99 protein-coding genes, 1 other RNA gene and 1 riboswitch (1 of these 101 running past the window's edge) are annotated in these 115,343 nt (G+C 45.4%); of the genes, 45 read left to right on the top strand and 55 right to left on the bottom strand.

Going from position 1 to position 115,343, the window contains the following annotated elements; all coding sequences use genetic code 11:
- Both serC and ACQEXP_RS04855 read right to left on the bottom strand, forming a co-directional pair.
- A protein-coding gene (gene serC, locus ACQEXP_RS04860; protein WP_426968505.1) for a 3-phosphoserine/phosphohydroxythreonine transaminase crosses the window boundary here: on the bottom strand, window positions 1-28 show its beginning. The gene continues 1,055 nt to the left of window position 1, outside the view; only the first 28 of its 1,083 coding nucleotides appear in the window; it begins with the start codon at window positions 26-28; the stop codon falls past the left edge of the window.
- A 124-nt stretch (window positions 29-152) separates the two neighbouring features.
- Window positions 153-1,418 carry a DUF945 family protein gene (locus ACQEXP_RS04855; RefSeq protein WP_426968504.1) on the bottom strand — a complete coding sequence of 422 codons (1,266 nt, stop codon included), beginning with the start codon at window positions 1,416-1,418 and terminating at the stop codon, window positions 153-155.
- A 173-nt stretch (window positions 1,419-1,591) separates the two neighbouring features.
- On the opposite strand from ACQEXP_RS04855, the gene ACQEXP_RS04850 reads away from it, so the two are divergent.
- From ACQEXP_RS04850 to ACQEXP_RS04840, 3 genes are all read left to right on the top strand, one after another.
- On the top strand, window positions 1,592-3,544 hold the full coding sequence (locus ACQEXP_RS04850; RefSeq protein ID WP_426968502.1) for an ATP-binding protein: 1,953 nt from the start codon (window positions 1,592-1,594) through the stop codon (window positions 3,542-3,544).
- Complete coding sequence (locus tag ACQEXP_RS04845; RefSeq protein ID WP_426968500.1) at window positions 3,541-4,038, top strand: response regulator; 498 nt, start codon at window positions 3,541-3,543, stop codon at window positions 4,036-4,038. Before ACQEXP_RS04850 ends, ACQEXP_RS04845 begins: the two co-directional genes overlap by 4 nt.
- A gap of 166 nt (window positions 4,039-4,204) precedes the next feature.
- The gene (locus ACQEXP_RS04840) at window positions 4,205-4,771 is read left to right on the top strand and encodes a hypothetical protein (protein ID WP_269375936.1); all 567 of its coding nucleotides are present in this window, start codon (window positions 4,205-4,207) and stop codon (window positions 4,769-4,771) included.
- 91 nt (window positions 4,772-4,862) lie between these two features.
- Here ACQEXP_RS04840 and ACQEXP_RS04835 read toward each other — a convergent pair whose 3' ends face one another.
- Window positions 4,863-5,450: a TfoX/Sxy family DNA transformation protein gene (locus tag ACQEXP_RS04835; RefSeq protein ID WP_269375937.1), complete on the bottom strand. Its 588-nt coding sequence runs from the start codon at window positions 5,448-5,450 to the stop codon at window positions 4,863-4,865.
- A 350-nt stretch (window positions 5,451-5,800) separates the two neighbouring features.
- Between ACQEXP_RS04835 and ACQEXP_RS04830 the strand changes: the two genes are divergently transcribed.
- The 5 genes from ACQEXP_RS04830 (at window position 5,801) to ACQEXP_RS04810 (ending at window position 11,208) form a co-directional block, all read left to right on the top strand.
- Window positions 5,801-6,721 carry an HDOD domain-containing protein gene (locus ACQEXP_RS04830; RefSeq protein ID WP_269375938.1) on the top strand — a complete coding sequence of 307 codons (921 nt, stop codon included), beginning with the start codon at window positions 5,801-5,803 and terminating at the stop codon, window positions 6,719-6,721.
- A gap of 18 nt (window positions 6,722-6,739) precedes the next feature.
- Window positions 6,740-7,645, top strand: a complete 906-nt coding sequence (locus tag ACQEXP_RS04825; protein ID WP_138973294.1) for a lysine exporter LysO family protein — start codon at window positions 6,740-6,742, stop codon at window positions 7,643-7,645.
- Window positions 7,646-7,759: 114 nt separating this feature from the next.
- Window positions 7,760-8,272, top strand: a complete 513-nt coding sequence (locus ACQEXP_RS04820; RefSeq protein ID WP_426968497.1) for a hypothetical protein — start codon at window positions 7,760-7,762, stop codon at window positions 8,270-8,272.
- Between the two features lie 144 nt (window positions 8,273-8,416).
- Window positions 8,417-10,069 (top strand): pyridoxal-dependent aspartate 1-decarboxylase PanP, encoded by a 1,653-nt coding sequence (panP, locus tag ACQEXP_RS04815; protein WP_426968495.1) that lies wholly within the window; start codon window positions 8,417-8,419, stop codon window positions 10,067-10,069.
- A 284-nt stretch (window positions 10,070-10,353) separates the two neighbouring features.
- Window positions 10,354-11,208 (top strand): MurR/RpiR family transcriptional regulator, encoded by an 855-nt coding sequence (locus tag ACQEXP_RS04810; RefSeq protein ID WP_010320194.1) that lies wholly within the window; start codon window positions 10,354-10,356, stop codon window positions 11,206-11,208.
- A 33-nt stretch (window positions 11,209-11,241) separates the two neighbouring features.
- On the opposite strand, the gene ACQEXP_RS04805 is transcribed toward ACQEXP_RS04810, so the two are convergent.
- Window positions 11,242-12,495 carry an iron-containing alcohol dehydrogenase gene (locus ACQEXP_RS04805; protein WP_269375941.1) on the bottom strand — a complete coding sequence of 418 codons (1,254 nt, stop codon included), beginning with the start codon at window positions 12,493-12,495 and terminating at the stop codon, window positions 11,242-11,244.
- A 266-nt stretch (window positions 12,496-12,761) separates the two neighbouring features.
- On the opposite strand from ACQEXP_RS04805, the gene ACQEXP_RS04800 reads away from it, so the two are divergent.
- The gene (locus ACQEXP_RS04800) at window positions 12,762-13,028 is read left to right on the top strand and encodes a GrxA family glutaredoxin (RefSeq protein WP_138973298.1); all 267 of its coding nucleotides are present in this window, start codon (window positions 12,762-12,764) and stop codon (window positions 13,026-13,028) included.
- Window positions 13,029-13,215: 187 nt separating this feature from the next.
- Window positions 13,216-14,898: an aspartate:alanine antiporter gene (locus ACQEXP_RS04795; protein WP_138973299.1), complete on the top strand. Its 1,683-nt coding sequence runs from the start codon at window positions 13,216-13,218 to the stop codon at window positions 14,896-14,898.
- A gap of 76 nt (window positions 14,899-14,974) precedes the next feature.
- Here ACQEXP_RS04795 and ACQEXP_RS04790 read toward each other — a convergent pair whose 3' ends face one another.
- The 4 genes from ACQEXP_RS04790 to ACQEXP_RS04775 form a co-directional block, all read right to left on the bottom strand.
- A complete protein-coding gene (locus ACQEXP_RS04790; RefSeq protein ID WP_138973300.1) occupies window positions 14,975-15,652 on the bottom strand; it encodes an ABC transporter permease in 678 nt (225 codons plus the stop codon).
- 3 nt (window positions 15,653-15,655) lie between these two features.
- Window positions 15,656-16,396, bottom strand: coding sequence for an ABC transporter permease (locus ACQEXP_RS04785; protein ID WP_138973301.1), 741 nt, complete (start codon window positions 16,394-16,396; stop codon window positions 15,656-15,658).
- Window positions 16,397-16,483: 87 nt separating this feature from the next.
- Window positions 16,484-17,254 (bottom strand): ABC transporter substrate-binding protein, encoded by a 771-nt coding sequence (locus ACQEXP_RS04780; protein ID WP_426968492.1) that lies wholly within the window; start codon window positions 17,252-17,254, stop codon window positions 16,484-16,486.
- Window positions 17,255-17,321: 67 nt separating this feature from the next.
- Window positions 17,322-18,092 carry an ABC transporter ATP-binding protein gene (locus ACQEXP_RS04775; RefSeq protein ID WP_138973303.1) on the bottom strand — a complete coding sequence of 257 codons (771 nt, stop codon included), beginning with the start codon at window positions 18,090-18,092 and terminating at the stop codon, window positions 17,322-17,324.
- A gap of 671 nt (window positions 18,093-18,763) precedes the next feature.
- On the opposite strand from ACQEXP_RS04775, the gene ACQEXP_RS04770 reads away from it, so the two are divergent.
- From ACQEXP_RS04770 to ACQEXP_RS04760, 3 genes are all read left to right on the top strand, one after another.
- Window positions 18,764-20,311, top strand: coding sequence for a DUF3360 family protein (locus ACQEXP_RS04770; protein WP_138973304.1), 1,548 nt, complete (start codon window positions 18,764-18,766; stop codon window positions 20,309-20,311).
- Window positions 20,312-20,635: 324 nt separating this feature from the next.
- A complete protein-coding gene (gene pflB / locus ACQEXP_RS04765) occupies window positions 20,636-22,912 on the top strand; it encodes a formate C-acetyltransferase (protein WP_269375944.1) in 2,277 nt (758 codons plus the stop codon).
- Window positions 22,913-23,091: 179 nt separating this feature from the next.
- Window positions 23,092-24,099: a lipid A deacylase LpxR family protein gene (locus ACQEXP_RS04760; protein ID WP_269375946.1), complete on the top strand. Its 1,008-nt coding sequence runs from the start codon at window positions 23,092-23,094 to the stop codon at window positions 24,097-24,099.
- A 6-nt stretch (window positions 24,100-24,105) separates the two neighbouring features.
- On the opposite strand, the gene ACQEXP_RS04755 is transcribed toward ACQEXP_RS04760, so the two are convergent.
- Entirely contained in the window at window positions 24,106-25,986 is a 1,881-nt protein-coding gene (locus tag ACQEXP_RS04755; protein WP_426968490.1) for a methyl-accepting chemotaxis protein, read from the bottom strand.
- A 225-nt stretch (window positions 25,987-26,211) separates the two neighbouring features.
- Here ACQEXP_RS04755 and pflA point away from each other — a divergent pair, with 225 nt between their 5' ends.
- From pflA to ACQEXP_RS04740, 3 genes are all read left to right on the top strand, one after another.
- On the top strand, window positions 26,212-26,952 hold the full coding sequence (gene pflA / locus ACQEXP_RS04750; RefSeq protein WP_138973308.1) for a pyruvate formate lyase 1-activating protein: 741 nt from the start codon (window positions 26,212-26,214) through the stop codon (window positions 26,950-26,952).
- A 69-nt stretch (window positions 26,953-27,021) separates the two neighbouring features.
- Complete coding sequence (locus ACQEXP_RS04745; protein WP_419723640.1) at window positions 27,022-27,690, top strand: energy-coupling factor ABC transporter permease; 669 nt, start codon at window positions 27,022-27,024, stop codon at window positions 27,688-27,690.
- A gap of 122 nt (window positions 27,691-27,812) precedes the next feature.
- A complete protein-coding gene (locus ACQEXP_RS04740; RefSeq protein ID WP_426968487.1) occupies window positions 27,813-28,313 on the top strand; it encodes a YfbU family protein in 501 nt (166 codons plus the stop codon).
- Between the two features lie 55 nt (window positions 28,314-28,368).
- On the opposite strand, the gene ACQEXP_RS04735 is transcribed toward ACQEXP_RS04740, so the two are convergent.
- The gene (locus ACQEXP_RS04735) at window positions 28,369-29,124 is read right to left on the bottom strand and encodes a MipA/OmpV family protein (protein WP_426968486.1); all 756 of its coding nucleotides are present in this window, start codon (window positions 29,122-29,124) and stop codon (window positions 28,369-28,371) included.
- 361 nt (window positions 29,125-29,485) lie between these two features.
- On the opposite strand from ACQEXP_RS04735, the gene ACQEXP_RS04730 reads away from it, so the two are divergent.
- The 3 genes from ACQEXP_RS04730 to ACQEXP_RS04720 all read left to right on the top strand — a co-directional run bounded on the left by ACQEXP_RS04730 (window position 29,486) and on the right by ACQEXP_RS04720 (window position 34,353).
- Entirely contained in the window at window positions 29,486-31,420 is a 1,935-nt protein-coding gene (locus tag ACQEXP_RS04730) for a PrkA family serine protein kinase (RefSeq protein ID WP_269375949.1), read from the top strand.
- 113 nt (window positions 31,421-31,533) lie between these two features.
- Entirely contained in the window at window positions 31,534-32,805 is a 1,272-nt protein-coding gene (locus ACQEXP_RS04725) for a YeaH/YhbH family protein (protein WP_269375950.1), read from the top strand.
- Window positions 32,806-32,814: 9 nt separating this feature from the next.
- Window positions 32,815-34,353 (top strand): SpoVR family protein, encoded by a 1,539-nt coding sequence (locus tag ACQEXP_RS04720; RefSeq protein WP_426968484.1) that lies wholly within the window; start codon window positions 32,815-32,817, stop codon window positions 34,351-34,353.
- A 32-nt stretch (window positions 34,354-34,385) separates the two neighbouring features.
- On the opposite strand, the gene kdsB is transcribed toward ACQEXP_RS04720, so the two are convergent.
- The 5 genes from kdsB to ACQEXP_RS04695 are packed head-to-tail and all read right to left on the bottom strand — an operon-like array spanning window position 34,386 to window position 40,333.
- Window positions 34,386-35,138 (bottom strand): 3-deoxy-manno-octulosonate cytidylyltransferase, encoded by a 753-nt coding sequence (kdsB, locus tag ACQEXP_RS04715; protein WP_426968482.1) that lies wholly within the window; start codon window positions 35,136-35,138, stop codon window positions 34,386-34,388.
- Window positions 35,138-35,317 (bottom strand): Trm112 family protein, encoded by a 180-nt coding sequence (locus ACQEXP_RS04710; RefSeq protein ID WP_138973315.1) that lies wholly within the window; start codon window positions 35,315-35,317, stop codon window positions 35,138-35,140. Before ACQEXP_RS04710 ends, kdsB begins: the two co-directional genes overlap by 1 nt.
- Window positions 35,298-36,308, bottom strand: coding sequence for a tetraacyldisaccharide 4'-kinase (gene lpxK, locus ACQEXP_RS04705; RefSeq protein ID WP_426968480.1), 1,011 nt, complete (start codon window positions 36,306-36,308; stop codon window positions 35,298-35,300). Before lpxK ends, ACQEXP_RS04710 begins: the two co-directional genes overlap by 20 nt.
- Window positions 36,309-36,310: 2 nt before the next feature.
- The gene (gene msbA / locus ACQEXP_RS04700; protein ID WP_426968478.1) at window positions 36,311-38,059 is read right to left on the bottom strand and encodes a lipid A ABC transporter ATP-binding protein/permease MsbA; all 1,749 of its coding nucleotides are present in this window, start codon (window positions 38,057-38,059) and stop codon (window positions 36,311-36,313) included.
- A gap of 33 nt (window positions 38,060-38,092) precedes the next feature.
- The gene (locus ACQEXP_RS04695; RefSeq protein WP_426968477.1) at window positions 38,093-40,333 is read right to left on the bottom strand and encodes a DNA internalization-related competence protein ComEC/Rec2; all 2,241 of its coding nucleotides are present in this window, start codon (window positions 40,331-40,333) and stop codon (window positions 38,093-38,095) included.
- 8 nt (window positions 40,334-40,341) lie between these two features.
- Here ACQEXP_RS04695 and ACQEXP_RS04690 point away from each other — a divergent pair, with 8 nt between their 5' ends.
- Window positions 40,342-40,872: a DUF2062 domain-containing protein gene (locus tag ACQEXP_RS04690; RefSeq protein WP_269375956.1), complete on the top strand. Its 531-nt coding sequence runs from the start codon at window positions 40,342-40,344 to the stop codon at window positions 40,870-40,872.
- Window positions 40,873-40,980: 108 nt separating this feature from the next.
- On the opposite strand, the gene lolE is transcribed toward ACQEXP_RS04690, so the two are convergent.
- Genes lolE through lolC form a run of 3 tightly spaced genes read right to left on the bottom strand, consistent with a single transcriptional unit; the run spans window position 40,981 to window position 44,113 of the window.
- Window positions 40,981-42,225, bottom strand: a complete 1,245-nt coding sequence (gene lolE, locus ACQEXP_RS04685) for a lipoprotein-releasing ABC transporter permease subunit LolE (protein WP_426968476.1) — start codon at window positions 42,223-42,225, stop codon at window positions 40,981-40,983.
- Window positions 42,226-42,912, bottom strand: a complete 687-nt coding sequence (gene lolD / locus ACQEXP_RS04680) for a lipoprotein-releasing ABC transporter ATP-binding protein LolD (protein WP_426968474.1) — start codon at window positions 42,910-42,912, stop codon at window positions 42,226-42,228. It abuts the gene before it with no gap.
- Window positions 42,905-44,113, bottom strand: a complete 1,209-nt coding sequence (gene lolC, locus ACQEXP_RS04675; protein WP_426968473.1) for a lipoprotein-releasing ABC transporter permease subunit LolC — start codon at window positions 44,111-44,113, stop codon at window positions 42,905-42,907. Before lolC ends, lolD begins: the two co-directional genes overlap by 8 nt.
- A 181-nt stretch (window positions 44,114-44,294) precedes the next feature.
- Here lolC and ACQEXP_RS04670 point away from each other — a divergent pair, with 181 nt between their 5' ends.
- From ACQEXP_RS04670 to ACQEXP_RS04655, 4 genes are read left to right on the top strand one after another with little or no spacing between them, the layout of a single operon-like run.
- Window positions 44,295-44,861 carry a PilZ domain-containing protein gene (locus ACQEXP_RS04670; RefSeq protein ID WP_426968471.1) on the top strand — a complete coding sequence of 189 codons (567 nt, stop codon included), beginning with the start codon at window positions 44,295-44,297 and terminating at the stop codon, window positions 44,859-44,861.
- A gap of 11 nt (window positions 44,862-44,872) precedes the next feature.
- The gene (mfd, locus tag ACQEXP_RS04665; protein WP_426968469.1) at window positions 44,873-48,334 is read left to right on the top strand and encodes a transcription-repair coupling factor; all 3,462 of its coding nucleotides are present in this window, start codon (window positions 44,873-44,875) and stop codon (window positions 48,332-48,334) included.
- Between the two features lie 50 nt (window positions 48,335-48,384).
- A complete protein-coding gene (locus ACQEXP_RS04660) occupies window positions 48,385-49,152 on the top strand; it encodes a peptidoglycan binding protein CsiV (RefSeq protein WP_426968468.1) in 768 nt (255 codons plus the stop codon).
- Window positions 49,153-49,188: 36 nt separating this feature from the next.
- Window positions 49,189-49,725 carry a GNAT family N-acetyltransferase gene (locus tag ACQEXP_RS04655; RefSeq protein WP_269375963.1) on the top strand — a complete coding sequence of 179 codons (537 nt, stop codon included), beginning with the start codon at window positions 49,189-49,191 and terminating at the stop codon, window positions 49,723-49,725.
- A 58-nt stretch (window positions 49,726-49,783) separates the two neighbouring features.
- Here the strand turns inward: ACQEXP_RS04655 and ACQEXP_RS04650 are convergent, their stop codons facing one another.
- The 7 genes from ACQEXP_RS04650 to hinT form a co-directional block, all read right to left on the bottom strand.
- Entirely contained in the window at window positions 49,784-51,073 is a 1,290-nt protein-coding gene (locus ACQEXP_RS04650; protein ID WP_269375964.1) for an NAD(P)/FAD-dependent oxidoreductase, read from the bottom strand.
- Between the two features lie 389 nt (window positions 51,074-51,462).
- Window positions 51,463-52,002 (bottom strand): alpha/beta hydrolase YcfP, encoded by a 540-nt coding sequence (gene ycfP, locus ACQEXP_RS04645; protein WP_138973328.1) that lies wholly within the window; start codon window positions 52,000-52,002, stop codon window positions 51,463-51,465.
- A gap of 100 nt (window positions 52,003-52,102) precedes the next feature.
- The gene (locus tag ACQEXP_RS04640; RefSeq protein WP_426968465.1) at window positions 52,103-52,957 is read right to left on the bottom strand and encodes a phosphotransferase; all 855 of its coding nucleotides are present in this window, start codon (window positions 52,955-52,957) and stop codon (window positions 52,103-52,105) included.
- Between the two features lie 27 nt (window positions 52,958-52,984).
- Window positions 52,985-53,575 (bottom strand): penicillin-binding protein activator LpoB, encoded by a 591-nt coding sequence (lpoB, locus tag ACQEXP_RS04635; RefSeq protein ID WP_138973330.1) that lies wholly within the window; start codon window positions 53,573-53,575, stop codon window positions 52,985-52,987.
- A gap of 37 nt (window positions 53,576-53,612) precedes the next feature.
- Entirely contained in the window at window positions 53,613-54,002 is a 390-nt protein-coding gene (locus tag ACQEXP_RS04630; RefSeq protein ID WP_269375966.1) for a YcfL family protein, read from the bottom strand.
- The gene (locus tag ACQEXP_RS04625) at window positions 53,999-55,393 is read right to left on the bottom strand and encodes a COG3014 family protein (RefSeq protein ID WP_269375967.1); all 1,395 of its coding nucleotides are present in this window, start codon (window positions 55,391-55,393) and stop codon (window positions 53,999-54,001) included. Before ACQEXP_RS04625 ends, ACQEXP_RS04630 begins: the two co-directional genes overlap by 4 nt.
- A 110-nt stretch (window positions 55,394-55,503) precedes the next feature.
- Complete coding sequence (gene hinT / locus ACQEXP_RS04620) at window positions 55,504-55,854, bottom strand: purine nucleoside phosphoramidase (protein WP_138973333.1); 351 nt, start codon at window positions 55,852-55,854, stop codon at window positions 55,504-55,506.
- Between the two features lie 223 nt (window positions 55,855-56,077).
- On the opposite strand from hinT, the gene ACQEXP_RS04615 reads away from it, so the two are divergent.
- Both ACQEXP_RS04615 and ACQEXP_RS04610 read left to right on the top strand, forming a co-directional pair.
- Window positions 56,078-58,069 carry a methyl-accepting chemotaxis protein gene (locus ACQEXP_RS04615; protein WP_426968462.1) on the top strand — a complete coding sequence of 664 codons (1,992 nt, stop codon included), beginning with the start codon at window positions 56,078-56,080 and terminating at the stop codon, window positions 58,067-58,069.
- 144 nt (window positions 58,070-58,213) lie between these two features.
- Window positions 58,214-59,386, top strand: coding sequence for a DUF1887 family protein (locus ACQEXP_RS04610; RefSeq protein WP_269375969.1), 1,173 nt, complete (start codon window positions 58,214-58,216; stop codon window positions 59,384-59,386).
- Between the two features lie 62 nt (window positions 59,387-59,448).
- Here ACQEXP_RS04610 and fadR read toward each other — a convergent pair whose 3' ends face one another.
- Window positions 59,449-60,288, bottom strand: coding sequence for a fatty acid metabolism transcriptional regulator FadR (gene fadR / locus ACQEXP_RS04605; protein WP_138973336.1), 840 nt, complete (start codon window positions 60,286-60,288; stop codon window positions 59,449-59,451).
- Window positions 60,289-60,971: 683 nt separating this feature from the next.
- On the opposite strand from fadR, the gene nhaB reads away from it, so the two are divergent.
- Complete coding sequence (gene nhaB, locus ACQEXP_RS04600) at window positions 60,972-62,561, top strand: Na(+)/H(+) antiporter NhaB (protein WP_269375970.1); 1,590 nt, start codon at window positions 60,972-60,974, stop codon at window positions 62,559-62,561.
- A gap of 96 nt (window positions 62,562-62,657) precedes the next feature.
- Window positions 62,658-63,176: a disulfide bond formation protein DsbB gene (dsbB, locus tag ACQEXP_RS04595; RefSeq protein WP_426968460.1), complete on the top strand. Its 519-nt coding sequence runs from the start codon at window positions 62,658-62,660 to the stop codon at window positions 63,174-63,176.
- A 188-nt stretch (window positions 63,177-63,364) separates the two neighbouring features.
- Here the strand turns inward: dsbB and ACQEXP_RS04590 are convergent, their stop codons facing one another.
- Both ACQEXP_RS04590 and lrp read right to left on the bottom strand, forming a co-directional pair.
- The gene (locus tag ACQEXP_RS04590) at window positions 63,365-66,262 is read right to left on the bottom strand and encodes a DNA translocase FtsK 4TM domain-containing protein (RefSeq protein WP_426968458.1); all 2,898 of its coding nucleotides are present in this window, start codon (window positions 66,260-66,262) and stop codon (window positions 63,365-63,367) included.
- A gap of 181 nt (window positions 66,263-66,443) precedes the next feature.
- Window positions 66,444-66,938: a leucine-responsive transcriptional regulator Lrp gene (gene lrp, locus ACQEXP_RS04585; protein WP_004414493.1), complete on the bottom strand. Its 495-nt coding sequence runs from the start codon at window positions 66,936-66,938 to the stop codon at window positions 66,444-66,446.
- A 174-nt stretch (window positions 66,939-67,112) separates the two neighbouring features.
- On the opposite strand from lrp, the gene ald reads away from it, so the two are divergent.
- A complete protein-coding gene (ald, locus tag ACQEXP_RS04580) occupies window positions 67,113-68,237 on the top strand; it encodes an alanine dehydrogenase (RefSeq protein WP_138973340.1) in 1,125 nt (374 codons plus the stop codon).
- A 106-nt stretch (window positions 68,238-68,343) separates the two neighbouring features.
- Here ald and yfbV read toward each other — a convergent pair whose 3' ends face one another.
- On the bottom strand, window positions 68,344-68,796 hold the full coding sequence (yfbV, locus tag ACQEXP_RS04575) for a terminus macrodomain insulation protein YfbV (RefSeq protein WP_138973341.1): 453 nt from the start codon (window positions 68,794-68,796) through the stop codon (window positions 68,344-68,346).
- 350 nt (window positions 68,797-69,146) lie between these two features.
- Here yfbV and ACQEXP_RS04570 point away from each other — a divergent pair, with 350 nt between their 5' ends.
- Window positions 69,147-70,343, top strand: coding sequence for an acetate kinase (locus ACQEXP_RS04570; protein WP_269375973.1), 1,197 nt, complete (start codon window positions 69,147-69,149; stop codon window positions 70,341-70,343).
- Between the two features lie 120 nt (window positions 70,344-70,463).
- Window positions 70,464-72,629 carry a phosphate acetyltransferase gene (gene pta, locus ACQEXP_RS04565; RefSeq protein ID WP_269375974.1) on the top strand — a complete coding sequence of 722 codons (2,166 nt, stop codon included), beginning with the start codon at window positions 70,464-70,466 and terminating at the stop codon, window positions 72,627-72,629.
- A 63-nt stretch (window positions 72,630-72,692) separates the two neighbouring features.
- Here the strand turns inward: pta and ACQEXP_RS04560 are convergent, their stop codons facing one another.
- The 10 genes from ACQEXP_RS04560 to ACQEXP_RS04515 all read right to left on the bottom strand — a co-directional run bounded on the left by ACQEXP_RS04560 (window position 72,693) and on the right by ACQEXP_RS04515 (window position 84,648).
- Window positions 72,693-73,967, bottom strand: coding sequence for an MgtC/SapB family protein (locus ACQEXP_RS04560; protein ID WP_426968456.1), 1,275 nt, complete (start codon window positions 73,965-73,967; stop codon window positions 72,693-72,695).
- A gap of 119 nt (window positions 73,968-74,086) precedes the next feature.
- On the bottom strand, window positions 74,087-75,031 hold the full coding sequence (locus ACQEXP_RS04555; RefSeq protein ID WP_426968454.1) for a glutathione S-transferase family protein: 945 nt from the start codon (window positions 75,029-75,031) through the stop codon (window positions 74,087-74,089).
- A 180-nt stretch (window positions 75,032-75,211) separates the two neighbouring features.
- Entirely contained in the window at window positions 75,212-76,207 is a 996-nt protein-coding gene (gene oppF / locus ACQEXP_RS04550) for a murein tripeptide/oligopeptide ABC transporter ATP binding protein OppF (RefSeq protein ID WP_269375977.1), read from the bottom strand.
- Complete coding sequence (locus tag ACQEXP_RS04545) at window positions 76,204-77,175, bottom strand: ABC transporter ATP-binding protein (RefSeq protein ID WP_426968566.1); 972 nt, start codon at window positions 77,173-77,175, stop codon at window positions 76,204-76,206. The genes oppF and ACQEXP_RS04545 overlap by 4 nt, the downstream gene beginning before the upstream one ends.
- A 29-nt stretch (window positions 77,176-77,204) precedes the next feature.
- Window positions 77,205-78,107, bottom strand: coding sequence for an oligopeptide ABC transporter permease OppC (gene oppC, locus ACQEXP_RS04540; protein WP_269375978.1), 903 nt, complete (start codon window positions 78,105-78,107; stop codon window positions 77,205-77,207).
- 15 nt (window positions 78,108-78,122) lie between these two features.
- On the bottom strand, window positions 78,123-79,043 hold the full coding sequence (oppB, locus tag ACQEXP_RS04535; RefSeq protein WP_269375979.1) for an oligopeptide ABC transporter permease OppB: 921 nt from the start codon (window positions 79,041-79,043) through the stop codon (window positions 78,123-78,125).
- A 71-nt stretch (window positions 79,044-79,114) separates the two neighbouring features.
- Complete coding sequence (locus tag ACQEXP_RS04530; protein ID WP_269375980.1) at window positions 79,115-80,755, bottom strand: ABC transporter substrate-binding protein; 1,641 nt, start codon at window positions 80,753-80,755, stop codon at window positions 79,115-79,117.
- A 685-nt stretch (window positions 80,756-81,440) separates the two neighbouring features.
- An RNA gene (ffs, locus tag ACQEXP_RS04525) (signal recognition particle sRNA small type) lies at window positions 81,441-81,537 on the bottom strand.
- A gap of 127 nt (window positions 81,538-81,664) precedes the next feature.
- Window positions 81,665-83,674 carry a GGDEF domain-containing protein gene (locus ACQEXP_RS04520; protein ID WP_426968451.1) on the bottom strand — a complete coding sequence of 670 codons (2,010 nt, stop codon included), beginning with the start codon at window positions 83,672-83,674 and terminating at the stop codon, window positions 81,665-81,667.
- A 233-nt stretch (window positions 83,675-83,907) separates the two neighbouring features.
- The gene (locus ACQEXP_RS04515; protein ID WP_269375981.1) at window positions 83,908-84,648 is read right to left on the bottom strand and encodes a hypothetical protein; all 741 of its coding nucleotides are present in this window, start codon (window positions 84,646-84,648) and stop codon (window positions 83,908-83,910) included.
- Between the two features lie 49 nt (window positions 84,649-84,697).
- On the opposite strand from ACQEXP_RS04515, the gene ACQEXP_RS04510 reads away from it, so the two are divergent.
- A complete protein-coding gene (locus tag ACQEXP_RS04510; protein WP_426968449.1) occupies window positions 84,698-85,000 on the top strand; it encodes a DNA base-flipping protein in 303 nt (100 codons plus the stop codon).
- A 21-nt stretch (window positions 85,001-85,021) separates the two neighbouring features.
- Here the strand turns inward: ACQEXP_RS04510 and ACQEXP_RS04505 are convergent, their stop codons facing one another.
- Window positions 85,022-85,447 carry a YbaY family lipoprotein gene (locus tag ACQEXP_RS04505; protein ID WP_138970836.1) on the bottom strand — a complete coding sequence of 142 codons (426 nt, stop codon included), beginning with the start codon at window positions 85,445-85,447 and terminating at the stop codon, window positions 85,022-85,024.
- Window positions 85,448-85,641: 194 nt separating this feature from the next.
- On the opposite strand from ACQEXP_RS04505, the gene tesB reads away from it, so the two are divergent.
- Entirely contained in the window at window positions 85,642-86,502 is an 861-nt protein-coding gene (gene tesB, locus ACQEXP_RS04500; RefSeq protein ID WP_269375983.1) for an acyl-CoA thioesterase II, read from the top strand.
- A gap of 27 nt (window positions 86,503-86,529) precedes the next feature.
- Here the strand turns inward: tesB and ACQEXP_RS04495 are convergent, their stop codons facing one another.
- On the bottom strand, window positions 86,530-86,997 hold the full coding sequence (locus ACQEXP_RS04495; protein ID WP_426968564.1) for an Lrp/AsnC family transcriptional regulator: 468 nt from the start codon (window positions 86,995-86,997) through the stop codon (window positions 86,530-86,532).
- Between the two features lie 123 nt (window positions 86,998-87,120).
- On the opposite strand from ACQEXP_RS04495, the gene ACQEXP_RS04490 reads away from it, so the two are divergent.
- Complete coding sequence (locus ACQEXP_RS04490; protein WP_426968446.1) at window positions 87,121-88,188, top strand: PLP-dependent cysteine synthase family protein; 1,068 nt, start codon at window positions 87,121-87,123, stop codon at window positions 88,186-88,188.
- Between the two features lie 72 nt (window positions 88,189-88,260).
- On the opposite strand, the gene ACQEXP_RS04485 is transcribed toward ACQEXP_RS04490, so the two are convergent.
- Both ACQEXP_RS04485 and ACQEXP_RS04480 read right to left on the bottom strand, forming a co-directional pair.
- Window positions 88,261-88,581, bottom strand: a complete 321-nt coding sequence (locus tag ACQEXP_RS04485) for a DUF1244 domain-containing protein (RefSeq protein ID WP_269375986.1) — start codon at window positions 88,579-88,581, stop codon at window positions 88,261-88,263.
- A gap of 125 nt (window positions 88,582-88,706) precedes the next feature.
- The gene (locus tag ACQEXP_RS04480; protein ID WP_269375987.1) at window positions 88,707-89,585 is read right to left on the bottom strand and encodes a Tim44 domain-containing protein; all 879 of its coding nucleotides are present in this window, start codon (window positions 89,583-89,585) and stop codon (window positions 88,707-88,709) included.
- A gap of 193 nt (window positions 89,586-89,778) precedes the next feature.
- Here ACQEXP_RS04480 and ACQEXP_RS04475 point away from each other — a divergent pair, with 193 nt between their 5' ends.
- From ACQEXP_RS04475 to ACQEXP_RS04465, 3 genes are all read left to right on the top strand, one after another.
- Window positions 89,779-90,369, top strand: coding sequence for a TetR/AcrR family transcriptional regulator (locus ACQEXP_RS04475; protein WP_269375988.1), 591 nt, complete (start codon window positions 89,779-89,781; stop codon window positions 90,367-90,369).
- Window positions 90,370-90,393: 24 nt separating this feature from the next.
- Window positions 90,394-92,265 (top strand): MFS transporter, encoded by a 1,872-nt coding sequence (locus ACQEXP_RS04470; RefSeq protein WP_426968444.1) that lies wholly within the window; start codon window positions 90,394-90,396, stop codon window positions 92,263-92,265.
- A gap of 119 nt (window positions 92,266-92,384) precedes the next feature.
- On the top strand, window positions 92,385-93,308 hold the full coding sequence (locus ACQEXP_RS04465) for a YeiH family protein (protein WP_269375990.1): 924 nt from the start codon (window positions 92,385-92,387) through the stop codon (window positions 93,306-93,308).
- Here ACQEXP_RS04465 and ACQEXP_RS04460 read toward each other — a convergent pair.
- Both ACQEXP_RS04460 and ACQEXP_RS04455 read right to left on the bottom strand, forming a co-directional pair.
- Entirely contained in the window at window positions 93,305-93,478 is a 174-nt protein-coding gene (locus tag ACQEXP_RS04460) for a hypothetical protein (protein WP_426968442.1), read from the bottom strand. The two genes, ACQEXP_RS04465 and ACQEXP_RS04460, sit on opposite strands and share 4 nt — an antisense overlap.
- 94 nt (window positions 93,479-93,572) lie before the next feature.
- Entirely contained in the window at window positions 93,573-94,451 is an 879-nt protein-coding gene (locus ACQEXP_RS04455) for a LysR substrate-binding domain-containing protein (protein WP_426968441.1), read from the bottom strand.
- A gap of 189 nt (window positions 94,452-94,640) precedes the next feature.
- Between ACQEXP_RS04455 and nagE the strand changes: the two genes are divergently transcribed.
- Entirely contained in the window at window positions 94,641-96,077 is a 1,437-nt protein-coding gene (nagE, locus tag ACQEXP_RS04450) for an N-acetylglucosamine-specific PTS transporter subunit IIBC (RefSeq protein ID WP_426968563.1), read from the top strand.
- A gap of 79 nt (window positions 96,078-96,156) precedes the next feature.
- On the opposite strand, the gene menE is transcribed toward nagE, so the two are convergent.
- From menE to ACQEXP_RS04420, 6 genes are all read right to left on the bottom strand, one after another.
- Window positions 96,157-97,530: an o-succinylbenzoate--CoA ligase gene (gene menE / locus ACQEXP_RS04445; protein WP_426968439.1), complete on the bottom strand. Its 1,374-nt coding sequence runs from the start codon at window positions 97,528-97,530 to the stop codon at window positions 96,157-96,159.
- Window positions 97,527-98,516: an o-succinylbenzoate synthase gene (gene menC, locus ACQEXP_RS04440; protein WP_269375993.1), complete on the bottom strand. Its 990-nt coding sequence runs from the start codon at window positions 98,514-98,516 to the stop codon at window positions 97,527-97,529. Before menC ends, menE begins: the two co-directional genes overlap by 4 nt.
- A gap of 163 nt (window positions 98,517-98,679) precedes the next feature.
- Complete coding sequence (gene menB / locus ACQEXP_RS04435; RefSeq protein ID WP_269375994.1) at window positions 98,680-99,546, bottom strand: 1,4-dihydroxy-2-naphthoyl-CoA synthase; 867 nt, start codon at window positions 99,544-99,546, stop codon at window positions 98,680-98,682.
- Between the two features lie 38 nt (window positions 99,547-99,584).
- Entirely contained in the window at window positions 99,585-100,373 is a 789-nt protein-coding gene (gene menH, locus ACQEXP_RS04430; RefSeq protein ID WP_426968437.1) for a 2-succinyl-6-hydroxy-2,4-cyclohexadiene-1-carboxylate synthase, read from the bottom strand.
- Window positions 100,363-102,093 carry a 2-succinyl-5-enolpyruvyl-6-hydroxy-3-cyclohexene-1-carboxylic-acid synthase gene (gene menD, locus ACQEXP_RS04425; RefSeq protein ID WP_426968436.1) on the bottom strand — a complete coding sequence of 577 codons (1,731 nt, stop codon included), beginning with the start codon at window positions 102,091-102,093 and terminating at the stop codon, window positions 100,363-100,365. Before menD ends, menH begins: the two co-directional genes overlap by 11 nt.
- A complete protein-coding gene (locus ACQEXP_RS04420; RefSeq protein WP_269375998.1) occupies window positions 102,094-103,401 on the bottom strand; it encodes an isochorismate synthase in 1,308 nt (435 codons plus the stop codon).
- 219 nt (window positions 103,402-103,620) lie between these two features.
- Here ACQEXP_RS04420 and ACQEXP_RS04415 point away from each other — a divergent pair, with 219 nt between their 5' ends.
- Window positions 103,621-104,835: a pyridoxal phosphate-dependent aminotransferase gene (locus tag ACQEXP_RS04415; protein WP_269375999.1), complete on the top strand. Its 1,215-nt coding sequence runs from the start codon at window positions 103,621-103,623 to the stop codon at window positions 104,833-104,835.
- Window positions 104,836-104,908: 73 nt separating this feature from the next.
- The gene (gene yfbR, locus ACQEXP_RS04410; RefSeq protein ID WP_269376000.1) at window positions 104,909-105,517 is read left to right on the top strand and encodes a 5'-deoxynucleotidase; all 609 of its coding nucleotides are present in this window, start codon (window positions 104,909-104,911) and stop codon (window positions 105,515-105,517) included.
- 16 nt (window positions 105,518-105,533) lie between these two features.
- Here yfbR and ACQEXP_RS04405 read toward each other — a convergent pair whose 3' ends face one another.
- The gene (locus ACQEXP_RS04405; RefSeq protein ID WP_269376001.1) at window positions 105,534-106,430 is read right to left on the bottom strand and encodes a LysR family transcriptional regulator; all 897 of its coding nucleotides are present in this window, start codon (window positions 106,428-106,430) and stop codon (window positions 105,534-105,536) included.
- A gap of 128 nt (window positions 106,431-106,558) precedes the next feature.
- Here ACQEXP_RS04405 and ACQEXP_RS04400 point away from each other — a divergent pair, with 128 nt between their 5' ends.
- The 3 genes from ACQEXP_RS04400 (at window position 106,559) to ACQEXP_RS04390 (ending at window position 110,583) form a co-directional block, all read left to right on the top strand.
- Window positions 106,559-107,620, top strand: a complete 1,062-nt coding sequence (locus tag ACQEXP_RS04400) for an HlyD family secretion protein (protein ID WP_426968432.1) — start codon at window positions 106,559-106,561, stop codon at window positions 107,618-107,620.
- A 3-nt stretch (window positions 107,621-107,623) separates the two neighbouring features.
- Window positions 107,624-109,171: a DHA2 family efflux MFS transporter permease subunit gene (locus tag ACQEXP_RS04395; RefSeq protein ID WP_426968430.1), complete on the top strand. Its 1,548-nt coding sequence runs from the start codon at window positions 107,624-107,626 to the stop codon at window positions 109,169-109,171.
- A 95-nt stretch (window positions 109,172-109,266) separates the two neighbouring features.
- Window positions 109,267-110,583 carry an anti-phage deoxyguanosine triphosphatase gene (locus ACQEXP_RS04390; RefSeq protein ID WP_269376004.1) on the top strand — a complete coding sequence of 439 codons (1,317 nt, stop codon included), beginning with the start codon at window positions 109,267-109,269 and terminating at the stop codon, window positions 110,581-110,583.
- A 49-nt stretch (window positions 110,584-110,632) separates the two neighbouring features.
- Here the strand turns inward: ACQEXP_RS04390 and ACQEXP_RS04385 are convergent, their stop codons facing one another.
- Window positions 110,633-111,640 carry an adenosine deaminase gene (locus ACQEXP_RS04385; RefSeq protein WP_426968428.1) on the bottom strand — a complete coding sequence of 336 codons (1,008 nt, stop codon included), beginning with the start codon at window positions 111,638-111,640 and terminating at the stop codon, window positions 110,633-110,635.
- A 78-nt stretch (window positions 111,641-111,718) separates the two neighbouring features.
- Window positions 111,719-111,818: riboswitch (purine riboswitch) on the bottom strand.
- Between the two features lie 85 nt (window positions 111,819-111,903).
- Entirely contained in the window at window positions 111,904-112,512 is a 609-nt protein-coding gene (locus ACQEXP_RS04380; RefSeq protein ID WP_426968426.1) for a tRNA-uridine aminocarboxypropyltransferase, read from the bottom strand.
- 3 nt (window positions 112,513-112,515) lie between these two features.
- On the opposite strand from ACQEXP_RS04380, the gene rrtA reads away from it, so the two are divergent.
- Window positions 112,516-113,079: a rhombosortase gene (gene rrtA, locus ACQEXP_RS04375; RefSeq protein ID WP_426968424.1), complete on the top strand. Its 564-nt coding sequence runs from the start codon at window positions 112,516-112,518 to the stop codon at window positions 113,077-113,079.
- A gap of 103 nt (window positions 113,080-113,182) precedes the next feature.
- Window positions 113,183-114,631, top strand: a complete 1,449-nt coding sequence (locus tag ACQEXP_RS04370) for a DEAD/DEAH box helicase (RefSeq protein ID WP_426968422.1) — start codon at window positions 113,183-113,185, stop codon at window positions 114,629-114,631.
- 166 nt (window positions 114,632-114,797) lie between these two features.
- Here the strand turns inward: ACQEXP_RS04370 and ACQEXP_RS04365 are convergent, their stop codons facing one another.
- Window positions 114,798-115,343 carry an outer membrane beta-barrel protein gene (locus ACQEXP_RS04365; protein ID WP_426968421.1) on the bottom strand — a complete coding sequence of 182 codons (546 nt, stop codon included), beginning with the start codon at window positions 115,341-115,343 and terminating at the stop codon, window positions 114,798-114,800.

Raw genomic sequence — 115,343 nt, 5'->3', positions numbered from 1 at the left:
CTGCGCTAAAGTTGAAAACCTTGCTCATCTATACTTTCCTTGCATATGCTTTTATAAGAGATTGATCGATTAATACCATGTTTTTTGCTTGATAAAAAGCAAGAAAAGAGGTCTTAAGACCTCTTTTCTCTCTAAGCAATTAAATTTTGCAATTACGGCGCCATCAATGCGGGTAGAAGCAACGCCATTAGAGGAATTTGCTGTCCGTTAGCGAACACTAAATTACCTTCTTTCAGCTCCGCTTTAATCTGGTAGCCCTTCTCCGTTTCTTTAATCAGTTCCATCACCATCGCTTCATCAATGCCTTGCTGGATAAAGGGGTACTGAGTAACTAAACCATTAGAAAAGAAGGTGTCTAGGTCGCCAGTTAGCGCAGGCAAAATCATGGCTGGATTCTGTGTAACGTTGTCAGTCCCTTGAGGAACAGTTATCTGCCATTTAGACTCAAATTCACTCTCATCGCCTAACTTAACTGCCATTTTGTTCATTGCAAGGTAAAAACCTTTTGAGAATAAACTTTCTACATATGGTACCGCGGCATCAATGTCCGCATTGGTTGGCATTGGGTTGTTCTGATAGAGGTTGACCAAATGCTCAAAAGCAACACTATCTAAGCCGCCAAACGCTAGGTCAACTGACACACTCTCCACACCACCATCGACAGTCACTAGATCTCTTAAATCGACAACATGTTGACTGCTGACCGTTTTTTCCACGTCGTCAAATGAGCTTGTGAAAGTATACTGGCTGTCGCTAAGGCTAAATAGCGGCGACTGATCCACATCTAGGATGGACGCAGCTGCCACTTTTAGCGTCTGTTCGCCAATCCAAAAGCTGTTAATTTTCTTTCCTTCACCTTGACCCGACAATCCAGAAAGCAGCACTTTTTCACCAGAATTGAAGTCAACCTCTACCGAAGGAACACTTAACTGATAGGTTAAATCACCCAATACGCTGATATGCCCTTTCAGCGTTGATGCAGTCACAGAAACGATAGCCCCATCCGGTCCTTCAGAAACCTGATTCCAGTTGGCCATTGATAAGACGTAATCGGTATTGCCGTTGAGTTGAGTGACTGTGTTTAGAGTCAATGGCAGTTCTGGCTGGTTATCAATGACCGATTCCGCTTTAAGATTAAATAAACCATGGCTTACATGACTGTTAAGCACAACCTCGGTTGGCAAACCGTCGACAGCAAGCTGCTCAGCTAAGGTTGGATCAAGAACCGTATAGCGAGTTTTTACCGTAGATGATAAGTAGCCTCTGTCATACTCTACGATTTCTGCTTTTATGGAATCACTATTAAGGTGAGCGATACCATCACTAATAACGGCTTGTCCAATCTGACCGACAGCAAGTGGCCAACATAATCCAAGTACAACAGCACCGCCTATGGCAGCAATTTTTTTAAGTTCCATGGTATAAATTTCTTAAACTTCGATTTCATCCAGTCTACACGAAAAAACATTGAGATAAATCAGAGTATTGGCTTTCTATTAAAAACATCAGAAATTCTCATACCTAGCTCTCAATACCATTTTTTCAACCTTGATACAGTTATCCCTGTGGATTTTCAAATTGTAGCTTACTCGTGAATCATTTTGCCGTACTCTGTTTAGATAACAACCCAATCAGCATCGAGCAGCTGAGACGTGAACTCAGCCCGCTTTCTGCCAAATTCGACCTGCATACCGCCGACTCGCTCGACGAGGCTCACGCAGCTCTTGAGTATTGCCTAGAGCAGAACCAAACCGTCGCACTTGTCATTGCTAGTCACCATGAAAACTTCAACGGCGCTGACTTTCTTATCCAGCTCGACAAAAACAGTCACACCCAACGAGCACGTAAAATCTTAATTAGCTGCGGACAGGATATTCAGGCTATCTTGTCAGCGGTGAATGATGGTCGACTAGACCACTGCTTAACCAAACCGTTGCAAGACAATCTCGTTCACCAGATCGCGCAGAAAGAACTGACGACGTTTATTCTACAAAACGATAAAGATAACTTGCTCGCGTATAGTCTGGTGCTCGACCAGCATCGACTGCTACGAGCCCACATCGAACAGAAGATGCGCAGCTATCGAGAAGGTTTTATTACCGATCATCATAGCCTTTCCGATCAACAATTAGCCCAACAGGTCACCACCGCACTGCTTGAATTCTTTGCCGATCAAGATGAAAGTCGGGCGATAAGAACCTACTCACCAGATCACTTACTGACCAAAGAAGGTGAAGAGAACCAGTTCCTATGGTTCATAACCAAAGGTCAGGTTGCCCTGTATAAAAAAGATGATATTGGGCGTCAGAGAGAAGTGGTTAGACACTCACAGGGGAATATTGTCGGTGGTATGTCTTTTGTGACCGGAGAGCCTTCATTCTCAACCGCAGTCACACTCTCACAGACTGAAGTGATTAAGTTAGATCGAGAAGTGTTTGGTAAGGTCATGCACTCCAATATGACGCTGTTACCCCTCTTTACTAACTTGCTGCTTCGCCACTTTAACCGCCGACTACAGCGCAGCATTAACACCAAATTAGAGTTACAAAAAACGCTTGAATCGTTAGAGCTTGCCCACCAGCAACTCATTGAACGTGAGAAAATGGCAATGTTGGGGCAACTTGTCGCAGGTGTCGCCCACGAACTCAACAATCCAGTTGCCGCAATACTGCGCGGCACCGACCTCTTGACCGAAAAGATGCAACATCTGGTCGACGTTCATTCAATTGATGACATTGGGCTCGAAGGTATCTCAGTCCTCAAACAAGGGCTAACTCAACGCCCGCGTTCAACCGCAACCGAACGAGCCATAGTTCGCGATGTTGAAGCTTTAGTCAGCCACCGAAGAATCGCTAAAAAACTGGTGAAGCTCGGTTTAGAAACACAAACCAATTGGCACGATCTGGCTCAAAAAGATCCTGAACGAGCCTTAGAGCAACTTGAAAAGTTAGAAGATTATTATCTGGCGGGGTCGACACTGCGCTCCATCAATGTCTGTGCAGGAAGAATCGCAGATATGGTTAAAAGCCTCAAAGGGTACGCGCGCCCCGACGACGAGCGCTTTCATCTCGCTGATATTCACGAAGGCATAGAAGACACACTGACCATTTTCGAGAACAAACTCAAATTTCATTCAGTTGAGCGTCATTATGCTGACATTCCGACAATTCAATGCCTACCGATTGCATTGCAGCAAGTCTGGACCAATCTCATTTCCAATGCCATTGATGCTTTTCCCCAACAAGGCGTATTGAGGATTGAGACACAAAATACCCACCACTCAGATCAAGACTGGGTTGTGGTGACATTTACCGATAACGGCTGTGGCATCCCCCACTCTGTTAAGAATCAAATGTTCGATCTCAACTTTACCACCAAGAAAGAAGGCAATTTTGGCTTGGGTATTGGATTATCCGTCTGCCAGCAAATTGTCCATCAGCACGGCGGTAGAATAGAGGTCGAGTCTGTTGAAAACCAATTTACGTCAATGTCAGTTTGGCTACCCTGCCGTCAACTGGCGATTTCGCCAAGGAGTCCCGAATGAACAAATACCTAATCTTATGTGTCGATGATGAACGAGAAGTATTGGACAGCGTCATTCAAGACTTAGACTGCTTCGAAGAGCACTTTATACTCGAACCGGCTGAGTCGGTAAAAGAGGCTAAGGATATCATCCATGAAGCACTGCAAGAAGACGTAAAACTGGCGCTGATCTTGTGTGACCACATCATGCCTGAACAAACGGGCATACAATTTCTTATCGAGTTGAATGATGACCCTCAAACCAAGGCCACACGCAAGTTGCTACTAACCGGACAAGCGGGTTTGGAAGACACCGTTGAAGCGATCAATCACTCCAGCCTAGATTTTTACATTGCTAAACCTTGGCGTGGTGATGAGCTACGCAAAGTGATTAAAGACCAGTTGACTACCTATATCATCGACAACGAATCTAACTTGATGCCTTGGGCGTCGGCTTTAGATACTGAAAGAGTGTTTGAAGCTATGGCTAAAAATCGCCTCGAATTTGGTGAATAAATAATCATTTATGGCACACAGATTGCTTATAGGTATAAATAACGACAAAACAATGACATTTTTATAGTGACCATTGCTATGATGCATTATCATGTCGTAATTAATGTCATAGCGCTTGTGTCGCTAAAGACCAAGGAAATTAACAAGATATAGGTTTATCGTCCATATGCGTAAAACAATCTTAGCTGCAGCTTTAGTGCTTGCATCCGGTCAATCATTTGCTCAAACCGATCCAAATAGCCCTGCGGTCATGAGTAACTTCAGTTATGACTACTTAGAAGCTCGTATCGGTGCTAGTCCTGTAACTTTCGGTGCAGCAATGAGTAAGTCAATCCACCCTAACGCTCACGTTCTAGGTCGAGTGGACTCTGAGTTCGAAGGTGACTACGACGCAGCAGCAGGCTTCGGTTTCCATGCTCCAATCAATAACTGGGCTGACTTTACTGGTGAAATGCTTCTTCGCCTTGTTGACACAGGTGATCAAGGCCGTAACGGTTACAGTCGCGGAACCAACACAGGTATGGAACTGAATTTAGGTATCCGCCAGTGGTTAGGTCCACAACTAGAAGTAGGTGGTAAAGGTGGCTATGTCTCAATTGATGATGACGACAAGTGGGTTGGTTCAGCCTACGCACGATTCCACTCTACAGAGCTATTCTCTCTAGGTGCTGAAGCGCGTATCAATGACTTCTACGGTGATCAGCTAATGTTCACTACACGTTTTAAATTCTAATAAAACGTCATTGTTAAAAAACCGAGGCACTGCCTCGGTTTTTTTATGCAAATCCATTTGCTTTGAGCGAACACTTAAAGTGACGATGAATCTAGTGGCAGTTAGCCAATAATTGACGCTTGCGTGGTTCCTGGATCAGTTTCCAATGAATCCCTTCAACTGCACCGGCAAACTTCCACAGTAGCTTGACATCTACATCACTGCCATAAGCTTCTTTAACACGGCTAAATACTGCCGCTGCACCTAGTTCTAGGAAGGTATCAACATCTTCTACGCCGGCTTTCTTAACCATACGCTCTAGCGTCAACTGCATATTAGGTAAATCTCTAAGGCGACGATTAGCAGAAGAACGTTTGTACTTACGTTGTGATACAGAAAACTTGATGGATTGCTCGACTAACTCTTCGACACGTTCAAAGTTATCAACAAAAAGTGAGGTAATGTCGTAGTAGTTAACAGTCGCAGTCGTCTGTTTTTTAACGTGGCGATACTTCTCGCAATTAAGAGCTCTTAACTCTTCGTCGAGTGCTTCAGCACCACGGATGAAAATTTTATTCGCGCTAAGAAGAGCGAACATTGCTTCGTCTTTGAATAACCCAGTACCACCAAACATTGATCGTTTCTGGAAGTCACCAAATTTCTTAACGTATTGAATAAATTGTTGCTCTGTCATATCCATTGATCCTCAATCAAAAACCCCGATTAGTAGTGATCACCAGATAGCAGCAGTTATAAGCGAAAGATAAAAACACACTCGAGCAGTTAATTTTTTTGTTTGAGCCAGAGTGATAACAACAACAAGAATGATAGTTAACGAAACGAAATAAGTCTGGGCATGCGTCACATCAATTGCATGAGAAAGGGGCAATTCTGGATTAAGCGTCACAATTTGGTACTTTACGTTCTTTGAGTGCCATAGATTTCACAACATCCAGTGTCACAAAACCTATCAATATAAGTAATCTATTGTTTGCTAAAATATGTAGGAAAACGTTACACTGTATAGGACAAATTAACCTTCTAGCACTTATGAACCACCTATCATTTTATTGGCTACCGCAGAATAATGAGCTTTTAATTAAAGGCATCGAATCTGAGTTTTCAGTCCTTATTGAACACTCAATCAAGTCGCGGAAAATATCACTGCCTCCTATCCCTGATGTCGTATTAAAGATCCAGCAATTATGTTCACAAGACTCAACCGGTATTGCTGACGTCGCTGATAGTTTGTTGGAAGATCCGGGCCTCGCAGCCATCGTTATTCGCGTCGCTAACTCAGTCATTTTTAATCGCCGCAATATTACTTGCACCGACTTAGTTACCGCGGTATCGCGTTTGGGTATTTTACGCGTGCGTGACATAGTCACTGCTCAGGCAATTGAGCAGCTAAAGCATTCGATCAACCTAAGCCCTTCATGCAACAGAATGCTCGTGCAGAGCGCCGCAAACTCACGAGAGCTTGCCGCCACTATGGTTCTCGTTGCTCGTGGATTTAAAGAATCAGAATCGCCAAGATATCAACATATCGAAACTGACAAGGCACTTCTGGCAGGTTTGCTCGCCGATATCGGCTTATTCTGCATTATTAGCGAATATCATAGCTATCTAGAGCAAGGAAATTACCTTGACGAAGAGATTGCTTTTCAGGTTTTCGATCGTCAGTGTTCTAACGCAAGTTCGCTAGTTCTTGAAAGCTGGGGTTTTGACAATGACTTTCTAGAAGTCGCCTCAAACCAAACCAGAACAAAATCTGACCTAGCAGTGACGTACCTTGATATCGCCAGAATTGCAAATCATATACTAATGTTCCGTCGTCAAGACGAGCACATAGATGAACACACTGTAGAATTTGATGTAACAGGCGCGGATATACTGTACAAACTCAGTAATTTAAGTGATATTGAGTTCAATACTCAAATAGATGAACTTATTAGCGCAAGTGGTTTGTAACCACGAACAGGAAGTATCATGTTTTCAGGGATGTTATTTATCTTTGCCCCACTTGTGGTGGGGTACTTCATTTCTATATCTAAAAAGTCACTCCTAGATAAAATCAACGCCACAACATCAAACCTTATTTACGTCATTTTGGCGTTAATGGGCCTGAGTTTAGCGGCACTGGATAATCTCGGTCAGAATCTCCAGTTGATTCTAAAGACGACGGCGGTGTTTTTTACCTGCCTAAGTTTAGCGAACTTGGCGGTACTGCCATTGATTGACAAATGGCTACCCATTCACACCGATGCCAGTAATACCAAGTTGCCACTTTCTGCTATGGCGATGGAATCTGCCAAACTGATTTTGGTTGTCGGTGGTGGACTGGTCATCGGCCTTATGCTGCCAATTGATCTTAGCTGGGTTGACACTGCAAGCGAATGGATTCTCTTTTTGCTGCTATTTTTTATTGGCATTCAACTTCGCAATAGCGGCCTCACTCTGCGCCAAATTCTTCTTAACAAGCAGGGCATGGTCATCGCACTGACCATAGTTGCAAGCTCAATGATCGGCGGTGTTATTTCGGCTCTGATCCTCGATATCGACCTCTATCGTGGCCTCGCTATGGCTTCTGGTTTTGGCTGGTATTCTTTAGCTGGTATTTTGATGGGTGATGCTTTTGGTCCGGTTTATGGTGGGGCGTCATTCATGATTGAGCTCTTACGTGAACTGATTGCGTTAGTTCTGATCCCTTTGTTTATTAGAACCCGCCCGTGTACTTCGATTGGTTATGCAGGGGCAACCGCGATGGACTTTACGCTGCCGGTGATTCAGACAACCGGTGGGGTTCGCTGTGTACCCATTGCTATCGTTAGTGGTTTTATTCTTAGCCTTCTCGTGCCCGTTTTAATGCTTTTCTTTGTCTCACTTGCAGGCTAGATCGCAGGAATCGACAAGAAAATTATTTATATTGGCCGCTTACAAGCCTATTAATTTTAGAAAAAGCTAAATTAGAAAATATTAGTATAATAATTATCTTCAAAAGGAATCATTATGAAACGTACGATTGCTGCACTGCTACTCGCCGCCACCTCAACAATGGCTGCAGCCGCAGACAACACCTGCATGTCACAAAAATATGATGCGTACATTGACGCTTCTCTGCACTGGTATGAAGATTTATCTCAGCTTACCGCTGAGCAGTATCCAGAGTTGAAAGAAGTCAGCGAATGGTTCCTTGAAGGGCGTAAAAACCACTTCGAACTCAATCGAGCAGCAGTTCATTACTACCTGAAAGAAGATCCAACAAAAGTAGCAACCGCTCAACCTGTCGAAGCATGGCTACAGCTTGAACAGAAAGATATTAAGGTACTCGCCTCTCGCAGCGACGAACTTGGACAACTTGCTCAGGTCACTTTCGCAGATCGCCAAGCGACGCCACATGAGAAAAACTACCAGCTTCGTTCTGCATTCGCTGATCTACTCAGCCATCCAACCAAAATTGATTCCGCCCTTAAACGCTACAATGAATCAATCAAGAATCTAGAAGCCATTAATTGCCAATAGTCACAGCTATTGCAGGGGCTTTGGCATCATCTCAGTGCTTAGCCCCACCAAACACCAACAATCTTTAATTAAGACGGGACATTGTTCCCGTTTTCGTTTAGATTGTCCCGCTTGCAACAAGAACGATTAGAGCAATGAAGCTGTATGATACCGGAACAAAAAACGGCTGATGTGAGTTTCGAGAGCTTACTCCGAATTTTCACAGTACCTGAAGGGCCTGACTCAACGCTAACCAAAATCGACGAAGAGCTTTCACGCAACTTGAATAAGTTTTTGCGCGAACACATCGTAGCAGAAGAAAAACCGCTGCGAGACATCGAAAAAGACTTCTCTCGAGCTTCTATACCTGAGCAACCTGAATTTGTCTCCGACCACACTCAGCACCTGCTGGATACGTTAGTTTCTCACTCTGTCCATACTTCAGCACCTAGCTTCATTGGTCATATGACGTCGGCACTGCCCTACTTTCTCATGCCACTGTCGAAAATCATGATTGCTCTCAACCAAAACTTGGTAAAGATTGAGACTTCAAAAGCCTTCACGCCATTGGAGCGTCAAGTCCTTGGCATGTTGCATCGTCTGATTTACGGGCAAGATGACCACTTCTACGCACAATGGATGCATAGCGCAAACCACTCTTTAGGCGCGTTTTGTTCAGGCGGCACAATAGCGAATATCACAGCTCTTTGGGTTGCACGTAACAACGCCCTAAAAGCGCAAGGCTCTTTCAAAGGCGTAGAGAAAGAAGGTCTGTTCAAAGCCATGAAGCATTATGGCTACGAAGGGCTTGCTGTTTTGGTGTCTGAACGCGGTCACTACTCACTGAAAAAAGCGGCCGATGTATTGGGCATCGGTCAAGAGGGATTGGTTGCGGTTAAAACTGACAGCAACAACCGAATTTGCCCAGCGGCCCTGCAACAAAAGATCATTGAACTTAAAGCACAAAACATCAAACCATTTGCGGTAATTGGTGTCGCGGGAACCACTGAAACTGGCAACATCGACCCATTACGCGCCATCGCTGAGATCTGTCAAAAAGAAGAGTGTCACTTCCACGTTGATGCAGCATGGGGTGGTGCGACATTGATGTCTAACAATCATAGACACTTATTGGATGGCGTTGAATTAGCAGACTCTGTCACCATCGACGCACACAAACAGCTATACATCCCAATGGGCGCGGGCATGGTTCTGTTCAAACAACCTGATGCGATGAAGTCTATTGAACACCACGCACAGTACATTTTGCGTAAAGGTTCCAAAGATCTTGGCAGCCATACATTGGAAGGCTCTCGCTCCGGAATGGCGATGCTGGTGTATGCCGCAATGCATATTATCAGCCGCCCTGGTTATGAACTGCTCATTGACCAAAGTATCGAAAAAGCTCGCTACTTCGCCGATCTTATCCATCAGCAACAGGACTTTGAACTTGTTTCTGAACCTGAACTATGTCTGCTTACTTATCGATATATACCCGCGCATGTCAAAGCAGCACTGAAGCTCTCAACGGGTAAACATACTGAGCAGCTCAATGAATTGCTTAACGAATTGACCATGTTCATTCAGAAGCGTCAACGTGAAACAGGCAAATCGTTTGTCTCACGCACACGCCTTAACCCTGAACAGTGGAATCACCTTAACACGATCGTTTTTCGTGTAGTGCTCGCTAACCCACTCACCGGAAGGGATATCCTTAGTTCCGTTCTTGAAGAGCAACGAGTGATTGCGACTCAAGCCCCTAACTTGATGGCTAGGATTGATGAGCTATGTACAGAAATCGTTAATCATCAGCCTTAAACTGAAATTTTCTTTCTGGAAAAGTGTAATTTCCCTATCAACACAGGCCTCAGATTTTGTTTTTTCTCGCTCAGGATGTGATTTCTGTAGTTTAGACAAAATTTAGTTTGAGGCTTGTCATATAATAGCCAATTGACAGATAGAAATATTGCCGTAAACCTTTGGCTTAGGTTTATACTGGTCGCATGGCGCCGGATTGCACTTACCCTTTGGGAAACTGGTTGTTTCCTATCATTAATTACGGGTATATCTGGTGAGTTGTTCTCTATACCCTCGTGAACACTATGAATACATTAGAAAAAATTCAAAAAAATCTAGAAAACTTTAGTAAGTCAGAGCGTAAGGTCGCCGAAGTTATCATGGCTTCCCCTCAGACTGCGATTCATTCTAGTATTGCTACACTGGCTAAGATGGCTGACGTAAGTGAGCCAACGGTTAACCGTTTTTGTCGTCGCTTGGACACTAAAGGTTTCCCTGACTTTAAGCTTCACTTAGCACAAAGCCTTGCTAACGGAACACCTTATGTAAACCGTAATGTCGAGGAAGATGATGGTCCAGACGCCTACACCCATAAGATTTTTGAATCTACTATGGCGTGTTTGGACGTAGCCAAAAACAGCCTTGACCCAATGCAAATTAACCGCGCAGTTGATCTTCTAACTCAGGCGAAACGCATTTCGTTTTTTGGCTTGGGTGCGTCATCAGCAGTAGCAAAAGATGCTCAAAACAAGTTTATCCGTTTCAATATCCCAATCACCTGTTTTGAAGATATCGTTATGCAGCGTATGAGCTGTATTAACTGTACTGACAACGATGTGATCGTTCTGATTTCTCACACGGGTCGAACGAAGAGCCAAGTCGAGATCGCGAACCTTGCACGTGAAAATGGTGCAACGGTAATCGCCATTACGGCTAAGGACTCGCCGTTAGATAAAGCCAGCTCTTTGTCTATTTCGCTAGACGTTCCAGAAGACACCGATGTCTACATGCCAATGGCAAGCCGAGTGGTTCAGATGACCGTGATTGATGTTTTGGCAACAGGGTTTACACTGCGTCGTGGTTCTGGTTTCCGTGAAAACCTCAAACGTGTTAAAGACGTATTGAAAGATTCTCGGTACGACAAGCTGTCACAATTTTAACTAGAAACGGAGCGTTTAACGCTCCGTTTTTTATTAGCTGTTTTGCAAACGTCCCTCATCCAGTTTATCTCCACCTAGCCTGACCACACTGGCTTCACACTGGTGTTCAAATGGTCTCTCCTCTTGGCAGGAACCATCACACTGGCATACCTGCTGTAGAATATGCGTCAAACGCTCTTTGGTCAGCGGAAGAGGATTACCTCTTATTGCCACTGACTTTAACGCATCTTCAGCCACACTTTCGAATGATGTTGTACAAACTCCAAACTGGTCGAGTTTTGGTAAACCTAACCGATCAAGCATCATGTTGACCCATAATACCGAATCTTCGCGACAAGCGTTGACACGCCCAGACATAATACTCGCTATCTTAGCGTAGCGTTCCAGTACATCATCTCGTCCGGCACGTTCTGCGGCATGAATATTCTCCAACATGACGTAGGGTGCGAGACGGGCGGTGATAATACTATGGGGGGCATTGAGTTTGCCGCCCAAAGCGGAGGCTAACCCATGTGCCGCACCCAGCTTGGCATTGGTGACCGCCATGCCGCCCAGCATTGCAGCAAACGAAAGATCCGCTCGAGCAGAGTGTTCATCGTCTAAGCAGGCAGCAAGGATGGATTTACTTAATCGCCGCAACCCCTCTTCACAGATCATATCGGTCAGCGGATTTGGCTGCCCACACACATACGCTTCCATCAGATGAGTGAAGGCGTCCATCGCTCCCCGAGCTGACGTCTCGATATCCGTACCATAAGTCAATGTAGGGTCGACAATTGCCACATCCGCTAACATATCGGGACTTCGCAAGCTTACCTTAACCTTGTCTTGCCCTGATCGAAGCACTGCATTCCGCGTCACTTCAGAGCCGGTACTGGCGGTGGTTGGTATGGCGATAAATGGTATCGGCTTCGACTTGAGTGGAACATTGCGTCCCACAACCTCAACATAGTCATACACATCACCCTGGTTAGGAATGATAGCGGCGAGTGCCTTGCCCATATCGAGAACACTCCCTCCGCCCATCGCGACAACCATGTCTGGCCTAAATTTACGACCGACCAATGCGGTCTCTTCAACCATAGTAATGTTGGGCTCACCGCGGATGGCAACATGCTGATAGCGCATGTTTTGAGAACTGAGATATTGAATAACGGGAGAGGCTCTACTGAGATTTTTACTTGTTACTAAGAGTACGCTGTAACCAAATTGATTCAGTACAGACAATGATGACTGCAGTGCACCTTCACCAAAGATGATTCGCGTGGAGGTCATAAATTGGAACATGTTCTGCCTCTCCCTGTCACACCGGCTCAATTAGATTGCACCGATTTGCCACTAATTAATTTGACCAAGTGCAATTTGTAGGAATTAACCTTAAAAAAGTTATGGCTTTATCGACACAAAGCACAGGTTTCATAGCTAAATATAACTGACTGGGTTCAATTTTTGTTCGATAGATTTCACCTATTGAAACAACAGGTAAATGCCACTTTATTTCCGCCATTGGATCGGGCATAGTTGCAGTTAACAAATTACAGGAGAAAGAGAATATGTTCGTAGTTATCTTTGGTCGCCCAGCTTGCCCATACTGTGTTCGCGCAAAAGAGCACGCAGAAACACTAAAAGCACAGCGCGATGACTTCAACTACCGCTACGTTGATATCCACGCAGAGGGTATCTCTAAAGCAGACCTAGAAAAAACCGTAGGTAAACCTGTTGAGACTGTGCCACAAATCTTCATTGACCAAGAGCACATCGGTGGTTGCGACGACTTCGAAGCATATGCTAAAGAGCACCTAGGCCTATTCGCCGAGTAATAAATCCGTTTTAAAAAAAACCGCGTCTAACGCGGTTTTTTTGTTTCTATTCAGTTTGCAACCGCAGTCATATTGTTCTTAACTCTACTCAACAATAAATTGTCAAAATTTTCACTTATCTTTTGGCAATATTCAGATACAATTCGCTGACATAACTTACTGCCCGGCACCAACACAAGAATTGCCCGTGAACATTGACGTCGTAACCTTGCTCGAACAGAACCCTATTCTTCTTATTTTCGTTGTCCTAGCGATAGGCTTAGGTATTGGTAAAATCCGCTTTGGAAGCCTTCAATTGGGCAACTCCATTGGTGTGTTGATTACATCACTCATCATGGGACATCTCGGTTTTACCTTTAATGCTGACGCATTAACTATCGGATTTATGTTGTTTATCTACTGTGTTGGTATTGAAGCAGGCCCTAACTTCTTCGGTATTTTCTTCAGAGATGGTAAGCATTACTTCATTTTGAGTATGGTGGTGCTGTCCACTGCCCTTTCGATCACCTATTTTGCCAGCCATCATCTGGGATTAGATTTTGGTCTATCAGCCGGCATGATGGCGGGAGCCCTGACGTCAACGCCTGTGTTGGTAGGTGCCCAAGACGCACTCAATTCTGGTTTAGCGACCACACCAAGAAACATGGACTTTGCTCAGGTGATCGAAAACCTGTCTGTCGGCTATGCAATGGCTTATCTGATTGGTTTAATCAGTATGATCATGTTTGCCAAGCTTCTGCCTAAACTGCAAAAGCAGAACCTTTCCGACTCAGCACAACAAATTGCACAAGAACGCGGTTTAGGGGGCTCTGGTCAGCGCAAAGTGTACTTGCCAATTATTCGTGCTTACCGTGTTGGTCAAGAGTTGATTAACTGGATTGATGGTAAGAACTTACGAGAACTCGGTATTTATCGTCAAACCGGTTGCTACATTGAGCGTATTCGCCGTAACGGTATCCTCGCCCATCCTGATGGTGACGCTATTTTGCAAGAAGGGGATGAGATTGCTCTCGTTGGCTTCCCAGATAGTCATGCCCGTCTCGATCCTAGTTTCCGCAACGGTAAAGAAGTCTTCGATCGCAACTTGCTTGACTTGCGTATCGTCGAAGAAGAGATCGTCGTTAAAAGTGATGCGATTGCCGGTAAACGTCTTTCTGATTTGAATCTTTCCGAATACGGCTGTTTCCTCAACCGCGTGGTTCGTGCTCAGATCGAAATGCCGATGGATTTAGATATCGTTTTGGCGAAAGGTGATGTGCTGCAGGTCAGTGGTGAGAAAAGTCGCGTCCACGGCTTAGCTGAAAAAATCGGTTTTATCTCAATCCACAGCCAGATGGCTGATTTACTCGCGTTTTGTAGCTTCTTCATTCTTGGCATTATGTTTGGTTTGATCACCATGACATTCGGTCAAGTCTCCTTTGGTCTCGGTAACGCCGTGGGATTGCTTCTTTCGGGTATCACACTCGGTTTCTTGCGTGCTAACCACCCAACATTTGGCTATGTACCACAAGGTGCGCTGAATATGGTCAAAGACCTAGGCTTGATGTTCTTCATGGTTGGGATCGGTCTGAGTGCGGGTGGTAAGATGTTCGAGCATCTTTCTCAGGTTGGGGTTCAAGTAATTGGCCTCGCCTTCCTAGTCAGTGTCGTTCCCGTTGTACTGGCTTATTTGGTTGGTGCCTACATTCTGAAAATGAACCGCGCACTTCTGTTTGGTGCCATTATTGGTGCCAGAACCTGCGCACCAGCGATGGATATCGTTAATGATTATGCCAAGTCAACCATCCCTGCCTTGGGCTATGCCGGCACTTATGCGATAGCCAATATTTTGATGACTCTGGCTGGTACGATACTGATCATTCTCAGTTAACGTTCTGCATTAAACGCCAGTACTTCACGGCGAAACTCAAACAAAAACGGCACCTTTCGGTGCCGTTTTTCTGTAATTAGCTTAATGGTCTTAAGTAGGCTAAGAAGCGTTTCTCTGCGTACTTAAAGCAACCTAAGATAATAAAGGTTAACGCCATGTAGAACATTCCAGCAGTGAGGAAAGATTCAAACGGGGCATAGTAACGAGAGTTAACCAAACGCGCCGCACCGGTTAAATCGACGATCGTCACGATACCAGCAACGGCACTACCATGAAGCATAAAGATGACTTCATTACTGTAGGCAGGAAGGGCACGACGTAAAGCACTTGGCAAAATGATGCGGCGATAAGTCATAAACGCACTCATGCCATAAGCTTTAGCCGCTTCCACTTCACCCTTAGGCAGGCCATTGATTGCGCCACGGATAATCTCAGCGGTATATGCTGAAGTATTAAGCACAAAAGCGACCAATGCACAGAACCAAGCGTTCTCCCATAAGGTGTCTTTGACTGGGAAAAACTGATCCATACCATAGTAAATTAGGTAAAGTTGAACCAGTAACGGTGTGCCACGGAAAAAATAGATGAAGGCCCAGCTCGGTCCGTTGATTAAGACATTGTGACTGTTACGCGCCACACCAAGTGGAATTGCCACAATCAATCCAATAATCAAAGCCACACCAACCAACCATGCGGTGGTCATTAATCCATCAAGGTAGATGGGGAAACTATCTAAAATCAGTGAAAAATCCATTCTTTACCTCGCATGAATACTGAATTTGCGCTCTACCAGCTTTAAGAAGCCTGTTGAAACACTGGTAAAGAATAAGAAAATAATCGCTACCGCCATGTAGAAGGTAAATGGCATTTTCGTTGAGCCAGCAGCCAGTGAGCTCATACGAACCATATCCTCAAGACCGATGATTGACACAAGTGCCGTTGTCTTGAGCAAAACGAGCCAGTTGTTACCAAATCCTGGCAAGGCGTGACGAATCATTTGCGGTAAAAGAATACGACGGAAAGCCAATACAGAGCTCATACCGTACGCTTTGGCAGCTTCCAGTTCACCGGAGTCAACTGCCATGATGGCACCACGGAACGTTTCGGCCATATAGGCGCCGAAAATGAATCCGATAGTGAGGACGCCTGCCACAAACGGGCTGACATCAATGTAATCTGGTAAATAAGACGTCCACTCATGACTTGGGTCACTTGCCGCAAACCATTCATTTAGTGTTTCGTTGATGGAGTACAAACTGTTGTTGAGAAGAATTTGTCCACCAAAGAAAATCAACATCATGAGAACTAAGTCGGGAATACCACGAATCACAGTGGTATATAGAGTGGCTATTGCTCGTGCCCAGCGATAAGGGGCCATTTTGGCTAATGCACCTAGCATACCTAGAATCATAGCCAGCAATAATGACAACAGAGCGACTTCTATGGTCACTACGGCCCCTTTCATAATAGAGGCTTCATATCCTTGTAAATCCAGCATAGGTAAGTTCCTGGTCCCTAAACTTTATAGAAATCGACCGTTGGCTACTACTCCTAGGAACAAGAACCAACGGTCGCTTAGCAACGATTACTGACCGTAAACGTCGTAGTTGAAGTATTTAGCAGCGATTTCTTGATAAACACCCTTCTCACGTAGAGATAGGATGGCTGCGTCTAGCTTCTTAGTCAGATCTTTATCTTGCTTACGAAGTGCGATACCAAAACCTTCACCGAACCATTTAGGGTCAGTTAGCGATGGACCTACGAATTCGTACGCTTCACCACCCGCTTTGTTCAGTACACCTTCTTCAAGCGCAGAAGCATCACCAAGAACTGCCGCAACACGGCCGTTCGCAAGGTCAAGGTAAGCTTCATCGAAAGAACCGTAACGAACGATTTCTACTTTGTCGCCGTAGTTATCTGTTAGGTATTTGTCGTGAGTTGTCGCACGCTGTACAGCAATCTTCTGACCACTTAGGTTGTCAAAATCAAGGCCTGCACCTTTCTTAGCAATAAACTTGTTAGGGATAAGTGCGTATTTACCAGTGAAGTCAACTTTCTTCTTACGCTCTTCCGTAATAGACATTGCTGCGATGATTGCATCGTATTTACGTGCTAGTAGTGAAGGAATGATACCATCCCAGTCTTGCGCAACGATCTTACATTTCACTGCCATTTCCTGACATAGAGCGTTTGCCATATCTACGTCAAAACCTTTCAGTGAACCATCGGCTTCTGTCCAGCTAAATGGAGGGTAAGCACCTTCAATACCGAAGCGAACTTCATCCCATTCTTTCGCTTGTACTGCGCCAGTCACAGCGGTAGCTGCCAGTGTTGCTGCTAATAACCACTTTTTCATTTCCATACTCCTGTGATTGTGATTTTTATATGTAACTTATGTGTGTTTGTCTGCCGCTAAACGGCTATTAGTAAATTGATGAGATAAATTGCTTTAAACGCTCAGAATCAGGGTTTGTGAATAGCTTCGCAGGGTCGCCTTGTTCCTCAACCAATCCCTGATGCAAAAACATCACGTGGTTAGAAACATCGCGAGCGAACGCCATTTCATGCGTCACCACTAGCATGGTGCGTCCCTCTTCTGCTAGGTCGCGCATTACGCCTAAAACTTCACCTACTAACTCAGGGTCGAGTGCCGATGTCGGCTCATCGAACAGCATCACTTCTGGGTCTACGGCAAGTGCGCGTGCAATGGCTGCTCGCTGCTGCTGACCGCCCGATAGATGACCTGGGTAATAATCTTTGCGTTCATAAAGCCCTACTTTTTTAAGCAGCAGCTCTGCATTTTCGATCGCTTGTGCTTTAGGCACGCCTAACACGTGAACCGGAGCTTCAATGACGTTTTCCATGACAGTCATATGTGACCAAAGGTTGAACCCTTGGAAAACCATAGCAAGTCTGGAACGAATTCGTTGCACCTGTCTTTCATTGGCAGGAACAGCCTCCCCTTGGCGATTGTTTTTCATCTGGATTAATTCTCCATTAACCCAAATTTCACCAGCGGTAGGTGTTTCAAGAAGATTGATACATCTTAGAAAAGTACTTTTTCCTGAACCGGATGAGCCGATAATGGAAATTACGTCCCCTTTGTGGGCTTCCAATGAGATGCCCTTTAAAACTTCATTTTGTCCAAATGTTTTGTGCAGTTCTTTTATATCCAGCGCTGGTACATCTTTCATGCGCTCATACTCCCTGTCTTTATTATGACCAATCACTAATGCTATTAGCGATTGGTTGACTGCTGGGTTCCACCCACATTGCGATACAAACTAGCACTCCCCCGAGCAAGTTGCAACAAATTATTAACCTATAAATCAGCAATATATAGCCACTTTATATGATTAATAATGCATTTAATAGTTAAAACCGCTCCATATTTCGCATAAAACACCCGAGAACACAGATAATATCCATATTGTCAGTATTAACATTTTTATAAAAACAAGATCTAACTCAATAAACGATCTTTGCTCCATTCTCCTTCCACTCGTAAAGGGTTGAGCTCGCTAGTAAACCTTACGTTATGAAATTTTATTTCAGTGAAACTGATTACAAGCTCGCAACTAATTGCAGCTTGTGTAGTTTTCTTTCACAACCTTTCATAAAGTGATCTAAATCAATCACTCTTTAGGGTTAGCAAGTTAAACTCGCCTCAATGCTAAAAGTCTCAATAGAGGTACTTTTCGCAATAAATCCTCTATGCTTTAGCACATCAAGCATGAGCTACAGCGAGGTAGACCGGGATTCAATTGCAGGAAGCTAAACCAGGTTTTTACAGAGTGGACCGTCTCAGAACAATAATCTGGTCCCTCTTCGCAGATTTACTAACTTTTTAGAATATGAGGAATCTATGTCAGACGCAGTCAATAAACCGCACTCTGATTCGGATATCGAAAACAAGAGCTATCAAGAGCTGCACCGCCCAGCTTCTGAGTTTGAAAGCCGTTCAGACTACCTAGACCACGAACTGCAAATCATGAAGCCACGCCGCTTCGGATTAAACCTGCCTGGTCGTGATTTCCGCTTTGAGCTTGAAGACTTGGTACCCGCTCTAGCCGGTACTATTGGTATTATCGCGATGTACTCTGCGGTAATGATGTCTTGGGCTGAAGGTCTAACCGCTGCTTGGGACCACGTTAACCTTGGCAAAGAGTTTGCTATCGAAGTGGCTCGAGTAGAAATGCTGATCCCAGCATTACTGTTCTGTGTTCTAGCTTCTGGTTTCATCAACCCGAAAGCAAACCTTGCCGGTAACCACGGCCCAATGATCCCTCTTATCGGCACCATCGCATTAGCAGGTGCGCACCCTCTTGCATTGGCTATCCTAATTGGTATCTTTGGCTTACTTCTGAGTTTCCTAAAAGGTGGCTCCAAGTTGGTCAACCTGACTTCGGAAGGTACGGCCGGTGGCCTACTGATCTTCCTCGGTCTGACCGGTACTATGAGCCAAATCAACTCTATTCAGACATGGGCTGTGGGTCTTCAGTCTGACACAGTTGCCGCTGGTAGCATGGGCTATGTTGGCCTGATTGTACTTGCAGTCACTATCGCGCTGTATGCTTTCCTAGCTAAAGTTAACAAGCGTTGGTTGGCTATCCCTGTTTGTGCATTTACTGGTCTAGTGATTGCGCTTGTGCTTGGTGCTGGCTTCGATATTAAGTTTGTAACTGAAACTGGTCTTCCAAACCTAAACCCAGTTTACTGGTGGGGCAGCACTGAGCAAGGTTGGATGCTTGGTCTACCAAACATGGAACACTTTATTGCATCACTTCCGTTCGCCATTCTAGCGGTTGCTATGTGGTCACCTGACTTCCTAGGTCACCGTATCTTCCAAGAGCTGAACTACCCTAAAAAGACTGAAAAAGTACTGATGGACGTAGATGACACTATGACAATGTGTTCAATTCGTCAGATGGTAGGTACGGCAGTGGGTGGTGGTAACATCACATCATCTTGGGGTACTTACATGATCCCAGCGGCTATCGCTAAGCGCCCTATTCCTGCTGGTGCGATTCTGCTAGGTCTGTTGGTGATGATCATTGCGATTCTTGGTTTCCCTATGGATATCGCTGTATGGCCTCCAGTAATGCGTGTTGCTCTTCTTGTCGGTGTCTCACTTCCGCTACTTGAAGCGGGTATGCAAATGGTTAAAGATTCTAAAGACTCTCAAGCTGCAGGTATCTGTATCTTCGGTTCTGCTGTTGTGAACCCTGTATTAGCTTGGGCACTAACCATGCTACTTGATAACAACGGTCTGATTGGTGATAAAGAACGCGCAGCTCGTCTATCGTTCGTCGATAAGATCGTGATCCCAGTAGGCGTGTTGGTTATCTGTCTGATCGCTATGCTTGCAGTAGGTATGCTTGAAGGCCAATACGGCATCGCAGCGTTCCTATAACGTAAACAGATGTTGAGAGCCGACCTCGGCTCTCAACTTTTTTTTAGTGACAAGTTATTTTTTAAAAAATAATTTAAACAAACGAGCATTTATTGATTTAGTTTAAGGTTTACAAAATTTTTTTAGTATATCCTTGAAACCAAGTTAATAAGACACCATGTAAAAAGTAGTGACAATATTTATAGTTTTATGCCCTTTCGGTAAGCAACTTTAAAGACTATACATATTGTTATTCATAAGAGTGTACCATCCCAGTTTTGGGACTCAAACTGGCTCAACGGTTTGATAGGTACGTGTTTTTTCTACTAAAAAGGTAGGTATGTCATGGCAGAGCAATTTGCTAAAGCTTGGGAAGGTTTTGCTGCAGGTGATTGGCAAAACGAAGTAAACGTTCGCGATTTTATTCAAAAGAACTACGCACCGTATGAAGGCGACGAATCTTTCCTAGTTTCTGAAGGTACTGAAGCAACCAACAAGCTTTGGGCTAAGGTAATGGAAGGTATCAAGATTGAGAACTCAACTCACGCACCTGTTGATTTCGATACTGACCTTATCTCTACCATCACTGCTCACGATGCAGGCTACATCGAGAAAGACCTAGAAACTATCGTTGGTCTTCAAACTGATGCCCCTCTTAAGCGTGCTATCATCCCTAACGGTGGTATCCGCATGGTTGAAGGTTCTTGCAAAGCGTACGATCGCGAGCTAGATCCAGCAATCTCTAAAATCTACACTGAGTACCGTAAAACACACAACGCTGGTGTATTTGATATCTACACTCCAGACATCCTAGCTTGTCGTAAGTCAGGTGTTCTAACTGGTCTACCTGATGCTTACGGTCGTGGTCGTATCATCGGTGACTACCGTCGTGTTGCTCTATACGGTATCGACTACTTAATGAAAGACAAACTGGCTCAATTCAAGTCTCTACAAGAGCGTTTTGAGAACGGCGAAGATCTTCAAATGACAATGCAGCTTCGCGAAGAGATCGCTGAGCAGCACCGCGCACTTGGCCAAATGAAAGTTATGGCTGAGAAATACGGTTTCGACATTTCTCGTCCTGCTGAAACAGCTCAAGAAGCTATCCAGTGGACTTACTTCGGTTACCTAGCTGCAGTTAAATCACAAAACGGTGCTGCTATGTCTCTGGGTCGTACTTCTACGTTCCTAGACATCTACATCGAGCGTGACATCGCTGAAGGTAAGATCACTGAAGTTGAAGCTCAGGAAATGATTGACCACTTCGTAATGAAGCTACGTATGGTTCGTTTCCTACGTACTCCTGAGTACGATGACCTATTCTCTGGCGACCCAATCTGGGCTACTGAGTCTATGGGTGGTATGGGTCTTGACGGTCGTACACTAGTTACACGTACTAACTTCCGTTTCCTAAACTCTCTATACACTATGGGTCCTTCTCCAGAGCCAAACATCACTGTACTTTGGTCTGAGAAACTACCTGATGGCTTCAAGAAGTTCTGTGCGAAAGTTTCTATCGACACTTCTTCTATCCAGTACGAAAACGACGATCTAATGCGTCCAGATTTCGAATCTGATGACTACGCTATCGCATGTTGTGTATCACCAATGATCATTGGTAAACACATGCAGTTCTTCGGTGCTCGTGCAAACCTTGCTAAGACACTACTATACGTAATCAACGGTGGTGTGGATGAGAAGCTGAAGATCCAAGTTGGTCCAGCAATGCCTAAGATCACTGACGAAGTTCTAGACTTCGACGACGTATGGGGCAAACTTGACCACTTCATGGATTGGCTAGCTAAGCAGTACGTGACTGCACTGAACTCTATCCACTTCATGCACGACAAGTACAGCTACGAAGCTGCACTAATGGCTCTACATGACCGTGACGTTCGTCGTACTATGGCTTGTGGTATCGCTGGTCTATCTGTTGCAGCTGACTCACTATCTGCAATTAAACACGCGAAAGTTAAACCTATCCGTGATGAAGATGGCGTAGCAATCGACTTCGAAATCGAAGGCGACTACCCTAAATTTGGTAACAACGATGCTCGCGTAGATGACATTGCTTGTGAACTAGTAGAAGTGTTCATGAACAAGATCCGTAAGCTTAAGACTTACCGTGATGCAATCCCAACTCAGTCTATCCTGACTATCACTTCAAACGTGGTATACGGTAAGAAGACTGGTAACACTCCAGATGGTCGTCGCGCAGGTGCTCCATTCGCTCCAGGTGCAAACCCAATGCACGGTCGTGATGAGAAAGGTGCGGTAGCGTCTCTAACATCTGTAGGTAAACTACCATTTGCTCACGCAAAAGACGGTATCTCTTACACCTTCTCTATCGTGCCAAACGCACTAGGTAAAGAAGAAGCGTCACAACGTGCTAACCTAGCAGGTCTAATGGATGGTTACTTCCACCATGAAGCAGGCATCGAAGGCGGTCAGCACCTAAACGTGAACGTACTTAACCGTGAAACTCTAGAAGACGCAGTTAAGCACCCTGAGAAATACCCTCAGTTGACAATCCGTGTATCTGGTTACGCTGTACGTTTCAACTCTCTAACTACAGAGCAGCAACAAGACGTAATCGCACGTACATTTACTGAGTCTCTATAATTCTCAGCTAAATGATTGACGAAGCCCCGCTAAATAGCGGGGCTTTATTTTTTCTGTCAATTTATCACCGATAAATCAGCGATACGGTGCACAGTTCATCTCTCTGGTATGTTAATTGCTAACATTTGTATCGATTAATCTTGTATTATCAGACATCTAATTGAGTTAAGCACAGACACATGAAGTTAAACCGCATAATTTTACTGCCTCTGCTACTGGCTTCTGCAAGTAGTATCGCCTCAGACAAATCGACCCTTTCATTCTCTCTCGACAACGATGGTATCTTCGGTGTCGACCAAGACTACACCAACGGTCTGTTTCTGAGCTACACGACAGGGGGCATTACGCCTTATCCTATCTTCAGCCCTTTGAGTCTCTCTTTCTGGGGCGGTGCTTCACTCGACAAGTTTGAATTCACTCTTGGCCATAAGATGTACACGCCTTCGGATATTGAAGCGACAGCGCCTATGGTCAATGACAGACCGTACGCAGGGTTTCTGCACACTGAGTTCAACTATATTAGTTTGCACCCTCAACAAGCTCAGCGTTTTAACCTCACACTCGGTACCACTGGCGAGAGCTCTCTAGCCGATCAAGCACAAGATATCGTTCACGGCATCACCGGCTCAGATCAACCAAGAGGTTGGGCATATCAGGTTGACGACAAATTCGTTGGTAGCGTCGGGTATCTGTCGCACTTCAACTTATGGCGTCAGCGCGCAATTGCCAATACAGACTTTGAAATTTCCAATGTCTCTGAAGTCAACGCTGGTAACTTCCGCAGTGATGTTTCTACGGGATTTATGTTCCGTTGGGGCTCCGATTTAGGCGGCAACATGGGGGCGGCAAACATTGACAACGAGAACCCGTTCCGCGCAGGTATGATTGGTGGTTCACAAGGTGGTTGGTTTGTCTTCACTGGTATCGAAGCACGATACCGATTCAATGACATTACGATTGAAGGCGACCGTTCAGGTGTGACTGAATACGCGGTTAAAAACGGTCAGAATCCGAGTATCTACGACGTTACACTGGAAAACAATCAAGCTACAGCAGTCGCAGGCTTCGCTTGGTATAACCAAAGTTTCGGCGCGAGCTTAACTGCAACCGCTAAAACTCCCGATTACAAAGAGGCACCGGAATCGATATACGGAACCGGTGCCCTTTCACTCTACGCGTTCTTCTAAACGCGATTAGATCGTAAACTTGAGGCAGTCTTGATTAAGGCTGCCTGAACGCTCTTCAACAACCCCACTGACTTTTCTTAGCTGATCGTTATTTTGTTCAAGCTCTTTCATCGCCGCCGAGATTTGTGTCATGTTGTCCGCCATCGACTGACTGGTTGTGGCCAACTCTCTAATTGAAGCAAAAATAACTTCCGTTTGATGCGACGCCTCGTTGGTTTTGTCAGTGATCATTTTCAGCGCGTTCATGGCTTCCTGACCTCGTTCACGACCTGCGATCATTGAGGATTCAGACTGACCTATGTATTGAATCACTTCCGCGCTCTCTTTCTTCATCGTGTCAATGGTGCCTGAAATTTCAGAGACCGCATCAACCGTTCGTACAGCCAGACTACGCACTTCATCCGCAACAACGGCAAACCCTCGCCCTTGTTCCCCTGCCCTCGCAGCCTCAATCGCCGCATTAAGCGCCAGTAGATTGGTTTGTTCGGCAATGCCATTGATGATATCCATCACTGAATCAACTTTTGCTGACGCCTCTTCCAACTGCTGAATGTGTCCGGCAGCCGCCGTCATTATGGCACCCACTTCTTCAATCGAACCTATCGCCGCGCTAATAACCTTAGCACCTTCTTCCGCTGCATCGGTTGAAGAACGACTAATATCCGCGACAAACTCAAGTGAGTTGGAGACTTCTTGAGTGGTCACGCTCACCTCTTCGGTCGCCGAAGCCAACAATTGAGTCTGACCTAGCACCTCAGACTGGTGATGAGCAAGAAGGTCCAGTCCTTGATTGAGTTCAGCAGCGTTGCCCGATAGCGCCAAACTGCTGCTTTGAACGCCTGAAACCAGTTCACCCAAATTTGTACAGCTCTGGTTGATGCTTGATGCTAGCTGATTAAATTCATCGTTCGGGTTTTTAGAAGGAACCATTCGCTGAGACAAGTCGCCCTTAGAAACGCTATTGAGTATCTCTTTGGTACGATTCAAGGAGCGTGACATGGATGCACTCTGCATAGCAAAAATTGCTATGGTAAAGATCGCTAACACAACACACGCAACCAAAATAGACCACAAGGTTTGTGTCGACGTCGTTTCTGCTACGTTTTGATAACGAGCACCAATGCCGCCCAGCTCATTGGTAATCTCACCAATCAAACGCGTCATCTTAGCTTTTGTAGCATCAAGCTGCTTCTCAACCGAGCCAAGCTGTTGAGATAACTCACTCACTCTCACAAAAGCCTGTTTGTACTGCTCAATTTCTTTTTCATAAAGCTCAAGCATCGCGTAAACATTCGACATGCTTTCAAAGCTCGCCATTGCTCGATTGAACAATTTCAAATTATCTTCGGAGGGTTGCAATAAGTAGTTTTGTTGCGCTTTTACCATCGCCTGAAAATCAGAATTAAGCGTCACCATGCCTGTTTCTGCGATTTTTTGTTCGATGATGGTCGCAGTCTGCTTCATCTGCCCCAGCTTGCCTTCGTCGATATTGAATCCCAACTCTTGCTTCAATGTTAACCAAGGCGTAACAGCGCTTTTAAAGTCCATGACACTTTGGGTTAATTCATCACCTTGTGATACCAGCCCAACCTGTTTGAGGAACTTGGCGTTATCGCTGATTGCCATAACGATATCTTCAATACGGGTCTTAGTCGTTGCAACCTTGTCACCCGTCATGCTATCCAGTGTCCCACCAAGCGTAAGAATACGGCTTTGGGTCTGGTAAATGGCCAAAGACCCCGAACCAATATCCGCACTGCTTTGATATTGACTCTTCATTTTTGACAATCTTTCTGAAGTAAAAAAGGCTAGAAAAGCGAATCCGATCGTTAAAACAATCAAAAACAGTGTGACTTTCTGTTTTTGAGAGAGCGCAAGCATATCCATATAAAATCCCTTAACATCAAACAGATGTAAAATACTTTGCCTGACTGTTGTTATTAGTTGTTATTGATTTAATTGTAACCAATAACATTTTTATAACATAAATCTTAGCAAAGAAACGGTTTTTTTCTTATTTCAGCTTTTCTTGTTAGCTAAGTTCGGAAAACCTATTTTATCCCTACCTTTTGTAATAAAATAATGGCCAAATTACTAATACGAGATGAGCTCATGTCAACAATCGGTCGTATTCATTCTTTTGAATCTTGCGGAACAGTAGATGGACCAGGAATTCGTTTTATCGTCTTTCTGCAAGGTTGCTTAATGCGTTGTATGTACTGTCATAATCGCGATACTTGGGATACTCACGACGGTAAAGAAGTGACCGTTGAAGAGATCATCAACGAGGCGAAGTCATACCGACACTTTATGAATGCTTCCGGCGGTGGTGTGACCTGTTCAGGTGGCGAAGCCATGCTACAACCTGAGTTCGTACGAGATTTCTTCCGCGCAGCCAAAGCAGAAGGTATCCACACTTGTCTCGATACCAATGGTTATATCCGCAAACATACTGAAGTTATTGATGAAGTGTTGGATGCGACTGACTTGGTTATGCTTGACCTTAAGCATATGAAAGATGAAATCCATCATGACTTCATCGGCGTATCTAACAAGCGTACATTAGATTTTGCACGCTACCTGCATAAAATTGGACAGAAAACTTGGATTCGCTATGTAGTGGTTCCTGGTTATACCGATGATGAAGAAGCCGCACATATGCTGGGCGATTTTATTAAAGATATGGACAACATCGAAAAGGTTGAGTTACTGCCATATCACAAGCTTGGCGCCCATAAATGGGAAGCCCTTGGTATTGAATACCCGTTGGAAGGAACTAACCCTCCTTCGAAAGAGACGATGGACAAGATAGTATCAATCCTTGAGCAGTATCACTCAAACGTTAAATACTGATACCACTCGTTAAGAAATTCGTAAAAAATACCAACCTTACATAAGGTTGGTATTTTTTTTGAGGTTTTCGTGGCGCTGAATCAACTGTTTGCTCTTTCACTGGTACTGTTTTCCTGCTTTTTTGTCTGGAGAGATGTCGTGCGAGTATTAGTGCCGAAGCTAACTAGCGAGCGAACCTTTCAGCACGTCACTTTCGGCGTTGTGTTTGCTTTTTACCTTCTTTGGTCTGCCGACGCAGGAATAAAAGAAGGGCTTTCTATTCATTTTCTCGGACTTACCGTTCTGACTCTAATGTATGGCTGGCGCAGTGCCTACGCTATCTCGATGGTCGTTTCTGCATTAATGGCGCTGTTTGGCGAAATATCCTTTTACCAACTACCACAGTTCATGCTGTTGTCTTGTTTACTTCCAATTCTCATTAGCTATCTATTGTTTCTGGCTAGTTACCGTTTCCTCCCGCGTAACATTTTTGTCTTTATCTTTATCGCTGGCTTTCTCAACGGATGCTTGACTGGCACAACCCATTTAATTGTCAATGCCTATTATCTGCTTGCAGTAACTGACTACGATTGGGTCACGATTTACGATAACTACCTCGTCTTTACCCCTCTGCTCGCTTTTCCTGAAGGTCTACTTAATGGGATGACTCTGGCGATGTTGACGGTTTTCAAACCAGAACTATTGCGCGTCTTCTCGGATAGAGACTATATCTATAATCACTATCACCAAGACAAGTAAAAAATCTTACTCAATCTTTGTACTTTTGATATTAAATATGTGTTGAGATCATGTTTCAGTTAATCCGGAACAGATAACCTAAGCACATTAAAAATGTATTAGATTATTTTAGTGAGGCCACCATGGAAATGACCAACGCTCAACGTTTGATCCTATCGAATCAGTACTATTTGATGTCACAAATGGATCCTGAAAACGCAGCTAAATATCAACGTTTACAAACGATAGTGGAACGTGGATACGAGCTACAAATGCGCGAGCTCAATAAAGACTTTGGCTGTTTGGTTGACGCAGAGTGTCGAGAAATTATCGACATCATGGAAATGTACCATGCGATGCAAGAATCAAACAAAATGCTCTCTGAGGATGAGCAAAAGCTTGTTGACCAGCGTCGTCTAACTTTCTTAGGTTTTGATGCAGCATCTGAAGCACAGTTGGTTAACTACGTTCGCTTCCTAGTTGATTCTGAAGGGCTTTACCCTCAATTCAGCAAAGGAGAACATCATTTTAACGCGCAAATGCCTATGCTGGACAAATACCGCCGTATGCTAAACACATGGCGCAACTGCCCTCGTCAGTACCACTTGTGTGCCAATGAACTAAAGCAAATCTTTAGCGCTTAATTTAAAAAGGGCCGTTGCTTAGCAACGGCCCTTCTACATTTGATTGAGATGCCCCTTAGAACACGTAAGCAACCCCAATATTCGCAGAGGTAGTGACTCCACTCTCTATCAATGGACTACCCTCTATGTCCCCCTCAATATTGGTGTAACGTACACCGCCAGAGATACGAATACTCGGTGTAAGATGAAAGTAACCACTCGCGCCGATAAATATCTGTCCATCCCAATCCGCATCAAACTCCGTCAATCCCGAGCGCACAGCCTCAGCAGAACTCACGCCGTATAGGTGATTATTGAGACGACTACTGTTGTATGCATAACCAAGCGAAGGGGTGATTCCCCAGCCCCCTCTTCGGATCGGTAATCGCCAAGCCGTTTCGGCATAGACTCCATTGTGTCTATTTGCGATATCACTTCCCACGGTCGCTTCAAACATACCGATAAGCGTTATCGCTTGATAACTTACGCCACCTAACACTGTCGCTTTTCGTTCATCCACTAGCCTGATGTTGGGATCATTTGAATCTTCTGGCTTAAGCGTTCTCGGATCATACGCAGCGCGGAACACAATATTGTGAGGCGAACCTACTGGGAACAGTCGATAGCCAGCGGTAAATCCTCGTAAAAAAAGGTGCTCTCCTTCGTAACCAATAAGTGGAATCACCGTCTGGTTTGACGGTGTATCTTTGTAGACAGCGGGAGAGTAAGAAGCGGCTACTCCCAATGACCACTGAGAAATCTTCGCCTCGGCAGGTAAAGTGGTTATTGCAACAATGATACAAAAGCTTTTTAGCCACGATGGTTTTTGCATAGTAATCAGACTTTATATTGATAAAACATATTGGAATCAAATTATACAGAACAACATTCCAATAACAACCTTTGTGAGCAAAAAGTCGTCAGGCGACGTATAAATAAAAGAGAGCTTGTTTGTCATTCGGAGATAAATTTATCCGCCAAACATTATGCGCATTATTTATTTCTTTGCTAAATGGTTAATTTATCAACATTAGCTGATTAGTGGTCTGACAACTAGCCTCTGGTCACAAATTGCAATTAAACACATATTTTTTAAGCAAAATTCTAAAAACCAACTAGGATTAATAAAGAAAGGATTTGCTTTTCTATGCGGGTTTATTGTCAGGTTTGACAGGTTCAGAGGGGAATTCACCATGAGTATTTTCGACCATTTCCAAGCACGCTACGAAGCCTCCAAGGATGAGGAACTATCGCTACAAGACTTTCTAAGCCTTTGCAAAGACGATAAAAGTGCTTACGCCAATGCTGCAGAACGATTATTGATGGCCATCGGTGAGCCACAAGTCATTGATACTGCGCAGAATCCTCAACTCAGTCGTATTTTCTCGAATAGGGTCATTTCACGTTACGAGACCTTTAAAGATTTCTACGGTATGGAAGATGCCATTGAGCAAATAGTTTCTTACCTAAAACATGCGGCTCAAGGCTTGGAAGAACGTAAACAGATTTTGTACTTACTAGGTCCTGTAGGTGGTGGTAAATCATCACTGGCCGAAAAACTAAAATCATTAATGCAGCAAATGCCGATTTACGTACTTTCCGCTAACGGTGTACGCAGCCCTGTCAATGACCATCCATTCTGTTTATTCGATGTCACCGAAGATGGCGAATTACTTAAACAAGAGTATGGCATTGAGAAGCGTTATGTCCGCTCGATTATGTCACCTTGGGCAGCGAAGCGTTTACACGAATTTGGCGGCGACATTTCTAAATTCAAAGTGGTTAAAGTCAGACCGTCGATTTTAGATCAGCGTGCAATCGCGAAAACCGAACCTGGCGACGAAAACAACCAAGATATTTCATCTTTGGTGGGTAAAGTCGATATCCGTCAGTTGGAGCACTTCTCTCAAGATGACCCTGATGCATATAGCTACTCTGGTGCACTATGCCGTGCTAACCAAGGTCTGATGGAATTTGTTGAGATGTTCAAAGCGCCAATCAAGGTGCTACACCCTCTTTTAACCGCGACTCAAGAAGGAAACTACAACGGCACCGAGGGGCTTTCTGCATTACCATTTGACGGCATGATACTCGCTCACTCAAACGAATCTGAGTGGCAAACATTCCGCAATAATAAGAACAATGAGGCGTTTCTAGACCGTGTTTACATCGTGAAAGTGCCTTACTGTCTGCGTGTTTCAGAAGAAGTTAAAATTTACCAAAAACTTCTCGATCACTCTGAATTGTCGAAAGCCCCTTGTTCACCTAGTACTCTCGAACTGCTGTCCCAATTCAGTATTCTTTCTCGTCTAAAAGAGCCTGAAAACTCGTCCATCTTCTCGAAGATGCGTGTTTATGATGGTGAAACTCTTAAAGACACCGATCCAAAAGCGAAAAGTTACCAAGAGTACCGTGATTTCGCAGGTGTCGATGAAGGCATGTCAGGTCTTTCAACCCGTTTCGCCTTTAAGATTCTGTCGCGCGTCTTTAACTTTGATCAGACCGAAGTGGCGGCAAACCCGGTTCACCTCTTCTATGTAATCGAGCAACAGATCGAGCGTGAACAGTTCCCTCAAGAGACGGCAGAGCGATACCTAGAGTTCTTAAAAGGTTATCTAGTGCCACGTTACGTTGAGTTTATCGGTAAAGAGATTCAGACAGCTTACTTAGAGTCTTACTCCGAATACGGACAAAACATCTTCGATCGATATGTCACCTACGCCGACTTCTGGATTCAAGACCAAGAGTACCGCGATCCAGAGACTGGCCAATTGTTTGATCGTTCAGCATTGAACAATGAGCTGGAAAAAATCGAGAAAACAGCTGGCATTAGTAATCCAAAAGATTTCCGAAATGAAATCGTTAACTTCGTGCTTCGTGCACGAGCAAACAATAACGGCACCAATCCAGTTTGGACGAGTTACGAAAAACTCCGCACTGTGATTGAGAAAAAAATGTTCTCCAATACCGAGGAACTGTTACCAGTTATCTCCTTTAACACTAAAACCTCTTCTGAAGATCAGAAGAAACACGATGATTTTGTCGCCCGCATGATGGAAAAGGGCTACACGGAGAAGCAAGTTCGCTTGCTATCTGAATGGTATCTACGCGTACGTAAATCATCATAGCAGCAGTGTTTTAGCCCGTACTTCACCTGCCAGTCTATTTTATTCTGGCAGGTGTTAGGTGCAAGATTGATCCAGCCCTCGTTGCAGGGCTTGTATGAGATAAGGGGTGACTCATGGCGCAATTTATTGACCGACGACTGAACGGCAAAAATAAAAGTGCTGTAAACCGCCAGCGCTTTTTGCGCCGCCATAAAGATCAGATTAAAGAGTCTGTGGCGGATGCAGTAAATCGCCGTTCAATCACCAACACCGAAACCGGTGAAGATGTCGCTATTCCGCACAAGGACATCAAAGAGCCTGTATTTCATCAAGGCAAAGGCGGCCTAAAAGAACGCGTGCATCCGGGTAATGACCAATTTATCACCGGAGACAAAATCGAACGCCCTAAAGGGGGTGGTCAAGGGGGCGGTTCCGGAGAGGGGGATGCCAGCGCAGACGGCGAAGGACAAGATGATTTCGTTTTCCAGATTTCTAAAGATGAATACTTAGACATCTTATTTGAAGATCTTGAACTGCCAAACTTAGAAAAAAATCAGATTAATAAAATCACTGAATGGAAAACCCATCGTGCTGGTTATCAAACGGCCGGGGTTCCCGCTAATATCGCCGTAGTCAAATCTCTACAACAGTCTCTCGCGCGACGCACCGCCATGACAGCGGGCAAAAAAAAGATGCTACGTGAGTTAGAGGAAGAGCTCGACCGCGTAAAAATGTCAGAGCCAGCTCAGATGCTCGAAGAACAGCGTCTACAGAACGAAATTAAAGATCTGCGTCGTCGAATTGAAACTGTACCCTTCATCGACACCTTCGACTTACGCTTTAAAAACTACGAACGCCGCCCTATTCCTTCAAGTCAGGCTGTGATGTTCTGCCTGATGGACGTGTCCGGCTCGATGGACCAAGCGACGAAAGACATCGCGAAACGTTTTTATGTGTTGCTCTATCTCTTTCTTACGCGCACATATGAAAACGTCGATGTGGTGTTTATACGCCATCACACTCAGGCTAAAGAGGTCGATGAACATGAGTTTTTCTACTCCCAAGAAACCGGGGGAACCATTGTTTCAAGTGCATTAAAACTGATGAATGAAATTGTCGCTGAACGTTACCCTGTCGGTGAATGGAATATCTATGCTGCACAGGCTTCAGACGGCGATAACTGGGCCGATGATTCACCACGTTGTCGCGAACTTCTGACCAAACATTTACTGCCACACTGCCAGTATTATTCTTATATCGAAATTACTCGTCGTTCACATCAAACCTTGTGGCATGAGTACGAAAAACTCGAAGGGAGCTTCCCTAACTTTGCGATGAAAAATATTCGCAGCGTAGAGGACATTTTCCCAGTGTTTAGAGAGCTTTTCAGAAAAGAGACTGCTTAGGGAGGCCGTATGACAACAAAAACTAAAAAGCCAACGAAAAGCAAAGCATTACCGGACGGTCCAGACTGGACGTTCGATTTGCTTGAGCAATACCATGTTGAAATTAAGCGAGTGGCTGACCACTACAAACTTGACGCCTACCCTAACCAGATCGAAGTGATCACTTCAGAACAGATGATGGATGCCTACTCAAGCATTGGTATGCCCATCAACTATAATCACTGGTCATTTGGTAAGAAATTTATTCAAACCGAGCAAAGCTACAAACATGGCCAAATGGGCCTTGCTTACGAAATCGTCATTAATTCAAACCCCTGTATCGCCTATCTGATGGAAGAAAATACCGTCACTATGCAGGCTTTGGTCATGGCACACGCCTGCTATGGTCACAACTCGTTTTTCAAAGGCAATTACTTATTTCAGACTTGGACGGACGCGAGTTCTATCATCGACTATCTGTTGTTCGCTAAGAACTACATCGCTGAATGTGAGCAAAAATATGGAGTTAAGGAAGTCGAAGCGCTATTGGATTCATGTCATGCACTGATGAACTTTGGTGTTGACCGCTACAAGCGCCCTGAGAAAATTTCCATCGCGGAAGAGAAGTCCCGCCAAGAAGAGCGCGAAGCTTACCTACAGTCTCAAGTCAACGATTTGTGGCGTACCGTTCCCAAATCCAAGGTAGAACCCGACAACGAAAAGGTGCGCTTCCCCTCTGAGCCTCAGGAAAACATCCTGTACTTCATAGAGAAACATGCGCCATTGCTTGAGTCGTGGCAACGTGAAATCGTGCGCATTGTGCGTAAGATCAGTCAGTACTTCTACCCACAGAAACAAACCCAAGTGATGAATGAAGGGTGGGCAACGTTTTGGCACTATACGATCCTCAATCATCTCTATGACGAAGGATTAGTCACCGACCGTTTTATTCTTGAGTTTTTACATAGCCATACCGGCGTCGTCGCACAACCGCCATACAATAGCCCCTATTTCAGTGGTATTAACCCCTACGCACTCGGATTCGCTATGTTCCGCGACATCCGTAGAATTTGTGAAGAACCTACCGATGAAGATCGCGAGTGGTTCCCAGATCTTGCCGGAACAGATTGGCTAGAAGCGGTTCATTTTGCGATGAAAAACTTTAAAGATGAAAGCTTTATTAGTCAGTACCTTTCACCAAAGTTGATGCGTGACTTTAAGCTTTTTGCCATCGTCGATGATGATCGAAAAAATTATATCGAAGTGAGCGCCATTCATAATGACAGTGGTTATCAGGCGATAAGAGAAAAGCTCGCCGCTCAGTACAACCTGTCCAACCTGGAACCTAATATTCAGGTATTTAACGTAGATGTTCGTGGTGATCGTTCACTCACTCTACAATACGTTCCACATGATCGTATCCCTTTAGATGACAGCTATGAGGAAGTTTTAAAACACTTGTACCGTTTATGGGGATTTGACGTCAAACTGGAGGAATTAAAAGACAGTGGTCGCAGAGAGATACTAGGAACTTGTCCAAAGCGAAATGACTATGACGCGAAAATATAGAGGTTAAAAAGGCCCCCTCGGGGCCTTTTCTTTTATCGGTTAGCGATGATTTTTCTCACCACTTCAAGATCTTCTGGTGTATCTACACCCGCTGATGGCGCTTCTTTAGCAACTTCTACATGGATTTTTTCACCGTACCAAAGCACTCTTAGCTGCTCTAAACACTCAATTTTCTCAAGTGCGGTAGGTTGCCAATTGATGTAAGTATTGATAAATCCAGCACGGTAAGCATAAATACCAATATGACGCATTAGAGGTTGCGCGATACTCTTTGCGTCATTAGCAAAATTATCGCGATCCCATGGAATCGTTGCACGGCTAAAGTACATCGCATACCCGTCTTTATCCGTCACCACTTTTACCGCGTTTGGATTGAACACTTCCGACTCATGGTCGATTTCTACCGCTAGCGTCGCCATTGGCGCTTCACTACTGGCTAAGTTGCGTGCAACTTGAGTGATAATACTTGGTGGGATTAATGGCTCATCACCCTGAACATTGACGATAATGTGATCATCAGGAATTGCCATTTTTTCAACGACTTCAGCAAGGCGTTCTGTACCCGATTCATGGTCTGGCGAAGTCATGCATACTTCACCACCAAACGCTTTAACAACGTGCTCTACGCGGCTATCGTCTGTCGCGACAATCACCTTATCTGCACCCGCTTGGATCGCTTGCTCATACACCCATTGAATCATCGGCTTACCGCCAATTTCTGCCAGAGGTTTACCTGGCAGGCGAGTCGATTGATAACGTGCTGGGATAACAACCGTAAATGACATTATCTGCCCTCGTCCATTGAGATATTGCGCGCTTCTGGTTCAAGAAGCACTGGGATTCCCTCTTTGATAGGATAGGCTAAACGATCCAGTTTACACACTAACTCTTGCTTTTCCTTATCGAACGCAAGCTTACCTTTACATACCGGACAGGCAACAATCTCAAGCAGACGGTGATCCATATTTTTCCTTAACCTCTTTAATCATATTTAAAATACGCGCTTCATCACTTGGACTAAACACTGCGCTAACGGGCAGATACCACCAATTATCTTTCGCGTAGCTCGCGCATTTTACTGCATCTTTCTCAGTCATAATCAGATGTTTGCCTTTATTGGCAAGCTGCTCTAATTCTGACGGTTCAAAATCTTTATGGTCAGCAAAACCCTGTTGGTAGATAGGCTTTGCTCCTAAACTTTCTAGCGTTTTAAAAAACCTTGGTGGATGACCGATTCCTGCCATCGCGACTAACTGCTCTCGAATAGAAGCAATATTTGCTCGTTGACCCGTTTTTAAGTTTATCACTTGATCTGGTTCGAGCGTCATGGCCGCCTCGCCTTCTAACGCTTTTCCACCATTTGTGATGATGAGGTCGACTTCAGCCAAACGTGCGACGGATTCTCGTAATGGGCCCAAAGGCAGTAATGACTCGTTGCCAAATCGCCTAACGCCATCCACCACCACGATTTCAATGTCTCGCTCAAGAGCGTAATGCTGCAAACCATCATCCGTAATAATGATATCGACACCCATAGGAAGCAACGCGTTTACCGCTTCACTGCGTTTCGGGGACACCGCAACCGGTGCTCCGGTTCGCTTAGAAATCAACTTCGGTTCATCACCACAATGTTGAGTTGGGGTATCATAGCCAACAACCAATGGGTATGAGGGCGCTTTTGCACCATAGCCACGAGAAACCACACCGGGCTTATAACCTAACGCTTGTAGTTGCTCCACCAGCCAAATCACGACCGGAGTTTTACCATTTCCCCCTGCCGTAATGTTGCCAACCACGACAACAGGCACAGGAGCTCGGTAGCTTGGTTTAACATTAGACTGATATTTGATGCGACGGGAACGGCTTATAACCCCAAATAACTGGCTTAATGGCCACAAAAGTGGCCATAGGAGATATTTGACAGGGTGGTTTTCGAACCAGATTTTCTCAATCAAGATTACGCACCAAACTGAATACGATGCAGCTGCGCGTAAGCACCGTTTTTCTCGATTAAGTCTTGATGACTGCCTCGTTCGACAATCTCACCTTCATCGACAACGAGAATTTCATCTGCGCTTTCGATCGTAGACAGTCGGTGAGCGATAACCAATACCGTTTTATCTTTTTGCAGTTCATCAAGCGCAGACTGGATAGCCTTCTCAGACTCGGTATCCAACGCTGACGTTGCTTCGTCCAGAATCAGTACTGGCGCATCACGTAACAATGCTCGAGCGATCGCGATACGCTGACGTTGACCACCAGATAGGCTGGCACCATTTTCACCAATAACCGTATCTAAGCCTTCATCCATCTTTTCAATAAAGTCCATCGCGTAAGCCAATTTGGCTGCGTGCTCTATCTGTTCACGGCTGTATTTATCTGTTGCCGCATAGGCAATGTTATTTGCAATAGTGTCGTTAAACAGGTGCACGTTTTGCGAAACTAACGCGAAGTGTGAACGCAGATTGCTAAGTTGATAATCACGAATATCATGCTCATCGAGACAGATGCTACCAGCGTCAACATCGTAGAAACGGGTAAACAGGCTTGCGATAGTACTCTTGCCTGAGCCAGAACGACCAACCAAGGCGACCGTTTTTCCTCGAGGAATTTTAAAGCTGACATCGACTAACGCAGGTTTTTCTTTGCCTTCGTAAGTAAAGGTCACTTCCTTCACTTCAATATCACCGCGGGCACGTTCAACCTGATATTTACCATTATCTTGTTCGGTTTCAAGATCCATTAATGCAAATAAAGTCTGGCTCGCCGCCATACCTCGTTGAAAATCAGACGTTACGTTTGTCAGTGCTTTGAGAGGACGCATCAGACCAAACATCGCAGAGAAAACTACGGTAAATGTGCCTGGAGTCAGTTCAGAGCGAATAGAATCAACACTTGCAAGAAACAGGACAACAACAAGTGCAATAGAAGCGATAAGCTGTATCACTGGGTTTGCGATGGCTTGAGCGGCAACTAACTTCATTGACTGCTGGCGCATCTGATTGCTTACAGCATCAAAGCGCTCGCTTTCGATCTTCTGACCACCATAGCTCAATACGACTTTGTGCCCTTTTAGCATCTGTTCAGCTGACGAAGTGACATGCCCCATCGCTTCCTGCATATTCTTTGAGATCTTACGGAAACGCTTAGAAACAACACCAATACCCCAAGCAACCAGCGGAGCAACTACAAATAGCACCAGTGACAACTGCCAACTGTTCCAGAACATCAGTACCAAGAGACCAACAATACTCGCACCTTCACGGACAATACTGACCAATGCACGGCTAGTTGCACCTGCTACTTGTTCAGAGTCGTAGGTAATTCGAGAAAGAAGACCACCCGCCGACTCTTTATCAAAGTAGGTCACGGGCATGTGCATAAACTGATTGAAGATCGAACGTCTCATCTCCATCACCACATTGCCAGAAACCCAGCTCAGGCAGTAGGTCGAGACAAAGCCACTTAGACCGCGTATCACCATCATGCCGAAAATGATCAGTGGCAATATGCGTAAGAAATTAGATTCTGCGTTACCAAAACCTTCATCTAGAAGAGGTTTAAGCAGAGAGACCATGTAAGTATCAGCAACCGCATTAATGACCAATGCGACAACGGCAACCGCTAGACCTGCCTTGTATAGGCGAATATAAGTCCACAAGCGTTTAAAGGTTTGCCAAGTAGTTTCGTCTTGATTCAGAGACATAGAAATGCTTATTTTTCTTTTACAATATTGCGGTTATTCTACTCCCTTACGTAGCATCTGCCTATACCAAGTCCCCCCTTTCAACCACCTAAGTGCGCTTGTCTGGGTGTGATCTGGATAAAATTCGACCGTAATTTGACCATCATTGGCGGTATCTAGCCATGTTACGCCTGCATTTTCATATCGGTGAACGACTTGCTGACTAGGTAAATCCCAACGTCCATTTTTGCCGACAGAGGCAATCGCAATATCCGCTGACACCGCATTGATAAACGGCAAAGTCGAAGAGGTATTACTGCCATGATGAGGGACAACAATAATATCCGCAGTAAGGTTGTCGATCTGGCGTAGCAACAACCATTCGGTTACCGAATCGATATCCCCCGTGAGCAGCACACTTTGTCCTTGTATAGTATGCGTCAGCCTCACTACACAGGAGTGAGCATTAAAGGCACGCTCGACACTCTTTGGCGGCCACAATGCTTCAATTTCGATCTCTTGCCATTGCCACTTGTTCCCAGCGATACATTCTTGTCCTGAAGCAAGTCGTTGGCTGCTGATAAGGTTTTCCGGTTGCCAAGAATCTTGTATCTCCATCCAACCACCCACATGGTCATTATCGAAGTGGCTGAGAATCAAAAAATCGACGTTCTCACTCCCGCTATACCTGATATAAGGAGAGACAATTTGCTCGGCAAAACTTGAGTTATTCCAGGCCGCCCCCGTATCGTAAACAAGCACACTCTTACCTTGTTGCACCACGATAGCGAGCCCGTGCCCAACATCCAAGGCGGTCAACTTCCATGTAGGCGCTGGCGACCAATCGATGACACCCAAGGTAATAACACCGAACACTAGCAGAAGGTTTCGTCGCCTTACGACAGTGATAACAGGCGCCACTACCACCGTAATAATTAGCCATTTTAGCTGTGTATTTGATAGGTTAAGCCAACCCCAATCAGCATTAGCAATCATCCAACTCACTGGGAACAGGCTGCCATCGACAGCCCACCATAGCCATGATGTGCTGTCTGCCAACAACGAACCTAGCAAAGCGAGAAAGGCCAAAGGCATCACGACAAAACTAAACCAAGGCACAAACAACAGGTTATAAATCACCGAGCCAATACTGATCCCCTGATATAGGTAAGCCACTAACGGTGCCATGGCAACGACAAGCAGTAACTGGAGTCTAAATAAGCCCTCAAGCCAGTTTTGCTTCTCCCTTACCAAAGAACGATTCAGCATAATAATGGCGACAGCATACATAGACATCCACAAGCTACGGCTTAACACTGAGAATGGTTCTATCGCGACCAGACAAGCGAATACAAGAAGCCAACGATAACTGCTGGGCAAACTACCCGACCGATACTGGGTCACACTCACTAAGCAGCACATCAGCCAAGCACGTTGAGTGGGAATAGAGAAACCCGCTAACCATGCGTAGCACCATGCAAGCAGCAACCCCAAAAAAACGGGGGTCCAGCGCAACGAAGCGCCCACTCGCATCGCTACCAGCCCAAGTGACCAACCAAAAGTAAATACAATCGCGATATGCAGGCCAGAGATTGAAATTAAATGACTTAAACCACTTTGTTTAAGTTGCTGCCAGGTTTGAGCAGAAATCTCATCGCGTACACCAAAGATCACCGCTAAGATCATGCCTCTGAATTCACGACCTGCTAAATGGCGGCTTATTTTATCTAGCAGGCGAGTTCTCAGTGATTCTCGGGAGATGGCATAGTAGCCGCGCTTACTATTTATCGACAGTGACGCCACTATCGATTGCTCAAGCGCGTATTTCTCAGCATCAAACCCAACTGAGTTCATCAATCCATAAATTGCGCTCACTTTTACACTGGCTGAAATCACATCTCTCGGTTTTAGCTTGATCGGCCCCTTTAACCTCACTTTCGGGCGCGTTAAACTGGTCAAAGCTTGGCCATTGATTGATCTAACTATAACTATGCCTTGAAAGCCGTAGTTTATTGGTTTAAAAAGGCTGTCAACATCAGCAGTTATGGTAATATCCTGACCTGCTTGAAAAAGCATCTCTGTTTGATATCGCAGTAGGTTGCCGTGCAATAGGATGACGACACACGCTAAGGCTATTCCTGAACAATATCTGGCTTTTCTATACTTGAAGGAAGCAAGCAACACAGCCAGAGGAAGCAGCAGATAATGCCAACTGGGCATGCTGAACCAGTAAGGGCTAGTCGTGATTAACAAAGAGAACGAAATTAGCGTCCAATAATTTAAGTAGAGAGTCATATTCCCCTATGCCAAGAAAATTTATTAAACGCTTTATGCCTGACCACGAAGTAATTAAGCGTCAAAAGGCACTAAAGATTTTTGGCAACGTGCTTTACAACCCTAACCTATGGTGTCTTAACCGACGTTCAGCCGCTGGTGCCTTTGCTGTAGGGTTATTTATGGCGTTTGTTCCTCTGCCAAGTCAGATGATCATGTCAGCAGGTCTCGCGATCATGTGTGGCGTGAATTTACCCCTCTCTGTTGCACTCGTTTGGGTCAGTAACCCTGTAACCATGCCCGTTCTGTTCTACTTCGCGTATAAGATTGGCGCGTGGGTAATGCGCGTCCCACCTCAAGACTTTCATTTTGAGCTTTCTTGGGAGTTTATTCTCCACCAGATGACCACTATTGGTCCTCCATTCCTACTAGGCTGCATGATCTGTGGCGTCGCCTCAGCGATGGCCGGCTACTTTGGTATCAAAGCCCTTTGGCGTTATTCGGTTGTACGCAGCTGGCAAAAACGAAAAATCAGAATAAGTGGCTTGTTGAAGAAGTAAACTGGCGATGTACAATTGCGCAGGCCAGATTTGGCAGACATGTAATTGAGATGTCGAATGGAATAAAAAAAGGACCAGTAGGTCCTTTTTTGTTGCTTTGATTTTGCATTATTTTGAGCTCAGTACCGCCGCGGGATTAAGCTTACTCGCTCTAGAGGCTGGATACCACGTCGCCAGCAAACTCAGCACCACCGCCGTCAACGACACCAATGCCACATCTGAGACATTGACCTGTGAAGGAAGAAAGTCGACAAAGTAGATATCACCGGACAAGAATTGATGACCAATTAACGCCTCCAGTGCAGTAATCATTGGCGTCAAATTAAGCGCAACGAGAACACCAATAACACTACCAGCCACACTACCGAGAACACCAGAAAAGACACCTTGCCAGACAAATATACGTTTAACCAGACCATCACTCGCCCCCATGGTACGCAAAATGGCGATCTCGGCGGCGCGATCTTTAACCGCCATCATTAATGTCGAGACGATATTAAAGCTGGCAACACCAATGACCAACACCATCACCAAATACATGATGGTTCTGACCAACTGAATGTCTCGATACAAGAAGCCATACTTCTGCTGCCAACTGCGCAGATAAACATACACATCTAAGGTATTGCCCGCTTCTCTTACAATTTGCGTTGCTTGCAATACATCGGTGACACGAACTGAAACACCACTGACGCCATCACCCAACTTGGCGTACGCCTGAGCATCTTCGAGTGGAATCAATGCCAAATTGTGGTCGATTTGACCATTTAACTTGAGTAGTCCAGCGACCTTAACGCGCACACGCTTTGGAGCCTGAACCTTAGTTGTCACGCCGCTTGTGGGGATCATTAGCGTCAGATAATCCCCTTGTTTGACTTGCAACAAGTCCGCGACACCTTGACCTAAAATGACCTGTTGCTGGTTAGGCTTGAATGCTTGCCAAACTTGGGCATCGATAAACGCGTTGAGATTGGAGACTTTACTCTCTTGATGAGGGTCAATCCCTCGGACCTCTATCGCCTTGAGTTGCGTTCCTTTCTCGGCAAGAGCGGTCAGCTTGACGTAAGGAGCGGCAGCTACAATTTTTGGATGTTTTTCAGCTTGTGTAACCACATTGTTCCAATTACTTAGCGGGCCTTTTACCCCTTCGAATTCACCATGTGAGATCACCGACAAGACTCGGTTATTGAGCTCTCGTTCAAAACCATTCATCGCCGAAAGGCCAATGATAATAACGGCCACTCCGACGGCGATACCAATGGTCGACGACAGTGAAATAAAAGAAACCATTTTATTTCGCTGTTTGGCTCGACTGAATCTCCCACCGATAAATAACGATAATGATGAAAACACTTAGACCCCCTCTAGATTGAGTAGCAGGCCATCTTGCATGTGTAGCTGGCGATCCATTTTGGCCGCAAGTTCACCATCATGAGTGACGACTAGGAAAGCCGTCTCTGATTCTTGATTCAATTCGCGCATCAAATCGTAAATGGCTAGCGCCGTGGAATGATCCAGGTTACCCGTCGGCTCATCAGCCAATACCAACGCAGGGCTGTTCACCAGTGCACGAGCAATCGCTACGCGTTGGCGCTCGCCTCCTGACAGTTCAGCGGGACGGTGCTCTAAGCGGTGGCTCAAGCCAACTTTATCAAGCAATGCTTTAGCAGCCAGTTTTGCTTGGCTGACTTTTACGCCTCCAATCAATAAAGGCATCGCAACATTTTCAATCGCACTAAAATCAGACAACAAATGATGAAACTGGTACACAAATCCTAAGTGCTGATTACGCAGTTTGGCTTGATGGTTGGAGCTAAGCTTAGCGAGATTATGGTCAAGAAAGGTAACATGCCCTTCTGTCGCATCGTCGAGCGCACCAAGAATGTGTAACAGAGTACTCTTCCCCGAACCGGACGTACCGATAATTGAAGCTAGCTCTCCTCTAACTAATTCAAAGCTGACACCCTTTAATACTTGAGTATCAAACGCTCCCTCATGATAGGTTTTACACACATTGTGGCACTTGAGAAGGTTACTCATATCTTAAAGCCTCAGCTGGTTTTACAGAAGATGCGCGGTAGGAAGGAAACAACGTTGCGGCAAGGCTTAGCGCGATTGCCAACACCACAACAACGACAATCTGAGTCGGATTAATCAATATGGGTAACTCCCCTCCAATAGAGAAAAGAGCCACTCCCGCGCTATCAAGGATTTGGTTGAGGTTACTGGCCAGAGCGATACCAAACGCCCCACCGATCAAAGCACCAATCACACCACTACTTGCACCTTGAACCATAAAAATGGCGAGCACCTGGCGGTCGGTCATACCCTGGGTTTTGAGAATTGCCACTTCCGCCTGTTTTTCCATCACCACCATAATCAAGGCGGAAATAATATTGAATGCCGCAACACCTATGATCAGTCCCAACATCAAGCCCATCATGTTTTTTTCCATGCGAACTGCTTGGAATAGCTCACCGCGTTGGTCTCGCCAATCCTGCCACTTCCAACCTTGAGGCATCGGCTGTTCTGCTATATCTGCGACGACAAAAGGGTCATTAAAAAACAAACGCCATCCGGTCATAGCATCGTCATTCAAACGCATTAACTTACCCGCGTCTTGGATGTGGGTCAGCATCAACTGGCCATCAACGTCGGAACCTGTGTTATAGATGCCAGCGACAGTAAACAATCTCTGACTAGGTATACGTCCAAGAGGCGTAAACTGACTGGCACTTGTGACCATTAGGCGCACCTTATCGCCAATCGTCACATCCAAAGATCTCGCCAATGTGTGTCCAATGAACAGCTGATATTTCCCCGCTTGCAAATTGGCTAATCGCCCTGCAATAAGGTGCTGTTCGATCGGATCATGTTCAGAAGGTTTAATGCCTATCAGTAACCCAGCGCTCAATTGACTGGCGCTTTGTATCACCGCTTCACTTTGTACTATCGGTTCTGGGTGCCCAGCATCGGAGAGCTGGGTGATAAATTCGGGAGGCGTCGAGCTGTACTCCGTCGCGCCAGCCGTTTGCGAGACAATCGCTTGTGGTAACACACCTAAAATGCGCCCTTTAAGCTGAGCTTCGAAGCCATTCATTACCGATAAAACGGTAACCAAAGACATCACACCAATCGTGATACCTGCGGTCGACATATAGGAGACAAATCGACTAAACCTATCACCGGATCGCCCGCGCAAATAGCGTAACCCGATAAAGGTAGAGACTGGATGAAACATAGTAGAAACCAAAGTTAGAGTCTAGGGACCTAGTAATAGTCGTTTACTCTACCGATTAATTGAGGTCGGTTGTAGTGTTTAATTGCCAATTAGTCGTTAAAATATGTAATAAACAAAGGGATACCTTGATTAGTTGTCAGGTATAACGATAATCAATGCTATAAAGCATAAGGAATCGAGCATGTCTGACCAAGAGTTCTTTACCGTTAATCACACCATCACTGTTAATATTGAGCCATTGGCAGACAACGAATCGTTGCCAAGCGCAGAAAAATTTGAAGCGGAAATCCCCGCACCTTTCATCGTCGCCAGTGAGTTCAGCAATCTCGACTTACTCAATGACAATGCACGTGGTGAACTTAAGAACAGCGAATTCAAACATGTCATTCAACTGCTTGATACTCAAAATTCTAAGTTGAATTTACTCCTTACATTCATGTTGTCACAGCAAGATGATGCCACGCTGCGTCATCACACCCATTCATTTGGTGCGAGTCAGTTTACCTATATGTCTGACTCCGTGACTAAGCTTGGCACAACGCTGCGTATAAAGATGTTTCTCGATCATCCTGCTGCGGCAATTTATTGCTATGGCCATGTTGCCAACATTGAAACCAATAGCGATACCCACTTAATCACTGTTAAGTACGATCGACTTAGAGACATTGACCAAGACCTGCTGATTAAAGCCGCGCTATACCAACAGCAGAAACTGCTTCGCCAGCGTTCACTAAACCGCGACAAATAACGACTTTCACTATGTCTAACACATCTTTACTTAATCTCGCATGCCCAGATGGCGTAGGAGACAAAAAACAGTTCGGAAATCTGCGTGGTGCCAGTTTGGCACTCGCCATCGCAGAGCTAGCAGAGCGTCATGGTGCCCACACATTGCTGGCGGTACCTGATCCGCAAACAGCTCTGAAACTGCAACAAGAGATTGAACAATTCTCTCGTCATGAAGTTGCCCTTTTCCCTGACTGGGAAACGCTGCCTTACGACAGTTTTTCGCCTCATCAGGAAATCATCTCTGACCGAATTTCCCGCTTGTATCAACTACCGACACAGACATCCGGCATCACCATTGTGCCTGTCAGCACGTTGCTACAACGTCAGTCTCCACGAGAGTTTCTGTTGCAACATACCTTAATGGTTAAAGTGGGCGACTTGTTCTCGTTAGAGAAGCTGAGACTTCAGCTGGAAAAATCCGGTTACCGTAATGTCGACCAAGTCTTTGGTCCTGGTGAATACGCGAGCCGAGGGTCGATTCTCGATCTGTTCCCTATGGGCTCAAGTGACCCATATCGTATCGATTTCTTTGATGATGAAATCGATACGATTCGTACGTTCGATCCTGAAAATCAACGTTCGATTGAAGATACTAAGGAAATCCGTCTGTTACCCGCTCACGAATTTCCGACCTCTGAATCTGCAATTGAAGACTTTCGTATTCGCTGGCGTCAACGCTTCGAAGCGCGCCGCGAACCTGAGTCCGTCTACATGCAGGTTTCGAAAGGCACATGGCCTGCGGGCATCGAATATTGGCAGCCCCTGTTCTTCGAACACACCGAAACTCTGTTTGATTACATTCCCGAAAATAGCTTACTAGTGACCGTCGGTGACTTAGAATCGGCGATTGATACCTTTTTGACCGATGTTGACTATCGTTACGATCAGCGCAAAATCGACCCACTGCGCCCACTGCTGCCACCGCAAGAACTTTGGCTGCAAAAGGATGAACTCTTTAGTCAATTCAAACAGTTACCACAAGCCAAACTATTTGTTGATCCTGTCAGTGAAAAACAAGGGCGATTCAATCCAAACATCGCACCATTACCTGAATTAGCGGTTCAGCATCAGAACAAAGAACCCATGGCTGCCCTTCGCCAGTTTAGCGAGTCCTTCAAAGGAAAAGTCGTCTTCTCTGTCGAATCCGAAGGTCGCCGTGAAGCCTTACTTGAGCTATTACAACGAATAAAACTACGCCCAGAACCCGCTGAAAATTTTGAGCAGGCACTGAATAGCCCAGCCAAATTCAGTTTTATCCTAGGTTCCTCAGAACACGGGTTTGTCTATGGTGATGATCAACTCGCCTTAATCTGTGAAAGCGATTTACTCGGTGACCGTGTCATTCAACGTCGCCGTAAAGATCGCAAAGTCACCAATAGCGATGCGGTCATTCGCAACCTTGCTGAACTGCAAACCGGTCAACCTGTCGTGCATATCGACCACGGTATTGGGCGCTATATAGGCTTGCAAACCCTCGAGGCAGGAGGGATGACGACTGAGTACGTTACCCTTGAATACCAAAATGAAGCTAAGCTTTATGTGCCAGTGGCATCACTCAACCTAATCAGCCGCTATTCAGGCGGTGCAGAAGAGAGTGCCCCATTGCACAAACTGGGTGGTGAAGCGTGGGCTAAAGCGCGTCGTAAAGCTGCAGAGAAGGTGCGTGATGTCGCAGCGGAGTTGCTTGACGTCTATGCAAAACGTGAACTCAAACCGGGCTATAAATTTGCCTTAGACCGTGGTCAATACGCCACTTTCAAAGCAGGCTTTCCGTTTGAAGAAACCGATGATCAATCGATGGCAATCAATGCGGTACTTTCAGATATGTGTCAGGCAAAAGCCATGGATCGTCTAGTGTGTGGCGACGTAGGCTTCGGCAAAACTGAAGTTGCCATGCGCGCCGCCTTTGTCGCTACGGACAACGGAAAGCAAGTGGCAGTCTTGGTTCCAACCACTCTGCTCGCTCAGCAACACTTTGAAAACTTCCGTGACCGCTTCGCAAATCTACCGATACGTGTTGAAGTACTGTCTCGCTTTAAAACCGCAAAAGAGCAGAAACTCGTATTGCAAGATATCGAGGACGGTAAAGTCGACCTAGTGGTCGGTACCCACAAACTGCTCTCCAACGATATTAAGTTTAAAGATCTTGGTCTGCTAATCGTTGATGAAGAGCACCGATTTGGTGTTCGTCAGAAAGAGAAGATGAAGGCGATGCGCGCTGACGTCGATATCTTAACTCTGACCGCCACACCGATTCCACGTACCCTCAACATGGCGATGAGTGGTATGCGTGATCTGTCCATTATCGCAACGCCACCCGCAAGGCGCCTAGCAATCAAAACATTCGTCCGCCAAAGTGATGATGCGGTGGTGAGAGAGGCGGTACTGCGTGAGATTATGCGTGGCGGTCAAGTGTACTTCCTTCACAATCAGGTCGAGACGATTGAAAAGGTAGCGGCTGACTTAGAAAAACTGGTTCCAGAGGCTCGTGTCACCGTCGCACATGGACAAATGCGAGAACGTGAACTGGAACGAATCATGAACGACTTCTACCATCAGCGTTTCAACTTGTTGGTGTGTACCACGATTATTGAAACGGGCATTGACGTTCCAACAGCCAATACCATCATCATGGATCGTGCCGATAACCTTGGTTTAGCTCAGCTTCATCAGTTACGCGGACGCGTTGGTCGATCTCATCATCAAGCGTATGCTTATCTCCTCACGCCACATCCCAAAGCGATGACGAAAGATGCGGTCAAACGTTTGGAGGCGATCGCTTCGCTTGAGGATTTGGGCGCAGGCTTTACCCTCGCCACCCACGACTTAGAAATCCGCGGCGCAGGTGAACTACTTGGAGATGAGCAAAGTGGTCAGATTCAGTCTGTCGGTTTTACCTTGTACATGGAGATGCTGGAACAAGCAGTAGAAGCGCTCAAGGAAGGGAAAGAACCGTCACTTGATGAATTGCTGCGCGAACAGACTGAAGTCGAAATGCGTCTACCGGCACTGTTGCCTGATGACTATATTCCCGACGTCAATACACGCCTCTCTATGTATAAACAGATAGCGAGTGTCAGCAGTGACGATGAGTTAGGCGAATTGAAGATTGAACTGATTGACCGTTTTGGTCTGTTGTCGGAAGCAACTCAAAATCTACTCTCAGTCGCACAACTTAAACTGAAAGCAGCATCACTAAAAGTGAAGAAAATTGAGGCTCACGATAAAGGGGGCTTTATTGAATTCTATCCGGATGCTGACATTAACCCTATGTATTTGGTTAAACTATTGCAATCTCAGCCACAAAAATTCGCAATGGATGGACCAACTAAGTTCAAGTTTACGATACCATTAGTGGATAGACGCAAACGCATTCAATTTGTTAATGACATGCTGGGCGAGTTCCAGCAGAATCTATTACCTAAGGCTTGAGTGTTCACAAAATTAAATTAAGGTGCCATGCACCTTTTCATGGAGTTGCAATGAAGAAACTGATCCCGCTGTTGCTAATGCTTGTAGCAATGCCGTCAATGGCGCAGCGTCAATTCGATATCGAAGTGATCATTTTTAAACGTGCCGTTGATGCGGAGCAGACCGCTGAATCTTGGCCGGCTAACCTGCCAAAAATCGATTTAGAACGAGCTGGTACATTTGCGGATGCGAGCTATCGTGCAAAAAAAGGGGTGCAAATGCTCCCTTATTCAGAGTATGCGCTAACCGATGAAGTGCAAAAGCTTAAGCAGCATGCTGGTTTTGAAGTGCTGATGCACAAAGCATGGCGTCAAGGTGATCAGGGGAGACTGTCTGCCCCGACCTTCCACATTCAAGCTGGCTATGACTTTTCAGGAAAGTTTAATACTGACGGCTCAATGATCGGCACGACTGGCCAACAGGTGTTAGAGGGCGTCACAGAGCAATCTATTCCTAAAGCCATCTATCAACTAGACGGGAAACTACAGATTTACGTAGAACATTATCTGTATGCTGACGTTGAACTCGACCTTAAAGCGCCAAGCGTACGTGAAGTCACGTTAGAAGAGCATCAACCAGAATCATTGAGTGATCAGAGCACCGACGAAAATCAGGTTGTTCAGATCGGACTGATGGAAGATGTCACTCCCATCGTTCACAAAGAAGAGTTTCTCAAGAGCTACCGACTCGATCAGAAGCGTCGCATGCGCAGCAGTGAAACGCACTTCCTCGATCACCCACTTATGGGCATGATCATTCAGGTTCGCCGTGTTAACTAATCTTGCTTTTAGCCCTCGACCGAGGGCTATTCTTTTATGAGCCCAGATTACCAAATCATTACACCCAGACTCATCTTGCGCCTTATCGAAAGTTCAGACAGCGATAAGTTGCAATCTTGTATCGTGCGTTCCCCCACCCTTCATCGATGGATTGATTGGTGCCACGAAGATTTCACCCAAGATGATGCCGAGCGTTTTATCCTCGCAACCAGACTGAATTGGGTAAAGTCCGAAGCCTATGGGTTTGGTGTTTTCTGCCGCAAAAGCGATGCACTCATTGGAATGGTGGCGATCAACGAACTCTATCACACCTTTAACATGGCGAGCATTGGCTACTGGATTGCTGACGATTATCAAGGTCAAGGGCTCGGTACTGCCGCAGTCAACGCCCTCATTGAGTTTTGCTTTTCACAGCTAAAAGTCACGCGTATAGAAGTGGTTTGTGCCCCTGATAACCTAGCCAGTCAAAAGCTGATCGAGAAATGTGGTGGGCTATTTGAGACGCGTGCGAGAAATCGGTTTATATTTGATGGCCTTGCTCAAGATGGCTTGGTTTACTCCATCATTCCGTAACCAATTCCATCACATAAAAAAAGAGCGCTAAGCGCTCTTTTTTTACACATGAAGCTTATTAGTGAAGCTTTAGATTTGGTCGTAGAACTCGGTTGATACGACCCATCAGGATGATCAGTGCCGTCTTAAATAGACCGTGCAACGCCATCTGGTGGAGTCGATATAGTGAAATGTAAACCACACGAGCAATGCGACCTTCAACCATCATTGAGCCTTTGGTCAAGTTCCCCATCAAACTACCTACCGTAGAGAAGCGGCTTAGTGACACCAATGAACCTTTGTCTTTGTAGACATACGGTTTTAGCTCACGACCGTTTAGCTTCGCGACGATATTGTAGAAAGCTCGGGTTGCCATCTGGTGCGCAGCCTGAGCACGTGGTGGCACAAATGAACCATCGGCTTGCGTGCACTGAGCCAAATCACCAATAACGAAAATGTCATCATCACGAGTGGTTTGTAGCGTATTTTTTACCACCATCTGGTTGATTCGGTTGGTCTCTAGCCCTGCGATATCCTTGATAAAGTCAGGCGCTTTGATGCCCGCTGCCCACACCATGATCTGAGCTGGGATCTTATCGCCATCTTTTGTCGTAAGACCATCTTCATCAGCTTGAGTTACCATAGTCGCGGTGCGAACATTCACACCTAACTTAGTCAGCTCTTGATGTGCTGCTGAAGAGATACGTGGAGGCAAAGCAGGAAGAATACGTTCGCCCGCTTCGACAAGATTGACATTCAGCTTGCTTGAATCTAAATCGCCAAAACCATACGTTCTTAGCTCTTTGACAGCATTGTGTAATTCAGCAGAAAGCTCTACACCCGTTGCACCCGCACCGACGATGGCAATATCAACCGTACCGTTACCGTTCTTAGCATGCAGTTTAAGGAACTCATTGTTCATTTCCGTACGGAAACGATGAGCCTGTTCAGGGCTATCAAGGAAGATACAGTGTTCACGCACACCAGGAGTGTTAAAGTCATTTGAAGTGGAGCCAATCGCCATCACTAGAATGTCATATTCTAGCTCGCGGCTCGGGATCAAAAGTTCACCGTGCTCGTCTTTCAGTTCGCAAAGCTTGATCACTTTACGCTCACGGTCGATATCTTGCAGACCGCCCATTTGAAAGTCAAAGTGGTGGTTTTTTGCGTGTGCGCGATAGCTTAACGCGTCAACGCCTTCATCCAATGAACCTGTAGCAACTTCATGCAAAAGTGGTTTCCATAAATGGCTTGCCTTGCGGTCAACCAAGGTGACTTTTGCTCGTCCTTTGCGGCCTAATGTGTGACCAAGTTTAGTCACAAGCTCAAGACCACCTGCACCGCCGCCTACTACGATAATTCGTGTCACAGCTTATCTCCTCAAAATTATAATAAAACTTAATCGAGTCGGTATTCCGCCTCGATGGAATTCTGTATTTTTGGGACACCTAGGGCTTTAACCCGTCAGAGGTTCCGATCTAGAGGGGCATAGAATGTGACATGCTAATGGATAAAGAGTCATTAGACTCCGAGCCGATTGCTAAAACAACCGCTCGTTGATGGGCAGATTTTCCATCCGCTCTCAATTTTTTTTGATATTTATCAAAAAATTTGTAATTAGCTCATTATATCTAGCTAAATAGGACACGCAACCAAAGATTGCACTTATCTCAGCGATATTTATATTCTCAGCATAGATTTAGAACAAAAAAAAGCGGCACTAGTGATTTCATGCCGCTTTAAACAAAATAGTGGTGATTAACTCTTTTTGAATGCCTCTATCGTTTTGAGGTGCTGAGAGATTTTCTTAAACTTATGAGACTGCGTTTCATCCCAGATGATGTCGTAGTAATCCTCTAACTCAGCGGCAGTTTTACGATTGTCGTGTACTTCATCCTCTTTAGATAAAATCACTAGGCAGCGACCTTTGTTCTTGGTTCTGAACTCAGAAACGCACTTAGTGGCAATATCTTCGTACTCTTCAGGACGGTCAATTCGCCCCTGCATGGTTAGCTCAGGATGTAGATTCGGATTAAACATGACTTGCTTAATACCACACAAGAAGCCAATTCGTTCTGACCAGTAAGCACCCAGACCCACACCACATATCACTGGCTGAGTATCACCTGCTTGCTCGATAACTTTGTGGACTTCTTTGAGTAAGTGCTGCATATCGTGCTTTGGATGGAGTGTACTGTAGTTGATAAAACGCACGTCATCGTCGATAAACTGCAGTTGCAGTACTTTTTCGTGGTTGCCTGGGCTGGTCGAATCAAAACCATGTAAATAAATAATCATTGTATATCCCCCGATCCTTGTGGTTTAAATCTACCACGAAAACTAAGGTTTAAAAGTCGTCATGATGAGATTCGCTGACCGAATACACTAAACAGTGATCTTAGCAACAAAACGTCTCTTTCAGTGCACGCGCTTGGGTTAAATATTGTTCATCGCCCCATAGCTGGTATGCCAGTAAATACCATAGCATCGCCATCATGGTTGCTCTCGGTTTCCAAGCCATAACACCTTCAACCCAGTCATCGACACCTTCAACTCCACGTAACTGACAGTAACGATACACAGCTTCAAGTGGCTTCTCTTCCATGACGTCAATGCTCAAAGTCAGATCAAGACGCGGATCGGCAATTGCCGCATACTCCCAGTCGATAACTTTATTACCCTGCTCTGTCTTGACCATGTTGTAGCCAGCTAAATCAAAATGACACAAGGTATGCCCTACATCGGCAAGACTCGGTGCCGAACGCCACTGAGTATAGATAGAAAGATAAGGGTCCACTTTGTATTCGTCATTAAGCAACATCCAATAGTGATCGACTCGCGCCGTATAATTAAAAGGAGCTACGGGAATGCGCTTAATATCGACTTCATGAACTTTCACCATTGTCTTTAACAACGAGTCAAACGTGAGATCATTGGTCAAGGGTTGTCCCTCAATCCAATCAACCAGTAATCCTTGATCGTTGATATGAATGGCTTTCGGAGCCAAGTGGCTGGATTCAATAGCGGAGAGGATTTGATACTCTTGAAAACGAGATATCGAAAAGGCTTGGGTAATATGGGTGGTGGGTCGCCATACATAGGCTTGACCGTCGGTGGTCACAACCTTCCAACAGCGGTTTGTCAGCCCCCCGGTTAGCGTTTGGGCATAATCAGGGGGCATAGCGAAGAAGTGATCTAACGACGACAATGAACGGTCCAGAGAACATGCTTCATTCCAAGACATACGCGCCATAGTTCACTCCTTACGCTTAGAGAGTCATTACAGACCTAAAAAGCTTTTCGATTCTTGTTTACGGATTTCTGTTTCGTCCGCCCACTCAATCAAGCCAGTTTCAAGATCCATCAGACGCATTGTCATCTTGTAGTATACGTCTTTGTCGCTACCTGCATTTTTCGCGATGCTAGATAGGTTTCCGTAAAGCATGTACTGAGCGCCAACCATTTTACCAAACTGAATAGCGGTACTTTGATTCACGAGTTCATCGTTATTCTGGAAGTTCAATTGTTCACGAACAGATTCCACTCGATCCATATCGACGAAACGGAATTTACCAGAATTCAACATCTTAGTACTGATGGTATCGGTGATGGATTCAGTATCAATATGCTCACTGGTTTTGTTTTTGATACGCTCGACAAAGACGATCGGACGCGAATCTCGTGTAATAGCGGAAACAGAACCAGACATCATCATGCTGTCGACCATTTCACCAGCGATTTTCTGTAGGTCAGTTGAACCAAAGTCAATCGTCGTTGTTTCAACGGCTTGAGCGTCTCCGTAGCTTACTTGGTTTGAACAACCACCCAAAACGACAGCTAAACCAAGTAATGCAATAACACTTTTCTTCATTGTTGGTTCCTTAAATATCTAAAGTTTAGTTATATTGTTAATTATTAAGTTGACGAATCTGTACTCGGAACTGGGTTCCGTTTGGATTGACAGATACCTCAGAAATTGAAATCTCTTCAGTACCGCGAATCACTGCCTGACGCCATGGTCCTTGCTTGTTGTTAACTTCTAGACCTTGATCGTCATACCAGTAAAAACGATATTGGACATACTGGTCACCACTGTACTGGCTGATTAATCGCACTACGCCTCGCGCTCTACCATCCACCTGAGTGGTCGATATATCGTCTATGGTTAAGCGACCGGCAAGTACATTGTCACCAAATAAAACGGTTTGCGACGCTCCATCAATACGAAGCCCAGCGGTATTCTCTGCACAACCTAGCAGAGTTAATGCCATCACTGCTGAAATAAGCCATTTTTTCATCGTATGTTCCCTAACTGTTTATGCCAGATGGTTGAACTCTCACCTTGACGAGACAGCCAAACTAACGCGGTTCGACCGGCTTCGACATTAAAGGTGTAGTCCTGACCATTAATCTTCATTTTTTGCTCACCCGGTTCAACGACTGCGCTAGCGCTGTATATCTCTCCAGGCAGAGTAAGCCAACTACGGGTGTCGGGTTGTTCTGTTAACGTGTTCCAAACATTGAACAGCAGATTGCCGACATCATCACCTTTAGCCGCTTCTTTCCTCAGTTGATCCTTAGCCCAAACTCGCAACGCCTGCCGAATCACGATCGACGGCATACGTTCTGACAAGTCGCGTTGTGCCATCAAGTTAACATCCGTCAACAGGCTTCCACTGAGATGGTCATTGTTCAAGGTTATTGGTGAGAAAGACTCACTCTGCACCTGAGGATAATATGGCAAGGCTATAGAATACCACGCGCCATCTCCGCGACTGTCATATAACGGCAAAGCTTGTTTCCAGCCCTGCAATGCCTCAACAACACCACGTTCATCAATGACGATGACCCTTCCCTTGCCGCTCTCTAAGTAACTGGCCTTGCCGTAGCGTTGTTCGAGTTTTACCAAGTCTTCTCTCATGCCGAGACGCTTTGCCACGCGTTTCGTGCCATCTATGACTTGCTGATTGTCCGGCATCACGGCCAACGCTCGGCGGTAATCAACATAAGCACTGTTCAAATCATTGTCAGCTTCATACAGTAAAGCTGATAAATAGAGTAAATAACCGCTTTGTACCGCCTGAAGGGTTTTGCCTGCGTCTGGGTAGTTCGACAATACAGAGCCTAAGTTTGGCGTTAAACCCTGTTGCTCCATCTGATTCTGGGCTGACTCAAGATCTTTCTCTCGGTCCTTACGCGCTTGCTCCTGAACTTGGTTGGCTCGTCTCATCTCAATCAAAGCCCCCTCCAAGTCATTCTGCTTCAGGTAGTTCAATCCTAGATAGAGATGGAGAAAGCCAAGTTCGTAGTCAGCAGGTTGGTAGGTGTTGAGATTATCATTGACCGCCAACGCACTCAGGCTCATCGCGCTTTGAGTGACTGACACCGTCGCTTGATCTTGCTGCACTCGAACAGCTCTATCACTTAGCCCAAGCGCTTCCTTACTCTCAGGATATTGCTGGTTAAGGAAGTAGACTCGACCACTTTCAAAATTATCCAGAATATCGCCTGCGACGTAGTCAGGCAGAGCCGCCTCCGCTTGTTGGTAATCACCGCTTTTTACTAACTGATGTAACTCGCCATTTTGTGCACTGTAATGACTAAAGAGATTACCTGCAGATAAGTTTGCGCAAGCAGAGAGAGCTAATGAGCACCCCAAAATGAACGCGAGTCGAATGTGGTTATGCACTTCGTACCCCAAAGTTATGCTAAAAGCATGGTTACACCGACCATGCTTTAATTTGATGTAGTTCTAGGACAACAACAGTCCGTTTTGGTTCTGGATCGTCAATGACGGTATTAGCTCATCAGCATTGGGCCTAGCGGGCGACCGCCAACTAGATGCATGTGGATATGATAAACTTCCTGACCACCGTGTGCGTTACAGTTTACGATGAGACGATAACCGTTCTCGGCGATACCTTCTTCTTTTGCAAGCTTACGCGCGACCGTAAACATGCGCCCCATTACCAATTCATCTTCATCTGCAACGTCATTCACTGTCGCAATAAGCTTGTTTGGAATGATAAGGATATGACTTGGCGCACGTGGGTTAATATCACGAAACGCAGTGACTAAATCATCTTGATAAACGACGTCTGCTGGAATTTCCTTGCGGATGATTTTACTGAAAATGGTTTCTTCAGCCATGAAGCACTCCATCTTTATGGTGTTATTAAACGAATGCTTTCGAGTATGCGTCAAGCTTCGCAAGATCACAATAAAAAACAGTGTTCACTTCTCTTAAACGGCGTACGGATAAACTGCCGTATCTAATTTTGTATTGTGCGTCATAAAATGCGCGTCTCGTAATCAATACAATGACCTCCTTTTTGTTACTTTTTTAAGACTTTATTAATTTAGGGAGAGGTCTATGAAAGGCTCAGTAATTAGGCGTATGTACGCGGGCTTTGCATTGATCATTGTTTTGTTCATCATTACCACGTTAATGATGATGCGGGGAATGCAGCAAATTCATAAAAATTTCGAAGAGGTTTCCAACACTTCTTTACCCTTGGTCTCACAAGCCAACAATACTAGCGTCGCTCTGTTGTCTGCTGACAAACTTTTCAAAGACTTTTTGACGACTCAAAGCTTCGAACGTATGGATCAGTTGGCTGAACAATTTGTCGTGACCAAACAGGCCTACAGCGAACAACTCGACGCGTTACAAAAAGTCAGTAGCGGTCAGACTGAATTGGAGCAATCGCTCGTTCAGTTGAGAGAGATGGAACAGGGTTACTTCGCCGAAGCCGAACAAGCAATGGCTAACTACCGCGCGATGTTTGAAGCGCAAGCCCAAGTTCAGAAGTCCACTCGCCAATTCCAACGCTTACATTCGGAATTAACTCTTGGCATGAAGGAGTACGTTGATGACCAAAGTAGTATCTCCGTAAAAGTCATGGCTAAGAGCTACTTCATCAAACTCAAGGATGCCGAGCTCACGACATCAGACGCGTTAGCCAGCAGTGATACCGAGTTGGTTAACCAAGCCGTGGCAAAAAACAAGAAAGCCGTCACTCACCTCAATTATGCATATCGAGGCCTGACTGCTCAGATGCCTGAGATTAAAAATGCCTTCGACGAGTCTGTACAGCAATTTACTCGCGACGTCGGTCAAAAAGGCGGGGTACTCGATCAACACAGTACCTACCTAATAGCCAAAGATGCACTTTATGCCAACATTACCAACCTGACAGAACAAGTCGACGCTACCATGGCATTACTGACCTCTTTCGCCGAAATTGCTCAACAAGGTTTAACCGCCTCACTTGAGGAAGCGGGTCAAGTCTATGAACAAGGCGTATTACGTTCAATTTCGATTGGCGCCGTGGTTATTGTAATGGCAATTGGTATTGGTTATCACATCGCCCAAAGTGTTCGTCAGCCTCTCACGCGAATTCTTGGCACACTTGAGTCATTGACCCAAGGCGATATGACGCAGCGAATCGACATCCGCTACAATAATGAGTTCAGCAAGGTGAGTAGCCATATCAATTCACTGGCTGAGAACCTTCATGGAATCCTCGTTCGACTCAACGATGCCTCTAATGATCTGACCCAGACCGCAGAGACAAACCAAACCACTTCGACACAAGCACAGAATCAACTCAGCCAACAGCGTGAGCAAACAGCCAATGTTGCGACAGCGATGACTGAAATGGCGCATTCTGTCCAAGAAGTCGCTCAAAGCGCGCAGAACTCACAACAAATGGTCGAGAAAGTCGAGATTTCCGCAGAATCTGGGCGCCAAATCATGGGCAGCAATATCACCACGATTAATCAGCTTGAAACCAGATTGAACCAGTCAGTGGATGCGGTGAAAGACCTACAAACCATGAGCGGTAAAATTGGTAGCATCCTTGATGTTATTCGCAACATTGCCGAACAAACCAACTTATTGGCGCTCAATGCTGCGATTGAAGCAGCGCGTGCTGGTGAGCAAGGACGTGGCTTTGCCGTGGTAGCGGATGAAGTACGTGTGTTGGCTCAACGAACAACAGAGTCGACCTCTGAAATTGAAAACATGATCAGCAACCTTCAAGGTAGTTCAAGCTCGGCGAACAAGGTTATTCAAAGCTGTATGGATGATATGGTGTTGTCAGTTGAACAAGCATCCAGCGCCAATAGCGCAATGGAAGAGATTCAAGGCTTAATCATGGAAATCAGTCAGATGAGTGGTCACATTGCTCAAGCCGCCAACGAACAAAGCGAAACCACCCATGATATTGCTCGAAACATCGAAGAGATAAACGCTATCGCAGATTCTAGCTACCAAGCAATGGCCGAGATAGCCGCGACCAGTCAAAATCTCTCCACTCTGGCTAACCAGCAAGGCGAACTGGTGCACCGATTTAAGCTCTAGTAAGTCAGCTCAGTGTAATTTATTGAGTTTGGGCGACTATTTTCCGTAGTCGCCCTTGTTTTTTATACCCCATGTCATTATATGGTTAGTAAGGCTTGTCCACTTTTCATTTACCTTTTCGCAAGCCTAACATGAGGAATATATATGGCAGTTCATGTTGGCATCATAGACCAAGATCCTATCCGTCTGGTGACCCCACTTCTAGACCATCGCACCATCAGTGACCATATCGTTTTTATTGGCGTCAAAGCCCAACAAGATATGTATCACCGCCTTCATAGCGTGCTGGGAAAACGTAACATTACCTCTGAGTTTTTTGAAATTCCAAATGTTGCAAACACCTCCAAGATAAAACAGTCCATCACTCAATTAGCCGAAAACCTCAAAGCTCGTGGTGAGCAGGTTAAGCTCAATGCCAGTTGTGGATTACGTCACCGCCTACTCTCTGTCTACGAAATTTTCCGTACTTATCACTGGCCAATTTTTGTTGTAGAACCTAACAGCGATCGCTTGTGCTGGCTATATCCTGACGGGCTGGACGACAACCAAGTTCAAGATCGAATTACCATTGATGATTACCTCACTGTCTTTGGCGCTCGTGGAGAATTCAATGACCACCATCTGCCGGAACAGCTTGACCAAAAGCTTTATCAGCTTGGTGAGAAATGGGCTAGCAACGCGTTAGAACTTGGCCCTGGTCTCGCGACGCTTAACTATCTCGCGACGACTTGTCGTAAAGAGCAACGTTTGGATGTGGAGCTATCGGAAAAACAGCAAGGTTATCGTGAGCTCAATATGCTTCTTTCTGATCTTGTTGAAGCAGAAATTGCCACTTATGACAATGGCGTCTTAACTTTTGCCAATGAGGATGCCCGTCGTTTCTCTAATGGTGAATGGCTAGAAACCCTAGTACACAGTACCGTTCGTCAGATTCAGCAAGATATGCCCACTATCCAAGACCATTCACTGAACGTACAGGTTTATCGTCAGCTCGGCGATAGAGAAGTACGTAACGAGCTCGATGTCGCGTCGGTAGTGAACAACAAGCTACACATCATCGAATGTAAGACGAAGGGAATGCGTGACGATGGTGATGACACTCTTTACAAACTTGAATCATTGCGTGATTTATTGGGCGGGTTACAAGCTCGCGCCATGCTGGTTAGCTTCCGTCCACTAAGACATAACGACATTACTCGCGCTGAGGATCTTGGTTTAGCTCTGATTGGTCCAGACGAGCTTAAAGATCTAAAACGTCACCTGACTGAGTGGTTTACCGAAGCAGGTGGTAGCGACGATCAATGCTCTGACTGCTAAAGACACAAAAACAAAAAACCGCCTTTTAGGCGGTTTTTTCAATTTTGTCGAAAACAACTGAATTAGCAATCATCTTCTGTGAAGTTCGTTGGTAAGGTGGTCTTCATCTGATTCCAGATTTGCGCACTTTCAATACCATAGTGACGAACAACAACTAAAATCTGCTCGCGATTGCCTGTTTCACAGACTTCGAGCAAATCACGGTAGAATTGAAGTGCAAGTTCACGTGCTTCTGGATTTGAGAAGTAGTAGCTGCCCACTCGGTCATACAGTTTTTTCAAGCCATTGAAAATCAAACCATAAATCTGGTTACCTGAATGGAACGCCAAGCGTTGGAACAACATGTAATCATAGAAGTTGAACGTTTTAGCAATTAAAGTTGCCTGACGTTTCGCTTCATCCTTTTCACCATCGTCTTTTACATGTTGACGGATCTTATCTGCGTATGGAGATGATTCCATAAACACATCCCAAGATTCCGCGGCAACGAGTGCTTCACATGAATTGATTACGTTGGAGATGGTTTTTTCCGCGCTCTCTTTATTCGCTTTGAATGCATAGCGCATAAAGATTGGACTGATATTTGTCCGTGCTGCAAGCAAGTCTTCAACAATGGAGGTCGCATTATCTGCATCCAACGTCATTAACGTATCGAGGATGTGCAAGCCTGACGTTTCCATGAATTGATTTACACGTGTCGGTTTACCGTGTTGAATGGTTAACCAGCCATCACGTGCGAGGCGTTGCAGTACTTCACGTAAAGTAGTGCGTGTAACACCAATCAATTCAGAGAGCTCACGTTCGGCTGGTAGAATAGAACCTGGAGGGAAACGCCCTTTCCAAATACTCTCAATAATGTATTTTTCTGCGAATCCTGCTGGGCTCTTTGCCTTAATGACCATTTATAACTTATCCAATCTTGTATTTTTATGGGTCTAATGAAACTCATCATACCACTAGTTCTAACATATCGGAAACCATCACTCTGTAAACACTCAGTAAACGTGCGTTAAAACCACAATAGAGTTATAGCTCTAAATATATGCAGAATTTATTGACAGCAGTTGGTCAATGAAATGGCGGAGTTTTCAATTTTAACATACTATAAACATTGATTAACCCTTATATATCCAGCTCCATCCGCAAAATTTAAGATTTAATAATTGCAATCTTTACAGGTAATTTTCATTCATTATTATTACATATTCTTTCTTATTCTAAGCTTTCAAACGTCAGCTCTCATTAAACCTTGTTTTTCACAACTCTCATCCTGTGTTTACGCCACTTTGATCGCGTTTTTAAACAAAAGTTTGTTGATAAAAACGCTAGCGTTATTTTTCCCATTGACTAAATTTCTTCGAAGAGTACAGTGGCGACCAAAGTAAAGGAGTGCTTGTTTTTCTCAGGGAGTGACTTGGCAAGACCACATGAACGTGATCTCGATGTTGTTTTTCTAAGTCACTGTTGAATCAGGTTGGTTTCTATTTAGGGGTTTTTCCCTCTAGACAGAAGAAGTAGCCTGCTGGTTAATAGATACAAGCACGTGCAGTGTCTATTCATAACAACATATAAGAGTATTTGAATCATGCCGATGTCACTCGGAAATGCATTTATTAAGAACTTTCTTGGTAAAGCCCCAGATTGGTATAAAATTGCCATCATTTCATTCTTAATCATTAACCCTCTCGTTTTCTTCTTCGTCGACCCATTTGTCGCTGGTTGGTTACTCGTCGCTGAGTTTATCTTCACGCTTGCCATGGCATTAAAGTGTTACCCACTTCAGCCTGGCGGCTTATTGGCAATTGAGGCGATTGCTATCGGTATGACGAGCGCAGAGCAGGTTAAGCACGAACTTGTCGCCAACATCGAAGTACTGTTACTGCTAGTCTTCATGGTTGCAGGTATCTATTTCATGAAGCAGCTACTGCTGTTCATTTTTACTAAGATACTGCTTGGTATTCGCTCTAAGAGCATGCTATCGCTTGCCTTCTGTTTCGCAGCGGCTTTCCTATCGGCTTTCCTTGATGCTTTGACTGTTATCGCTGTTGTTATCAGCGTCGCAGTGGGTTTCTACGCTATCTACCACAAAGTCGCATCAGGCCAAGGCCCGCATGCATCACACGACCATACTCAAGATGATCACCTATCAGAGCTAACTCGTGATGACTTAGAAAACTACCGCGCTTTCCTACGCTCACTTCTTATGCACGCAGGTGTTGGTACGGCACTTGGTGGCGTAATGACCATGGTTGGCGAACCGCAAAACCTAATCATTGCCGACCAAGCAGGCTGGCAATTTGGTGAGTTCATCATTCGCATGCTGCCAGTTACGGCTCCGGTTTTCATCTGCGGTATGTTAACTTGTGTCTTAGTCGAGAAGCTCAAAGTTTTCGGCTACGGCGCACGCTTACCTGAAAACGTACGTCAGATCCTAGTCGACTTCGACAACGAAGAGCGTAAAACACGTACAAACCAAGATGTTGCCAAACTATGGATCCAAGGCATCATCGCTGTCTGGTTGATTGTAGGTCTAGCGCTTCACTTAGCGGCAGTAGGTTTGATCGGTCTTTCGGTGATTATCCTCGCAACTGCGTTTACGGGCGTAATTGAAGAACACTCTATGGGTAAAGCGTTCGAAGAGGCTCTGCCATTCACAGCACTACTCGCGGTATTCTTCGCTGTCGTTGCGGTAATCATTGACCAGCAACTATTCAAGCCAGTGATTGACGCGGTACTTCACGTCGAAGATAAAGGCGCTCAGTTGGCTCTGTTCTACGTGGCGAACGGTTTGCTCTCGATGGTATCGGACAACGTATTCGTTGGTACGGTATACATCAACGAAGTTAAGACGGCTCTTATCGAAGGTGTTATTACTCGCGAGCAGTTTGATTTACTCGCGGTAGCAATCAACACAGGTACGAACTTACCATCTGTTGCTACCCCTAACGGTCAGGCAGCATTCCTGTTCTTGCTGACGTCTGCATTAGCTCCTCTAATCCGCCTTTCATATGGCCGCATGGTGCTGATGGCACTGCCTTATACCCTAGTGCTGGCTTTAGTTGGTTTAGCAGGTATTGTGTTCTTGGTAGAACCAATGACAGCTTGGTTCTACGACGCTGGTTGGATTATGCCTCACGTGGGTGATATCGCTCCGGCAGTATCTTCTGGACACTAATCACTAAATAGTAAAAGTTTTTGTTGATAGAGAAACTTTTCCGCGATAAAAAGCTCTGATAACTCAGAGCTTTTTTTATTACTACAGGATATCTGTGTGAACATTCTTTCTAGTATCAAAACATTTTCACAAAGACGACTGTCTTGGTTGTTGCTGTTACTCTTCGTTGTTTTCTTTGAAGCATGCGCCCTCTTCTTTCAACATGTCATGATGCTATCGCCATGTGTCATGTGTATCTATGAGCGAGTTGCAATGCTCGGCATTGGTGGAGCAGCATTAGTTGGTTTAATTGCCCCAAACAACCCTGTTATTCGTTGGCTAGGCCTTGCAGCATGGGGCGCAAGTGCTTATAAGGGATTAGCTCTATCTCTGCAGCACGTTGACTACCAATTTAATCCATCACCATTCGCTACCTGTGACCTATTTGTTACTTTCCCTGACTGGGCGCCATTAAATCAGTGGGTACCGTGGATGTTTGAAGCCTATGGTGACTGCAGCAAGGTGGTGTGGCAATTCCTGACTCTATCAATGCCACAGTGGCTTGTTGTGATTTTTGCCGCTAACTTAGCCGCGCTAGCAGTCATTGTTGTAGTGCAGTTCGCTAAGAGCAAATAGCGAGAAGCGAGAAGCGAGAAGCGAGAAGCGAGAAGCGAGAAGCGAGAAAACATTAAGGGTTGACACAATGTGTCAACCCTTTTCTTTTTCGTTCAGATAATTAGAAGCAACCACTCGCGATAGCCTGAAACTTTCGCCCCACTCTCCACTGGGTCTAGAAGAGCGAAGTCAGGTCTTATCGCGCAGCCCTAGTTCATCTCCCTACCAGGAGCAGGTGCCAAAACTTCACGGTTGCCGTTGTGGCCCGGTGCACTGACGATACCTTGTGCCTCAAGCTGTTCGACAATTCGAGCCGCTCGGTTGTAGCCAATCTTAAAGCGACGCTGGACCCCTGAAACTGAACCACGACGTGACTGAACCACGTGTTCGACGACTTGGTCAAACAATGGGTCCATCTCTTCGTCATCTTCCAGTTTTTCACCCGGCAACAGCGCGTCAGGCCCTTGATCGCCATTAGTGATTTCTTCAATGTAGTTCGGTTTACCGCGCGCTTTCCAGTTGTTCACTACCGCATGAACATCATCATCCGAGGCAAATGCACCGTGAACACGTACAGTGTGACTAGAACCCGGAGGCAAGTAGAGCATATCACCCATGCCAAGTAGCGACTCTGCTCCACCCTGATCAAGGATGGTACGAGAGTCCGTCTTAGTCGAAACGGTGAACGCCACACGTGTTGGTATGTTCGCCTTAATTAAGCCGGTGATAACGTCAACGGAAGGACGCTGTGTCGCCAGAATCAAGTGAATACCGGCTGCACGGGCTTTCTGAGCAAGTCGAGCAATCAGTTCTTCAACCTTCTTGCCGACTACCATCATAAGATCAGCAAATTCATCAACGACAACAACAATATATGGCAGCTTTTCTAATAGCGGAGCATGTTCATCCATACTGTCACCCGGCTGCCAAAGCGGATCGTGAATTGGATGACCCGCTTCTGCTGCCATTTTTAGCTTATCGTTGAAGCCTTTGATGTTACGTACCCCGAGGACTGACATCAGCTTATAACGTCGCTCCATCTCACCCACACACCAGCGGAGTGCGTTGGATGCGTCTTTCATGTCGGTGACCACTTCTGAAAGGAGGTGCGGGATCCCTTCATACACGGATAATTCCAGCATTTTAGGGTCAATCATAATAAAGCGAACCTCTTCAGGTGTGGCTTTATATAACATGCTGAGAATCATGACGTTGACACCCACTGACTTACCGGAGCCTGTGGTACCCGCCACCAGAACGTGTGGCATTTTAGAGAGATCGGCAACCACGGCCTCTCCGGCAATGTCCTGACCAAGTACAACCGTCGTTGGAGACTTGGCTTCAATAAACTGCTGGCTGCCAACCACATCCGAGAAGAAAACGGTTTGTCTACTCATGTTTGGTAGCTCTAAGCCAACATAAGGCTTGCCTGGAATCACTTCGACAACACGAACCGCCATCGCAGATAGCGAACGAGCTAAGTCCATCGACAAACTAGAGATTCGGCTTACTTTCACACCTGGTGCGAGATCGAGTTCAAATCTAGTAATGACAGGGCCTGGGAAGATATCAACAACGGTTGCCTGAATCTTGTAGTCTGCAAGTTTGGCTTCTACCAAACGAGCAATGTTTTCCAGCGCTTCACGATCAATAAAGTTTTCTCGTTTTTCTGGATGATACAACAGCTCAAGAGTTGGCATCGGCTCAAGAGGTTTCGGCAGATTTGGCTCGTGCTGAACCAAAAATGGATTCTGCTGTGCAACCACTTTTGCTTTCGCTTGTTCAACTAGATTGTGCAGAGCCGCCGCGTCTTTATCAGCAATTTCTTCTGGCTCTACTGAATGAACCATTTCAGCCGCAGAATCTTCAACGACATCAAAGGATGAAATAACAGGTTCCTGATACTCTTCGTCAGGGGTAATTTCAGATGAGATTTGTGCTAAATCAGAATCGCTAATTGAAGGCTGAATAATTTCCTCTTCAACCAAGTCAGTATGCCAAGGCAGATCAACCAGATCTTCATTCGATGATTCTGACTTCAGTGGCGCTGACTCTTCACTAAGTTGTTCTTCCACACTCGGGGGAACTTCTGGGCTTGGCGCAAGATCGTCAACGCTACGAGCCGCATTTTCTAACTCTTCAATCGTAGCGCCAAGTTGCTTGGTTCTTTCAAACGTTGGTGCTGGGTCGATCGGTTCTGCCTCCACATGATTTGTCATTGCAGAGAATTCCATCGATGGTTCAACCGCCGTTTGCCACTCAGGTTCTGCTGTCTCACGGACCTGAGGTTGAGGCGCTGGTTCTGCGGCTTTTGCCGTTGCCATCTCTGGCATATGGATATTAAAGCGTCTTTCGCTTTGCGTTACTGGCTGGGCTTGTGGTTGGGCTTCTTCAGGATCAATGGATAGAGAATCAGCACTTTGGTAATGATTGAGTTCCGCTTCGAGAACTTCATCCTGACGGCCTCTCATCTTGTTAACCAACAGCGTAATGAGTTGGATAGTTTTCTCTCCGAGCCAATCAACTATCGACAACCATGAAATACCCGTGAGTAAGGTAAAACCTGCTCCCCACAGGAAAAGGAACACCAAAGTGGTACCTAATACATTAAGTGTCGGAAGGGCAAGGCTGGTCAAGACATCACCGATCACCCCGCCAGAGGAGAAATACCAGATATCATCGAAGTTAATATCCGCTAAACCACAGCTGGTCAAAATGATGACCGTGAGGCCTAACAATCGAGCCCCCCAAAGCATAAGGTCGAGCGTTTCACCTTCTTCACGTTTGCGTAACATGACCCAGGCCGTTGCCGTCGCCACAAATGGAATCACATAAGCTAAAGAACCAAAAACAAAAAACAGCGTATCCGCCAACCAAGCTCCCACGAGCCCACCAGCGTTATCTATCTCTCCCCCCCATGCGGTTTGTGACCACGACGGATCGGCGGCACTAAAGGTCGTCAGTGCCACTGATAGGAATATCGAAATTAAAACAATCACGATCAAGCTGCATTCCTGAAGGCGTTGAGGACCGCTGAGGCGGGACGTCGGTGATTCCTCACCCGTCTTAATGATCGTATGTACTTTATTTTTGGTTTCTTTAAACATAACCAACTTTATCTATGTGAAACACCAATGAGCAAAGAGGCTCTGATTGGTAAGAAAAAAATAGTCCGAGCAGCAAAGCTACTCGGACTATCGATTTAACCATATCAGGCGCAAAAACCCAATTGCTTAAAGTCAGAATATCGAAAGCTATTAGGACTTTAGGCTCAAGCTCATGTCAGAACTATCGAGTTTTGATCACCAACTGGTTGGTTTGTTTGACTTCTTCCATTACCACGTATGTTCGTGTGTCGTTAACACCTGGTAAACGAAGAAGCGTATCACCCAGAAGCTTACGGTAAGCACTCATGTCTGATACACGTGTTTTTAACAAATAGTCAAAGTCACCAGAAACTAGGTGACACTCTTGAATATCATCCAGTTTCTGCACCGCGGTGTTGAACTGCTCAAACACGTCTGGTGCACCTCGGTTTAACGTAATCTCAACAAACACGAGTAATGACGCGTCGAGATATTGCGGGTTAAGCAATGCGGTATAACCCGTAATGTACCCCTGACGCTCTAAACGACGTACACGTTCCAAACACGGTGTAGGAGAAAGTCCTACACGTTTTGATAACTCTACGTTCGAAATTCGACCATCTTTTTGCAACTCATTAAGAATGTTGCGGTCGATGCGATCTAGATCCTTGGACGGCTTTTTATTGTTGTCTGCCATTTTTTATTCCACCTTATTACTTCCTTGCAAAAAAATATACTACAACTTTTTAATATTCAGTATCAAATTTTATTCAAACATATCTATACTAGATATTAATTCGACAGAATTACCCTACACACAGTTAATACAACCATCATAGTTTATACAACTAACATAAAATGAGGATTCAGGATGATTATTGGCGTACCTAAGGAAATCAAAAACCACGAATACCGTGTTGGTATGATCCCAGCGAGCGTTCGCGAGCTAGTGTCTCAAGGTCACCAAGTTTTTGTTGAAACTAATGCCGGTTCAGGCATCGGTTTTTCAGACGATGATTACATCGCTGTAGGCGCATCCATTCTTCCTACCGCTGCTGACGTTTTCGCGAAAGCAGAAATGATTGTAAAGGTTAAAGAACCTCAAGCTGTCGAGCGAGCTATGCTTCGAGAAGGGCAAATTTTATTTACTTATTTGCACCTAGCACCAGATTTTCCACAAACTGAAGAGCTAATCAAGAGCAAAGCTGTCTGTATAGCATATGAGACTGTAACAGATAATATGGGTAGGTTGCCACTACTTGCGCCAATGTCTGAGGTAGCAGGTCGCATGTCTATTCAAGCGGGTGCACAAACTTTAGAGAAATCTCACGGTGGTAGCGGCCTTCTGATTGGCGGTGTACCTGGTGTTGAGCCAGCTAAAGTTGTAGTTATCGGCGGCGGTGTCGTTGGTGCTAACGCGGCACGTATGGCTGTAGGTCTACGCGCTGACGTAACTATCCTTGACCGTAACGTAGACGCTCTACGTCGTTTGGATGAAGAATTCCAAGGTCGTGCAAAAGTGGTTTACTCTACAGAAGATGCTATCGAGAAGCATGTTCTAGAAGCTGACCTAGTTATTGGTGCCGTACTAATCCCAGGTGCAGCGGCTCCTAAACTAGTAACAAAAGAGCATATCGCTAAGATGAAGCCAGGTTCAGCGGTTGTTGACGTAGCAATTGACCAAGGCGGCTGTTTCGAGACTTCACACGCAACAACGCACGCAGAACCAACTTACATCGTTGACGACGTAGTTCACTACTGTGTTGCAAACATGCCAGGTGCAGTTGCTCGTACTTCTACGTTTGCTCTTAACAATGCAACACTGCCGTACATTGTTAAACTTGCGAACAAAGGTTACCGCGAAGCCCTACTAGCAGACAAAGGCTTCCTAGAAGGCTTGAACGTCATTCACGGTAAAGTAACGTGTAAAGAAGTGGCTGAAAGCTTCAACCTAGAGTATGTAGAACCAGCACAAGCAATCGCTATGTTCAACTAATGTTGAATGATTGAATTGATAAAAACGCTCACTTCGGTGGGCGTTTTTTTGTTATGGATACAGGAAAAGTGTCTCACCGAGCGTTGCTCTTTCCCCTCTCCCTTCTTTAGAACCAGCGCTCCAACGCTGACTTATCTAACTGACGAAATGCACGATTGAGTATCTGTGCTAACTCTTTATAGCGAGGACGCGATTTCATCGGTTCTAACGCACAGCCGCTTTCGACAATTTTTTGGTAGATTTCGCGGTACCAGCCTGCAAGTGCTGGTGGAAGCTGAGTATTAGATCGATTCCCTAACCACCACATGCCTTGAATCGGCATACTGATCGCAAATAATGCAATGATCACGGCTTGAGGCATCGACTGGTAATTATTGAACGCCATTTGGGTAAGCACGCTGATCGCGGCAATAGCTGGCATCACTTTTACACCAAAGCGAGTGGCTTTAATGATCCGCTGCTCAGGGAATAGCATATTCAGCTCTTTGCGCATGGGCCAAATATCCATGTACTTTTGCCCGTCTCGTAGGCTGTGAACTAAACCGACTTTATTACTCATAGGGGGCTCTCTCACTTCGTCCGTGGGTCCAAAACTAAAATTTAGTTGAAAGATTCAACTATAAGGACAAAAAATTGATGAAAGTTAATATTCTTTCAAATTTTTTTTGTTATCATTGGTTATTATCGTTATCCTTTGCGGACCCACAATCTCATTGTTGCCGTTATTTACAATTTAAGCAACTCTTGAGACCTTTCTGCATCGGATGCAAGAGTGGTTGATCTGGATCGCCACTGTCTTTTTATATGGAATTCTAAGTTTTTTTGACCAAGATTAGTACGCAGCTTGTAATGCATCGTCTATTCTTGTGATTAATTTTTATCCTAACTGATTATTACAGGTAGTCACTCATGTCAAAGCTAGTTTTAGTTTTAAACTGCGGTAGTTCTTCTCTTAAATTTGCTGTTGTTGATGCAGAAAGCGGTGATGAGCATCTAACGGGTCTTGCAGAATGTCTGCACCTTCCAGAAGCTCGTATCAAGTGGAAACTTGACGGTAAGCACGAAGCTCAACTGGGCAACGGTGCAGCTCACGAAGAAGCACTAGCGTTCATGGTAGAAACTATTCTTGCTTCTAAGCCAGAGCTTTCTGAGAACCTAGCAGCAATCGGTCACCGTGTTGTACACGGCGGCGAGAAGTTCACTCAGTCTGCACTAATTACTGACGACGTACTTAAAGGCATCGAAGACTGTGCAACACTAGCACCTCTTCACAACCCTGCTCACATCATCGGTATCAAAGCAGCTCAAAAATCTTTCCCAGCACTGAAAAACGTTGCTGTGTTCGATACTGCTTTCCACCAAACTATGCCAGAAGAGTCTTACCTATACGCTCTTCCATACAGCCTGTACAAAGAGCACGGTATCCGTCGTTACGGCATGCACGGTACTTCTCACCTATTTATCACACGTGAAGTGGCTAACATCCTTGGCAAACCAGTTGAAGAAGTAAACATCATCAACTGTCACCTAGGTAACGGTGCTTCTGTATGTGCGGTTAAAAACGGTAAGTCAGTAGACACTTCTATGGGTCTAACTCCTCTTGAAGGTCTAGTAATGGGTACTCGTTGTGGTGACATCGATCCTGCAATCATCTTCCACCTACACGACACTCTTGGTTACTCAGTTGAGAAAATCAACAACATGCTAACTAAAGAGTCTGGTCTAGCGGGTCTAACAGAAGTTACTTCTGACTGTCGTTTCGTTGAAGACAACTACGGTGAGAAAGAAGAAGCAACTCGTGCTATGGACGTGTTCTGTCACCGTCTAGCTAAGTACGTAGCTGGTTACACTGCGTCTCTTGACGGTCGTCTAGACGCTATCGTATTCACTGGCGGTATCGGTGAAAACTCAGGTCCAATCCGTGAAATGGTTCTTAACCGTCTAGGCATCTTCGGTATCGAAGTAGACAGCGAAGCGAACCTTAAAGCTCGTTTCGGTGGTGAAGGCACTATCACAACTGAAAACAGCCGCATTCCAGCAATGGTTATCTCTACTAACGAAGAGCTAGTTATCGCTGAAGACACTGCTCGTCTAGCAGGTCTTTAATTGACTTAACCGGCTGACCTCGTCAGCCGGTTTTCTTACTATGGGGCTCAACTCCTATCCTCGTTTTAGTCAGGAGTACGTAGTTGAGCTTTTCCCCCAATAGCTAAAGGTACTCTACGAATGTCTCGTACTATTATGCTTATCCCTGCAAGTGCTGGTGTTGGTCTTACTAGCGTAAGCATGGGTGTTCTGCGCGCAATGGAGCGCAAAGGCGTTAAAGTTTCTTTCTACAAACCAATCTGTCAACCACGTTCTGGCGGCGATCAGCCAGATCTAACGTCAACAATCGTTGGCGCTAACAGCGATATGAAGATTGGTACACCTATGACAATGTCTGTTGCCGAAAACCTAATCGGTAATGACAACATGGATGAACTACTAGAAACAGTGGTTGAGCGTTACAACCAGATCAACAATGATGCAGACGTAACGCTTATTGAAGGTCTAGTACCGACTCGCAAGCACCCATTTGCAAACCAAGTAAACGCAGAAATCGCGGCAACCTTGGGCGCTGAAATCGTGCTTGTTGCCACTCCAGGTACAGACAACCCTGCGCAACTTAAAGAGCGCATCGAAGTTGCATGTTCAAACTTCGGTGGTACTAAGAACAAGAACATTTCAGGCGTTATCATTAACAAACTGAATGCGCCTGTTGATGAAGCGGGTCGTACGCGTCCTGACCTATCAGAAATCTTTGACGATGCTGATAGCGCGAAGCAAAACGAAATGAAAGTAATGGAGATCTTTAACACATCTCCAATCCGTGTATTAGGTTGTGTGCCATGGAGCATTGACCTAATCGCGACACGTGCTATCGACATGGCTAAGCACCTGAATGCGGATGTTATCAATGCTGGTGATATTAAAACTCGCCGTATTAAGAGCATCACTTTCTGTGCACGTTCGCTACCAAACATGATTGAACACTTCAAGCCAGGTTCACTGCTTGTTACTTCAGCTGACCGCCCAGACGTAATCGTTGCTGCGGCTCTGGCTGCAATGAACGGTGTTGAAATCGGTGCAATCCTACTGACGGGTGGTTACGATATCCCAGAACAGATCGTTGGCCTATGTAAGCCTGCGTTCGATTCAGGTCTTCCTATCTTCAAAGCACAAGGTAATACTTGGCAGACTTCTCTGAACCTACAGAGTTTCAGCATTGAAGTTCCAGCGGACGATAAAGAGCGTATCGAGTTCATCAACGAGCACGTTGCTGGCAACATCGATGGAAACTGGATCGAGTCAATGACAGAGGGTACTCAAAAGTCTCGCCGTCTAAGCCCTCCTGCATTCCGTTACCAACTTACTGAGTTCGCTCGTAAAGCGGGTAAGCGTATCGTTCTTCCTGAAGGCGATGAGCCTCGCACAGTGAAAGCTGCGGCTATCTGTGCTGAGCGTGGTATTGCTGAATGTGTGCTTTTAGGTAATCCAGAAGAGATCAAACGTGTTGCTGCACAGCAAGGCGTTGAACTCGGTGCTGGCGTAACAATCATCAACTCTGATGAAGTACGTGAAAATTACGTCGCGCGTCTCGTCGAGCTGCGTGGCGCGAAAGGTATGACTGAAGTTGTTGCTCGTGAGAAGCTACAAGACTCAGTATTCCTTGGCACTATGATGCTTGAAAATAACGAAGTAGACGGTCTGGTTTCTGGTGCAGTTCACACGACTGCGAACACTATCGTTCCTCCGTTCCAAATCATCAAGACTGCACCTGATGCGTCTATCGTATCTTCTGTATTCTTCATGCTGCTTCCTGATCAGGTTCTGGTTTACGGTGACTGTGCGATCAACCCAGATCCAACAGCTGAACAGCTGGCGGAAATCGCTATCCAATCTGCTGATTCAGCAGCAGCATTCGGTATCGAACCACGCGTTGCAATGATCTCTTACTCTACTGGTGAATCTGGTAAGGGTGCTGATGTAGACAAAGTACGTGAAGCCACTAAGATTGCTCAAGAGAAGCGTCCTGATCTTGTTATCGATGGTCCTCTACAGTACGACGCAGCAATCATGGAAAACGTAGCGGCTTCTAAAGCGCCAAACTCTCCAGTAGCGGGTAAAGCAACAGTATTCGTATTCCCAGACCTAAACACTGGTAACACGACGTACAAAGCAGTACAGCGTTCAGCAGACCTAGTCTCTATCGGTCCAATGCTTCAAGGTATGCGTAAGCCTGTAAATGACCTATCTCGCGGTGCTCTTGTCGACGATATCGTCTACACAGTTGCACTAACAGCGATTCAGGCGGCTCAAGCAGAACAAGCGGAAGAGAAAGCGGTTAACTAACCCTATCTCTTAATCGCGATACAAACCCTCGCTTCGGCGGGGGTTTCTTTTATTCAAATCCGCTCAATACATCGCTAAGTACATCGCACCACCAGTCGCAACGCACCCGACCATAATAGGCGCAACCCGAATCCACAACCGTCTGTCGCCGATAGCCACCACCATACCCATTTTGACCACCGTGTTGACCGAAGCGGCAATAATGATGCCTAGCATAGCGGTTGTAACGCTCAGGGTATCGTTGCTTTGACGACTTAAAGCCAAGGATATTGCGTCAACATCTGTGATTCCCGATAAAGCGGAAAGTAGCAGAACACCAGTATCACCGAACCATTGTAATAGTGCTTGCGATAGCAGCATGATTACCGCCAGTATCACACCAAAAAACAACGCTGACTGCAGAGCAAGTGGATTGGCTTGCTTGTTTGAAGGTTCGATATTGTTAACGCCACTTTTACGCCAAACCCACCATGCTGGCAGATAAAGCGCGATCATCATGGCGATGACAATAGGCCATAGCAAGGTAACTAGCTGAGGGTTAATCACGGAAAGTACAATTAAGAGACGCGGGAACATGGTTCCACAACTGAGCAAAATGCCGCTCGCTAGCAGAGGACTAATACTCGGTTGTTCGCGTGATAGGTGAGAAAACTGGAGTGTCAACGCAGTCGAAGAACTTAAACCTGCAAACACCGAGGTAAACAAGATGCCCCTTTTGGCGCCACCGATCTTTATGGCAAAGTAACCGACGAAAGAAATACTGGCGATTAGCACCACCATCCACCAAATTTCATAGGGATTGAGCGCATTCCAAGGGCCGTAGGTTTCATTCGGCAGCAAAGGTAACATAACGATGGAAATCAGCAACAAGCGTAATCCCGCATCCAATTCATACTCTTTAAGTCGCTGTAGCGCTTGGTGTAACTCTCTTTTGTTATCCAAAACGACCGCTGTGACCACCGCGGATGCTGCTGCCAGCACAGCTTCACCGGATACAGCGAGTATGCCAAGTACAAACGTGACCAGTAGACTCACCACGCCAGTGATGCTCACGTCGGCGCTATTTTTTTGTTGAACAACGAACGCGATACAGGCCAAGACGACTAAAGCGATTAAGGCAAAGCCAATCAGTAATGGAGAATAGAGCTTCGCCAAAATTGCCGTAAGCCCACCGAGAAGGCCGACTAATGAGAAAGTACGGATACCTGCAACCCGACTGCCCTCAACACTGTTACGCATTACCCAACCACGCTGAGTACCGACAATCGCACCGAGTAACAAGGAAACAAAAAGATTCCACATCAGGTGTTCGCCGTTCACTAATCCGCTGATATCCATCCCTCAGTCCTCAAACTTTGGCTTTACTATCATAAGATTACGCAAATTGGCGACTAAAATCGTGACTCGCCGTATAAAACTGAAAAAAACGCCACTTGTGTGGCGTTTTTGCTGAGTCGTTAACTTTTATCCCTACCGTGAGGCGTGTCTAAATCCAGCTTGGGGCCTTTCGGCACAACTTGAGTTGGGTTAATTCCTGTGTGGCTGAAATAGTAGTGTCTCTTAATATGGTAGAAGTCTGTGGTTTCCTTAATGCCCGGGATTTGATACAGCTCCTTGAGATATCCGTTTAGATTTGGATAGTCCGCGATACGCTTTTTATTGCATTTAAAGTGGCCAACATAAACTGCATCAAAGCGGATCAAAGTGGTAAATAGACGCCAATCTGCCTCAGTGATTTGCGATCCCGCCAAATAGCGATGATTGGCCAAATGAGCTTCCAGTCGATCTAGTGAGGCAAACAAACTTTCATACGCTTCTTCGTACGCATCTTGCGTTGTCGCGAATCCACATCGATACACACCATTGTTCACGTTTGGATAAATATAAGCATTCCACTCGTCAATTAACGCTCGCTCTTGCTCTGGGTAGTAATCATCCATATTGCCAGTAATGTGGTTAAACTCTGAGTTAAACATTCGGATGATTTCTGAAGACTCATTGCTAACGATGGTGTTGTTCTTCTTGTCCCACAGCACAGGCACCGTCACTCGCCCTGTGTAATCGGCTTTCGCTTGGGTGTAAATTTGATGCAGACGAGTATGGCCAAAAAGTGGCTCTGGTAGTCCCATTTGCCAGCCTTCAGACATCATATCTGGGCAGACAATGGTTAAATCGATATGCTCTTCTAGACCTTTGAGCTTGCGAAAGATAAGGGTTCTATGCGCCCAAGGACAGGCAAGAGAAACAAATAGGTGGTAGCGACCAGACTCCGGCTGAAACTGCGCATCAGGTTGATTTTTTATCCAGTTTCTAAAACCCGCATCTTCGCGCACAAATTTGCCGTTGTTTGATTTGGTGTCATACCAAACATCGTGCCACACGCCTTCTACTAGTTTGCCCATCTTCCACTCCTAACGCCAATATGTTGATGAGTTTAGTATAAAAAGAAACCTCGATAAGATTAATTAGGCAGTCTTGGTTTAGTTGTTCAAATTATTTGAATTAGTTGGTTGATGAGTAGACGCAAGACACAAAAAAACGCGGCGTCCTTGAGGACGCCGCGTTAATAGTGACAAAACGAGTTATACGCTTACGTGTAAACACGAAACAGCGTGAACATCGTTACCTTCAATCGTTGGCTTAGTCTTCGCACACGCATCGGTTGCCTGTGGGCAACGAGTACGGAAAACACAACCAGAAGGTGGATTGATTGGCGATGGTAAATCACCTTCAAGCATTTCAATGTGCTTAGCTCGCTCTAGCTTAGGATCTGGGATTGGTACCGCAGACATAAGTGCGCGAGTATATGGATGTTTAGGATCGGCAAACAAAGCGTCAGACTCACCGAGCTCCACTGCGTTACCTAGATACATAACCAACACACGATCGGAAATGTGTTTTACAACTGACAAGTCGTGAGCGATGAATACGAGCGAAAGTCCAAGTTCTTTCTGAAGCTCTTTAAGCAAGTTAACAACCTGTGCCTGAATCGATACGTCTAGCGCCGATACAGGTTCATCACAGATGATCATCTTAGGCTTTAGGATCAGTGCACGGGCAATACCGATACGCTGACATTGACCACCAGAAAATTCGTGTGGGTAACGGTTGATAACGTTCGGTAATAGACCTACTTTAGCCATCATTTCTTTTACACGATCTTTCACTTCCACTTTAGATAACTCTGGGTAGAAGGTTTCTAAAGGTTCTGCAATGATATCGCCAACCGTCATACGTGGATTCAAAGACGCGAGTGGGTCTTGGAAAATCATCTGAATCTCTTTACGAGTTTCACGGCGCTGCACTTCTTTCATCTTAGTCAAGTCTTGACCAAGCCACATTACATCACCGTCGGTCGCTTCGACTAAGCCGATGATTGCACGTGCAAAGGTCGACTTACCACAACCTGATTCCCCTACTACGCCAAGCGTTTCACCTTCGTATAGACGAACGTTTACGCCGTCTACCGCTTTAAGGTTAGCTGGCTTAGCCCATGGCCATGCTGACTTGGCAGCAATGTTAAAATGAACTTTTAGGTTCTTAACGTCCAACAATAACGATTTGTTCTCTAAACTCATTTGTTCCAAGCCTCCCAATCAGAAAAACATGCGCGCTGACGCCCATCTCCAAACGGAGTTAGGATTGGCGTTTCGCTCTTACAACGATCTGTTACACGGTGGCAACGTTCCTGATAAGGACAGCCAGTTGGCAAACGAAGTAAGTTCGGCGGATTGCCTGGAATTGTTGGCAAAATTTCGCCTTCAGTATCAAGACGAGGAATCGCTTTAAGTAGACCTTCAGCGTAAGGATGACTTGGGTTGTAGAATATTTCGTCGACTGACCCATACTCCATAGTACGACCTGCATACATAACGAGTACTTTGTCACATGAACCCGCGACAACACCCAGGTCGTGGGTGATCATGATGATTGCCGTGTTGAACTCACGCTTCAACTCGTTCAATAGATCCATGATCTGCGCTTGAACAGTCACGTCCAATGCCGTTGTTGGTTCATCGGCGATAAGCAGCTTCGGACGACATAGTAGCGCCATCGCAATCATTACACGCTGACGCATACCGCCAGAAAACTCATGCGGGTACATAGTAATACGCTTACGAGCTTCGGGAATTTTCACCGCTTCTAGCATGCGCACAGACTCTTCGAAAGCTTCTGCTCTGCCCATGCCTTTGTGCAGCATCAGAACTTCCATCAACTGTTCACTTACCTTCATGTATGGGTTAAGTGAGGTCATTGGGTCTTGGAAAATCATTGCAATCTGCTCTGCACGCACCTTGTTCAGAGCAGCTTCTGGTAGGTTAAGGATTTCGTTACCTTCAAACTTAGCGCTACCTGAGATGATACCGTTTTTAGCTAACAGTCCCATGATTGCGAATACAGTTTGAGATTTACCTGAACCAGACTCCCCTACAATACCAAGTGTTTCACCTTGCTTGAGAGAGAAGTTCAAATCGTTTACTGCGGTGACGATACCATCTTGAGTGGTGAATTCGACACGCAAGTCTTTGACATCTAATAGACTCATCATTGCTTCCTTAATCTTTATACTTTTAATTAGCGGTCTTTCGGGTCAAGCGCGTCACGCAGACCATCACCAACATAGTTGAAGCAGAATAGGGTCACGACCATAAAGGCTGCTGGGAATGAAAGTTGCCAGATAGCAATTTCCATTGTCTGAGCCCCTTCTTGAAGTAGTGCGCCCCAACTTGTCATTGGCTCCTGAACACCAAGACCAAGGAATGATAAGAATGACTCAGTTAGAATCATGCTAGGAATAAGCAGCGTTGAGTAAACCGCTACAATACCCAATACGTTTGGTACGATATGGCGAGTGATGATTTTCCACTTGCTCACACCACAAACATGGGCAGCTTCGATAAACTCTTTGCTACGCAAGCTTAGCGTCTGACCACGTACGATACGCGCCATATCCAACCACGCAATCGCACCAATTGCTACGAAGATCAAAATGATGTTACGACCAAAGAATGTAACTAGTACGATAACTAGGAACATAAATGGAACTGCATATAGGATTTCAAGAACACGCATCATTAAGCGGTCAACTTTGCCGCCAATAAAGCCAGATGCTGCGCCATAAAGTGTACCGATAAGAACGGCAACCAATGCACCCAATACACCCACCATGAGTGAGATACGGCCACCAATTAACGTACGTACGTAAAGATCACGGCCTAAGCTGTCGGTACCAAACCAGTGTTCAGCGCTTGGTCCAACGTGCATCGCATACCAATCCGTATCATCGAACGTGTATGGCGCGATCATTGGCAAGAAAATAACCGCCAATGTCATGATAAATAGGATGAAAAGACTCACCATAGCCGCTTTGTTACGCATAAAGCGGATTCGCGCGTCCTGCCACAAACTACGACCTTCAATCTCAAGATTCTCTGAGAATTTTTCGATCGCTTCTAGATTCTCTTTTTTCGTTAACATAACGATACTTCCCTGTTAGTAACGGATTTTCGGGTCGATTAACGCTAGTAAAATATCAACAACAGCGTTGAACAAGATGAATAGGAAACCAATTAGGATGGTAATTCCCATTACTAGCGAGTAGTCACGGTTAAATGCTGCGTTAACGAATAGCTTACCAATACCTGGTAGACCAAAGATCGTTTCGATAACAACAGAACCAGTAATGATACCTACGAATGCAGGACCCATGTAAGAAACTACAGGCAGCAGCGCAGGTTTCAGCGCATGCTTAAGAATAATGTAACGGTAGCTCAAGCCCTTAGCTCGTGCTGTTCGGATAAAGTTACTGTTGAGAGTTTCAATCATCGAACCACGAGTGATACGAGCAAAGGTCGCAATGTACAGGAATGACATACCTAACACTGGAAGTACCATGTACTCAATCGCACCACCGTTCCAACCGCCCGCTGGGAACCAGCCTAAGCCGATCGAAAAGATATAAATCAGAACAGGAGCAAATACGAAGGAGGGTAACACCACCCCTATCATGGACGTGGACATGACCGAATAGTCAAGCCAAGTATTCTGTTTCAGCGCAGCCAGTGTACCGACCGCCACACCGACGATCACGGTAAAAATAAACGCGTAAAAGCCCACTTTAGCTGAAACTGGTAATGCTTCAGCGACTAACTCATTAACGGTGTAGTCTTTGTATTTGAATGAAGGGCCAAAATCACCTTGCAAAATATTGCCTAAATAGGTGGTGTATTGTTCAAATAAAGGCTTGTCTAGACCATATTTCTCATTGATGTTTTGCATTACTTCAGGTGGCAAAGTCTTTTCTGATGAAAAAGGGTTACCTGGAGCAAAACGCATAAGGAAAAAAGAAACGGTTATTAGGACAAGTAAGGTCGGAATTGCTTCCACAATACGAGTAAAAATTAACTTCAACATAATGCATCTCACATCTAAAAAAATGCACCCATAGCGCAGGCTATGGGCGCATTCTTATCTACTTCAAATTACTATTTTTTAATAATGTACATATCTTTTGAGTAGATATTGTCCTGAGGGTTCTGATCAGGATAGCCGCCTACCACTGTGCTCACTAGGCGAGGCTGAACGTACTGGTAAATCGGAGCGATTGGCATGTCTTGCGCAAGCTGAGCTTCAGCAATTGCATAGAACGCGTTACGTTCTTCATCCGTTTTCGCTACGTTTACAGCGTCGTTCATCGCTTTGTCAAAAACAGCGCTAGAGTATTTCTGATCGTTTGAACCATTCTCAGTCATAGCGATTGCTAGGAAAGTAGATGCTTCGTTGTAGTCAGCACACCAGCCCGCACGACGAACGTCAAAGTTGCCTTGCTTGCTGCTGTCTAGGTACGTTTTCCACTCTTGGTTTTCAAGTTTCACGTTTACGAAACCACCTAGAGATTTCTTCCACATAGATTGTACCGCTACAGCGATCTTCTTGTGGTTCTCTGACGTGTTGTAAAGAAGTGTGAAGTCTAGTGGTTTACCCTGACCAAAGCCTGCTTCTGCTAGAAGCTCTTTCGCTTTCTCTACACGCTCTTTTTGCGATAGAGATGCGTACTCTGGAGCTTCAGGAGCGAAACCTGTGATACCGCTGTGAGTTAGAGCGAATGCTGGCTTCTGACCTTGACCAAGAATTGCGTTAGTGATGATGTCACGATCGATACTGTAAGACAGTGCCTTACGTACGCGTACATCGTCAAATGGAGGACGTTGAGTGTTGAAACCGTAGTAGTAAGTACATAGGTTTGGAGAAACAACAACGTTCTCTGGGTAATCTTTAGATAGACGACGGAATTGCTCGTTTGGCACTTCGTATGTTAGGTGGATTTCACCAGATAGGAAGCGGTTCATTTCCGCGTTTTGGTTTTCGATAGGTAGGAAAGTTACCTTATCAATGACTGTGTCTTTGTTGTCCCAGTAATTTGTGTTGCGCTCAAGTACGATTTTCTCGTTCACAACCCAATCAGCAAGTACGAATGCACCGTTACCAACGAAGTTACCTGGTTTAGTCCAATCGCTACCGAATTTTTCAACAGTTGCCTTATGAACTGGGTACATTGTTGTGTGTGCCATCATCTTAACAAAGTAAGGTAGTGGTACTTCTGTTTCTAGTACTAGAGTGTGATCGTCGATCGCTTTAACACCAAGCTCGCTTACGTCTTTTTTCCCAGCAATAATGTCTTTAGCATTCTTCATCTTTGTATATTCGATGTACCAAGCGTATGGTGATGCTGTTGCTGGATCTGCTGCACGCTTGAAGCTGTATTCGAAATCGTATGCAGTTACTGGGTCACCGTTAGACCATTTAGCGTCTTTACGGATTTTGAAAGTGAAAGTTTGGTTGTCTTCTGTAGTCCAAGACTCAGCTGCGCCAGGGATTGTGTTACCTGGACCATCTTGAATCACTAGCCCTTCCATTAAGTCGCGTAGAACGTGTGACTCTGGAACACCTTCAACTTTATGTGGGTCAAGAGACGCAACTTCAGTACCGTTACCACGGACCAGTTCTTGAACTTTAGCTAGTTGAGTGCCAGCAGGAACATCTGCTGCAAGTGTAGTAGTAGAAGTGGCAGCCACTGCCAAACCAGCGCCTAGAAGTAGGGCTTGTGTGATTTTATTCTTGTACATGCATTAAACTCCGAGTTTTATGTATTGCATCCATGACTTCTTTGTATGTCACCAGAACGGCCAGTGATTTAGAACTGTTTAGCTCAAAAATTAAGCATAAAAATCTAAAATAATACAAAGATTGCGGCACACATTAGCAATCATTGAAGTAATTTGCCATAAAAATGTAGCAAAAAGTCGTATATACACCCGATTACGTCAATAAATTGGTAAGAATCTCTAGGTATCAAGAATTCCTTAGTTGAATAAAATAAAAATTCTCTTCCAAGCAGATTGAAGTGCCAAATTATCTAATAAGAAGCTTTTTTAGCATCTTATGCTATATATTGTGCGGAAATTTTTACAAAAGTAATGCAATCTAGATAACAAATAGCTACATTTACCTTTAGCAAAATTGCGTTCTGTGAAGCCAGTCACCTCTCTATACTTTACTTAAGTCTAAGCACTCAAGATAAGACATCACTCACGGCGAACCACCAAATAATAAATATTTATATCAACTGCGAGTGGAGATTTCTTTATGTTTTTTTGTAAGGTTAGTCTGATTATTACTATTTAAGTCATTAACCGAGTAGCCACTCGAGACGAAGAGCAATAGTAATGTTGGAGTTAGGGGCCGAGGCACAAAGATGAGAAATTCAGATAGCAAAAAGCCGCTAATAAAAGCGGCTTTTCAAATGGGTGGAAGCCCCAGCCACATCCCGGCACACAAGTCACTCGCTGCGGCTGCTTCCTTCCGGACCTGACCGAGTTCACGAGCTATTGTTGCGGGAGGACCAGGGCCTCCATAGATTCGTTTTCCTTAGCAGGGCTAAGGAGTGAGGGGATTATCAGTCATCCTCAGGGCTATTTCAAGTCAAACAAGGCAGAAAAGTCATCTTTTCGATTCAACTGCTTAGTGAGTAACCACTATGAGTTGAAAGAAACCACTTTCGACGCTTTTCTCGCCCCATTTTTTCCCTCTGCTTGCGCTTGCTTGTGCTGATACATTTCTACATCGGCTTCATGTATCACTTCTTCAATGCTCATAAAGTGTCTACCTGAAAGTGAAGCTCCGAAAGCTAGGGAGACATTGAACACAATGCTTTTGTCATCAGAGACGAACGGAAATAACTCAAACTTGCTTTTTAACTTGCTGACCTCTTCTGGCGTAACCTTCCCGACAAGGACAAACTCATCGCCACCAATTCGGTAGCTCGAGCCACGCCAATAGCGACTAATGTAACTCGCCACCGCTTTTAACACTTGATCTCCAACTTCATGACCATAGCTGTCATTGATCTGTTTGAAGCGGTTTACATCTAAATAGATTAAGGTCTCATCCCCATTGATGCCGCTTCTATATTTCTGCTTTAGCGCTCGACGATTACGTAGCCTAGTTAGGTTATCGGTATTTGATTGGCTATGCAGATACATCGCCACAACCACTAAAAATCCTAGCACTAACAAGAAGAGGAACTGGCTATTTCGTGAGAACGCCTGTTCTGCATGCAAGGTGGCTTTCCAGTCCGGTTGATAATCGTATTTGCTGATAATGCGCTCAACATCGATCATTTTGATTGCTCGAGTAAAGAGAGGGGCTAGCGTTTCTCCTAGCTCGTTCTTGGCAAAACCTATCGCAATCGGCGATTTGTAGTAGCTGCCAATCAATGTTTCCTCAGCGAGTGGCAGTAGATCGTTGGATTCGCGTAATCGTTTGTTGAAGTTAGCTCGACTGACCGCCAAATAATCAATTTTTCCGTCTAATAGCGCTTCATAGATTGCATCACCACTTGGGTAAGCATGGAGAACTTTGTTAGGCAGACGCTGCGAAAGTAACTCTTGGTAGAAGTCATCTCGGATCACACCAATTCTCTCGGCAATTAACTCAGAGACGTTGCTGTAAACATTCTCTTTGTACCCTTCCCTTTTGACCAGAATTGCTTCTGGGAAATAGTAAGGCACGCTAAAGTACGCGATGTCCTTGCGTGATTCCGAAGCCACAATAGGTGATAGAACATCAATCTCTTGCTCGATCAAATCGCGGTACATGCTCTCCCAAGATTCATCGTAGGTACTTATCAGGTTACACCTGAGCATCAGAATTTCACACGCCTGTAAAACCACATCGGCAGTAATGCCGCTGATGCTGCCGTCTGGTTGGTACTTGGCGTACTGACCTATATTTTCAATCTTAACTCTCAAGGGTTTTTGATAGTTGATCAGGCTATCAATAACATCCTGACGTAACGCCTGTTTTCTCAAATCAAATTGATACTGCTTCACCGACTCGCGCAGAAGTTTTTGTACCTGTGCACCATGCACATAATGTTCAATCGTTTTGAGTAAGTTTTGATGCTTGCCTTTCGGCGCAATAATTGAAACGGGCTTAATCATCAGTTGATGGTTAAGCAATTGTGCATCATAACCCGCGAGAAGCATGGGTTTGAGTTGATTGATCGCGTCAATAACACCATCAACTTGTCCTGACTCAATCAAGGATTTGGCTTGGTCATGTCCACGATACTCTACCAATCTCATTTCTGGATAGTTAGCGTGAATCAACTCGCCATAAATGGTTTCGGCGGGTACTCCGACGGTTGAGACTTCATCCAAGTTGGCATTAATCAAACTAAAAAGATAGGTGTATTCAATATTGGTAGGGCTTGAGAACTCAAATAACTCAGCGCGCTCAGCAGTATAAGTAACGTTGGCGGCAAAATCGGCTTCCGAAGTTTTGACGGCATTTAGGATGCTATTAAAGCTTGGATAATAGACATACTCCACCTGCAACCCAAATTGTTCAGAAACAGCATCAAATAGTATCCGTGAGACGACATCATCCGCCTCCATCGCGACCTTATATTTGGTGTTTGCGAACGTTGTGGGTATCAATAGCATGCAAAACACAATGCACCACATGCGCCAGAGGTAGGTCATCCTTGCTTGTTCCTATTTGAATAGTTATGAATTCTCTTATCTCAAAGATGACCAAGGAACAAAGCTGCCAAGGGGATATCATCGAGTCGGATGCCGAACTAAAGTGTTGGACAAACAGGCACTTGTTTAAAAGTATTGTCCGTCTCCACCCACTCACCGTTCAAAACATGCGCAATTTTGACACACATAGTTGAATATGCCAACCGCATATACATCAAACTCGAATTGACTATTTATATATCTTGCTCTTGTTCAACACTTCGCAAAATGTAGTCTGTCATCCAAGCAGTCCCGAGCAAACAGATCCAAACGACGAACACGGGATTTGGCACTTCGATGGTAGGGGTAACGACTAAGGCAGCAAAGCCAACCGTTGGTAGTGTCCAACATAGCAATTTACTCCAACGGAATGAGGTCAATTTTGACAAACTTTCCATCGAGGCCATAATGCCTGTAATACATAGAGCCAACAGCGCGGCGTAAGACAAATCAGCTATCCATAACGGCAGAATTAAACCCAGAGCCCACCAGCTGTGTTTGTTGGATGGCTTCCAGTGAGAGACTGACCACCAAATAGCAATCACGGCAATAGTTTGGACAAAAGTAACGACGGGTTCACCAGCGAGCTTGCCTCCCGCTTGGGTCACCATAATCCCCACCATTAAGGTCGTCACGATCAAAGCACTTGTCAGCACGACTCCCAAGCTGCTTCGTTTAGAAAACGCGACCATTAATAACGGGAACAGTACCCATAGACTCACGGATAACGTAAAAGGTTGATGAGGTAGTGTAAGACCATAAGTGGTCATGGCGGCCATCAATGCAAGCCCGGCCACACCGCCTTGGGGAAAAATCCACAATGCGGGGATGATTAAGGCTAAAACGGGGATATCACCTTCGCTTAGACTGATACTCCGAGCACAAACCACAGCCAATAACGTTGTCACTAAGAACTGAAATGTAGAAAATACCATGCCCTCTCCTTATCCATTCCTTGGAACTCTGTACTAGGACACTCTGATTATGGACCAGTTTTTAATGCAAATCTTTGCTGTAATTCACCAAATTCCGTGTGGAAAAGTCACGACCTATGGTGAGATCGCAAAACGCGCAGGTTATCCAGGCTATGCCCGTCACGTTGGAAAAGCCCTTGGCAATCTTCCAGAAGAGACCAAATTGCCTTGGCACCGAGTGATTAACAGTCAGGGTAAGATATCTTTAAAAGGGCAGGATCTACTGAGACAAAGAGCCAAGCTTATTGCCGAAGGCGTTGAAGTCAGTGAAGAGGGAAAGTTGAGCTTGAGAAAATATAAATGGCAGCCCTGATGGACTGCCATTCAATACTCTTTAGTTACGCACACCAATTAGGCGTAAATTAACATTGTCCGTCTGTGCATCATCAGTGATAACCGGATAAGACGTATCAGTAATGAAGCGTAGTTGGCCATCAACTTCAATACGCGCACTCACACTGTAACGGTGGCGAGCTTCAATTTTGTTAGTATCGTAAGCTAGGTCAAACTCGAAAGGAACTTGCGCACCGTTGGTTTCAAAACGATGTTTAGCGATAACTTTAGCTGGAGCGTCCGCTAATGAGACATCTTGTAGAGTCACTGTCACCACGGCATTATCCGGCAACGCAATGCGCTCACGGTAAGCAAGCGTACCTGTCACTGAATCCACTCGTGGTTGCTCTTGTTTCTCTGAAGATTGGCAGCCAACCAATACTGCACCTAATACCACTGACATTACTAACGCTAGTGCCTTTTTCATAAAGCCTCTCTATAACTAATTAAATTCACTAGGATTATAGAAGGCTATTATGTGAATGTCATTGCAGGCTAACGATTACTGACAAAGTTTTGACTATGCTAGTTTTATGATGACAATTAAAATTTAAACAGCTGTTTTATTTGTCAGTAACTGCGTAAAATGGGTCTCAAATATGGTATTAGAAGGTCACAAATATGAGTAAACCTCTAAACGAGTTGTTGAATTTATTGCAATTAGAAAAGCTTGAAGAAGGACTTTTTAGAGGTCAAAGCGAAAACCTCGGGCTACCACAAGTTTATGGCGGTCAGGTTATCGGTCAGGCATTATCAGCGGCTCGCTACACCGTTGATGCGGATCGTACGGTTCACTCATTTCATAGCTATTTTCTCTATCCGGGAAATCCTGAGAAACCTATTATTTATGATGTGGAAAACCTACGCGATGGTCGTAGTTTCAGTACTCGTCGTGTAAAAGCGATTCAAAATGGGCGTCCAATCTTCTACCTCACCGCGTCATATCACGGCGAAGCACCGGGCTTTGAACACCAGAATGTGATGCCTGATATCCCAGGACCAGAGCACTTTGCTTCAGAATCAGAGCTTGCTAGCCGCATTGCGCATTTGCTACCAGAAAAATTGCAGAAAACGTTTTGCGGAGAAAAGCCGATCGAAATGCGACCGGTCACAGTGGTAAATCCGTTGAAGCCTGAAAAGGCGGATCCCAAGCAATATCTTTGGATAAAAGCCAACGGCAAAGTACCGGATAACCAACTTATCCATCAATATTTATTAGGCTACGCATCTGATTGGGGCTTCCTTGTCACTGCGCTACACCCTCACGGTGTATCTCTGATGACACCAAAATTCCAGGTCGCTACCATCGACCACTCCATCTGGTTCCACCGACCATTTAAAGTCGATGACTGGCTTCTCTATGCGATCGAAAGTCCAACGGCAAGCAATACACGAGGACTGGTTCGTGGCGAAATATACAATCGTAATGGCGATCTTGTGGCTACCGCAGTGCAAGAGGGTGTGATGCGTTTTACCAGCTAAATCCTTTAAGCCTCCTGCGGGAGGCTTTTAATTACTGCAGATCGGCAGAGCCGTGGTGTATTTTAACGGTTCCATGGCAAAAGTAGACGTCACGTTCGAAATACCTTCCACTGAGTTGACCAGTTTTTTGTAAAAGCGATCAAAACACTTCATGTCCTTCACTAAGACTTTCATCATATAGTCGTATTCACCCGCCATTCGATAAAACTCCATCACTTCAGGGAACTCAGAAGCTGTTGAAACAAAATGGCTATACCATTCATGGGAATGGTCACTGGTTTTTATCAGTACGAAGGCCGTGAACGACAAATCCAATTTCTCTGGATTGAGTAGCGCAACTCGCTTTTGAATAACCCCCGCCTCTTCTAGCTTCTTCATACGCTTCCAACATGGTGTCGTTGTTAGATTGACTGCGTCTGCCAGTTCATTGAGAGACAATGTTCCATCATTTTGCAATAAATCGAGCATTTTTCGATCAATTTTATCTAATTCAATATCCATATAATCACATTTGTAGAATTATTTTCTCCAAATAAAGCAAAATAGAGTAAAAATAGCAAAGTTTTTCTCCCTACTAATCGCTACATTAACGCTATAACGATTCTAAGGAGAAACCCTATGTGTACCGACCATAACTGGATTAACAATGCTGTACGAAAAATCGAAGCAGACTATCAGCGCAGTGCTGATACACATCTGATTAAACTCGATTTGCCAAGTATCGAAGGCGTTGATATTTATCTAAAAGATGAAAGTACACATCCGACAGGTTCTCTAAAACATCGTCTGGCACGCTCTCTATTCCTTTACGCGATTTGTAATGGTTGGGTGGGTCCTGAAACCACGATTATCGAATCTTCTTCAGGTAGTACCGCTGTTTCTGAAGCTTATTTTGCTCGCCTACTTGGCCTACCATTTATCGCTGTGATGCCTAAATGTACCGCACGCAAAAAAATTGAGCAGATTGAATTCTACGGCGGTCAAGCCCATTTGGTTGATCGTTCTGATCAGATCTATGCAGAATCTCACCGTCTAGCTCAAGAGTTGAATGGGCATTATATGGACCAGTTTACCTACGCAGAACGAGCAACAGACTGGCGTGGTAATAACAATATTGCCAACTCAATATTTAGTCAGATGGAAATGGAAGACCACCCAGTACCAACATGGGTCGTAATGAGTCCGGGTACGGGGGGAACTTCAGCGACAATCGGTCGCTTTATTCGCTACCAACAACACGACACTAAGCTCTGTGTTGTTGACCCTGAAAACTCGGTGTTCCATGAGTATTTCAAGACAGGTAACAAAAATCTGACTGGCGATTGCGGAAGCAAAATTGAAGGCATTGGTCGTCCACGAGTTGAGCCGAGCTTTATTCCTGGTGTTGTTGATGAGATGCGCACGATTCCTGACGCAGCATCTGTCGCAACGGCACACTGGCTAGAAAAAATCCTAGGTCGTAAGGTGGGGGCATCCACAGGTACAAACTTATACGGTGTACTCCAACTAGCCAGCGAAATGAAAGCCCGTGGTGAAAAAGGTTCGATTGTGACGCTACTGTGTGACAGCGGTGAACGTTACTTAGATACTTACTACAACGCTAAGTGGGTAGAAGAGAACATCGGCGACCTTCAGCCATACATAGCCAAACTTGAAGAATTCGAGGCCACTGGCCAATTAAGCTAGCCTAACACGGTAAAAGTCAAAGCCCCGTTAACTCTACGAGTAACGGGGCTTTTTTATATTCACTCAGGTTGATTAACCCTTGTTTTGGCGCGCTTCAAACGCAGCGAGCTGCTCAGGCGTTGCTTTTGGCTGGTGGTTTTGTTTCCACTCATCGTAAGTCATGCCATAAACACGTTCACGTGCATCATCGATATCGAGATCGATACCTTGGGCATCTGCTTCAGCCTTGTACCATTTACTGAAACAGTTACGGCAGAAACCAGCCAGAATCATTAAATCGATATTTTGTACGTCTTTGTTGTCATCTAGATGCGCGAGTAAACGACGAAAAGCCGCAGCATCCAGTTTGTCTTGCTGCTCTTGGGTGAGATTTTTGTATTTGAATTCAGCCACTTTACTTACCTTATTATGATTTTTAGCTAGGTTAAAAATACTACCAAGCATTGCCAGCTTTAGACAATACAAAAACGCCCAAGCTATGAGCTTGGGCGTTAAACTTTAACGGTTGGGTATCGGTATTAGCCTTGAATACCAACGATTAACCATGGAGCATTTGGTGTGGTTAAATCACGCTCTAAGTGCCAGATATCTTCGATGTTCTCTTCAATACCTTCTACTGAGTCACGGTAACGACCACTAAACTGTAAGCTTAATTGCGCTTTGCTTGCATCATAATCCGCACGCACGATTTCAGCATCAACATACATCACATCAGTATGTTGCTCTCCACCCAGTTTCTCACGTTCTGATTTCAGATCTTCAAATAAGCTTGGAGAGACATACTCTTCAATCGTATCTAACTGGTTATGGTTCCAAGCACCTTGAAGGATACGGTAGTGTTCACGAGATCCATTGATAAAGGCCGCTTGGTCAAAACCTGGTGGGTAGTTATGAGGAACATCACTTTGAGTACCAAAGCCAAAACCACCGCTTTGTGCACCTGACTGAGGCTGCTCGAAGTTATGCACATTTGGTTGTTCAAATTTAGGCGCAGAACCTCCAAATGCAGGCTGCTGACGATGCTGATTCATACTGCCCTGCTTTGCCCCAAGCATGCCACGCATAAGTTTGAAGATAACAAAAGCAATCAAGCCGATGATCAAGATATCCATGAATTGGATACCTTCAAATGCGCCACCAAAGAAGGCAGCAAGCAGTCCACCAGCTAACAAGCCACCAAGTAGGCCGCCCATCAAGCCTTTCTTGGTTGAACTTTGAGTCTTGGTTGTTTGATCTTTACCAATAGTATTGGTGTTTTGTTGTTGCTGTTTTGGCGCAGGCGCAGTTTTAAAACTTTTGCCGAACGATTTTCCGCCACCTAACTTCTTTGCCTCGGCAATCGGCGTGATAGCCACTGAGACCATAAGTAGAGCAACGAGAGAAAAGAGCCGTTTCATATTCTTCCTTTCAAGTTCGTATCGAGGTATTGAATTTTTATTTATTGTGACATCTTACCCCCAGCGGAACTAGATTCATACAAAAACGTCGGAGCGACATGTATCAGAATATTGCAAATTGTCCTTAGCAAAGTTGCGCTATAGGCATTGGCTCATTAGAATATTGAACAATGTTCATTTTAGATTATTCACCATGGCAAGAAGAAACGATCACACTCGCGAAGAACTCATCGCCCTTACACTATCAACGGTAAAGGCGTTTCTCACGACCAATTCGTACCATGAGCTTAGCTTGCGTAAGATCGCAACCATGATTGGTTATGTACCGAGTACATTGGTCAATGTGTTCGGAAACTACAATTTACTGTTATTACATGTCGTAGCGCAGACCTTAGACGAGCTCTCATCTGAAGCCAACCATGTCGTTAACGGCAGCAAAGATAATCGGTCAGCACTGTATGAGCTGGCCTACTGCTATCATGACTTTGCACTTCGCCATCCCAATCGTTGGCAACTTATCTTCGAGCACAATATGAATGGCGAGACGCTGCCGGAGTGGCAAGCACAACGAATTAATGCCATGACGGGTATGCTAGAACACCTGTTACAAGCGCTTGCTCCTCACCGCAGTGAAGCCGATGTGCTAAAAGCAAGTCGCGTGCTTTGGTCAGGTGTGCACGGTATTACGCTACTCAGCGTCGATGACAAGTTCTTCAGCGATCAGCCTATCGATGGCAAGGAATTGATCGAGAATCTGCTCTCAAACTACCTGACCAATTGGTAACATCCTAAACGTTAAGGATCACTAATGTCTGATAGCCAAAGCTCTTTACTAAGGCAGAAACGATTTCTGCCTTATTTCGTCACACAGTTTTTCGGCGCTTTCAACGACAACATTTTTAAAAATGTTCTGCTGCTGTTCGTCGCTTTTGCTGGCGCAGGTACCTTACCTATTTCCAGTGATTTATTCATCAATCTCGCGGCAGGTCTGTTTATTCTGCCCTTTTTTCTTTTTTCAGCCTCCGCGGGTGTATTGGCTGACAAATATGAGAAGTCTTGGTTTATTCGCAAGGTTAAACTCGCCGAGATCGGCATCATGTGTTTAGGGGCGATCGGCTTTATCACCGAGAGTTACATTATACTGCTGATACTATTGTTCTTGATGGGTACGCAATCTGCGTTTTTCGGTCCGGTAAAATATGCGCTTCTGCCTCAGCAACTCAAAGCCAATGAGCTAGTCCCAGGCAACGCTTTAGTCGAAACTGGCACATTTCTCGCGATTTTAATCGGTACTCTAGGAGCGGGGGTTATCGCCTCTTCTGAAAGCGCCAAATACGTCGCGGCAGCGTCAGTCGTTATCTTCGCGCTGCTTGGCTACCTCGCGAGCCGTTCCATTCCTGTAGCGCCTGCCAGTGCGCCAACACTCGAGTTCCGTTGGCAACCAATCAAGCAAACCAAACAAACCATCGCGATCGCCAAATCAGATCAGACAATCTTCCGCTCATTAATGGCGATCAGTTGGTTTTGGTTTCTGGGCGCGGCATACCTGACCCAATTTCCTAACTTCACTAAGATCTACCTTAATGGCAGTGAAAGTGCCGTCTCATTTTTACTTGCGCTCTTTTCCATAGGTATTGCGCTTGGTTCGCTAGCGTGCGACAAACTCTCAAACCATCGCATTGAAGTTGGTATCGTACCGCTTGGCAGTTTTGGGATCACCGTATTTGGCGCATTAATGGCGTTAGCTGTTCCACAGCAGCTACCAGAATTTGTCCATTTTTCAGATTTTGTGGCATACCAACCGCTGTGGCCAGTATTTGCATACCTATTTCTACTTGGTGCTTCTGGCGGTGTCTTTATCGTCCCGCTATATGCGCTAATGCAACAACGAGCAAAAGTCGATCAACGGGCCCAGGTTATTGCCGCACTCAACATTTACAACTCTCTGTTTATGGTCGGTAGTGCCATTCTAGGAATTGTTTGCCTATCTGTTATTGGTCTTTCTATTCCTCAGTTGTTCTTGCTACTGGCGATACTCAACATGTTTGTGGCGACTTACCTGTTTTCTCAAGTCCCTATCTTTGTTGTCCGCTTTCTGGTCTGGATACTTACTCACACCATGTATCGAGTAACCCATAAGAATCTGCATAATTTGCCAGATAAAAAAGGCGCTCTACTGGTTTGCAACCATGTCAGCTATATGGATGCTTTGTTGCTCAGCGCCGTTTGTCCAAGACTTATCCGATTTGTAATGGAAGAAGACTATGCCAATGCGCCTCCTTTGCGCCGCTTTCTCAAACGCGCGGGAGTGATTCCCATTTCAGCGACCAATCGCCGCTCAATAGTAAGAGCATTTTCAGAAGTGGAGCAGGCACTCGCCGAAGGACACATCGTCTGTATCTTCCCCGAAGGTCGCTTGACCTCCGATGGTGAGATGAATCCATTTATGCGCGGCATGGATCTGATCCTCAAACGTAGCCCTGTTCCTGTCATTCCTATTGCGCTAAAGGGGATGTGGGGAAGTTACTTCAGCCGTCATAAAGGGTCAGCTTGTAAAGGGTTACCAACGCGATTTTGGTCAAAGATTGAAATTGAAGTTGGTGAGCCGGTTGATCCTAAATCAGCGTCTACGGAGACGATGTTTGAAAAGGTCTCGACACTAAGAGGCGGCTGGCGCTAGATCGCTCATAGCAAAACACGGCTGTTCAGTTTTTCTGAACAGCCGTTCAAAACATTCAGCTCTATTTATCGCTTTGGGTACGCTAAACTTAAGGTTGATCTCAACTCACCAAATCAATAATGAATAAGCTAACGAAACAGTTGCCATTTTGGCTTGCTCTTGCAGTTTGCCTGACCCCTTTTATCTCCTCTCCTACTGCACTTGTGATTGGCTTCTTGCTCGCTTCACTTGGCTTTGTTCCTGTGGAATTCAATCTCGCTAAAGTCACTAAAAAGCTGCTTGCCTACTCGATCGTTGGCTTAGGTTTCGGTATTCAGTTTGAACAGGCCCTCGCGGTAACATCGAATGGTATCGGCCTGATTGTCGCCACCATTTTCGGTACCTTGGTAATTGGTTGGTGGGTTGCTAAATGGATCGGTCTAAACAGAGAGACGGGGTATCTGATCTCGGCTGGCACGGCAATCTGCGGTGGCAGTGCGATCGCGGCTGTATCACCAGCGATTAAGGCGAGCGATGAACAGATCGGTTTATCTCTCGCGACGGTCTTTGTTCTTAACTCTATCGCCCTGTTTATCTTTCCGGTGATTGGCCATGCGTTGAACCTTGACCAGCACACGTTTGGCACCTGGGCAGCCATCGCAATTCATGATACCTCATCCGTGGTGGGCGCGGCGTCTGCTTATGGTGAAGAAGCACTAACAACGGCGACAACGCTTAAACTAGCTCGAGCACTTTGGATCATCCCTGTCGCACTGTTCAGCGCGTTTTTGTTCCGTAGCGACTCCAAGAAAATCACCATCCCATACTTCATCTTGTTTTACTGTGTCGCGATCGCAGTTAGTGATGCCCTCCCCCAATTTGATGCGATCTATCAGGGCATATTTGACGTAGCGAAACGTGCGTTAGTGGTCTGTCTATTTTTGATTGGCTGCGGTATTTCTGTCGAGAAACTCAAGTCGGCGGGTCCCAAACCACTGATGTTTGGTGTGACTTTGTGGATACTGATTTCAACCACGTCACTAGCATGGCTTACGTTGGTTTAACGCTTTTCTGCATCAAGTTCTAGCGATTGACGTTTTTGCTGTTTAGTGCTGAAGGCGATAGTAACAACCAGCAAAAACGCCGAGAGCTCAGCGAGTGCCTTGACTAAACCCTCACTTTGCAGGGCAACCATTATCTGAAGTAACACGGCGACAACCAAGAGTGCTTTCATTGCTTCTTATATCCAATTCCATATCTCAATAGAGGTATTATGAATTAGGGTTATAAGATTGCTAAATTCACATTTGGACTATGAAATGTCGAAATTAACTAAGTTGACTCTCTAACCACTTAATGAAGGTGTGTACTTTCGGCCTTTTTTCTGCCCCTTGAGGACAAATCACATCATAGCTCATATCGGTTTCCATACTCGGATAAGGGGTAACAAGTTCCCCTGTGTCGATATATTGTTTTACAAACTGATATCTTCCCATGGCAACGCCAACATCATGCAAAGCACTTTGTACCCCCATGTCACGATGACTGACACAGTAGAAGTGCTTAAACAAGTTAACCGCTAGACCATGATGTTTAATCCAACGCTGCCAGACATTCGATTCCAAGGCGTGAATGAAATTAACCCTTTCTAGAGAAGCCAGTCCATCATCAAATATTCCCAACTCTTTCGCGTAGCTAGGTGTACATACTGGAATGTATTTTTCTCCAAACAGACGTTTTCTATACACATCTTTTAATTGGCTATCCCCGTAGTAGATGGCAACATCTAACTGATTTTTGTGAAACTCCTGAGATTCCTGAGCAAATATATTGAGATTAAATCTAGGGTAGCGGCGTCTAAAATCGCCCATTCTTGGTAACAACCAATTATTGGCAAACGCAGGGCTAGTTCCGATATTAATTTTGCCGTGAAGTTCTGTACTGTTGATATCTTCGATTTCACCAAAGATCGTACTTAATGACTTCGACAATGTTCGCTGAAAGCGCTCCCCCTCGGCGGTCAACTCAAGTCTTCTCGTCCCACGAACAAACAAATTAAAGCCCAGCTCTGATTCAAGAACCTTGATTCTGTGGCTAACCGCCCCTTGTGTTAGATGGAGTTCCTTTGCCGCAACGGTAAAGCTCATTCTCTGTGCTGCCACATTGAATGTATGCAGGTTTCTGAGTAGTGTCTGTTGGTTTGCCATCGTCTTTATGCATTAAAATTTTTAATTCATACTACTCTCCAATTCGTTTGTTTGCACCTCAAAATAAGATTCTAATAACCCCAGATTCCGATTTCTCTGCTCAAAACAAAAGATAACCAACTATTGAAGCATAGCGAAATCAAATTTTTTAATACATAACTAGGGGCATACATGAGTATTCTTGGATATATGCAAAAAGTCGGTAAAGCGCTGATGGTTCCCGTTGCGACATTACCTGCTGCAGCAATTCTGATGGGGATTGGCTATTGGCTCGATCCCGTTGGCTGGGGCTCGGAAAATATTCTGGCTGCGTTTCTGATAAAATCCGGCAGTGCGATCATTGATAATATGGCTGTGCTATTTGCGGTTGGCGTCGCTTTTGGGCTAAGTCGTGACAAGAATGGCTCTGCCGCTCTTTCAGGCTTTGTGATGTTTTTGGTCGTAACAACGCTGCTCGATCCTGCATCGGTCGCACAGTTAAGTAACATCGAGGTGAATGAAGTTCCTGCCGCGTTTAGCAAAATCAGCAATCAGTTTATTGGTATCGTGATTGGTATTATCTCTGCGGAGATTTATAACCGATACTCAACCGTTGAGTTACCACAGGCTCTCGCATTTTTCAGTGGCAAGCGTTTGGTTCCAATTCTTACATCGCTTGCTGGCATGCTTCTATCCTTTGTTCTTCTCTATGCATGGCCAATCGTTTATGACGCTCTGATTCAGTTTGGTATCAAACTGGAAAGTATGGGTGCGGTGGGCGCAGGGCTATTCGGATTTTTCAACCGCCTGTTTTTATCTGTCGGCATGCATCATGCGCTTTACCCTGTGTTTTGGTTCGACGTTGTTGGTATTAACGATATTCCAAACTTCCTCGGTGGCGCACAATCGATCGCCAATGGTACGGGTATTCCGGGCAAAACAGGTATGTATCAAGCAGGCTTTTTCCCAATCATGATGTTTGGTTTGCCTGCAGCAGCACTCGCTATGTACCATTGCTCTGATGCGAAAAATAAGAATCAGGTATTTGCCATTATGCTAGCCGCAGCAATGGCGTCATTCTTTACGGGTATCACTGAACCTTTAGAATTTAGCTTTATGTTCCTCGCCCCGGTACTGTTCTTGATTCACGCTGTCCTCACCGGTTTGTCACTTTACATTGCAGCGAGTATGCAATGGATGGCTGGATTTGGTTTTTCAGCCGGTTTAGTCGACATGGTGCTATCGAGTCAGAACCCTCTCGCGACCAAATGGTATATGTTATTGGTTCAAGGTGCGGTGTTCTTTGCTGTTTATTACTCAGTGTTCCGTTTCGCCATCATCAAATTCAATCTGAAAACACCCGGCCGAGGTGAAGATATGGAAAAAGATGCAGCTGAAGATATTTCACAGTTAGCAAAAGAGTATATTCAAGCGGTAGGCGGAGCTGACAATATTATCGAAGTAGACAACTGTATTACCCGTCTGCGCTTGAGCGTTAAAGATTCCGCTGTCGCAGATAGCAGTCGACTCAAACAACTTGGAGCCGCTGGTGTCGTTCCCATTGGCAAAGGTGGTCTTCAAGTCATTATCGGACTCGGCAAAGTAGATAAGGTTGCCGAAGAGATGAAAAAGGCACTTGCAAGCTGAGTTATTTAACGTGGCGATTCACCATCGCCACTTCCCCCTGAAGTGCACATTCGCTTAGTCACCGGATGTGCACTTCTTTTTATTTATTCCGTTGCTTGTTCAACCAATCCTTCACCTGTTGGCGCGAGATTTTTATTCCACCACCAAGTAACTCTTCAGGCATCTGATAGTAGGCGATAGGCCACTTAAATTTGGCTAATTTTGTTTTCAGCAAAGATTCAATTTCGATTTCGTCGGGGGAGACTTGGCACTGCACGACTGCGACAGGACGATGTCCATATTCGTCATCTTCGATAGGCACGATAATCGCTTGTTGGATAGCCTCTAATTGGTTAAGCGCTGCTTCTATTTCCTCACAATGGATGTTCTCCCCACCAGAAATAAATTGGTTATCCGCTCGACCGATGATCACCAGCTCGTCACCCAACCACTGACCAAGGTCTTTACTATCAAACCAGCCATTTTCAGCTATTGGCGTCAGTACTCCTTGCTTGTAGTAACCTGAAGCCAGAGTATCACCACCAATGTAAATGCGCTGACCATCCAGTTTTACCAAGCGTTTGGGTAATACGCTCCCCGCACTATACACTGCGTCTATCTGTTTAGCGGTCACTGTCGAAGCCGCTTCTGTCATTCCATATCCGAGCCAGGTTTCAATCCCGCGCTCAGCGGCTTGCTGGCTTAGTTCCAAAGGAACATGACTCCCCCCAAGTAAAACATGGCTGAGAGTCAGAGTTTCACTACTATCTAGCAAGCGTTTTAGCTGGGTTGCAACCAGTGATGCATGGCTGACATCCGAAATATCTTCGCTTAGATTGCCTGTGCCTATTTTGAGAGTAGCGCCAGTTGCAAGCCAACGATAGACAATCGCTAAACCAGAGACGTGGTACATAGGCAAACTCAATAACCAAGTATCATCTTGCTGGAAGTGAAATTTTTCAAGCAGACCCTGCGCTGAAGCAAGATGTTGCTGCGATGTATGAGCAACCGCTTTCGGTATGCCCGTTGAGCCAGAGGTAAATACAATTGAAGCGATAGACTTGTTTTGGTATTGGCTGTGCCAATCTTCGATTTCAAGCTCTGATACTTGAACATGATAACCCGCCGTAGGCACAGGTGTACCTTTATCCGACCATAGGTAAGCATTGTCGGGATTGACGTATAGGGTTGCCAGTTTGCTTTTAAGCTCACTTTCACTCTGTGGCATAGTAAGCGCACAAATGGCTCCCTGTTCGAGGCAGGCGAGATAGAGCAGCAACAACTGAGGACTGTTCTTGGCAACGCAAGTAACGACGTCGCCCTTGGATACGCCTTGTTTACCTAAAGATGCTGCTAGGCGTTGTACTTTCTCGGCGAGTTCAAGCCAAGTGTAACCTTTCTCAGGCGTCTCTAAAGCATACAAAGATGGGCTCTGTTGAGCCCATTTATTGACAAGTGATAACTCTGCTTTCATTCTGACTGCCAAATCAATGCTTGATCCGACAAAGAAGTCAGTGGCAATTCGCAACCTGGCCAAGCAACTTCTAGCTGTTGAGCGAACAAACCTACAGTATCAAGACCCGGTATTTCGTCAGGTAACTGCCAATGTGCCAGTCTAGCCAGCTGAGTTAAACCAAGACTTGATTCAATACTTGAACTGACAACCGCTTTGATCCCCAGTTCCTTAGCTCTTTGAATCAAGGCGATACAGCGTTCAACAGAGCCAAGTAAAGTCGGCTTGATGACGATCGCTTTAGCACCATTGAGATCTTCAAGTTTAAAATCATCGCGACGAATCGCATGCTGAAGCGTTTCATCCCAAGCGATAGCAATTCCAGTATCAATCGCAAAAGAAAAACTGTCACCCGGCACTTGGCAGGGCTCTTCGATAAAGGCAATACGCCCTCTTAACGAAGGAGCGATCTTCTTGGCAAACTGCTGCGCTTTTTCAGCAGTCCAAGCTCGGTTGGCATCTAATCTTAGTGTGAGATCAGGAATAGACTCCAAAAATAGACTCACTAACATCCCGTCACGAATAGGCTCATAGAGCCCTACTTTGATTTTTGCAACTTTCTGACCGCTCATTGCATTGAGCTTGGGAATGAGCTCATCAGGATCCCCTGAGCATAGTGGAGCAGCTTGATAAACACCGTGCTGTGGAAGCTGTTTAGTCAATTCCATTTGAGCCATTGAAAGACCAAACGCAACCGATGGATACAGACCATCAAAATTAAGCTCCACACCCTGTTGCCACAAAGCCAGTTGCTCGACGAGCTGTGAATAAGCTTCATCCATGGTCTCAATGCTAAAACCCGCAAGAGGGGCAACTTCACCAAGACCAGTGTTACCGTCAAGTGCTAGCTCTACGACAAAACCTTCACGCTGTTTCAACCTTTGATCACGCAGTATCACACCGCTGTCCATCGGCAGTTCGTAGCGATAGAGTTTGGCTGATCTCATAGCAATATCCTTTTCATTATTGATATAAATGTAGCTTGCATTGGATATTTCACCCGTTTGTCTGCAAATATCTAGGCTATCGCTTCTACAGCAAGACGAGGACGCGAAAGATGACGCATCCTCGAATCGCTATCACGACTAGACCTAAGATATAAACGACAAATTATGGGTTGCGTGGAAACTTGTTAAAGTCCGGACGGCGTTTTTCGTTGAAAGCATTGCGACCTTCCTGACCTTCTTCAGTCATGTAGAACATCATGGTTGCGTTGCCTGCTAGCTCTTGAAGACCCGCTTGACCATCACAATCTGCGTTCAATGCCGCTTTAAGACAACGAAGCGCCATTGGGCTGTGCTGTAATGTCTCACGACACCAACGTACGGTTTCTTTCTCGAGATCTTCTAGAGGCACCACGGTATTGACTAGCCCCATGTCTAGCGCTTCCTTTGCATCATAGAAACGACATAAGAACCAGATTTCACGAGCTTTTTTCTGACCAACAATACGTGCCATGTATGACGCGCCCCAGCCCCCATCAAAGGAACCTACTTTAGGGCCAGTTTGACCAAACTGTGCATTCTCAGCGGCAATCGTCAAATCACACATCATATGCAGAACGTGACCACCGCCTACAGCCCAACCGGCAACCGAAGCGATAACAGGCTTCGGACAAGTACGAATCTGACGTTGGAAGTCCAAGACGTTTAAGTGGTGCGTACCTGAGTCATCTCTGTAACCGCCGTAATCGCCACGAATTTTCTGGTCACCGCCAGAACAAAACGCTTTCTCACCTAAACCGGTAAGGATAATAACGCCGACACCTTCGTCATAACGAGCATCCGCAAGCGCGTTGATCATCTCTTTTACTGTTTGAGGGCGGAACGCATTACGAACCTGTGGACGAGCGATAGTGATCTTAGCGATACCATCTTCAGATTTGTGGTACTGAATATCTTCATATTCACCGCTGCAGTCATTCCAGTGTACTGGTGCGTATAATTCTTCTTCTGAGATACCGACTGTTTTTGCCATGGTGATTCCTGTTTGTTTACCAATTGACTCATAACAAACTATGCAAAAGTTTGTTTTATTTGAGTTTTAACGATTTCGGCAAAAGCTTGGGGCTGTTCAACGTGAACATTATGCCCAGCCTCTGCAACTTGGCTGAAAGACAAACCGCTTCGTTCGGCCAACTGACTAAACTTATCGTCTTTCTCGCCACAAATATAATGTACTGCCACTGCGGATGAGCTGAGCGCATCCAACAAATAATCTTGCTTTGCCAGCGAGGTCGCTAGCATCATATTTGCCACTTGTGGCCCTAGGTTAGCACTGCGTTTAGCGATCAGTTTTTGTCTTTGCGCATGATTTAGTGAACTAAACACCGCCTGCTGATACCAATCGCTTAGCACCTGTTCAATTGGCTGATTCGTAAAACGTTCTGCCCACTGAACATCGTGCTCCCACCTTGCCGCTCTATCCATTGGGGATTGCAATCCAAAGTTTCCCCCTTCAACAATCAATTGCTGAATATTGAGCCCCGCAAAGTGATTGTTCACCACACCATTCATTGCGATGCGACCACCCATTGAGTAACCAATCAGTACTATAGGTCGATGAGGCTCGAATTGGGTGAGAAGAGTGTCAGATATTTGATCACAACACTCTTTAAAATTGTTACAGCTGTTCAACCCACTCAAGCCATGACCCGGTAAATCAAGACGAACTGAAGGGTAATCGCTTAGGTAATCAATTGTCTGTTGCCAATCTTTTCCACAACCCAGTAAACCATGCAAAAAGACCAGCACTGGTTGTGCTGGGTTATGGGCTAAATGTTGAGAAGCCTGACTATAAAGCATGAATCTGTTGCGTAAATTCTCTTAACTGACGGGAAGCTTGCTCCGCGGGCGTTTGCACTTCAATAACCAAGCCACCCACACCATTCTCAACATGGTTGTCGATGAGTTGCTGATATTCAGCTAACGTTTCTGGTTTCGCGTAAGCAAGATGAAACTGTCGAGCGGCATGTTCAAACTCAAAGCCATGGGGCATTTGATACAAAGCTTGTTTTTGTTGCTCTGGAACAGGCAGTAAATCAAAGATGGCACCACCATCATTGTTGGTCACCACGATGACAACCGGTGTTTGCTCATGGGTAAACAGCGCTAATGAGTTGATATCGTATAAAAGTGATGTATCACCAATGAAGAGTACGGTCGGCTGTTTATTTTCCCGGACCACTCCCGCAGCACTAGCCACTATGCCATCAATCCCTGAAGCCCCTCGATTGCTATAAACTTCAACGCCATCAAAACGGGCAAACATATCCAAAAGACGTACGAACAGACTATTGCCGATAAACAACTGTGCTTGCTTAGGCAGTTGAGGCGCGGTGAGAGCCAAAGCGATTTCCGATAAAGGCGCATCGCACGAGAGATGCAACGACGCCAAACTATTGACCTGTTCAGAGACAGCACACAACTCATCAGCCCAACCTGAATTCGTTTGAGCAATTGGCGGCAAAATCGCTAACAAGTGCGCGATCCAACTCTCTATAGAGACAACATGATGAATTTGCATCATATGGCTCGCGTTGTTGCGGTCGAAACTCGGCGCAACATAGTGATATTCAGCATGACTGGTTTTGATGTGCTTAGCTAACCACTGATTCAGACGCTTCGATACGATGCGCGAACCCAGTTGCAAAACGACCTCACACTGCTGTAAGGCTTCCGATTTACTGCTGTTCTGCAACCATAAATCGTAGTGTGACCAAGCCGAGCTTTGTCCGGACTGCGGGTCACACATGATCGGCCAACCTAGCCGCTCAGCTAACTGTTTGGCAGCAGATGCTTCACTGCGCGTCACACTACCAAGCACTATCACGCCGTTTCTTTGCGAAAAATCACTGACATTCAGCTGTGGACTCTGCAATGGGTAACGCTTGCTCGTAAACGGTTTGTCGCTTTGCCACCACATGCCCAATTGGTCACTATAGCTTTGGTATAAACACTTAGAGTCAGCGCTATAAAGTGGTTCAGGAAATGGGCAGTTAACATGAATAGCACTGCCCTTTTGCTGTTGCTCAGCCATCGCTTGGTCGATTGTCGTTAGCACCCAGTTGAGTGGAATATTTAACGATGGACTGGGTAGGTCAACCGCACAGGTCACATGGCTAGAAAAGATACCCTGTTGGTTGATGGCTTGGTTAGCACCACAGCCAACCAGTTCGACAGGTCTGTCCGCCGTGAGCACCACCAGCTTTTCGCCAGTAAGTTTTGCCTCCGCAATAGCGGGAAGAAGATTAGCGACTGCCGTTCCTGATGTCACAACGACAGCGACAGGTTTACCACTTGCTTTCGCAAGGCCTAACGCCAAAAATCCCAGCCCACGCTCATCAAAATGCGTGTGGAGGTTTAGTAGTGGATTTTCATCCGCTTCCAATGTCAAAGGCGTTGAGCGAGAACCTGGAGCGATACAAATTTCACGCACACCAAATCGGGTCAGTTCTTCAAGTATTACCTGACACCAAATGCGGTTAATCACTGCTTGATTAACACTTATACCTTCCGCGTTCATCTAAGAAGCGACTCCTAACGGTGCGTTATCTGATATCAGAGACAACAGTGTCGACATTTTTTTATCCAGTTCTTGCCATTCATATTCCGCTACTGAGCCAGGGACAATGCCTGCACCGGCAAATAACTGGACGTGGTCATCGAGGATCAGGGCGCTGCGAATTGCGACACAAAACTCAGCTCTCTGGTGACTGATAAAGCCCATAGAGCCTGCATACCAACCACGAGCAAAAGGTTCATGTTGCTGAATAAATGCCATCGACTCTTTGCGCGGCAAGCCCGCGACGGCGGCGGTTGGCTGTAACGCACTCAGTAACTGCACGCCATTAACACCTTTGTTCAGGTGAGCGTGAATGCTGCGTTTTAGGTGCTGAACCTTACGTAAACGAACTAAGCGAGCCTCTTGTTCCACCTCTACATGTTCAGAGTGCGGAGCTAGGCGCTCGATAATATCGTCTACAACATATTGATTCTCATTGAGGTTCTTGCTGTCGTTGGCCAACCAGTTAGCCAGTTCCATATCCTGAGTCGCATTGCTACCTCGTCCTATCGTACCGGCGAGTGCTTCAGTATAAAGTTCCTGACCTTGACGCAGGTAAAGACGCTCCGGCGTTGATCCGATAAAGCTATGCTTCCTATCTAATGACAGTAAGAAGTGAAAACTATGGTGATTATGTAGATAGCTTGATTTTAAGAACTGAGCCGCACATAGGGGCGCATCAAGGGTGACCTCTGTTTTGCGAGCCAAAACCACCTTTTTAAACTCGTCATTGCTAATGCCTGTCAGGACTTTATCTACCAACTCTCCCCACTGAAACTTATCAGGCGTATGTTGGATATTTTCGACATGTGCCGTAACGGGCATAAGAGGTTTAACGTCAAGCTGCAACTTGCATAGGCTAGCAAGAGTGCGGTGTTTTTCTGCCGTTAAGTTCACCGCAATAGACCAACTATTATCAAAGCGAATCAGCTCTATCTGCGGTAGAAAAAAGAACGAAGACATGCAGCGACGATTCTTGCTCGTCTGTCCGTCAAATGAACGTCCTCCCCATATACGCTGATCTTCAGCCAATATGGCATAAGCGGGCGCAGGGTCGACAAATGTGTGTAACTGGCCTAGCGCGACCACTTCTTCACGAGTATCGCGCGATTGCCAATAGAACTGAGGGAAAATCGGCTGAGCCTCAAGCCAGTCGATAAACGCAAAGTCCGGTTTTTCCTCAAGAACTTGAACCAGACGAGTGATACCGTCTCCTGCATCCTTTACGCGTTCGATCAGTTCAGTAACGGCTTGATGAAAATTAGACAAATCAGCCTCGTATGCATGGGGATTGTTATTCATTGTAGGTGGTTACTCTATTTATAGACCCCTCTCAAATCAAGGTTGTGGTGAATGTTTTGCAAAATCCTGTGATAACGGGCGTGCTACAAGTTGTTATTTCTTGCCATTCAACCAGATTTTTATTCTAAAAAAATTCTTTTTGATGTACTTTAATAAAGAAATTCAATTATTTTTAGGGTTTAATCAATGCAAAATATCGGGATGTCGTCGAAACTCGATAATGTCTGCTATGACATTAGGGGTCCGGTACTAAAACATGCTAAACGCATGGAAGAAGAGGGGCATAAAATACTAAAGCTAAACATCGGAAACCCCGCCCCATTTGGCTTTGACGCACCTGACGAAATCCTAGTCGATGTAATCCGTAACTTGCCTACTTCGCAAGGCTACTGTGATTCAAAGGGTATTTATTCAGCTCGTAAAGCCGTCGTTCAGCATTATCAGCGCAAGGGAATTCATTCACTAGACGTCGAAGATGTCTACATTGGTAACGGCGTCTCTGAGCTTATCGTTATGGCAATGCAAGCGTTGCTAAACAACGGTGACGAAATGCTAGTCCCTGCACCTGACTACCCGCTATGGACCGCTTCCGTTGCTCTATCTGGTGGTAATGCGGTGCACTACATGTGTGATGAAGAAGCGGACTGGTATCCAGACCTTGACGACATCAAGCGTAAAATCACGCCAAAAACACGCGGTATCGTATTAATCAACCCGAATAACCCGACCGGTGCGGTATACAGCCGTGACTTCCTACTTGAAGTGATCGAGATCGCACGTCAGCACAAACTCATCATCTTCGCTGATGAAATCTACGACAAAGTTCTTTACGACGGCGCGACGCATACTTCCGTTGCAACCTTAACCGACGATGTCCTCGTGATGACGTTCAATGGCTTGTCAAAAGCTTATCGCGTGTGTGGTTTCCGTGGCGGTTGGATGTTTATGACGGGCCCTAAACATATGGCCAAAGGCTATATAAACGGTCTCGACATGCTCGCGTCAATGCGACTCTGTGCTAACGTGCCGATGCAACATGCGATTCAAACTGCGTTAGGTGGTTATCAGAGTATTAATGAATTGATTCTGCCTGGTGGTCGTCTGCTCGAACAGCGTGATCGCGCATGGGAATTGATTAACCAGATCCCAGGGGTATCGTGTGTCAAACCGAAAGGAGCGATGTACTTATTCCCAAAAATTGATACTAAGGTCTACAACATCAAAGATGACCAGAAGATGGTGCTCGATTTCTTGGTTCAAGAAAAAGTGCTGCTTGTTCAGGGGACAGGGTTTAACTGGCCTAAACCTGATCACTTCCGCATCGTGACTTTACCTCACGTCGAAGATCTTGAAGTTGCGATCGGTCGCTTTGAACGCTTCCTGTCGACCTATAGTCAGTAGTAATTAGCTTCAATCTCTCATATTCTTAAAGGGCGCTCACTGAGTGCCCTTTTTCATTTCATGGAGTAGAGAAATGTCAGATAGCCCAAACAACATTGTGCAGGAAAGCCACTTTTTTGCCCACTTGGCGCGCATGAAACTTATTCAGCGTTGGCCGTTGATGCGTTCAGTATCAAGTGAGAACATCTCAGAGCACAGCTTACAGGTTGCTTTCGTTGCCCACGCTTTGGCACTGATCAAAAACAAAAAGTTTGGTGGCAACCTTAACCCAGAAAGAATCGCTATCTTAGGTATGTACCATGACACCAGTGAAGTGCTAACCGGTGATTTGCCAACGCCCGTTAAGTACTACAACCCAGAGATAGCCAAAGAATACAAAAAGATTGAGGCTGCCGCAGAAAAGAAACTGCTATCTATGCTGCCTGAAGAATTTCACGATGATTTCGCCCCATATTTAATCTCCCAGCAAGCGCATTCCGATGATGCCATGATCGTTAAGCAAGCCGATACCATTTGCGCCTATCTGAAATGTCTCGAAGAACTGAGTGCAGGCAATCATGAGTATGCGCTGGCGAAAAAGCGCTTAGATGTCACCTTAAAGCAACGCTTTACCCCAGAGATGGAATATTTCCTAAATACCTTCGCACCAAGCTTCGAGCTCTCTTTAGACGAAATCAGCTAATACGGCTTGTTGCCACTTACTTACGATGCTGGAACGCGTTAAGCAAGTATTCAATCAACACTTTCTTACGTTTCGGCATCAGTTGCCTATCTGCATAGACAAGACTCACCTGCACTTCAGGCATCTTGTATTCAGGCAATAAGCGCACCAACGCGCCACTTTCAAAATGCTCTCGACAGATAAACTCAGGCAGTACCGCTAAGCCTAAACCATCGATAGAAGCTTTAAGACAAGCCGTAATTGTGTTGACCTTTAGACGATAAGGCAGATCAATATGATACGACTCGGCACCTTCAAGCTGGAGATGCCATTTTGGCAGTCGAGCGGCTTTGTTCTGCACCTCAACCATATGATGTGGTGCAATCAAATCACTATGAGTAGTCACTTCGCCGTACTGAGCTAAGTAGTCAGGACTGGCAACAAGCGCTCTCTTTGACGATGTTAGATAACGAGAAACCAGATTTGAATCTTCAAGTTCCCCAATTTGAGCATACAGATCAACGCCCTCGCCGATAATATCGACTTCTCTATTACTCAACTCCAAGTTCATGGTGACGTGCGGAAAATCGAGTAAGAAACGATGAATATAGCTACCCAGAACTTGATGACCTAGCTCAACGGGCAAGACGACGTTGAGAGGCCCGCGAATTAAATCTTGGTTGGCTGACACCTCAAGTTCCGCCTGATTGATGATTTCAAGCATTTGTAAGCTGGATTGATAGAATTTTTCACCTTCAGGGGTCAATACTAAGCTGCGTGTAGAACGCGTGATCAATCTCACGCCAAGGTGTTGTTCTAACTCGACCAGTTTTCTGCTCACCGTTGATTTAGTCATATTGAGCATTTCCGCTGCGTGCGTAAAGCTCCCACAATCAACAACTTGGGCAAATACAGTCACTGCATTTAAGTCCATGTGCTCTCCTAAAATGGTCAATTAGATTAATTATTGCAACAGTGTTTCCCTTTTTTCCTATCTTATCAACCAATGCCATTCATTTACAATTCGTTACATCTATACTTCATATCGATAAAGAGAACACTATGGCAGAGACACCCCAAGCACGCACCACAGCGACACCTAAACGTAAAAAAGCGCCTTTGATTGCGACCGCATTGATGTTGTCTCTTGGTCTATTGGGTGGTGGATACTGGTTTAGTTACGGTCAGTATTTTGAATCGACAGATAATGCCTACCTGCAAGGTGATATCACCACCATCAGTCCAAAGGTGTCTGGTTATATTGTGCAGTCTTATGTTTCTGATAACCAACAAGTCAAGCAAGGCCAACTGTTAGTACAGATCGACGACCGTGACTATCAGGCAGCGTTGGCTCAATCTCAAGCGCACCTTGTGGTTGCAGAATCCAGCGTCAAAAATCTCATCGCTCAACAAACCTTGCAGCGTAGTCAAATCAATCAGGCAGCCAGTCGGGTCGATTCCGCTCAGGCTGAATATGATCGTGCGACTCAACAAGTCACTCGTTCTCGTAGCCTAATCAAACGTAATTACGCCTCTCAAGATGAACTGGACAGCATGATAGCGCAGCAAAAGGTCACGCTTGCTGAGCTAGAAGAAGCGAAAGCGAACCTCGCGGCAAGTCATGATCAGTTGATCGTTATCGCCAGTGAAATTGAACAAGCACAAGCATCAGTAACTGAAGCTCAGGCACAACTAAAGCAAGCGCAACTCAATCTCGACTACACCAAGGTTTACGCACCGACCGATGGCGTGATTGGCAAGCGAAGTGTACGTGAAGGGTTGCTGGTTCAAGCTGGCTCACCACTAATGAGTTTGGTTCCAGAGCAAGGTGTTTGGATTGAAGCCAATTTTAAGGAAACTCAGTTAAGTGGTATCCATCAGGGACAAAAAGTAGCCGTTGAACTTGATGCTTTCCCTGGCGAGTCACTAGAAGGCGTCGTTGATAGCTTCTCTCCTGCTACTGGTGCTAAGTTTGCGCTGCTGCCTCCAGAGAATGCGACAGGTAACTTCACCAAGATCGTTCAGCGTGTACCCGTCAAGATCATCATTCCCGATCAAAAAGCACTCAAAGGACGACTACTGCCTGGCCTATCTGTGGTAGCAACCATCGATACACGAGGCTAAACCATGAGCCATGCGACAGTCTCTGTTCAAGCCGAAACCAATGATGTGCCGACCCGCCACTGGATAGCCTTATTCGGCGGTTTAATTGGCGCCTTTATGGCAATTCTTGATATTCAAATCACCAACTCGTCATTGAAAGATATTCAAGGTGCGCTTTCCGCTACCTTAGATGAAAGTTCTTGGATCTCTACCTCCTATTTGGTTGCAGAGATGATCGCGATTCCGCTGAGTGGATGGTTATCAAAAGCCTTGGGCAAACGCCGTTACCTGACATGGACAACGGCAATTTTTACGCTGTCTTCGCTGTTATGTTCTTTTTCCTGGAATATGACGTCGATGATCGTCTTTCGCGCTATGCAGGGATTCAGTGGCGGCGCTTTGATTCCCCTCGCCTTTTCGCTTGTGGTTCAGCTACTTCCTCTCAATAAGCGCGCCGTCGGTATGGCTCTGTTTGGTGTCACCGCCACTTTTGCCCCCTCAATTGGGCCAACTTTTGGCGGCTGGCTGACTGAAAATCTCTCATGGCACTACATTTTCTATATCAATATTCCACCGGCGCTATTGGTCATTTCAATGATCCGCTATGGGTTGGATGATGAAAAACTCGAACTTGGTCTGCTAAAGAAAGCGGATTGGTTTGGCATCGCCACCATGGCTTTAGGGCTGGGCTGTCTTGAAGTCGTGCTAGAAGAAGGTAATCGTGAAGAGTGGTTCAGTTCAAGTTTCATCATTACCCTTAGCATTATCTCGGCCGTCAGTTTGGTTTATTTCATCATTAACGAACTACAACATAAAAAGCCGTTGGTGAATCTGAGGTTATTGCGAGATGGTCAGTTTGCGATGTCGTGCATCGCCTATCTGATTTTGGGTATGGCTCTGCTTGGTTCTATTTACGTGCTGCCTATGTACCTAACTCAAATTCAGCAGTACAACGCCATGGAAATTGGTGAAGTACTCATGTGGATGGGTTTCCCACAGTTGCTGATTTTCCCGCTGGTCCCCAAGCTAACTCAAATTATTAAGCCTAAACATTTAGTGACCTTCGGTTTCGCAATGTTTGGTCTGAGCTGCTACGTTAATACTCATATGACGGTCGACTTCGGGGGGCAGCAGCTGATTCTGTCTATGTTGCTTCGAGCCATTGGTAGCCCATTTATCATGGTGCCGCTCTCTTTGGTCGCAATGAAGAACATCAGTAAACCGGATACACCGGATGCTTCGACTTTGACGAACGTGATGCGTAACCTCGGCGGCGCTTTCAGTATCGCGATTATCGCAACTTTACTCGACAATAAAACCCGCGAACACTTAGCGCATATTAAAGAGTCATTGCCAACGGTCAGTCAACTGGGCTGGCAAACGCTGCAACAGCAGCAAGCGTTTTTTGTCCAATCAGGCAGTGACGCAGCAACGGCACTGCAACAGGCACAAGCAAGTCTGATTGCGACCATGCAACGCGACGCCGCTATTATGGCCTACAACGATGTATTTCTGATGATGACGGCTTTTCTCGCCGTGGCGGCTGTATTGATTTTAAGTATGAAGGACTAGCCCATGGATCAAGTGGCAAAATTTTCATAGTTTTCTGCCACTTGAAGTCCTCTCTGCATCGGTGTACGGTTAGGAAAAACAGAGGGGGATTGCCTATGACGTTTCAAATCAGCGATTTATGGCATCAACGTCATGATGATGAACATAAGATTCGTCGTGATGACCACCGCAGCCCATATCAACGCGATCGTGCCCGTATTCTTCATTCTGCTGCCTTTCGCCGCCTACAAGCGAAAACTCAGGTTCACGGCAAAAGTTTCGATGACTTCCACCGCACTCGTTTAACACATTCATTGGAAGCCGCTCAGCTAGGCACCGGAATTGTGGCGCAACTGAAAAAGAAACAACCAGAGTTTCGTGATCTGCTGCCCAGTGACAGTTTGATTGATTCACTTTGCCTTGCCCATGACATTGGCCACCCACCCTACGGGCATGGCGGAGAAGTCGCACTTAACTATATGATGCGCAAACATGGTGGATTCGAAGGGAATGCACAGACATTTCGTATCGTCACTAAACTCGAGCCTTACACTGAACATTTCGGTATGAACCTAACTCGCCGAACGCTACTTGGGCTCATCAAGTATCCGGCAATGATCAGTCAAACACGAGCAGTGACCCTCCCTGACAGTGTCTCCCATCAACGCAAACTCCGTGCACGCGACTGGATGCCTGCTAAAGGACTTTATGATTGTGATCGCTCGCTGTTTGACTGGTTGCTCGAACCTCTGAGCGAAAAAGACAAACAGCTTTTCAGTACTATGCGCGATGAAAAACGGCCTGATACCGAACACAAAAAGACTCGCTATAAGTCTATCGATTGTTCGATTATGGAGCTGGCTGATGATATCGCCTACGGTGTACATGATCTTGAAGACGCCTTGGTACTTGGAATGGTCAATCGCCACCAATGGATTGAAGGGGCGGCCAGCCAGCTATCGGAATGTGGTGATCCATGGTTTGAAAAACATATCGATTCCATTACCGACATGTTGTTTGCAGGCACTCACTACCAGCGCAAAGATGCGATTGGTGGGATGGTCAACGCACTATTGACCAGTATATCTATTAAACCGGTTGATGCATGTTTTGAGTGTGAGCTGCTTTCTTTCAATGCCTATCTTGAACCTAAGATGGCTAAGGCTCTAGACATTCTTAAACACTTCGTTAGTGACTACGTTATTCAAGTACCCCATGTACAGGTCGTCGAGTACAAAGGCCAACAGATCATCATGGATATTTTCGAAGCACTCAGTGCTGATCCTGAGCGATTGTTACCTACTCAAATTCGTTTGCAGTGGGCTGCAAAACAAGACCCGAGTGAAGGATATAGGGTCATCGCCGATTACATTTCATCGATGACAGATGGGCATGCCCAGCGCCTGCATCAGCAGTTATTTTCATCACACTAGCAGTCGTTGCGCTATAACAAATCAGGAGCCAAATGGCTCCTGATTCTATTTAGTCAGCCATAAAGGCATCCAACTTTGCCGTCAGCTCCTGTTTTTCTTCCGCACTAATGAAGCTGGCTTCAATCGCATTTAAGGTAAACTGCGCCAACTCTTCCCAAGTTAAGCCATGACTTTTATCGACAGCAAGAAAGTTATCCGTCATGTAGCCACCAAAATAGGCAGGATCGTCTGAATTGATGGTGACGCACAAACCTTTTCTTAATAGTTCAACAATGTTGTGATCTTGCATCTGCTCAAACACTTTTAACTTGGTATTCGATAGTGGGCAAACCGTCAAAGGCATGCGCGTTTTAGCCAAATGTTCAACCAACTTCTCGTCATCGACACAGCGTACACCGTGATCGACTCGGCTCACTTTCAGTAGTTCTAAACTGTCATTAATATTACTGGAAGGGCCTTCTTCTCCAGCGTGTGCGACTGTCAGAAAGCCCGCTTCCCTCGCTTTGGCAAACACACGAGCAAATTTTTCTGGTGGATGACCCAGTTCCGACGAATCCAATCCTATTGCGATGATTTTGTCTTTGTGGGGCAACGCCTGTTCCAATGTAGCAAACGCGCTCGCTTCATCAAGATGACGCAAGAAACACATGATAATCCGGCTGCTGATACCAAATTCTTCTCGCCCATCCAGCAATGCGCGATGGATACCATTGATCACGGTTTCAAACGCCACACCACGCTCGGTATGAGTTTGCGGGTCGAAGAAAATCTCCGTATGAATGACATTATCTTGGTGACAACGTGTCACATAAGCGTAGGTTAGGTCGTAAAAATCCTGCTCCGTAATTAATACGTTGGCCCCTTGATAATAGATATCAAGGAAGGACTGCAGATTAGTAAACTCATACGCTGCCTGAACTTCTTCAGGCGTGCTATAAGGTAAGGTGATATGATTTCGCTGCGCTAACTCGAACATCATTTCTGGCTCGAGTGTCCCTTCGATATGTAAGTGCAGCTCTACTTTGGGTAGTTGTTGGATAAAATTGGATTGATGCACGCTTGTCTCCTCACTCAATTTGATTGGTATAACAAGCGCCTTTCTCTAGAAAAGTGTCAGACATACAAAGAGAAAAGCGCTATGCACTTAACTCTTCGTAATCTGGAATTTACGGCTCCAGGTAGAGACTCCCGCACCCTATCAGCGGGATTATACGAAGCACCGTGAAGACCACGGTACGACTTATCAATCTGGTCACCGATCTTCTAAGCCGCTTAAAAATATAGTTTAGCTAGTTCATTGTGTTTTTCTAGGCATTTTAATTAACTCAGATAATTTTTCTCAAACACACCCGGTGGCATCTGCTTTATCTGGAACTCTATCATGCGGTTAAAAGCCTCAATCAGTGGCCTAAACTCTTTTTCTGGCTCAAGGAGTGACAAAATATGATAGCCAGCCTCAACAGTCGACAAACTGTTGTCACTTGGTGCTTTGCGAATACGGTAGTTGCCTTGTAGGTCATCAGGCAAACGTATCAAAGGAAGAGAATGCAGATTGGTCGATAACTGCCAAATTTTATAGGCTTTTTTCCATGTACCATCGAGTAAGATAATGCGTATCTTAGTACCTTCCGTCAGCTTTTCGGCCACTTCAGTATGCGCTAACGCCCCCTCTCCTGGATAGAGCACAAAGTGATGACACTGAGCTTCATTCAGCAAAGCATTGAGTTCAGCGTGCTGCGAGAAATCTTCCCCTTCAAAGCAGTAACTGTTGGCTAGCGACAATTTTAATATACGTGCAGTACCCATAGGTCTGGTCGTCTCGCTGTGATGCTGTAGAATAACCAGCTCAACATTTGACGTTAGGCTTTGTATCCACTTACATATACAAGCTTTGAGTGACTTTCCACATTGAGAACAATATCGGGACATAGTGTGCGCTTATTTCTTCTGTTAATCGCTATAAGTTTAGTGTGCTTGGGTCTGCAATTCGATCCCTTAGCGTCGCAAGTAAATTGGCATCGCTACTGGATTAATCAAGGCCAGTGGTGGCGAATCCTAACAGGAAATTTCACCCATACCAACTTTGCTCACCTCGCGATGAATCTAGCGGGTCTATGGGTGATTTGTTTCGTTTTTAAACCAACAGCCAAGAGTTTAGCACTCATATTGATTGCGACTAGCCTTTGCATTGGCATTCTCAATTTGTTTACCACTATGAATGGCTATGTCGGACTATCAGGCGCATTACATGGCATCTTCGCCTATTTCGCCACCTTAGAAGCCCTACAAGAGCGTAAAAGCAGTTGGCTATTGGTGGCTGGCGTCATGCTTAAAGTGACGTGGGAGCTCACCATGGGAGCCGCCCAGTCGACCAGCGATCTTATCAACGCACCCGTTGCAGTCGAAGCTCACTTATTCGGTGCGTTGTCTGGCTTGGTACTCGCTCTGATGGTCTATTTCATTAAGAGAAAATCCCAACCTCTGACCACTGCGTAATAATTTGGTTGATGTTCATCGTTAAAGGGCTCAGAATGGCGCCCTTTTTCACGCATAACCAATGTGCGTGAATATTACGCATTTATTATACAGAGTACACACTATGGGTTTTACCTCCTTAGGCCTTTCTGCCCCGATTCTCAAAGCAATTGCGGAACAGGGTTACGACAAACCATCTCCAATTCAGGAGCAAGCTATCCCTGCCGTCCTTAACGGTCAGGATGTCATGGCAGCAGCGCAGACAGGTACAGGTAAAACAGCCGGTTTCACTCTTCCTATCCTTGAACGCCTAGACAACGGTACACGAGTAAGGGGCAATCATGTCCGCGCGTTAATCTTGACGCCGACTCGTGAGCTGGCGGCACAAGTTCAAGAGAATGTATTCAAGTACAGTCGTTATCAGAAACTGACTTCCACCGTTGTTTTCGGTGGTGTAAAAATTAACCCTCAAATGATGAAGCTGCGTAAAGGTAGCGACATTGTTGTGGCTACACCAGGACGTCTACTCGACCTTTACCAGCAAAACGCGATTAAGTTTGACCAGCTTGAAGTTTTGGTTCTTGATGAAGCCGACCGCATGCTTGACATGGGTTTTATCCGCGATATTCGTAAGATCCTAAATTTATTACCAGCAAAGCGTCAGAACTTACTGTTTTCGGCCACCTTTTCACAAGAGATCCGCGAACTGGCAAAGGGATTGGTAAACAATCCAGTTGAAATTTCGGTTAACCCTGAAAACTCGACAGCAGTCACCATTGAGCAAAGCATCTACCCAGCAGACAAGCGCAAAAAAGCACCCATGCTGGTCAAACTGATTAAAGATGGCGACTGGAAACAGGTGCTGGTGTTCTGCCGTACCAAGCATGGTGCGAACCGTTTAGCGCTGTTCCTCAATAACGAGAACATTACAGCAGCCGCAATTCACGGCAACAAAAGCCAAGGCGCACGTACTCGAGCACTGGCTGACTTTAAATCCGGTGATATCCGAGTTTTAGTTGCGACAGATATCGCGGCACGTGGTATCGATATTCCACAGTTGCCACAAGTGGTTAACTTTGAGCTACCTAATGTCTCCGAAGACTACGTTCATCGTATCGGTCGTACAGGTCGTGCTGGTGAAGTAGGCAAAGCGATCTCTTTAGTAGAAGCGGATGAAGCGGGTGATTTATTTGGCATTGAACGTTTGATTCAACAAGTACTGCCGCGTTTTGAGTTGGAAGGCTTTAAACCGGTTAACGAGTTGCCAGAATCAAAACTAGATACACGCCCTATCAAGGCGAAAAAACCTAAGAAGCCGAAGAAGCCTAAGGCTGGCCACCAAGATGGTCAACGCTCGGGAGATAATGCCCGTGGCAATAAGCCAGCAAGCAAAAACAAACGCCATTTCGGTCATAGTAAACCAAATGGAGAAAGCAAACCGGCTAACGCTAAGCATGGCGAAGGAAAAGCGAAAAGTCGTTCTGGCAGCAGTAAGCCATCAAACGGTAAGCCGTCTAACCGACGCCCTAACCGCGCAAAAGCACCTCGCAGCCATTCTGCATCAGGCCAATAGCGTGCTCATCATTTAAGGATAAACGACTCCGTTTAGACCACTTAAGCAAGTCAAAAAATCCCCATTAACTCAGTTGATGGGGATTTTTAATTTTTGCAGACTTATCCGCAAGCAGTCATCGCCGAATATCGTGGTAACCGTTCCTACCCTTATAACGGCTCTCTAGCTAGGCAAAGCGAAAACCAAAACTCACACCTACCTGAAATGGATCGGCATATAATACATTGCCGTGAATGCCGTATTCATAATCATACTTAAGCACTTCAACATTTAGGTACATATCATCCTCATAAACAAATGATGAGCCAACTCCATAGTATGGGAGAATGCTGTTCGCAGAATGCATATGACTGTTCGACAAAACGTCGCCTGTCGAATACATCATGCCAACAGGTAAGAAAGGTTCTACCGTTATGGAATCCGTTATTTTAAACGCCGTTTTTAAGCGGATACCGCCAGTGAAATTAAAGAGATCTGCGCTGTAGTTAATGCCATCCACTTTCTCGTTAGTGCATGTATGATAAAAAGCAGCAACAAAATCTATATTCTTGTGCAGACCGGTACCTCCTTTGAGGTTAAGGCCATTTCCCTGTTCAGTACCTGTGTTGATTCTGACATATCCAAACTCAACAAATGAGTTAGCGTCTCCAGCCATCGCGCTAAAAGAGAGTGAAAAGATTGATACGGCTAAAGCGGATTTTAGTTTAAACAT

Origin of the sequence: Vibrio sp. TRT 1302 (assembly GCF_050113875.1) — a bacterium.
Taxonomy (GTDB): Bacteria; Pseudomonadota; Gammaproteobacteria; order Enterobacterales; family Vibrionaceae; genus Vibrio.
The sequence above is the reverse complement of the archived record's forward strand: the minus strand, read 5'-3'. Positions and strand labels throughout refer to the sequence as shown.

Coding starts and splice junctions, on each gene's coding strand:
- ACQEXP_RS04855 (WP_426968504.1), bottom strand. CDS start 1,418: ATGGAACTTAAAAAAATTGCTGCCATAGGCGGTGCTGTTGTACTTGGA.
- ACQEXP_RS04845 (WP_426968500.1), top strand. CDS start 3,541: ATGAACAAATACCTAATCTTATGTGTCGATGATGAACGAGAAGTATTG.
- ACQEXP_RS04840 (WP_269375936.1), top strand. CDS start 4,205: ATGCGTAAAACAATCTTAGCTGCAGCTTTAGTGCTTGCATCCGGTCAA.
- ACQEXP_RS04835 (WP_269375937.1), bottom strand. CDS start 5,450: ATGGATATGACAGAGCAACAATTTATTCAATACGTTAAGAAATTTGGT.
- ACQEXP_RS04830 (WP_269375938.1), top strand. CDS start 5,801: ATGAACCACCTATCATTTTATTGGCTACCGCAGAATAATGAGCTTTTA.
- ACQEXP_RS04825 (WP_138973294.1), top strand. CDS start 6,740: ATGTTTTCAGGGATGTTATTTATCTTTGCCCCACTTGTGGTGGGGTAC.
- ACQEXP_RS04820 (WP_426968497.1), top strand. CDS start 7,760: ATGAAACGTACGATTGCTGCACTGCTACTCGCCGCCACCTCAACAATG.
- panP (WP_426968495.1), top strand. CDS start 8,417: ATGATACCGGAACAAAAAACGGCTGATGTGAGTTTCGAGAGCTTACTC.
- ACQEXP_RS04810 (WP_010320194.1), top strand. CDS start 10,354: ATGAATACATTAGAAAAAATTCAAAAAAATCTAGAAAACTTTAGTAAG.
- ACQEXP_RS04805 (WP_269375941.1), bottom strand. CDS start 12,495: ATGTTCCAATTTATGACCTCCACGCGAATCATCTTTGGTGAAGGTGCA.
- ACQEXP_RS04800 (WP_138973298.1), top strand. CDS start 12,762: ATGTTCGTAGTTATCTTTGGTCGCCCAGCTTGCCCATACTGTGTTCGC.
- ACQEXP_RS04790 (WP_138973300.1), bottom strand. CDS start 15,652: ATGGATTTTTCACTGATTTTAGATAGTTTCCCCATCTACCTTGATGGA.
- ACQEXP_RS04785 (WP_138973301.1), bottom strand. CDS start 16,396: ATGCTGGATTTACAAGGATATGAAGCCTCTATTATGAAAGGGGCCGTA.
- ACQEXP_RS04780 (WP_426968492.1), bottom strand. CDS start 17,254: ATGAAAAAGTGGTTATTAGCAGCAACACTGGCAGCTACCGCTGTGACT.
- ACQEXP_RS04775 (WP_138973303.1), bottom strand. CDS start 18,092: ATGAAAGATGTACCAGCGCTGGATATAAAAGAACTGCACAAAACATTT.
- ACQEXP_RS04770 (WP_138973304.1), top strand. CDS start 18,764: ATGTCAGACGCAGTCAATAAACCGCACTCTGATTCGGATATCGAAAAC.
- pflB (WP_269375944.1), top strand. CDS start 20,636: ATGGCAGAGCAATTTGCTAAAGCTTGGGAAGGTTTTGCTGCAGGTGAT.
- ACQEXP_RS04760 (WP_269375946.1), top strand. CDS start 23,092: ATGAAGTTAAACCGCATAATTTTACTGCCTCTGCTACTGGCTTCTGCA.
- ACQEXP_RS04755 (WP_426968490.1), bottom strand. CDS start 25,986: ATGGATATGCTTGCGCTCTCTCAAAAACAGAAAGTCACACTGTTTTTG.
- pflA (WP_138973308.1), top strand. CDS start 26,212: ATGTCAACAATCGGTCGTATTCATTCTTTTGAATCTTGCGGAACAGTA.
- ACQEXP_RS04740 (WP_426968487.1), top strand. CDS start 27,813: ATGGAAATGACCAACGCTCAACGTTTGATCCTATCGAATCAGTACTAT.
- ACQEXP_RS04735 (WP_426968486.1), bottom strand. CDS start 29,124: ATGCAAAAACCATCGTGGCTAAAAAGCTTTTGTATCATTGTTGCAATA.
- ACQEXP_RS04730 (WP_269375949.1), top strand. CDS start 29,486: ATGAGTATTTTCGACCATTTCCAAGCACGCTACGAAGCCTCCAAGGAT.
- ACQEXP_RS04725 (WP_269375950.1), top strand. CDS start 31,534: ATGGCGCAATTTATTGACCGACGACTGAACGGCAAAAATAAAAGTGCT.
- ACQEXP_RS04720 (WP_426968484.1), top strand. CDS start 32,815: ATGACAACAAAAACTAAAAAGCCAACGAAAAGCAAAGCATTACCGGAC.
- kdsB (WP_426968482.1), bottom strand. CDS start 35,138: ATGTCATTTACGGTTGTTATCCCAGCACGTTATCAATCGACTCGCCTG.
- ACQEXP_RS04710 (WP_138973315.1), bottom strand. CDS start 35,317: ATGGATCACCGTCTGCTTGAGATTGTTGCCTGTCCGGTATGTAAAGGT.
- msbA (WP_426968478.1), bottom strand. CDS start 38,059: ATGTCTCTGAATCAAGACGAAACTACTTGGCAAACCTTTAAACGCTTG.
- ACQEXP_RS04695 (WP_426968477.1), bottom strand. CDS start 40,333: ATGACTCTCTACTTAAATTATTGGACGCTAATTTCGTTCTCTTTGTTA.
- ACQEXP_RS04690 (WP_269375956.1), top strand. CDS start 40,342: ATGCCAAGAAAATTTATTAAACGCTTTATGCCTGACCACGAAGTAATT.
- lolD (WP_426968474.1), bottom strand. CDS start 42,912: ATGAGTAACCTTCTCAAGTGCCACAATGTGTGTAAAACCTATCATGAG.
- lolC (WP_426968473.1), bottom strand. CDS start 44,113: ATGTTTCATCCAGTCTCTACCTTTATCGGGTTACGCTATTTGCGCGGG.
- ACQEXP_RS04670 (WP_426968471.1), top strand. CDS start 44,295: ATGTCTGACCAAGAGTTCTTTACCGTTAATCACACCATCACTGTTAAT.
- mfd (WP_426968469.1), top strand. CDS start 44,873: ATGTCTAACACATCTTTACTTAATCTCGCATGCCCAGATGGCGTAGGA.
- ACQEXP_RS04660 (WP_426968468.1), top strand. CDS start 48,385: ATGAAGAAACTGATCCCGCTGTTGCTAATGCTTGTAGCAATGCCGTCA.
- ACQEXP_RS04655 (WP_269375963.1), top strand. CDS start 49,189: ATGAGCCCAGATTACCAAATCATTACACCCAGACTCATCTTGCGCCTT.
- ycfP (WP_138973328.1), bottom strand. CDS start 52,002: ATGATTATTTATTTACATGGTTTTGATTCGACCAGCCCAGGCAACCAC.
- ACQEXP_RS04640 (WP_426968465.1), bottom strand. CDS start 52,957: ATGGCGCGTATGTCTTGGAATGAAGCATGTTCTCTGGACCGTTCATTG.
- lpoB (WP_138973330.1), bottom strand. CDS start 53,575: ATGAAGAAAAGTGTTATTGCATTACTTGGTTTAGCTGTCGTTTTGGGT.
- ACQEXP_RS04630 (WP_269375966.1), bottom strand. CDS start 54,002: ATGAAAAAATGGCTTATTTCAGCAGTGATGGCATTAACTCTGCTAGGT.
- hinT (WP_138973333.1), bottom strand. CDS start 55,854: ATGGCTGAAGAAACCATTTTCAGTAAAATCATCCGCAAGGAAATTCCA.
- ACQEXP_RS04615 (WP_426968462.1), top strand. CDS start 56,078: ATGAAAGGCTCAGTAATTAGGCGTATGTACGCGGGCTTTGCATTGATC.
- ACQEXP_RS04610 (WP_269375969.1), top strand. CDS start 58,214: ATGGCAGTTCATGTTGGCATCATAGACCAAGATCCTATCCGTCTGGTG.
- fadR (WP_138973336.1), bottom strand. CDS start 60,288: ATGGTCATTAAGGCAAAGAGCCCAGCAGGATTCGCAGAAAAATACATT.
- nhaB (WP_269375970.1), top strand. CDS start 60,972: ATGCCGATGTCACTCGGAAATGCATTTATTAAGAACTTTCTTGGTAAA.
- ACQEXP_RS04590 (WP_426968458.1), bottom strand. CDS start 66,262: ATGTTTAAAGAAACCAAAAATAAAGTACATACGATCATTAAGACGGGT.
- lrp (WP_004414493.1), bottom strand. CDS start 66,938: ATGGCAGACAACAATAAAAAGCCGTCCAAGGATCTAGATCGCATCGAC.
- ald (WP_138973340.1), top strand. CDS start 67,113: ATGATTATTGGCGTACCTAAGGAAATCAAAAACCACGAATACCGTGTT.
- yfbV (WP_138973341.1), bottom strand. CDS start 68,796: ATGAGTAATAAAGTCGGTTTAGTTCACAGCCTACGAGACGGGCAAAAG.
- ACQEXP_RS04570 (WP_269375973.1), top strand. CDS start 69,147: ATGTCAAAGCTAGTTTTAGTTTTAAACTGCGGTAGTTCTTCTCTTAAA.
- pta (WP_269375974.1), top strand. CDS start 70,464: ATGTCTCGTACTATTATGCTTATCCCTGCAAGTGCTGGTGTTGGTCTT.
- ACQEXP_RS04560 (WP_426968456.1), bottom strand. CDS start 73,967: ATGGATATCAGCGGATTAGTGAACGGCGAACACCTGATGTGGAATCTT.
- ACQEXP_RS04555 (WP_426968454.1), bottom strand. CDS start 75,031: ATGGGCAAACTAGTAGAAGGCGTGTGGCACGATGTTTGGTATGACACC.
- oppF (WP_269375977.1), bottom strand. CDS start 76,207: ATGAGTTTAGAGAACAAATCGTTATTGTTGGACGTTAAGAACCTAAAA.
- ACQEXP_RS04545 (WP_426968566.1), bottom strand. CDS start 77,175: ATGAGTCTATTAGATGTCAAAGACTTGCGTGTCGAATTCACCACTCAA.
- oppC (WP_269375978.1), bottom strand. CDS start 78,107: ATGTTAACGAAAAAAGAGAATCTAGAAGCGATCGAAAAATTCTCAGAG.
- oppB (WP_269375979.1), bottom strand. CDS start 79,043: ATGTTGAAGTTAATTTTTACTCGTATTGTGGAAGCAATTCCGACCTTA.
- ACQEXP_RS04530 (WP_269375980.1), bottom strand. CDS start 80,755: ATGTACAAGAATAAAATCACACAAGCCCTACTTCTAGGCGCTGGTTTG.
- ACQEXP_RS04520 (WP_426968451.1), bottom strand. CDS start 83,674: ATGACCTACCTCTGGCGCATGTGGTGCATTGTGTTTTGCATGCTATTG.
- ACQEXP_RS04515 (WP_269375981.1), bottom strand. CDS start 84,648: ATGGTATTTTCTACATTTCAGTTCTTAGTGACAACGTTATTGGCTGTG.
- ACQEXP_RS04510 (WP_426968449.1), top strand. CDS start 84,698: ATGGACCAGTTTTTAATGCAAATCTTTGCTGTAATTCACCAAATTCCG.
- ACQEXP_RS04505 (WP_138970836.1), bottom strand. CDS start 85,447: ATGAAAAAGGCACTAGCGTTAGTAATGTCAGTGGTATTAGGTGCAGTA.
- tesB (WP_269375983.1), top strand. CDS start 85,642: ATGAGTAAACCTCTAAACGAGTTGTTGAATTTATTGCAATTAGAAAAG.
- ACQEXP_RS04490 (WP_426968446.1), top strand. CDS start 87,121: ATGTGTACCGACCATAACTGGATTAACAATGCTGTACGAAAAATCGAA.
- ACQEXP_RS04480 (WP_269375987.1), bottom strand. CDS start 89,585: ATGAAACGGCTCTTTTCTCTCGTTGCTCTACTTATGGTCTCAGTGGCT.
- ACQEXP_RS04475 (WP_269375988.1), top strand. CDS start 89,779: ATGGCAAGAAGAAACGATCACACTCGCGAAGAACTCATCGCCCTTACA.
- ACQEXP_RS04470 (WP_426968444.1), top strand. CDS start 90,394: ATGTCTGATAGCCAAAGCTCTTTACTAAGGCAGAAACGATTTCTGCCT.
- ACQEXP_RS04465 (WP_269375990.1), top strand. CDS start 92,385: ATGAATAAGCTAACGAAACAGTTGCCATTTTGGCTTGCTCTTGCAGTT.
- ACQEXP_RS04460 (WP_426968442.1), bottom strand. CDS start 93,478: ATGAAAGCACTCTTGGTTGTCGCCGTGTTACTTCAGATAATGGTTGCC.
- ACQEXP_RS04455 (WP_426968441.1), bottom strand. CDS start 94,451: ATGGCAAACCAACAGACACTACTCAGAAACCTGCATACATTCAATGTG.
- nagE (WP_426968563.1), top strand. CDS start 94,641: ATGCAAAAAGTCGGTAAAGCGCTGATGGTTCCCGTTGCGACATTACCT.
- menE (WP_426968439.1), bottom strand. CDS start 97,530: ATGAAAGCAGAGTTATCACTTGTCAATAAATGGGCTCAACAGAGCCCA.
- menC (WP_269375993.1), bottom strand. CDS start 98,516: ATGAGATCAGCCAAACTCTATCGCTACGAACTGCCGATGGACAGCGGT.
- menB (WP_269375994.1), bottom strand. CDS start 99,546: ATGGCAAAAACAGTCGGTATCTCAGAAGAAGAATTATACGCACCAGTA.
- menH (WP_426968437.1), bottom strand. CDS start 100,373: ATGCTTTATAGTCAGGCTTCTCAACATTTAGCCCATAACCCAGCACAA.
- menD (WP_426968436.1), bottom strand. CDS start 102,093: ATGAACGCGGAAGGTATAAGTGTTAATCAAGCAGTGATTAACCGCATT.
- ACQEXP_RS04415 (WP_269375999.1), top strand. CDS start 103,621: ATGCAAAATATCGGGATGTCGTCGAAACTCGATAATGTCTGCTATGAC.
- yfbR (WP_269376000.1), top strand. CDS start 104,909: ATGTCAGATAGCCCAAACAACATTGTGCAGGAAAGCCACTTTTTTGCC.
- ACQEXP_RS04405 (WP_269376001.1), bottom strand. CDS start 106,430: ATGGACTTAAATGCAGTGACTGTATTTGCCCAAGTTGTTGATTGTGGG.
- ACQEXP_RS04400 (WP_426968432.1), top strand. CDS start 106,559: ATGGCAGAGACACCCCAAGCACGCACCACAGCGACACCTAAACGTAAA.
- ACQEXP_RS04395 (WP_426968430.1), top strand. CDS start 107,624: ATGAGCCATGCGACAGTCTCTGTTCAAGCCGAAACCAATGATGTGCCG.
- ACQEXP_RS04390 (WP_269376004.1), top strand. CDS start 109,267: ATGACGTTTCAAATCAGCGATTTATGGCATCAACGTCATGATGATGAA.
- ACQEXP_RS04380 (WP_426968426.1), bottom strand. CDS start 112,512: ATGTCCCGATATTGTTCTCAATGTGGAAAGTCACTCAAAGCTTGTATA.
- ACQEXP_RS04370 (WP_426968422.1), top strand. CDS start 113,183: ATGGGTTTTACCTCCTTAGGCCTTTCTGCCCCGATTCTCAAAGCAATT.
- ACQEXP_RS04365 (WP_426968421.1), bottom strand. CDS start 115,343: ATGTTTAAACTAAAATCCGCTTTAGCCGTATCAATCTTTTCACTCTCT.